This is a genomic window from Psychrosphaera aestuarii (genome assembly GCF_017948405.1).
In the GTDB taxonomy this organism is placed as follows: domain Bacteria; phylum Pseudomonadota; class Gammaproteobacteria; order Enterobacterales; family Alteromonadaceae; genus Psychrosphaera; species Psychrosphaera aestuarii.
In genome coordinates, this window is sequence record NZ_CP072844.1 from 2,076,176 (window position 1) to 2,191,518 (window position 115,343).

Genomic DNA, 115,343 nt, shown 5'->3' on the forward strand with positions numbered 1-115,343 from the left:
TTTTAATTTCAGCAATTAAGCCTTCTGGAATTCCACACAAGCCAAAGCCACCAGCGATAACCGTCATATTATCTTCTAGTCCTGCCATTGCTTCGCTGTAACTGCCCACTACTTTGTCAAAACCTGACATAATTCTCCCCTTCGCTAATCACTAATGCGACTGATTTTTAGTTATCTATTTATCTGACTTATACTGGCATAAAGCCGACTAAAACACTTCTATTTATTAACTTGAATGAATAAAAAGAAGCCAGTAAAGAGTAAACTCTATTTGACACTATCAAAAGTGGTAACCGGCTGATTCACAACGATTAGACGATAATCATATCAAGCGGTCAATTTTACTTTAATGCCCTAATTACACTAACCAACCTGTACTAAGGTAGTAGTATTTTACATTTATGACTTTGTTAACATAACGTTTAGATTTACTCATACTAAATATTAATAATCAGATTGAAGATATCGCCAAACAGCAAAACATTGATGTTGAAGAAGCAAAACACAAACTTATTACGCAAAAACAACCGCTGCCGGTTATGGCTACGCCGTCTCAAATTGCAGATCTTATTCTTTTCTTGTGCACTGATACCGCCCGAAGTATTACTGGCTCCTCCTTTCCATCGATGGGGCGTGGAAGGCGCAATAAACGAAAAAGCCATTTAACTAAAGTTAACAACTAAAGTTAAATGGCTTTTTGACTATTGTTCAATTTAGCTCGGTAATAATAGGCCTCTTTGCATTACTAATATTAAATTCACTATTATCAGTAATTAACGATTAACAAAGGATCCAATTAAACTATATAACTCTCTGCACTCCTCACTTACTAAATCTTCTATATTCATAAATGCATGGATCATATTTTTAAACTCTCGAACCTCGACATTGACCCCTGCTAACCTTAACTTTTTGGCATACTCAAGACCTTCATCGCGCAGTGGATCGCAACCTGCAATTACTACTAGGCTGTCAGGCATAGTGGCATCAAATGGTCCAAATAATGGCGACATTGCCTCACGGTCTTCATAATCATCAAAATAGTTATCGAAATACCATTGAATTCGTGTTTTCTCTAATAAAAATCCTGTGCCGTTATCTTCTACCGAAGGCATACTAGAAGTGTAATCAACACTTGGATAGATAAGAATTTGTTTGTCTATTTTTAACGACTTATCCGTCATCGCGCGAATGGCAAGAGTCGTGCATATTGCACCACCAGCGCTATCACCGGCAATAAGCACCTTATTTCCATATTGAACATTCTTTAAAACTTGATGAAAGCCTTTAACCACATCTTCACAATCGTTAATACCAGCGGGATAAGGAAACTCCGGCGCTAAACGATACTCGACACTAATAACAATACAGCGAGCAGCAATAGCTATTTTTCTGCACATGGGATCGTAAAGCTCAGTGCTTCCGCACATATGGCCACCGCCATGAAAATAAATGAGAACTGGTAACTCTTCTTCTGGTGCTGGACTATAAACTTTAACGGGTATTTCCATTTGATCAGCAAATACATAACCATCTTCAGCGTATGCCAACTTTGGAACTTGCGTAACGAACGCGGCTAGTTTTGCTAAATTTGCTCTCGCTAATTCTGGAGTTGCAACTACACCATCTTCTTTTGCTTGAGCGATTGCTTGGTTTACACCAGTAATAAATTCATTCAAATGTTCAGCTAATTCACCACGCATTTATTGTTCCTTTTTTGGATTGGTTTCAGGCAAAAAGAAACTGCCGACAAAGAAGCTACTACTTACTAAGCCAATGAGCAAGAATGACACAGTGTAGTCGCCCATGTTTAAATCGACTAACTTACCAAATAACCAAAGTACAATAGTAGCTACGTAGCAACTAATTTAACAAAATCAATAGCTTAGCTATGTCATTTCCGCACCGTCACCAGCAATTAAAACAATTACTTGGATTAAGTTGTTAGCGCTAGGATATGGTACAACAGCTTACTAACCTTATAAATATTCATCTTTTTTCCTTAAAGTTTCGTTGTACAAATTTCACTTCATCATAGCTTTTTTAACAATGCTACTGTAGTGCAGTGGCAAAATGTAAAAGGATATTTCACAAACACTAATATTAATGCCAGAATAAGACGAATAATAAAAATACAATTAAAGGTAACATTTTGAGCATTCAGTTTTTGGCCAAACAACCTATTCTTGACATTAACTCTGATGTCATTGGATACGAGTTGCTATATAGAGATTCAGAAGAAAACGCCTTTCCTCCGGGGTTAACTGATGAACAAGCCTCTGCAAGAATGTTTTATGAAACCGCCCTATTCCACGGTATCAACAATGTCACCGAGCAACGAAAAGCGTTTGTTAACCTATGCGATAAAAGTGTTCTTCGACAGCTGCCAAACCTTATCCCACGAGAGAATTTAATTGTTGAAATTGTTGAGCGCAGTAGTGTCGATGACGATACGATCGTAGCTATTGCTGAACTTCACGAGTTAGGTTACGTATTTGCACTCGATGACTACGATTTTGATACTAAATGGTCCCAACTAGAACCTTATCTCAGCTATGTTAAATTTGATATTCCAGAAGACAATGCTTTAATCGCACCAACAGTCGAAAAAATTAAGGCTAATTTTCCGAACGTAAAGTTAGTCGCCGAACGTATTGAAACTAAGTTACAAGCTGATTTTGCTTTTGCTTGTGGGGTTGATTATTTACAAGGGTATTATTTTGCCAAACCACAGGTTATGAAATTTAGAAACATTGACCCATCAAAAGTGGTCGCAATGGAGCTGGTTAGTTGCCTCACTAAAGAACTACTCGACTTTGACCATGTTTCTAAAATTTTAAGTCGTGACATTAGCCTAACCGCACGAGTTATAAAACTAGCAAATGTATCTTTAGCCTTTAGAAACCTTAATATATCTAGCATTAATAAAGCAGTTGTTTATTTGGGTGAAGATATGATGCGTAAATTTATTTCAGTTGTTGCTGTCTCTAAACTAGCGACTGATAAACCAGACGAAATTGTATTGCTTGGGTTAAGACGTGCGCTCTTTATACAGAATTTACCCGCATTAATTGGACAAAAAGAATCTCCTACTGGTTTTCTTGTCGGGTTACTATCCGTACTAGACGCAATTTTAGACTGCTCCATTGAGGAGGTAATAAACAAACTGCAACTACAAGAAAAAATGGCCAATAGTCTTCTTAATTACGAAGGACAATATGGTTGTGCGTTACAACTTGTAAAATATGTAGAAATCGCTGACTGGAAAAATGTAATCGCACTTATTGCTGAAAAGTTTCCTGGGCAAGAGTTTAATATTGACGGTTTATATGTAGAGGCATCTAAACAGTCAGAGGCACTGTTACGTTAATTTAGCCTTGGTTTTATCTTCTGCAAATTACAGACGACTGATCAAAGCTAGTTTTTGATGGCGTGACAACTTTTTTATTTGATATTCCCTCTTCGACGCGTCACTTCTAGACTCCGCGCTTTCGGTGTATACCATTGCGACAGGCAGTCGACAGCGAGTGTATTTTGCACCAACCCCAGAGTTATGCTGTTGTAATCTGCGAGCACAATCTGTGGTAATTCCTGTATATAAACTCTCGTCTGCGCATTTTAATATATAAACAAACCAACTCATTAGTGATTTATGGCCCTATAATTGTCCGTGTTGATTGCTAAAAGAGCAGTTTTCAGTTAGTCTTCAGCGCCTTTTGCCCTTGAGCAAATTCTAATTTTTTTAAAGTGAGTGTTAATGCAATTTACCGACTTAGGTCTTTCCGACGCGCTGTTGAGTGCGATCAACGATCAGGGTTACACCAGCCCTTCTCCAATCCAAGCCCAGGCAATCCCAGCCGTGTTAGAAGGCCAAGACGTTATGGCCGCCGCACAAACGGGTACCGGCAAGACTGCAGGTTTTACACTCCCTTTATTAGAGCGATTATCCAAAGGTCAACGCGCAAAAGCAAATCAAGTTCGAGCTTTAGTACTTACACCAACACGTGAACTCGCTGCACAAGTTGCACAAAGCGTTGAAACTTATGGAAAAAACCTACCTCTTCGCTCAACAGTTGTATTTGGTGGTGTTAAAATAAACCCACAAATGATGGCCTTACGCAAAGGTGTTGACATCCTTATCGCCACGCCAGGTCGTTTGATGGACTTATATAGTCAAAATGCAGTTAAGTTTGACCAACTAGAAGTTTTAATTTTAGATGAAGCCGACCGTATGTTAGATATGGGCTTTATTCATGACATCAAAAAAATACTTAAAATCTTACCGGTCAAACGTCAAAACTTAATGTTCTCAGCAACGTTTTCTGACGATATTAAGGAATTAGCGCAAGGTCTTATGAACAATCCTGTTCATATCTCAGTATCGCCAGCAAACTCGACAACCGCGACTGTTGAACAAACCTTATACAATGTTGATCAAAGCTTTAAAGCTCGTTTATTAATAAAGCTAATAAAGAAAAACGATTGGCAACAAGTGTTAGTTTTCTCTAGAACAAAGCATGGCGCAAACCGCTTAGCTAAGAATCTTGACTCAAAAGGTATTACCGCAGCTGCTATCCATGGCAATAAAAGCCAAGCAGCACGAACCAAAGCACTTGCCAACTTCAAAGATAAATCGATTCGCGTTTTAGTTGCGACAGACATCGCAGCGCGAGGATTAGACATAGAGCAATTGCCACAAGTGGTTAACTATGACTTGCCTCAAGTGGCTGAAGACTACGTTCACCGTATTGGCCGAACAGGCCGTGCCGGTGCAGAAGGTAAAGCAGTTTCATTAGTATCGGGCGATGAATTTAATAGTTTGACTGATATCGAGCAATTGATTCAAAAACACATCGAACGTCAAGTGGACGAAGATTTTGTGCCGCAAATGCCACTGCCTAAAGCGCGTGATATTAGACCACCAAAAAAGAAAAAACCTAAAAAGAACAAGTCATTAAACGACAGTTCTGCTGAAGATAAAAAACCTCAGCGTCGTTCAAATGGTCCAAGGCCCGCAAATTCTGCAAATAAGCCAAGTAGAAAACCAGCCGCTAAGTCTGGCTCAAACTCAGGCGCTAAACCAAACAATAGATCAAACAGCAAACCGGGCTCTAAACCGTCAAATAGACCGGCCAATAAGCCAGGTCAAGGTCGCCCAGCAAACAAAAATACCAATAAGTCTTGATATAGATCAGGCATCCTAGCCTAAACCTTTGTTTGCTTATTAGTTAAGGGTTACACTTAAACGGTTCTTTATATGGAGTCGATTAAGTGCATAACCCTTTAATTTTAGAAATCATCTACCTTCTTCTTGCCGCCGTTATAATGGTGCCCCTCTGCCAAGCTATTCGTTTAGGTGCGGTACCTGGCTTTTTAATCGCTGGTATTATTATCGGTCCTTCTGCTCTTGGTTTAATATCAGATGTCGCCCATATCACTCATATATCCGAATTTGGCGTTGTGTTGTTACTGTTTGTCATTGGCATGGAAATGAAGCCTTCTTTTCTATGGAAAATAAAGCGTCTAGTGTTTGGCTTGGGCTCCCTGCAAGTGTTAGTAACAAGTCTAGTTTTAATCTCTATTGCTAAATTTTTATTAGGACTTAATTGGTCAGCCGCAATCATCATTGGCTCCGCATTATCACTTTCATCAACTGCATTCGTGTTACAAATACTTACCCAACAAAAATCATTAAACTCCGAATTTGGTCGCTCAACCGTCGCTGTTTTACTAATGCAAGACTTGGCCGTTGTGCCGTTATTGGCCTTGATTCCGCTGCTATCTGAATCTAATGCTGTAACGCAAAGTTTAGGTTTTGCAGTTATGCAGTCGGTAGGCATTATCGTGGCCGTCATCATGATAGGTAAGTATTTATTGAACCCATTACTTTACCGAGTTGCAAAGTCTGCAAATGCCGAGGTATTTACCGCTACTGCAGTTTTAATCGTTTTAGGAACGGCCTACTTAACAGAAATAGCCGGGCTATCTATGGCCATGGGCGCGTTTTTGGCGGGTTTATTAATTTCTGATTCGGCCTATCGCCATCAAATAAAAGCCGAAGTGCAACCGTTCAGAGGGTTACTGCTCGGCGCGTTCTTTATTTCTATGGGTATGTCTTTAAACATTCCTTTATTGCTAGAGTCGCCTTTATTGGTATTTTCGTTAATGTTAGCGACGATTTTAATTAAAGTAGTGATTCTAGCGGGACTTGCTCGAGGGTTTGGTCACAATTGGACAAAGTCTGCGTCTATCGCCTTTATCCTAGGTCAAAGTGGAGAGTTTGCTTTAGTGCTGTTTTCGCTGGCATTTGCCGCCGACATATTAACGAGCTATCAGTTCAATATTGCCATGTTAGTTGTATTGGTAAGTATGTTAGTTACACCTTTGTTAGCCGTTATTGCAAATCGATATAATAACAAACAAGCTGCATTTGAAGGCTTACATAATGAGATGCCAGAATGTTCGGTCGTTTTAGCTGGCTTTGGTCGCGTTGGCCGCAGCATTGGCGCTATTTTAGAAAGTGCAGGCGTTAGCTATGTTGCCTTTGATCGTTCCAGTGAAATTGTTAAAAAGTATCAAGACAATTACCCAGTATTTTATGGCGATGTTAACCAATCTCACTTATTAAATTCGGCTGGCATTCATCATGCAAAACTCGCTATTGTTACATTAAACGATACCGCAGCTGCCCTCGAGCTTGTTGAGTCACTTCGACATCGCTTTGCCGATCTTAAAATCATTGCAAGAGCTCACAACAGCGATAACTGTTTAGAGCTACTTCAACATGGTGCAAACGAGGTTGTTTCTGAAAATATGGAAGCAAGTATCGAACTTACCGAATTAGCATTAAAAGCGAATAACATCGATGACAAAGATATTCAGCAACTTTTATCGGTATTTCGATTAAATTACTATAATAAAATAAGAGATATGACCGATAACCTATAAGGGTGCATTAATGCTCCTACAATATTGGGAGTTGAAGTAAAATAATGTGGTATTCAGTAAAATCGAAATTCTGTCTATTAATTGTATTATCAGGCCTTTTTCTTGTTGGCTGTAGCTCAGGCGATAGTAACGACGAGCCAACTGACACAGATACGACTATTTCTTTTTCGGTCGCTGTCTCCCCTGTTGATTTCCAATTGTCTGTGGGTCAAGAAGTTCAACTTAGCTACGCGATTACTGCTGATACTGCCTTAACCGTTCAACCTAGCCTTGTTGCTCAACCCTCTCTTGGACAAGTTAGCTTTAATACAGCAGACCAAACAATCACGGTTTCTGCAGGGCAAACAGCAGGCACTGAACAATTTAATATAAGTTTTACCTCCGGCGACATCGTAGAAGTTATTGCAATAACATTTACTGTCAACGACTCAACAGATTCAGATGGTGACGGCGGTACAGATAATGGCAGTGATGAAACTATTATTTATCAAGTCACTTGGCCAACAGACTACATAACCCTATTTGAAGACGAAGTGATCGCGATTAATATCAACCGAAACTATTCGCTTGGTAACGACGTAGTCGAAAACTTCTATTTAAACGCGGCAAACCTTAACGGGCAGCTATCGCAAGACGACAGTCAGTATTTAATTTCAGCTGACGAAGCGGAACAAGACACTTACGGTGAATTACTGGCAGTCAGTGAATACAATGGTGTTGTTACTGAACGTGCGATGCAAATCATTTATTATAATAAAAACCGCAATTTAGAAACGCTCGAACCACCCGTGATTGCTCTCATTGAACCGTCAATGGAACTGGATTTATACCAAAGTAAAACACTTAAATTTGATATTTATGACCCTGATTCTGATCGAATCGCGTATCGCGTTTTATCAGCACCGAGCAGTGTTTCAAGTCATGTTAATAAGGCTGAGTATGGATATGAGTTAACCGTTTCATTAAACGAGCCATTAACAAATGCTAGCGAGACATTAGTGCTAGAAGTGAGTGATGGTCATCTTAAGGACCAAATCGATATTGAGTTAACGCAATCAAACAATAACAATTCAGAAAACGACGCGCCCGTATTACGCATTGAAGAAAACGTCACTTTAAGTTTAATTAAAAAATTAACGGGTAATGAAACAGATAAAATCGCGCAATTTGCCTATAACTTGTCTGACGAAACGCCTGACTTTGTTGATTTATCCTTTTCCTCTACGCAATCAGATTTTACTATCACCAATAATTACCCGTACTTTTCAATCTTTGCCGATGACGTCTCAAGCCTGCAATATGAGCAAATCACACTCTCAGCTAAAGATGCGGGCTTTGAAACTAAACTAACTTTCCACCTTTATATTAAAGATAACTTTTTAAGCTTTTTAGGTGGTAATCCAAACCTAGCACCCTTGTTTGATGTCCCGGTGATACCACCGTTGCTCGAGTCGAAGTCCTACACTTTTTCAATACTAGTCGAAGACTTTGAAAGTCATCCTTATAACATTTCGCTCGTGGCTGACGACAGTGAACTTACGTATAGCGTAGAGGGTGATTCCATTACGATAAACGCTGCACTATTGGCGACTCCCGATGACCTTATTACCGAGTTTGACATAGTCGTAACCGATGTTTTTGGTAGCGACCGTATTGAAACTGTTCCCTTGACTATCTACAAAAACACGCCTCCAACGATTGAGCTTGATACGTCGGCAATTGATGTTGTCGAAACCGGTACACTTGAAATTGCACTGTCTGTTAATGATGTTGATGAAGGGGCACTAACGCCGCAACTTATTTACGATACGAGCAAGATGCAGGCGACTTTCAGTGAAGGCGTTCTTTCAATTACCGCTTTTGAGCTAACTGAAGCCTTTACAGATAATTTCATTATTAGAGCTGAAGATGAGTTTGGCGAAGTGACTGAGTTAGAAGTACCGTTAATAATTAGAACCGATAATTCAGCGCCAGTGATTACTTTTAGCGAGTCACAAATTGAAATTGCCCCAGGCCAATCTGCCAGTTTACTTGTTAATTATTTTGACCCGGATGGTACCGCACTAACTATTACTCGCTTTACTAATAATGCCTTATTAACGGAAAGTTATGACCAAAACACGGGCATATTAACGCTCTCATTAGATGCCAGCGCCGCTTTCCAACAAACCATGACATTCACCACGACGGCTTCGGATGGGTTTATCACAGTTTCAGAAACACTAACCGTTATAGTCCCTGTAGCCCCGTCACCACCTGAATTAACGATTAATGTATTTACACCAGAAGTAGATGAGGAAGAAACCCTCATTATTAATTTCATTAAGTCCGATCAAAATGGCGACAATGTAATGATTACAGTTGCTGACGGTGGCACATTAAATTTTGATACCTTAAATGTGACTGTATTTGACAATTATTTAAGAATCGAGGCGCCAGATAACGTTAATAATGACACTAACTATTCAATAGAAGTTACCGCTACGGACGATAGCTCTGCGGCGCTCAGTACTCGTGAAGTTATACAATTTGTTGTCACCCCGGTTAATGATGCTCCGGAAATAGGCTTAGACAGTAACACGATATTACTCACCAATGACTACAGCACTCGAATTGATTTGAACATTACAGATGTAGATAATTTACCTGCTGATTTTACCGTTGAATTACTCGCAGGTAATGGTAATGCGATTCCCAATACATTAGAAATTGTTGGTTTAGATGTTTATTCATTAAGACTTAAAGCCGCATCTAAAGGCATAACAATGGTAGACCAACCTCTAAAATTGCGAGTGTTTGATGGACAAACCTATGCAGAAGAAACCATATTAGTTACCACCGTATTACAAAATAGTCCTCCAGACTTTGGCAGCTCAATCGACTCGGCACAAGTGCTAGAAGATTACACCGACTTCTTTGATATTATGACCAACGATGCAGACTCAAGCACCGATGGCGATATTGTTACAATAAAGAAAATTAATGTCGGTAATGTATCTGGCGCCAACCCAACCATAGTGACAACAATTGATGGCGTAACTGTTGAAACGCAAACGGGTGTTGGTGTAACCATTACCCAAATAGAGCAATTTATCGCAAATAATAGAATTCATGTTCAAACAGATTTAGGATCTGGAGGCTCGAACGTAACATTATCTATAATTGCAACCGATGGTTATGTTGATGCCATTCATTCACTGCAGCTAAAGATTGTTACACCATAGCCGTTTTTGCACTTGCACAAGTCAGTAAATAAAAGTTAAATGACTTATTATTTATTGGCTTGGAGCCGCGAATGAGCAACGAAGCGCACTATCCTCTTACTGACTTTATTGAATACCCTGAACAAAGAATGGTTGAACGTTCAAACGAGTTTTATCAAAACATCAAACGACGTCATAGTATTCGTAAGTTCAGTGATCGCCCTGTTCCTAGAGAAATTATTGAAAATTGTATAAAAGCTGCCGGTACAGCGCCAAACGGTGCAAACCATCAACCTTGGCATTTCGCTGTATTAGGTAGCCATGACATTAAAAAACAAGTCCGAGAGCAAGCTGAGCTTCACGAGCAAGGCTTTTACGAAGGCCGTGCAGGTGATGAGTGGTTAGAAGCCTTAAAACCATTGGGTACCGACGCCAACAAACCTTTTTTAGAACATGCACCTTGGCTTATCGCTGTTTTTTCACAGAAGAAAGGTGGAATTAATCCTGGCGATCAAAATACCAACTATTATGTACATGAGTCTGTTGGGCTGGCCACCGGCTTTTTAATCAATGCATTACATCACAGTGGATTAGCAACGCTAACTCATACACCAAAACCAATGCAGTTTTTAACTAAAATATGTAACCGCCCGGAGAACGAGCGTCCGTTTATGTTACTGGTTGTTGGTTATCCTGCAGATGATGCGACTATTCCTCATCATGCTACGATTAAAAAGCCACTTGATGCCATTGCTACCTTTTTATAATTTGGATTATTAAATGAAATACAATAAGTTAGGAAGTAGTAACCTAGATATTTCAGAAATTTGTTTAGGCTCTATGACTTGGGGTGTACAAAACACACAACAAGATGCCGATCAGCAAATAGAGTTGGCTTTATCACAAGGTATTAACTTTATTGATACTGCCGAGCTTTATCCCGTCCCTCCCTCTGCAGATACCTACGGCGACACAGAGCGAATTATTGGCAACTGGTTTGAGAGTAACCCTCAACGCCGAGGGGATGTTGTATTAGCCACTAAGATTGCTGGGAACGGACTGCCATGGATTCGTGATGCTAACGATATTGATGGCGAAGCAATTATTAAGTCAGTAGATGCGTCTTTAAAGCGATTAAAAACCGATTACATCGACTTGTATCAATTGCATTGGCCAAATCGAACTTCGCCGCACTTTGCCAAGCATCGCCCAAATAAGATTCGCTTTTCTGAGTTAGACAAAACTCACGAAGTAAATCAAATGCTAGAAATTCTTCAAGCCTTAAACGACTGTGTAAAAGCCGGTAAAATACGTTTTTGTGGTCTTTCTGATGATACAACGTGGGGCATTAATCAATACCTTAAATTAAGTGAAAAATACGCCCTTCCCAAAATGGTATCTATTCAAAATGAGTTTAGCTTATTACACACTAAAGACTGGCCATATTTGATAGAAAACTGCATTCACGAAGAGATCGCTTACTTGCCATGGTCACCGTTAGCCGGCGGCGCATTATCGGGCAAATATCTTAATGGCGCTCGCCCAGAAGGCAGTCGCTGGACATTGACACAACGAAATGGTTTGTTTAGAGACAGCGCACAAAGCCAACAGGCAATAAGTGAATACGCAACTATTGCCAAACGTGCGGGTATTACACCGAGTCAACTTGCCCTTGCTTGGTGTAAACAAGTAGACGGCGTTACGTCTACTATTATTGGCGCAACGTCACTAGCGCAACTACAAGAAAATATTGATGCTTTTGCCATTACGTTAGAGAGTGACCTGCTAGACCAAGTCGATAAGGTGCTACAGCACTATCCTGCGCCGTTTTAAATTGACATCAATTGAAACTTTAAACACTTAACTTTTGCACAAAAAAGCAAAGCGCTTCCTGTGGGTAGCGCTTTTTTTACACCTTTTGTTGCTTAATTTTTGATCTGGTTATAACATTGTTGTACCACTTGTAGTAATGGTACAACTAACTCAAGGTAAATAAATGATCACCATTGATGTTGATAGCGCTGAACCTCTGTTTAGTCAGCTAGTTAATCAAATAAAGATCGCCATACAGCAAGCATTAGTTGCTCCCGGTGATGCGTTGCCGTCTATTCGCCAACTCGCTACCGATTTAGATATTAATGCTAAAACTGTGGCTAAGGCTTACCGAATTTTAGAACGAGATAACGTTATTGAAACGAAAGGTTATAGAGGTACTTTTGTTCATAGCAACGCCATTTTAAACAGTCAGTTTGATTTAGAAGCTTGGATTAATGAGCAGTTGTTTGATGTTATATCGACATTTAAAGATGCTGGCGCGACTGACTCTGAAATTCGAATAGCTTTTAATAATATTATGTCGCAACAGCCAAAAGGGAAATAACGATGACTTACTCAGATCCTGCAATACTCGGGTTTTACCTGGCCGTGATTTTACAAGTAGTAATCACAACCGTTTTAATTCCAATAAATGTCAAAGGCCAATTTAGCCAATACTTATTGTCATTCAGCGAAGAGGCCTATCCACAACTTTACACTGCATCATCAGAGGTAATAAAAAAATACCTATCTTATTATCTAACTTTAAGTTTTGTTATTTCTTTGAGTAGCTTTTATCTAATCTATCTATCCATCTCGAACCAACAAGAGCTGTTTAACTGGGACAATCAATCTGGGATCATCGTTCTCTTTGTTATGTCATTATTGCCATTCTTCTTTTTAATATTTATTAACAAAAAATTCTTTCAACTCTTAAAAGACTTTTCGTCTAACAAACGAAGCGCTTCATTAACACATCGTCGTTGGCAAGATTTTATATCAACGCCTTCTATTATTTTATTAGGGCTAGGTCACTTACTTTTTATTACTGTAAATAGTTACTTTCAACAGTTTCCATTTCAAGGTTATGCCGGCTATACCAACTACCTCGGCTTGCTGTTTTTGGATACGGTAAACGTGATTACAATTGCTTTAATTGTAAGAGGAAAAAACCTAGCCCAATTGAAAAGTGAGCATAAAAAGCGCTTGTTTCAGGCGAAGGCGATCAATGTAAATGTCACCATATGGATAATTGCGGTTTACTACATCACAATGACACTTATTTTAGCGGGTGCTGAATTAAGAGACTTTTCATTAATTATGCAAAGCGTTTACTTCATCTTTGTATATATCATGGTAAACCGGTTATTTGTTGGAGAAAACAAACCTAATGACAACAAAAATACCAGCTCTTAATGGGCCATATTTGATTATCGAACAGTAGAATCTTGAACAACAGCAACGATGATGGTTTTAACGTTATTTAAACAAGTAGAAATTTAGCTCTCGGTAGAGTTTATTTAACTCTACCGGCTTTCCTATATGGGCTGAAAACCCAGTTGCCATATACTTTTCGACATCGTCTGGCATGACGTTCGCCGTTAATGCAACTATAGGTACATTGTCATTTATTTGTTTTATTTTACTGCACGACTCTAAACCATCCATAACGGGCATTTGTATATCCATAAATACGATATCAGGACAAGATTGATTGAACAGGGTTACCGCTTCTTGACCATTATTTGCCACCATGACCTTGGCGCCTGTTGGCTTCAACATAGCTAAAAATACGGTCTGATTAATCTTATTATCTTCTGCAAGTAATATTGTTTTTCCTTTTAAAACAGGTGTCTCAAATTGGGCTTGTCTCTCAATTATTAAGCTTTCAACTTCCGCTTGTTGTAACGGCAATAATAACTTAAAGGTCGTTCCTTTAGATGGTTTACTAATTACACTAATCGTTCCACCCATCAATTCGACTAGCTGATTGGTAATGGCCATTCCTAAACCTGTACCACCATACCTTCTAGTAATACTCTTATCCGCTTGCTCAAAACGTGAAAACAATCCATCTAAGATCGATTGCGACATGCCGATGCCAGTATCTCGACACTTTAAAAGTAACTGCCCATCCTCAATTTTAAGATCAATGAACACACCACCTTGCTCGGTAAATTTAATGCCGTTAGACAGAATATTTAAAATAATTTGTTTAATGCGCACGGGATCGCAAAACCAGCCCTCTTCGTAACTACTATCAAAGGTTAGCTCTATTGAAATGCCTTTAGATTCAGCTTCAGGTTGTAATTCTGCTATCGTCGACTCTACTATTTTACCTACGTTAGTTGGTATCATTTCCAACTCTAATCGTCCCGCCTCAATTTTAGAAAAATCTAGAATGTCGTTTACTATGGTTAACAGCATTTTTGACGATAATATTCCTTTCTCTACTAAATCTTCAGACTCGCCATGTAATTTTTGCCTTTGTAATATTTGCAGCGTGCCCAATATCCCATTCATCGGTGTTCTTATTTCATGACTCATATTGGCAAGAAAATTAGCTTTCGCTTGTTCTGATACCTGCGCTCGGTTTTTTTGTTGCTGTAAGTCTTCAAACTGGTTATTAACTGTTGCTGACATATGATCCATAGCACTAAAAACACTATCAAACTCAATAAACTCTGACTTCATATTCGAGACCACATAATTACCACTTTTTATAGACTCCGCAATATTTTCTAGGTTGTTCAGTGGCGTTTTTAAACGGTTAGAAAAGCGTTTTAAGTAAATAAATAAAGCAATGAAGGTTAGAATTATGACCACTACCGAAAACAATAATGAGTTGAGGACTTTATCAGTATAAAACCCTTGATCGTGGCTGATCTTAATGTCTAAATTCACCCCATCCTGCTGCTGATTAAATGCGCGTTGCGTAAAAGAAAGCAATGAATCAATATTATCCATACCTTGTGAATACCAAGGTGTACCATCAACTAAAACCAACGTTCTGCTGTAAACAGTCATTAAATCATTGGATAACAAAAATTTTGGATTCAGCAACAGATACAATACGCCAGTAGTTTGATATGGGTTAACAAGCGAGGAGTTCGACCTTCTTAGCACAATAGATAAAAACAAACTGCCAGATACACCATCTTGAATCCCTTGGATTTTATCGGGAGTGTAGATCAATGACAGCGTTTTATCCTTGCTGTTTTGTTGGATAATTTCACTCGTATTTTGATTTAACTTATCACTATTGTATTTGAGCGTACTCAGCGGGTATCCCTCTACTAAATACTCAGAACCATCACTAATAAACGCGGCATCAATAAAGGGGTTTTTATCCACTAACCGCTTTAATTCACCAAATGCATATTGGGTGTAGAGAAGGTTAAAAGGTAATTCAACTAATACCTTTTTATGTTCCAAATCACTTAATATATGCCGCTGTTTCCCCATTTCGTTCTGTATATCTAAACTGACCGAACTACTGTGACGCTTAACATCTTCTAGCGCTAATGACATGCTCTGCTGATAAGAATCAATGCCAAATATAACTAGACATACCGTAGTTAATACTAAAATAGCCAGCGAGAGTTTTAATCGAATTTCCTGTAGTACACTCCGTTTTGTTTGATTAGTTTTTGTCATTGGCGTGCTCTATTGATTTGCTGGCAATATGTTGCATATATTTTGCTGCTGACTTTGCATCAAAAACATCAGCCAGAAAACGATTTGTTCCCTTCAACATCGCTTCCCAAACAATCGCCATATTGTGATCGTTAGGCATAGGCTCAGACAATTCCAGCTGCTCTAATAATATATTGAGATCTTGGTTTCCCTGGCTTTGAATGTAGCTCAGCGTGTTATTGTTCGTAGGGATACTATTCAACATTCCCCAAATCATCGCTTGTGCTTTATCGGACTGAAAAAACAGTGCTAGTTTCTTTAATGATTCAGCTTTATTTCCTTGCAAGCTTTTGTCTGGAAAAGCAAGTACGTGAGATGAAAAATAAGGTTTCATAGCCAGATCGCCTAACCTTGGCAATAGCGCAATTCCTAAGTCGTCATTTAATATTTGTTTGTATTCCCCTAAAGCCCACGAACCATTAATTGTGTAAGCTAGTTTGCCTGATAGAAACTTGTTTTTTGCACACTCGTAGTCGCAGTCTAAGTCTACTAATCCATTGGTATTTAGGTTTTTATACCACTTAAGTGCCGCTACCATCCCATCGGAATCAAGCGTTAACTTTCCATTAATATATGGAAAGTCACCATAAGTGCCAAGAAACGGGATAAACCAATACATTTCGAGATAATTCCAGGCGATTAAGTCGAATTCATTTGATAACTCAGACCCTTGTTGAAGTATTTCCCTCCAACTTTTTGCCGGTGTTTTTACAAGCTTCTTATTAAAATAAAGTACTAGGTGATTGCCGTAAACGATGGGAATCCCTAAACTTTTGCCAGCTACGATTGTCGATTTTATAGCCGTTTGATTTGTGCTTTTACTGAATAAAGTATTGGGAATTGGACTGACACGGATTGAATCTAAACCAGCAAAGTCGGACGGAACGATTATCGCGTCTGGTAGCTGTTTGTTGGTAGCACGTTCAATTAACTCAGCTTTAAGCTCGTTGTTTTTAAACGCCGCAACATTAATGCTAATACCAGTTTGTGCACTAAACTCATCAAACAGTGGCTGTAGATTGTAATTCTCAAGACCATAAGCCAGGGTAATCTGATTGCTGGCTTGTGCGTAAACATAATTACTTTGCAGCGCAAAAACATATAAAAACGCCAAGAACAACGTCCTAACTATGGTAAACAAATTAACAATCCTAATTCTTTCGTACATTGCTTAACTATAGGAAAAGAAGGCTAAGTTAGCCATTAAGTGATTTTTAAATCTAAATTAAAATCTAAATTAAAATTATAGATAAAAAAAGGGCTAACTAATCGTTAACCCTTTGTATAAGTATTTTAATGTTACGGCAGGCTGTACCTAACAATACGCCCTACAACTTCACCAAATTGTTTAAATATATTACCGTTGTTGTATTGAATGCCATGCTTTTTGCAAACCGCTTGAACTTTAGGAGCAACTTCTGCATACCGATAGGATGGCATAGTTGGAAATAAATGGTGCTCTATTTGATGACTCAAATTACCACTAAGTATATGGAAAATCTTGCCACCCTTTATATTTGACGAGCCTAATATTTGACGATAATACCAGTGCCCTTTTGATTCGTTTTTAAGTACTGAGCGGTCAAATATGTGAACATCTTTAGTAAAATGACCACAAAAAATAATCAAGTAAGTCCATAAGCTTCGAACCACATTGGCCGTCAAGTTACCCAAAATAACAGGAAGGAACATAGGACCAGCAATAATTGGGAAAAAGATATAATCTTTAAATAGCTGACCACCCATTTTTCGGTAAGCTTGTTCGTCTTCTTTTATAAACTCTTTCAGCGGTACTTTTTTAATAAACAAGCGCCCTAATCTCAGGTTTTGAAGGGCGACGCCCCACTGAAATAATATCGCAAAAATTATCGCATAGATGGGCTGGAACAAATAAGCTGGGTTCCACTTTTGTTCTTTAAATATTCGTAAGATTGAATACCCAATATCGTGATCCATCCCTTTCACATTCGTATAGGTATGGTGACTATAATTATGTGTTTTACGCCAGTTGTCTGAAGTACCAGCGATATCCCATTCATATGTAGAGCCATTAAAACGCTCATCATTCATAAAGTTATATTGGCCATGAATCACGTTATGGCCTAGTTCCATATTTTCCATTATCTTACTAATGGACAATAAAATGGTTCCTAGTAACCAGCATGGTGGAAACCATGACAACATTAGCAATACGCGCCCCGCTGCTCCGCTATAACGGACTACTTTTTCGATACGACGAATATAACGTGCATCTTCAGAGCCGACTTTTGCCATCGCCTCGTCTTTAATTTCATTAATTTCTTTTTCTAATAATTCAAAATTCATAGTTCTAACTCCAAGTCTGTACTTGGAAATGTTGTACATAGCTGAATGGTTTTGTTAACGTCGTTTAATAATGATGCTGCCGACACTCTGCATGTACATTCATGACATATGCCTTGTTTACAACCATGCTTTGCTTTTATTCCGGCGTTTAATAAGCTGTCTAACAAAGACGTCTTATTATCAACAACAATGGTTTTATCCGAGTTAATGAGCTTAACTTGAATATCCGTTTTAATTTCATGCTTGACTGGCGCTGCATTCGTCGACTTAAAGCTTTCAAACGAAAGTGATATGTCAGGCTTAACCAAATAAACTTGAGTATTGATGACTTCATTAAAACCTTCTGAACCACATGAGATTGCTTTTTTTGCCCCCTCTAAAAACTCGCCAATATTGGCTGAATCCGACAAAAATGAACGGCCATTTTCAATTACAACTTGGCCATTTTTATAAAATTTCGAGGCTTTAATTTCTTTTAACAATGCAGCGGATTGACTGCCATTATTTATTCGCGTGAGGTAAAGTAATTTTGCATCTTTATTGTTTGATGCTTTGAACAACGGCCACATCGCCGTAATACCAATGCCACCGGCTATAAAGGTATCAAAGCTTTGTTGATGGTTTTGACCAAACGGCTTAGAAATGTCTAAAACTAGCCCTTTTTTAACCGTTTCTTTTATTGACTGACTAACTTGGCCCTGCACTTTTATAAATAATTCAACCAAACCTGCACGATTTGGCAAATTAGCAATAGAGTAACAACGTTCCTCTCCGATGCCGTTTATTTCAAGTTTTAGACGAACGTGCTGACCCGCTACAAACTCGCCAAATGCCTTACTTGGCTTTAGCACAAGCTTAACTACATCGTTTATTATCGTTTTGCTCACAACTTTCACAGTTGGAGTATGTGTTTGATAATTAATGTTTAGTTGCTTAAACCAAAAGTCTAATGCCTGAGGTAAACATATGCTTTCAATCATTTTAGTTACTGTTCTTTTCACAAAATTACGCCTTAAATACACAGTATTTTCTTAACTAGGTGTTCGATTATACAGGTTAATATACAAGTGTATACAAATGTGTATATAAATTTGTTCACAATTAGTTTTAAGCCAATACTAGTAACTTTACGGTGAGTGTGAAAAAATACCCCTATTATCCATTTACGATGTGTAAAATGTGAAAACAGTTGGTCGAAAAGCCTCAATAAATAGTCAAGAAATAATCGCGGCGGCACTTAATTTAGTGGGGCCTCACCGTAGTATTTCCTCTCTTAGTTTACGTGAAGTTACGCGAGAAGCAGGCATTGCGCCAAATAGCTTTTATCGTCACTTCAAGGATGTAGACGAATTAAATATCGCTATCATTGAATTAGCCGGACAACATCTACGTGCCATAATTCGAGACGCGAGATCGCTTATAATCAATGAACGTTCTGTGGTTCGAGTGTCTGTAGAGTGTTTTTTTAATGAAATGCGCAAGCCTGGTTCTACTTTGCCTATTTTATTGCGTGAGGGTACGGTGGGGTCTGGTAACTTCCAAGATGCCATTAAAAAACAGTTAGATTTTTTTGCCCATGAACTACAAACAGATCTAGAACGTGCAAATTCAATTGCCCCTCGTTATAAAACAGAAGAGACCTTGGTGGTCGCCAAAGCCGTAACACAACTCGTGTTTGCTATGGGTGGTAACGCATTAAACACGCCAGAGAGTGATTTAGATAAAACCGTAGAAGAGACGGTCTTAATGGTTAAGTTTATTTTGAAAGGCGCATCAAGCAGCAAAGGTTAGTGACAAGGACTGCAGCAAAGGTTAGTGACAAGGACTAGCGGCAAAGGTTAGCGACAAGGACTAGCGGCAAAGGTTAGTTTTAAAAATTACTTCACAGTGCAGAGTTAGCTTGAATTCGGCTACGAAAGGAGCCCACCGATATTTCATCGCCGTTCATTAATACTGGTACTATGTGTAAGTCGTCACCTTCAACCCAAAAGATAGCATTTTGATTATACTTTTCCGCTAATCCAACCGCAGCCGCCTTTGATATTTGCACCGCAAAACTAGGCTCTTGATGACGAGCGTCTAATGAGCGCCCATTTATAGGCACATGAAATACCTCTGCTAAATCATCTTCAAGTGCTTTATTTGCTAGGATATTATTGCTTTCACTGAAGCTTTTACTTTGTGGATTGTAGGCCGTAATTATGGCGAAAGGGTTTGGCAACTCACCGAGTGGACTCATCAATTCGAATACAGTTTCACTGTAAATCTTTATTAATTCAGTAACATTTCCTGTCATTCTCTCTCCAGTATTAGCGCTATAGATTTTATTATTAATACTTATAAACGTAGACCAAAATAGAAGTACTAGAAAGGGTAATAAACAAAATTACCGGTCTTAAAACCGATAACAATACTGCTAAAAAAATCGCCCTTTAGTAAAAGAGCGATTAATTATCGTGTGTAATGTTTTACTGTCGCTAATGCATTAGCGTGAGTTACGCACGACCAACAAACTTAAGCTCTTCGGTGTTGATCTTAATGCGATCACCGGTGGAAATATGTTCAGGCACTTGAATAACTAGACCTGTTGTTAAGGTTGCAGGTTTTGTTCTTGCCGTTGCAGAACCACCTTTTAACGCTGGTGCAGTTTCAGTGATCTCTAACTCAACTGTCATTGGCACTTCGACTGTCGCGGCAACATCTGCAATAACAAGTACCATTAAACCTTGTGTTTCCTCATTAATGAACTGCAACTGTTCTTCAATTGTGTCTTTATTAAGGTGATATGGCGTATAGTCTTCATTATCCATAAAGATGTACTCATCGCCATCTGTATAAGAAAACATAACTGCTCGGCGAGAAAAGTCTGCCGCGCTAAGCATATCTGAGTCTTTAAACGTTTCATCTATTTTAGCGCCAGTTACAACGTCGTACATGCGCATACGGTATAAGCTGCCACCTGCTCGTCCTTGCGGAACTGAACGCTCAATATCTTTAATTAGTACAACACGGCCATTATGTTCAATTGCTGCGTTCTTTTTTACTTCACTTGCCTTCGGCATGCATTGCTCCTGATAACACTTTATTCTAGTTTTAATGCCGTGGACTTTAACCGTACCGACGGCATTTTGCAAAATTTAAGCGTTCATTTAATTCTAATTGCTGTAATTGCTATTACTATGTTTTGATTTAATGACACTATGTGCTTTATTCGCTCTAATTAATTCGTGTTATTCATTAGCTGCAATATTAAGCCAATGCTCCAGGGACAATATGATTTGTGCTTCTTACTCTAGGCAAGAGAGATCATAGCTCAATGGGTTATGATAAATTGCAAAACCAAATCTTAATCTATCACCACGATAATCTGTTTTGATCCCCTGGTTCGATAAAAACTCGGCCAATGACTGAACATCCTTTGGCTCCAGCTTAAAGGTCAAAAAATGGCCGTGCAAACCTAACTCGTTCACTTCGACTTTATTTAAGTCTAGTTCACCATCAGCTTTGTCGAACTGCTTAGTTGATCTTTTATCAGGCAAAAACTGATGTTGCATCAAATTATCAAGGTTTAATAGTGGGTGATTTAATGCTTGTAGCTTTTGTAAAAACATCAACTGACACTGTTTCACATACTCATGAATCTGTTCAACTGACAGCCCTTCATCTTTAAACAGCTGTAAACTGGCATTGAGACGATACATTGGTGACATATCCATGGTTGCTCCAGCAAACTGCTGACCATTTTGTGCATAACCTACATGACCCTCTTTACGTTGGTGTAAATCGCCAAACTCGGCGAACCATCCTGTATAAATGGGCTCAAAGTTACCGTCTGGTACAACAGCAAAACAAGCACCTTCCCCACCTTGTGCGTATTTATAACTGCCAGACAAATAAAACACCTTGTGTTCAAGTTCGCTCAAATCTGTTGGTATGGCAAAAAAACCATGATAACCATCAACCGTAATAAGAGGCTGTGTTGGCAAGGTATCAACAAAAGTTTTTAAATTCTTAATTGCAAAACCGGAATTAAAAAATACCTGACTGACAAATATCCAATCAAACGACTGTTCGTGGGCCGCTTTAGCAAACCGTTGTTCAAAAGTGTCAAAAGGCGCGGTTGGAACACGCACTATCTCAACCAAATCGCTTTGTAACCAGCGCTGAGATTGACGCTCAAAAGAGTAAAACTCACTATCTGTCGTTAAGATTTTAACTTTTTTGTGAGCGGCAAACGACGAATGGATACGCACTAGAAGTTCATGCGTATTGGGCGCAAATACGACTCGTTCTGGACTTTTAATATTTAAGGCATTAGCAACTAATGCCTGAGTTTGTGGCATCTTTTTGGAAAAAATATAGTTCCATTTGTCATCGGCCATTTGTGCAGTATCGTCCCAGTACTCTAACATTGCCTCGCGAGTTACGTCTGGCCAGTAATGATGGCTATGACAGGCAAAATGCTGAATGTCTGGTCTGGCACTCAAAAATCGTTTATACAAATGTTGATACATAATTTACTTCCATAAAAATAACGATGCCACCTTATTGAAAGCCAAACTAAATTGCAATTATAAGCGCGATATAATGTTATCCATTGTGCTGCGAGCTGTTGCCAAGCCTTGTTCTTTATTTGGCATGTTTAAACCTTCTGCGTATACGAACTCTATGTTTGTTAACCCAATAAAAGCGAATACATCTTTTAAGTATTGGCTTTGTGTATCTGCCGGAGTGCCCTGATAAATACCGCCTCGAGCCGCTATAACAACGACCTTTTTATCTGTCAGTAAGCCTTGTGGACCTTGCTCTGTGTATTTGAACGTAATGCCTGCGCGGGCCACTCTATCTATCCAGGCTTTGAACGTTGAAGGAATACCGAAGTTATACATAGGCATGCCAATAACGATGGTGTCATGTGACTGTAATTCACTGATCAAATCATCGGATAATGAGGCTAACTCAAGCTGCTCCTTGGTTCGGCTTTGAGGCTCTGCCATCCAAGCGCCCAACTCATCTGACGATAGGTGTGGCAGTATTGGACTAACCAAATCTCTTGTTGCAAACGTAAGCTTGCTGTTCGACTTCTTAAGTTTTTCTACAAACTCATTGGTAAGCATAGTAGAGTTACCAGCATCGCCGCTAATTGAAGATTTAATTACTAGTACGTTATTCATTTAAATGCTCCTTGTATTAAGTATCGACAATTTAGCTTCTATTTTTAAAAATGAATATTGCGAAAAATCGCCCCTATCTTTCGATTTTTTTAAATAATCTAAACGTGTATTTAAGGAATTGTCATGTCTGCGTTACTGGCTTTGAGTCTTTTTGCCTTGTCTGAGTCCAACCTGGCTGACGGTGCTATAAAAACGAATGTCGCTGAAAATAGTGAGTTAAGGCCGAAAAAGTCACTGCATCAGGCTCAGTATCAGCCGGTTCAACAGTTATTTGATGGTATGCGTGAACACAATGCAGAAAAGATAGCGAACGCCTTTGCTAAAGACGCGACATTGGTTAGAGCGAGACAGAATGGACTTTTAAAAATGACCGACATTCCCCAGTTTGCAAGCAGTATAGCGAAACGTAAGAAAGACTACATGGACGAGCAAATTATTAATTACCGTATAGAGACCTTTGGTAATATGGCCAACATTTGGACCTATTTTGTTTTTTACTTTAACGGGAAAATAAGTCACTGTGGCGTTAATTCAATTCACGTTATTCAACAAAACAGTGACTGGAAAATAGCCCACCTCATGGATACGGCACACCAAGGCAGTTGTGAAGAGTTTATAGCGCAACATCAGTAGTAATAGGATAAACGCAACGTCTTTGCCGCGCTTATCCTATTTGAAAAACTACTTTTGCTCTATTTGCCAAACGGCTACTGAGCCAGATATTTCGTTGCCAACAATTAGTAAGGCTTCACCTGTTGGGCTATCACTAGCCGCAACAAACTTCATCCCTTCTGGCGCTAAATCACCCGTAATATCAGCGCCTTCCATCAAGCCTCTGTTATAAAAGTAATCAACAAACTTAACATTATATGGATTACTTATATCGTACGCTAATATGCCGCCCATTCTCTCCAAACCAATAAACGCATAAGTTTGCTCACCAATTTTACCTAAGGTTAACGCTTCTGGTTCAGCGCCTTTAGCATCTGAGCGCGTATCACCGGTATTCTCATCTTCATCATTATTGAATGACGAACCATGAATAGAGGCAGTAATTCGGGCAATGTCGTCACCTGAATCAAATACCACCAAACCATTTTGGTCCCAAATAGTAAATGAGCGAGCGCCATAGGCGTATAGCTTTTCATACTCTCCGTCAGCGTTTTTGCCTAAAGCGTTGGTAACTAGCAGTCGTCCTAAGCCATTTTTTCCGCCCTGCTCCGAAACATAAGCATCGAGTTCTGCAGTAACAGGCGCAAAGTCCTCTAAGTCTTTAACGCGTGACTCGTCGGTATAAGCAATACAGACCTCTTCACCATCTTCCCACTCGTAAATGCCACCAGGAAAGTCGGTTTCACACTCATTTTTACCTTCATCTTCAGTAGCGTCACGTTCAAATGCAATATACTCTCGGCCATCGCCTTCATTCGCAGTTACAATAAAGTTTGCACCTTGCCAACTAAATGAAGCAATGGTGTCAGGTTGGTACATGCCGTATAGGTTGTCGTAAGACTTTAAGTTAATTCCATCGTCCTTATCAGACACATCCAGTTTATATTGGCTCCAGTCTTTAAACCCTAACCCAATAACTTGAACGCTATTATCTGATAAATCAACGATGGCTAACGCGTTGTTCTCTTGCAACGAAACAAAAGCTGTTGAATTATCTTCAGATACTGCAACATATTCTGGCTCTAAATCTTGTGCCACAGTGTAAGTTCTTACTTCACCTTTTATAGTTTGACCCGTTGGATTCGAGAACTTAGCGCCTTGTGCTTCTAGCGTTTCTTGTTGATCGTTAAAGCCTGCAAGTGAAATCATGGTTGCAACGTCTGCTGGGGCGCCATCAAGGATATTTATGATAGAAATAGAGCCTTCTGGATCAATGGTATAGTCACTGGAAGGCTCACCTTCATTGGCAACAATAACTTTTGCGCCATCGTGCGTGAAGGCAACATTATCTGGCAAGTCACCAACCTCTACGTTTTTAATAAACGCGGGGGCTGCGCCAGAAATATCAAAAAACGCGATATGGCCATTAACGCCTGGCGTACCTGAAGCAACGGCAACGGCTAACAATTCATTTACATCATCTACGGCAATGCTATTTGCATCGCCAGTTAAACTTGCGGTAGCACTTAGGTCGATTGTAATAGCTGAGGTTAAATTAGTATTTGTTACCACGCCTTCAGCGTCTTTGATTAACGTCTCAGGATCTAATCCATTTGTATCTAAAATTTCAACAACGGCTGGTGATACCGAACTGTTAATGGCATAAATCCATTTAGTGGATTTTTGAAAGGCAACGATTTCTGCAGCTCCCTCTGGTGAGTTTGCGTTTAAAACCCCTCTTGCGACTAAGGTTGAAGTCAACGATGTTGGAGCGTCTTTTCCTGCCTCTCCATTAATGCCATCAATGCCATTAGTCCCGTTTGCTCCATTCGCGCCATTTTCACCATCATTACCATCGAATTCACAACCAGTTAACGCTGCGATCAGCGCTACCATAATTAAAGATTTAGTCTGCTTCATATTATTATTTCCTTTCAAGGTGATATTAGATTTGGGTATAACTTGAAAGAAAACTGTTACCGCTATATGACCGCAATATTAAAAAGTGATGACCTGACAACCAGCCCTGCTTAAATCCTTTTTGGCCTGGGCTTAGCGCTACGTTAAGAGTGGGCTTAAAGCGCCAGTGGAAGATGTCCGGTTTTTACTAGTATAACGGTTTCTTGGTGAACAAATGGCGTGTGTTGACTCATGTGTGGGTTTCTGATCCAAGTGCCTTTTGGATACTCACCATTTTCGTCGCAAAAACAGCCTGATAACACAAGAATTTCTTCTCCGCCAAAATGACGGTGCGGGTTAAATACTTCATTGGCCGGCCATTTTACTAATGCCACATGCTCATGCTCAAAGTCATGCAAAGGCATCACCTTTAATCCGCCGTATCCTTGTAACCAAGGTGTCACATTTGTATTTAGTTTTACGTCGGCTAAATCGCGCTTATTAAATTGATTAAGCTTTACAAGAATTACACAACCTTCTTTGCTAAATGGTGCGTGATGACTATTAGGTGGGTTTCGAATATACGTGCCCGCGGGGTAATCGCCATTTTCGTCTGAAAAAACACCCTCAAGTACAAATATCTCTTCGCCAAGTGGATGAGTGTGTGTTGAAAAAGAGGCACCAGCATCATACTTCACAATGCTTGTGGTATGCCCAGACTCTTTTGCTTCTCGTTCTAGTGGTTTTCGCCACACACCTGCAGCAGGACTTTTTATCCAATCTACTTTTTCAGTTTCAATAACAAGTCGTTCTGAAAAATCCATATTAAGCATAGTTACGCCTTAAATTTTTAGTTTACCAGTGTACTACTATGATGAGCGATAAACTGATCACTCCTACTTAGGCTATTAAAAAAAGGAGAGTTCTTAAACTCACCTTTATTAAAAACTTGAATATTTTTATGCAGTACGTGTTTTACGCGTGATTTGTCTTAAGCGTCTGCTACATCAGCCTTATTTTTATAGTACTTAAATAAACCAATTAGCGATGCTGCTATCCAGAATATTTCAATTACAAAACTTGCTAAGTTAAAGTTGTAACACAAACTAATTAACAATAAGACTGCCCCCGCCAAGTTCATCATGTTGTAAACTAAACCGGTAGGTGCAACTTTATTTAGTTGTAATAAAAAGAACGCGCCTACTACTAAAAAAGTACCAGACATGCCGATAACGTCAAAAATGACATCTATCATGTAAAACTCCGAGATATATAATGATCCAAAAGACTGGCCCTATCCATGGGAAGGATCATTCTCGCTCCTTGAAACAGCACATTTAATTTTACAATGCACATTCAAGAAATATAGGCATTGTCATCAAATAACGAGTCGGGCGACTCGCTGTTCAGGCGGATTATAGCAATCTATATATTGGGATGGAAAGACTTAAAACGCCTCTAATTTTAATACAACTCTATTCCGTCCACCATTCTTTGCTTTGTACAAAGCATGATCCGCTCGTTCAAACAATTCTGTCATGGTAATTGGCTTATTTTCATTGCTACGTAACTCTGAAGCACCAATACTGGCCGTTATGTGAAAGCTACATTCATTCGTTTCTATAGTTAAACGCTCAATATTTTTTCGTATTTCATTTAGAACCTGTTGAGCTGCTTCACCGCTTACATGATTTAAAAAAATACAAAATTCCTCTCCGCCCTATCTACATACCACATCTGAGTCCCTAGCTCTTCGCTCAAGCTCTTCTGCAACAGCGCATATAACAGTATCGCCAACACTGTGACCGTATGTGTCATTTACTTTTTTAAAGTGGTCAATATCTAATACGGCTAACGTCGCTGGGATTTTATGACGAATATTCAATTCGATTTGACTATGTAAATACTCATCCATGTAGCGTCGGTTTTTTAAACCGGTTAGTGGATCGTGTATACCATCTGATTGAAATTTTCGAATGAGCTTTGCCTGTTCGCCCAATTCGCTTGAGTAATGTGTCTGCAATTGGTTAAATTTAGATACTTTGTAATCAAACTGCAATAGTATCGCTACAACTTGATGATCAAGTCGAGACCTTAACGATGAAAAGAATGTCAGGCATTCCTCTCCGTTACTTCTTTTTTTTAGCCTACATACTTGCAAGCCGGTTGTCTCTTTTGCTTTAGACCTAATGGCATCAAAGGTTTTAAATGTAGAAACTTCTTCGACTAAATCGTTAAATGTCTGACTTTTAGTATATTGTTCAAGGAACTTTTTGGCACTGGCATTACAGCGCTCTATTTTACCAGACAAAGTAACGATGAGTGCAGCGTCTGTTATATTGGTAATAATACTTTCTGTGTCCAAATGTTGCTCTAAATCTATATCACTGTTGAACATCATGAAAATACTCTCTTAACACTTCAGTGTCGTTATAATCCGGTTCAAGCAATATTTTTACATGACAATGGCCGTCACCATTTGCGATGGATTTATCAATTTTGATACCTGCATAGCCGTTACTATCCGCAACGATTTTGCCAAACACCGTTGCTGTCATTTGGCACATTGAGGGACGGCCAAGTACAGCATTACCAAAAGGACACATAGTATTACCTAACACAATATGTTTATTTGTCACTTCAATGATTGAAAAGCTACCACCAATTCGACGTTTTAAATCAACCAAAACTTCCGCAAGTTGATGTGGCGTAAATTGAGTTTTTTCAGTCCCTGTTTGATACATATTTAAAAACAAATCGGAAAGATGTTGTGCAACATGATTCATAAAAGCCGCACTTTCTGACTCACCTACAAAGTTTTCTAAAACACTGTTCAACTCAATAAGAGTTTTTAAATAAAAGTCGCTTTGATTTATAGAAATAGGAATCTGATGAAGATTTAATTTTTGGCCAGAGTCCATCAGTTAAATCCTTATGTTGTATAAAAAAACAAAGTTAATTTTAGCTAGGTTGAACTCAACCTAATTAAGTTAGATTAAACAAATTTACTTTTACTTATTAACAACTAGAAGACTACCGGTCTAATGTCAAAAAATAAATCCCAATATAGGGAGAACCCCTAGAAGGTCATTGATTAACTTTATACATTTTTATTAACAGAATGCCTCGAGAAATAATGCTCATACCGTTTAAAGTTAAAAGTGGCCACGCACTGCTCAAAGGAAGGGTTAAGGCAAAGGCTAACGTACTGACATCTTTAATTAAGATACTTTTTATTAGTGGAAAGGACAGCCCCCCCAGTGATTTTGATTTGTGCAGAAGCCAATATTGATGAAGCGTCCCCTGAACGAGTACTAGGGTAACAACGAGCATCAATACATCAGTTGCTATTTTTGCGACGGCTGGAAAGGGTCGATAGCCTATTGAAAGTAAGCCCATTCCAAACGCAAATGTCGAACCATAATAAACAATTGCATTAACATGCCCTTTTCGTTCTTGATATATACGAAACAATATTGCAATTAACAGCACTAGCGCACCAAAGCGAGTCCAAACCAAATAATGGTTAAATGGTTCTATTGCGATGCCAAACATAAAGTTAGCGTAAAACGCGAAAAAACTAGAGGCAAATTGGTTAATTGATAGGTTTTCGGTCGCTAAAAGGTTTTTAGACTTACGATCGTTTATCAAGATAAGTTGCTTTGACAAGCCATACCAGGTTAACAAAAACAGGATAGAGCTAACCGCACCTAAAATATGGTAAAGCATTGGGTTATCGTGACCTTACTGGTATTACAATAATAAAATATAAAAAAAGCAAAATAGCATGGCGTTAAAACGACAGACTATTTTGCTCTTATTTAACACATTGGCGTTGACCAATAACGTTTGCTTAGATGTTTTCTACACCCATGTTATATAGTGTAAAGCCATAAATATCAGCATATTGCTTAATAGTTTTACTAATTGGCGTTCCTGCGCCATGGCCTGCATCGGTTTCAATGCGAATTAATACTGGGTTTTTACCCGCTTGTTTTGCTTGAAGTTCAGCGGCAAACTTAAACGAGTGAGCAGGCACAACTCGATCATCATGATCGCCAGTTGTTACCATAGTTGCTGGGTATTCAACGCCTTTTTTCACATTGTGAACAGGCGAGTAACCTAACAGATAATTAAACATTTCTGCATTGTCATCTGAACGACCATAGTCGTAAGCCCAACCAGCACCAGCTGTGAATGTATGGTATCTAAGCATGTCTAAAACACCAACCGCTGGTAATGCCACTTTAAATAACTCTGGACGTTGCGTCATTACTGCACCAACAAGAAGGCCACCATTTGAGCCACCCATAGCTGCCAATTTTTCTGACGACGTAATTTTACTTTCAATTAGGTATTCAGCAGCGCCAATAAAGTCGTCAAATACATTTTGTTTTTGCATTTGAGTACCCGCATCATGCCATTTCTTACCGTATTCACCACCACCACGAAGGTTCGCAACGGCATACACACCGCCAAGCTGAAGCCAAGCTGCACGTGTTGAACTAAAGCCAGGCTGTAAGCTTACATTAAAGCCACCATAACCGTATAAAATAGTTGGGTTTGAGCCGTCTAACTTTAAGCCTTTTTTGTGGGTAATGATCATAGGAACTTTAGTACCGTCTTTAGACGTATAAAATACCTGTTTTGACTCGTAATTATCGCTATTAAATTTCACAGCAGACTTGTTGTAAACTTCAGACTTACCTGACTTAACGTCTAGCGAGAAAATAGTACGAGGCGTTTTGTAGTTGCTAAACGAGTAGTATACTTTTGCCTGTGAATCTTTGCCGTAGAAACCACCAGCACTGCCCACTTCCGGTAAGGCTATATCTCTAACTTTGTTGCCTTTAAGGTCAAATTGCTGGATTAAAGACGTCGCATCTTTCATGTATCGAGCAAATATGTAACCGCCGCCTTTTGAAACTGACAATACATTTTCTGTTTCAGGAATAACATCAACCCAATTCTCTGGCGTTGGTTTACTTGCGTTTAATTTAACAACCCTTTTATTTGGGGCATCACGATCGGTTAATAAAAGAATGGTTTTTCCTTTATTCGCCAACAGTGAAATATCAGACTTAGTGTCATCAACAATGGTTTTTAACTTTGAATTTGGACGACTTAAATCTTTTAACAATAGTTTATTGCCGTAGGTCGAAACAGAAGCCGATACTAATAAGTAGCGACCATCACTTGTTACATCAGCACCAACATAGCGATGTTTTTCAGCGTCTGTGCCACCATAAACTAATTTATCTTCCGCTTGTGACGTGCCTAAAACGTGGAAGTACAACTTGTGTTGATCAGTTTTTGCTGACAACTCGCTGCCTTTTGGCTTGTCGTAGCTTGAATAGTAAAAGCCAGAGTTGCCAACCCATGCGATGCCACTAAATTTCAAATCAACAAGATCATTACCAATTTGCTTTTTCGTTTTGGTATTGATAATACGCGCTTTACGCCAGTCACTGCCGCCTTCCGATATCAAATACACGGCGTAAGAGCCATCTTCAGAAAAAGTGATACCCGACATAGAAACAGTGCCGTCGGCACTAAATGAGTTAGGATCTAAAAATACTTCGGCTTCGCCGTCACCTTTTTTGCGGTATAAAACACTTTGGTTTTGTAGCCCGTCGTTTTTGTAAAAATAGGTGTAATCGCCTTCGATAAATGGCATGCCTACTTTTTCGTAATCTAACAATTCGCCTAATTGCTTTTCGATTTTAGCTCGATAAGGGATTGAGTCTAGGTATTTATAAGTAGTTTTGTTCTGAGCTTTAACCCAGTCTGCCGTTTCGGCACTCATGTCATCTTCTAACCAACGATACGGATCGGCGACGTCTGTACCAAAGTAATTATCAACTACATCACCCTTTCGCGTGTCTGGGTAGGTAACCGCGGTGTAATTTTCTGAAACGATAGGTTTAACCACTTTTTTACCTGAAGGTTCTGATTGAGGCGTTTGGCAACCTGCGATCATTAACGATGACAACAAGGCACTGCCTAAAATTAGTTTTTTGCTATTCATTTATATCCCTTAAAAATGTTCTTTTTATTGGTTTGATACAACTTTACCTCAAAGTTACTCGAGCACCAATAAATCACTACCTATTATTGGGTTAAAGTCAGGGTTTAATAAGTTATTAAGGTTAATACTAGAGGATATTTAACGCTTTTTGTCTAAACGACTTACCAATTTTTATTTTAATACCATTACTTAAACTCAACCCTTCTTGATCAATTGCCGAAACTCTTGACCTTGCTACTACATAGGACTTGTGGACTTGTGTAAATAGGGCTTCAGGAAGCTCTGCCAATACCCTTTTTAGGGTACTATTGACCAATACCATCTGTGAACCGTCCCATACTTTCACATAATTGCCATAGGCTTCAATATAGTCAATATGGTCAAACTCAAACTTGCGCTTTTCACGATTCACTTTTAAGACAATAAAATTGTCGTGCGTCTCTGACTCCCGAGCTTCTATATTACTCGTTATATTTAATTGTAGTGCGTGTCTTTGTCTCACTTTATCGAGAGCCACTGAGAGCCGTTCTGCTGACGTTGGTTTCAATAAATAATCGGTCACATCGAGCTCAAAGCCTTCAATCGCATACTCTTGATAAGCACTAACAATAACGACTTGCGGTCGATTAGTTAACACCTTTAATAAATCGATGCCATTTAACAGCGGCATATTGATATCTAAAAAAATTAAGTCTGTTTTGTTCTTCGCCAACCAGGACAATGCGTTTACCGGACTCGTAAATTGTTCAACAACATTAATGTCACTGTATTCCTTTATATGATGAAGCAAAACTTGGTGTGCCAAAGGCTCATCATCAACAATAATCGCGTTAATCACCGCTCGAACCCTCCTCTTTTGAATTACTCTTTTGAACCTGCCGATTGAGCTATCGTTCTCTTTGGCTTAGCTTCACTAACTGGTTTCAACTCTATTTGCAATCTAGTTTGCCAAACGTCACTAACGCTGGACGTCGATAACGAATGTTGGTTTGGATACAATAACGACAAACGACGCTTGAGGTTATCTAATCCTACGCCCTTTTGATGATGCTTAGGCTCTTTAAGAATCGGATTTTCGCAAACTAGCAACAAGCTATTTCCCGTTAGAGTTAACGTGATTTTTATTGCTGCAGCGGGATCACCACCACCAGACTGAACACCATATTTAAAAGCGTTTTCAACGATATTAATTAATAACAGTGGCGCGATTACATGCTGTTTTTGTTGGTCTGGCCAAGAAGTTTCTACTGTATGAGCCTTGCTCAACCTAATTTCATGTAACGCGATAAAATCTTTTAAGTAATTAACTTCTTTCTCTAATTCAACTAGTGCTAATTGACCGTCGTATACGGTATATCGAAGCAAATTAGACAATTTCATCACCATCTCAGGCGCTTGTTCAGACTTAGTCAGTGTTAACGCGTAAAGATTATTTAGGGTATTAAATAAGAAGTGTGGATTAATTTGTTGTTGCAGTAACTTCAATTCTGTCCATGTTTGCATGGATTTAATACGGCTGACTTCTACCTCTTGTTGCTGTCGTTCAAAGGCCAAAACAATAGGTGTAGATATCGCAAATAAGAAAAACGTAAATCGATAATTCGCCATATCAAACGGATTATGATCGCCCGAGGGTATCAAAGTAAATTTGTATTCATTTAACGGTAATTGTAAGGCAAGCCACGACAGCAAAGGTGTCAGTAAAACGATAAAAATGAGTGTAGATGCCAAAAAGGATAACACGCCGTATTTTGAAAGTAGCTGACGGATAAAAAAATAGCGATTAACAAAATACACAAATCCAACAAGAAAACCTAAAATTAAAAATTGCCAAAAGTAGCCAATAAAAGTAGGAAACTCAGAAAAGATAAGCATAACATCAATCACTAAGTTTAAAGGTTGGCTTGCCATAGGGTTTTTATAACCATTAAAGACCCCTGCCATCATAATACTCCAAACCACAATACCAATTATCACAATCGTATTTAGCGAAAAAAGGTTGGCTAAAATAGAGTCGGTATTACTTTTATGCTTACCTGATAAAAAATGATTTAACATGCTAAGAACGCTGGCAATAATAAAGAACAGCCATGCCTGGAAGCTAAATAAAATAGACTCAAATAACTCAAAGTGAGAAAACTCTCCTATGTCCATACTAATTAGTATTGGGGGATATAAAAACAAGCACGTGAACCATAATGCAGGTTTAAGCAATTGGTTAAGTGGCGGTCTCAACTTTTTGTGCCATGTAACAAGTTCAGCATTGGACGCTGAATGAACGAGCGCGTTAACCTGGTTACGTTTGTTACTGTTTGTCTGCTTTTTAATCGTCGGTTTAAAAATAAAATAATGTGTGATGAGTATAGGTAAAGACTCCATCATTAGCTGAACTGCAATACCCATGAAGTCTAGAGAATTTGAGGTTCTGAATGACAAAAAGCGAATGTGCGCTTCAATCAAAACTGCCGCGCATAACGGTAATAAACAAATAAAGCGACTCATCACAACCCTGTTATAAATTTTAGCCCTAACAATCGTCATCTTCTTAGCTTTTTCAGACAGTTGCAAATACGCAATGACAAAAGTATCAATATAAATGACTAACGTAAAAACTAGCCAATTAATCTCAATTTATCCCTTTGTCACGTAAACGAGTCCTTTCATCATTCAATACTCGTATTAAAATTTGTATTGAGTAAGCTAATTCCATAACGGTTATTTGCAAAAGGATTCACATGCTTACGTTAAACAATGTTACCAAAACCTATTCCGATGGCACCAAGGCACTGCAAAACATAACGATAAACTTTCCGAGTGGCATGGTCGGTTTGTTAGGGCCAAACGGCGCCGGAAAATCATCTTTATTACGCACGATTGCCGGACTACAAGCTGCAGACTCTGGTTCCGTTTTATTTACAAACGGGATTAATGTCATTGATGTGCTGGAAAGGCCCGATTGTTTACGTAAAACATTGGGTTACTTGCCACAAGAATTTGGTGTTTATCCACATATGTCCTGTATCGCCTTATTAGAGCATATGGCGGTATTAAAGGGCTTAACCTTAACACAGCGTGAACAGCAGATCCCTCAACTCCTTGAGCTGACTAATTTAACCAAGGCCGCCAATAAATCCGTGGCCAATTACTCAGGTGGTATGAAGCAACGTTTTGGCATAGCCCAAGCCTTATTAGGTGATCCCAAATTAATAGTTATGGATGAGCCCACCGCAGGATTAGATCCAGTTGAACGCCAGCGCTTAAACGACGTATTAGTCAATATAAGTAAAGATCGTCTCGTCTTATTATCAACACATATTGTTGAAGATGTAGAGAACCTGTGTCGATTTGTGGCCATGCAGTTCAATGGCAAAATAGTTGTTAGTGGCAACATTCCAAACTTACTTGAACCGTTACGCAATAAAGTATGGCGCTCTTCCAAACCACCAAGAAACAATAACCACGCCGATTTTCCTGATCAAGCGTCAAACGTTTTGCTCAATAAGACATATTGTTACGGCGATCCTGTGTTTCGTATTTTTAGTGACAAGCAGCCAAACGAAGACGCAAGTCTGTCAACACCCACGCTTCAAGATAGATACTTTTTAGAACAAATAAAATCGAGCACTGAACGATGATCACGAACGAACTAAAGTTTCTAATTCGACAGCCAATCGTTGCCGTTGGTGGCCTGTTGCTTATTGCGTTTGCTTACATTTTTGCAAACGGCGTATCCGTCGACGTGGTTCAGCCAAGCAGTCAGTTGATCATTAAATTGCACGGTTTTGTCTTGCTCGTTTTGCCAATTATGATTTTGGTCATTACCAATTCGCTATTTTTACGTGATATCAACAGTGGCATGGATAGCCTGATTGCTGCCGCGCCAGTTACACATAGTCGAAAGTGGCTATATCGTTGGCTTAGCGCTGTAGGCGTTTGTTTTATCGCTATATTTATTACTGATCTAATGATACTTAGTTCATTCATTTTGCAAACAAACCACCTTGATGGTGTTGTTGTCCTTACCTTACAAACACTATTTATCTCGCAACTGCCGTCAATTTTAGTGCTTTCTACATTTTCACTTTTTGTTTGTTTGGTATTAATTCAGCGCAATACCAACGTACTTAATGTGACACTTATTTTAACCGCAATATTAGGCGTAATTTGGATTGGCTACATTGTTATGAGTAGCACACTAGGTTCACCTATATTAGCTGGCAGCAAAATTAACAGTCCTTCATTTTATGAAGCCATGCTGTGGCTTGACCCGTACGGACTTACCGCTGTATTCGATAACATCAATAGCCCGAATCAACATTTTGGTTTCACCTATTTCATCAATCGCGCTTGTTTCACTATTTTAAGTTTAATCGGGCTGTATTACCTGCTTAGACGGCCGTTAAATATGTCCTCTCGTAATCCCAGTAATAATACTGACAAAATTACCGTGTACGGCACAAACCAAAGTTCGAGTAAAATACTCAATACAAATAGTAAAACTGTTACTATTAATAAAAAGACCACCTTGTTTACAACTTTGGTTCACACTTCGTTGTTGAGCTTGCTCCGAACACCTACCTCTATTGGTTTATTAGTACTATGGCCGTTTTTATGTTTTAGCGAAGTTGCCTCAGGCATAGACTATGTTGAAGCAATGTCGCGGCTTCTCCCAACCTCCGTCGACGCCTTAAATCGAATCTCGTCAGATATTATGCCGGTATTTGGCGCAATTATTATTTGCTTTTGGAGTTGGCAGCTTTGTTGGCGCGAACACACGGTTCGTTTTGCTGAAATTCACGCTAGTGCCCACTTTAATAATCTGCAACTAGTCTTATCACATGTTGTTGTAATAACAATAATGGCGCTACTTTTAATAAGTCTTGCCACTTTCGCTAGTCTTTGTGCTGAAATATTTACTAACAGTAAAATATTACTCAGTCATTATGTTGTGGTGATGACATATCAGTTGTTACCTCTTGTTGTTTTAGGCACATTGGTCGTGTCTTTGCAGCATATTATTCGAAACAAGATGATGGCCGCCTTTACCATTTTTTTAGTCATCATAATTAAGTTTACACCTGTTACCACCGCGTTTGGACTCACGCATACCCTTTGGAATATCGCTGGTACGCCTATTCAAGACCCAGACTTATTTTGGGGTTATGCTCGAAGTGCTTCGGTTTATTGGCCGTATATGACATTTTGGCTGTGTGTTAGCGTAAGCGTTGTATTAACTGCTATTACCGTAAGTCATCGAGGAACCGGTATAGCTAGTTCCAAACTTCGCTTACCAACAAAACGAGATTATCAATCTACGACCAAAATTAGCTTAGCTGTTTCTATTGTGCTGACCACAATGGTCGGTTTGAATTTGCACTTTTCATTAATCACAGAAAAGCCGTTGACTAATTCTCATAAGCGAGAGCTTTGGAAAGCGTCTTACGAAAAATCATATAAAAATTGGGCGACTCATCCTCAACCTGTCATCGTTAATATAGAATCGAAAGTTGACTTATATCCAGCAGATCATCGAGCAACGTTTGCAATTAGCTACCGTCTAAAAAACAAATCAAATACCAACATTAATAAAGTGCTTATTTCTCAATATGGTAATCATGAACTACCTGGCATAGATGCATCAAACTATGAAAAAATTGAGCTCGATGAAACACTTAAACAAGCAGTCATTCATTTAGCAACGCCACTTACTCCAGGTGATGAAATGACGGCAATTTTTTCGTTTACCTACGAACAACCGAGTTTGTGGCCAGTGGGGGGACATCAATTTATCGACCCATCGATTAGCTATTTGCGTGCGATGCCTTTACTCCCGCTTATTGGTTTTCAAACTACTTATCAGCTTCGAGATCCTTTGTTGAGAAAAGAGCATGAACTGCCTGAATTACACTTATCAAAACCAAGTGAACTAACGCCACAATTCTTTGCCAAAGAAGATCGTGCTTATCAGTGGACTAATATGCGTACGATTATCACGACTGAAGCTGACCAAACCGCGTTGACACAAGGCAAGCTTGTCTCATCGTCCTACCAAAAAAGCACTGGGCGCAATGTATTTGTTTATCAAACATCAAAACCAATTAGAGCAATTCCAGCTTGGTTGTCGTTTCCAGCATCATCGTTACATAGCGAATTATTTGTCGATGAAAATATTAACGAAACCACCAAAAAATCGGTAAATATCAACATTGTTGCTCCACAAGGAGCTAAGCTAACAGACGCTTACAATACAAACCTAACCGCAATAAAAGATACGTTATCGTGGTTTTCTACTCATATAGCGCCATACCCAGCTGAACAACTTACTTTAGTTAGCCTTCCTGAAGTTGGTATAACTGGATATGCGTTGCCACAAATTATGTTTGTTTCAAACCGGAACGCCTTTAGAGCCCTACCGAATGAACAAGCAACCTTTGATCAGCGTTACCGCCGCGCGGTACACGAAACGGCGCACCAATGGTTTGGTCATCAACTCGGCAATGGTGTAATTGAAGACGGCTCTTTTTTGATTGAAGCGATGGCGAAATATGTAGAGCTTGTCGTTATCGAAAAGCATTACGGGAAAACAACTATGCAAGGCCTCATTGATTATGAACGTCGCCGATTTGAATTGACCGAACGTACTAATTCGGTTAAACCAAGTGCTCTAATTGACGAGCAGCAGCCACATCATCAGTATTCTAGGGCAACATTAGTGTTTGCGAAGTTACGCAGTGAACTTGGCGATAAAGTCATTATTTCGGCTATTCAGCAGATATGGTCACAACATCAACCACCGAATCGTCCTGCTGTTGCACTTGATTTTGTCTCTGCGTTAATAAAAGTAAGTTCGAACGAACATCACAAACTAATAAAACAATTATTGATGACCAATGACTTGTCGATTTTATAGTAGCAAACGTTGCTATGTCGTTTTAGCTTTTATAATGCAAAATTAGTTAAGTTTGTTATTTGATATCTATTATTGATATATAAAAACAATTATCTATAACCTTTTTAAATATTACTATCGCCCCTTAAATTTAATTAGGGGCATAACACAGTGACTCGTTTTTTTTCATGGTCTTTATCGAAACAAATTTTTTTCGCTTTTGTTGCAGCAATTGTGTTTGGCCTATTATTTGAAAGTGCGGCTTTAGCTATAAAACCTATCGGCACCGCATACATCAACGCCATTAAAATGGTCGTAATCCCATTACTGTTTTTTTCCATCGTATCGTCTATTTTTAACTTCTCGGATCCACAAAAATTAAAGCGGCTGGGGTTAAAAACGGTTGCCGTGTTCTTAGTAACCGCCTTTATCGCCAGTTTAATTGGCTTAACCATTGGTAGTGCGATTGATTGGAGTTCAGGAATAAACTTAACTCCTGCCGTTACAAAAGAGAAAGTCATTCCTAGTATTGCCGAAGTGCTAACTGGTTTTATTCCAGCAAACATCATTGATGCAATGGCGGATGGAAAAGTTATACCTGTGGTTGTCTTTTCAGTATTACTTGGCATTGCGGTATTAAAAACAGGTCCATCTGCAACGCCTTTTAAAGCTTTTATTACCGCTGGCAATGACGTCATGAGTTCGTTGATGAAAATAATTTTAGCCACTACGCCTATTGGGGTATTTGCAATAATGGCCGCCACTATTAGTCAATTTGGTTTAGAAACCATGCTTCCGCTGGCTCAGTTTATATTAGCCGTTTATGCCGCTTGTTTACTCCATATGGCGTTCACATATTCATCGCTTGTCTCTGTGTTTGGAAAAATGAACCCCATTAAATTTTACAAAAACATATTTGAAGCCCAAGTTACGGCATATTCTACATGTAGTAGTTATGCGACCTTACCCGTTACGACTAAAGTTATTGCCGACAATTTGAAAGTCGAGAAAGGTTATGCCTCGTTTGTGGCAAACATTGGATCTAGCGCAAATATGGATGGCTGTGGTGGCATTTACCCCGCTATCGCCGCTATTTTTATAGCTCACCTCTATGGAATTTCATTAGATTATACCGACTACGCCATGATTTCATTTACCGCCGTGATCAGCAGTATTGGCACCGCTGGTGTACCTGGTGCAGCGTTAGTCATGTTAACCGTTACGCTAAACGCCGTTGGTTTACCATTAGAAGGCATCGCTCTAATTGCCGCGATTGATAGAATTATAGATATGATGCGCACTGCGACAAACATTACTGGCGATGCGGTTACTGCACTGGTGGTTGGACAATCAGAAGGACTTGTTAATAACGAAGCTGAGCGGCCCTATTCAGCCAAAGAAAGCTCTTCTTCAAGTAAACTAACTTCAGAACTTGGTGTATCGTCTTAAGTACACGAATCAAAGTCTAGTGTTATAACTTGTACTTGAATGTTTGGCGATTACTTAATAAAAAACCCCAACGATTGATAACTCAATGATTGGGGTTTAATTCTTAATATACGTACGTCATGACCTAACTGCCATAGAGGTATATATAATTAGTAATTTTAAGCATCAACCTTGAAGAGTACTTCAGGGTTCACCATAGTTTTCATTTCCAATACGTTACCGTTTGGATCTTCGATAAAAAACGTTTCTTGCTCATACTCATCACCAACAAAACGACGATAAGGCTTGTCTAAATACTCAAGCCCAGCACTTTCAATGCGTTGCTTTAAAGCTTGAAATTCGTCTTCTTTTAAGTGAATACCAAAATGCGGAACTGCTACCGCGCCCATATCTACATCGTGACGTACGGTAGGCAATCGCTCTTTACTCTCGTGTAATGTAAGCTCATTGCCCCAAAAATCGATATCAACCCAACGACCTTCTTCAAAATTGCCCGTTTTACAGCCCAAAATGTCACAATAAAATTTCTTCGCTACTGACAAGTCTCCAGCAGGAATTGCCAAGTGTAAACAGTTAGACATAAGTTATCCTTGAATATTTGTTTCAATCTAATTTTCAGCATTATACATATTTTAAAGGTGTGGAATAGCGATCTATATCAACCAATAAGCATAAGATATGTCCAAATAGTGAAACTTTAATTTTTTCTAATAAAAAATGCCAACTTGAAGATTACATACTGATAGGTACAATACAAAGGTTTACGAATTTTAAGGTTAACGACAAATGACAAGCGGACGAAAAAAATCCTTTAGCGAGTTAGAGGCACTTGAAGCCGCAATGCATGTTTTTTGGAGCAAAGGCTATGTTGGAGCGTCTTTGTCTGCATTAACTGAAAGTATGGGTATTAACAAACCAAGTATGTACAGTACGTTTGGCAATAAAGAAGCGCTTTTTGTTAAGTCGACTTCTTATTATGTAGAACAAAAAATGAAGCCCCATTTACGTTTTTTATATGAGCCAAATATTGACCTTATTCAGCGTCTTAAAAATTACCTCTATTCAATTGTCGCTATGCAATGTGAGTCTAATCACCCCAAGGGCTGTTATCTAGTGCTTTGCCAGTCTGAACTCGCTGGTGGCGATATTCCAGAATCGGCGGCGCAGCAGTTACGAGAGTTAGATGCGTTACCCCAAAATGTCTTAATCGACTTGCTAACCACAGATGCACAATCAATCAAGCGAGGTCTAGATAAGAACGCCAATAATATCGCATTGACCTTGTATACCGTGTTAAAAGGCACAGCATCAATGGCTCGTTCAGGCGCAACACTGGCAGAATTATCATGCGTTGTTGATAATGTCCTTGATGGAGTCTTACATCAAAAAAATTAACAAATAGTCTCATTAATTCTATGCTTGACTTGAAAATACCGATCGGTACAATTCATTTCATACCAACCGGTACAACTAAGTTAAGGAACATGAAATGACACAATTAACAATACAAACTCTTGAGTCTGCGCCTGCTGAAAGTAAACCGTTACTTCAAAAGTCTATAGATGCGTACGGCATGCTACCAAACCTACACGGCGTATTAGCCAGCGCACCTAGTACCTTAGATGCGTACCAACAAATGCATGAGTTGTTTGTAAACACGTCATTTGACGCCGAAGAATTAACCGTTGTTTGGCAGGGTATTAATGTTGAGCACGGCTGTACTTATTGTGTTCCGGCTCACACCGGTATTGCCCACTCAATGAAAGTAGACCAACAACTAATTGACGCTTTACGAAACGAGCAGCCACTACCATCGGCTAAACTGCAAGCGTTATTAGACATGACATTAGAAATTGTCAGAGAACGCGGAAGAGTGTCTGAAAAGTCACTTAATGCGTTTTATGAAGCTGGTTATGGCGAGCGTCAAGTGCTAGAGATCATTTTAGGTGTTTCACAAAAAGTAATTAGTAACTACACCAACCATATTGCAAACACGCCAGTTGACAAGCCATTCGAACAGTTTGCATGGCAGAAAAAAGCTCAATAAAAGTCAAGTTATCGTCTTAGTTTGATCATTAGGCAACCTTATTTAATTGCATATTAAAAAGCAATCTAATTTGGTTGCCTTTAGGTTTGCAACCTTATATAGTTGCCTAAGGGGTGATTAAATATGATTGCAGTGTTAACCGGTGACGTCGTTCATTCAAGTAAAATGTCCAGTCGTCAATATTCACAAACAATAGAAACGCTAAAGAAACTTATATTAGCTGAATATAAAAAAAGTAATGCCCGTGGGGATATATATCGCGGTGATGAGTTTCAGCTTCATTATTCACAACCTAAATGTGCACTAACAAGCGCATTACGATTTAAACTTAATATCCCATGTACCTTATCGCTTGCGTTTGGCCCTTATGATTCATTTAATGAATTACCAAGTGCCTCGTCAGGTCCAGCTTATATAGCTTCTGGTCATGGCTTAGATAATGCTAACCGTGGTGACTTATTGCTACAATTCGTAAATAATACAAATACTTCTGAAATAACAAAGAACTCGCCTAGCCTTTCTCCTGAAGGGTTTAAATTACTTAACCAGTTTTTTAATCAAACATTAAATAATTTAACGACGTCACAAGCTAATTTGTTGCTAGCCTATATAGATAATGACTTTCCTGAACACAAACACCTAGCAGAGTTGATGGGTACAAGTCGACAGAATATTAGCAATAGGTTAAGTAGCATGGGCGCCCATTTAGTGAGAGACTATGTGAATTACATAAATGAATTATTGGATTAGTTAGGCTGGATCAAAAATGGATTTGTTCGCTTTTTTATTGCTCGCACATTTTATCGGTGACTTTTACTTGCAGCCAAAGGCGTGGGTTGATTGTCGCAATACCAATCATGTTTCCTCAAAAGGCTTGTATAAACACACCGTTATTCACCTAGCACTCAGCATATTGGCGGCGATAGTCAGTGATGTGTCTATATTTACTGCATTGTTAGTTGGCCTTATTATCGCAACGACCCATTTTTTAACTGATCTTTGCAAGTCGCATCTACCGGCAACGTTAACGACATTTTTAATCGACCAGCTAATTCATATCCTGGTCATTTTATGCGTTGGGCTTGTGATATCTGATGTTACTTTTGAGCAACTAAGCCGTACTTTTGGTGACCTACTTACAACCAGCAATGTCATTTTCGCTACGGCGTATTTGTTGGTTTGTAAACCGGCCTCTGTACTCATTAGTTTGGCACTTAATAAACACACTCAACATTTGGCTGAAGAAGCCGGTGATAAAGGCTTAGAAGCAGCAGGTGCATGGATTGGCTACCTTGAGCGATGTTTAACCATTTCATTTATTTTTATGGGTCAGTTTGCCGGTATCGCGTTTTTAGTAGCCGCAAAAACTATATTTCGCTTTGGTGACTTAACAAAAAATACCGATATGAAACTGACGGAATACATGATGCTAGGTACGCTACTTAGCTATGCTATTGCTATTTTTGTTGGTTGGAATGCCATCCACCTTATGCGGGTTTTATAAAATACATTCAGTTGCTTATTTTATCAAAAACCACTTTTAACGCTTTTCTATACAAAGAAGTAACTACCTTACTAATAAGCTACAGCGCCTTGGTCGTTAAGTCATCTAAGTGTTTTACAGAGCGGTCTACCCCGTTTTTACTTGGCATAATTAACATATCACCTTCAATAAACGCATTGTAAAGCGGAGCTAATGGCCGTTTGAAATCGTTAACGCCTGCCGACCAAAGGCGCTGGCCACTGAACTGACTGTAAACGCTGATAAACTCCTTGGTTTTTAATAGAAGTAAATTATCATAACCTTCAAGCCAAGTTGACTCCCAGTTAACTTCTGGCGAAAGCTTTGTTTGCCAAGTTACGTTGCCATTTTTAATTTTAGTTAACTCGCCATAATACTTAGTTCGATACTTTGTTTTTCCATCACTAACCACCTCGTAATATTGGTTTTTATAGGAAACCGTATAAAGCTCATTGTTATCGCCTAACCACAGATTGTTAACCGCATGATCATTTGAAGAGCTCGATAAAGCGCCGTCATAAGACCAACACAACGTCTCATCAATTACCGTTGATTGAGTGTCGTGCATCGAACAAACTTTTATATCTTGTATCCCATTGTCCGCTTTTACTCTGAATGACACCAAAGAAAGACTATCGTCACTAATTAAAAATTGGGTTTCTCCGTGATAATGAAATGTCATTTCGATAGGCTGGGGAAACAAAACCTGTTTTTCAGAGACCTTTTTATCACCTCGTTTGTACGTATAAAAAGTGCGTTGAGTTGATGATATTTCAGCAACTAATATTGAGTTTCCATTGTTAGAAAAAACAACGTCGCTATAAATACCTGAGCCTTGCCAAACCACTTTTTCATTATCAATAATTGCAGCCTGCACCGCTTTTGGTATGTCATTGCGATTACCGAAAAGCTCGTATTTAGTCAGTACTTTTACGTTGCTTTTTGGGTGTGTGAGTATGGCTTCTGGAGCAAAACGAACTTGTGACAGTAATGTTGGTGATAAGGTGGATAGATGTTCGAGTTCCTCTTTACTCAACTGCTGCTGAGCTTGGGCATTCATAAACACAGCCTGGCTTGAAAAAGAAAGTAGTAACAAAACCATTAAGGTTAAAACTGTAGAATAACGAGATACTACTTTTTCCATGGTTCTATTCTTATGGTTTTACTAGAAGTGTTTGCATTAACATCATTACGGTACATAGTTTCCGCAGCTGCTGGGCCTATGTTAAAGATCCCTGAATGGCGTACTCTATTAAAATATACTAATGACATAGGCTTAGTCGTTAGCGTTTTCAAGTAATCAAAAGCCTTACCATTCCTAAACTCTAATTGATTTGATGCAAACCAGCCAGAATCTCGGCTATCACGATAAAACTGATTACCATAGTCTGGGTTTATTGGCTCAAATCCTGCCGGTACGCTATCAACCACAGAAACTTGCGAGCGTTCAACGGGAGAGCTAAGGTTTATTTCGACCTTTACAATATCGCCAACCTTGACCAACATAGGATCAGAGAGTTTTACCCACTCACCGGTGTTATAAACAAAATATTCTTTAGATAAACTCATCCCTTGCTGATGTTGAGTTATGTCTGTTAGTTTCTTTTTATAGCGCAACTCCAAAGCAACATTGTTTTTCTGAGTGTTGTTCTGAGTGTTGTTCTGAGTATTGTTCTGAGAAGTGTTACCTTCTTTTTCCAGAACCGCGTTGAGATCAAAACTTAATATACTACCACCTACTTCGCTCTGTTTTGATACATCCACTTTATAATCTATCGGCTGATACTCTCTAATTCCGGTTTTACCTTTGAATAACTGACTACACACAGCATTCGCAAATGTAGAGCCAAAGTGTCCACTTTTTTGTTGCTCCAATAGAAGTTCTAACTCCAATGCAGCCTGCTCAGGATCTGTCTTGTCGTAAACCATAGCCATAAAACACTTCTGACTATTTTCATTAAAAATATTCTGATATGTATCAACGTAACTATTGTGACTAAGCGCTTTTATTTCATTTATATAAGTAATCCTATCTGCACCTAACTTTTTGAGCGCCAACGCTTGAAGAACCGTTGCAAAAGGTTCCGATGTGCCCAAGTTCTGCCTTTCTATTAATGCTTCTTGAAGACCTATTTGGCTATTTTCAGCTTGTGCCAATAGCAACATACTCTTTACCGTGTTTAGGGAACTGCCTCTCGTATTAAACATGGTGTAAATAGAATCAGTCTGATTAAGTCGTTCCGACGCTTTAGAAAATACAGACTCATCAAACGGAAAATCAATATCGGTGTTTTTTAACCACCCCAAAACTAAATAAGTGTACATGCCTAAAAACAGATCTGGGTTTTGATTAGGGAAATAGGAAAACAAGCCTTCTGAGGCATAAGGGTTGACGAAGCTATTGATCTGCTTATTCAAAATAGCTTTACCTTCTGGCCACATTTCTCTAGCGTAAGCGTTGTTGCTATATAAAACCGCACGAGAAATGTTTTGCTCCCAACATTGATGGGTATAATTTTTATTGAAGTTTGATAGCCCTAACCAATCTGGGCCAACTTCTGAGATTGGCGACGCCGACAATATCATGTGTTGAGTGTCAGCTTCTAACGGTACAACAATTTTGTTTTGCGTACTGTCTAATATGAAACGCTTTGTACTGTCGATTTCACTACTTTTTACTAAAACCGTTTGTCGTGTTGCAAAGCTGCTTTGCCTCTTGCTAACCAATACAAATTGATAGAGACCCGGCGCTAAGTTCGGCATTTCGATAACACGTTTACTCTGCTCATCAGGCCGTAAAGATACAACGAAGGTTTTAAATGGTTCATTACCTAGCCATAAAGTAATTGTGTCAGTCACTGCTGAATTGGTTTTATTGATCTGCTCTATAGACAATACACCTTGGTCATTTTCATAAATACTTTTCGGCGCTTGTAAACTATATTCTATATCTTGTACGGTTTTTAAGACTTTATTATCAAGGCGTACATGATCATTTTGTGCACTTAGTACCATAATTTTCCAACGACCTATTAGACTTGGCAGTTGTACATTTATGGTTGTTACTTCACCCGCAATGAGCCTTTGAGATTTTAAAAATACTGACTGAGACATATCGATATTTTTTTCATCTTGAATATCAATGCTAGGAATATTAAATGAAGCGGACATACCAGCGACTTTGGCTGGAGGTGGTGGCACCCGGCTTCTTCTCTGCACGCTACTTTTTTCTGTCGGGTTCAAAGTTGCTTCATCGAACACCAAGTTGTCACTTAATGAAGTGATTTGTACTGACCTATCAAACCCCCAACGACGCCATAAGTCTTGAGCAAAATCATAGCTCGAATTTTGCTTTTGGAGCATAGGAAGCAAAGCATCGTTGACTAACCAAACTTGTGCATCAGCATCGAATGTCGAAGTAAGAGATATTTTAATTTGTTCTCCGGCCTTAACTTCATCAATAATCGGTATGCCAGTATTGTCTAACAGCGCTATATTTAACTCATGCTCTGGATTGTTGCTACGAGTTTCAATTTGAATAGAAGTATTTAACAGCCGTTGCCGATTTAGCTTGTTTTTCACCATGTTTTTATCTGCGTCAGATTCGCCCATTTCTGCACTTAACAGACTCGCGACTTTATCTTTAATTGTTGCGTGCCCCACAGCTAAAAAGGCATAGACCCGAGCATAGGGCAACCACGCTTGAGTGACATCGAAGGAAACTTTGTTTTGCCCTTTATGTAACCTTTTATAGACTAACGTACTTTTTGTGCCTGTTTGTACAATAAACGTTGCTAAACCCTCGACATCCGAATTTAATATCAACTCCGCTCTTTGGCCTGCGATTAATTCGGCCTTTAGCGATTCAAATTCAAATTTTAATAATTGGCTTTCCGCATCCATTTTAGCTTTAGGTTGAATATTAATAGAGCGATACCATGTCACAGATTCGTTATCACTTTTCAATAGTATTATGTAGCTTTTAACCGTGTCGGTGTCGGCTATATCTAATGCGCTTAGATCACAAGAGCTTGGTAATTTTGATAGTCGACAGAAGGTTATTAAGTCTTTTTTAGCAGGTTCTTCATTACTTCTTGGGTAAACTTCTACCAATACGTTTAGGTCGTTGACGCTTTTTCCAAACTTATCAACAGCAACTACATTCAGCGTTTGTGTATCTTGGTTAAATTTAGTTCCAAGATAGTGCTCTCTTGAAAAATATCGCGCGCTACTGCTTTTATGTTGCGACTCCCCTGACTTAGAAATCACTATCGTATTAAAATTTATCTTCGCCATTGGCAACGAGCTACGCACTCTTGGCATAGTCGCTTTACCTTGGCCTAAAGAGTCCATCTCTAAATCTATTGCACCACTTTTAGATGAACTTGTGTCATTTTTGTCATAGTCTTGCCAGGAAATAAACTCATAGCCTCGAGGCCAATGTCTGGGTACGTCATAACTTCGAGAAAAATGATATTTAACCGTTGCTTTAGCATTGGAAAGTCTGCCACCGTTCATTCTTCTTGCACTTATATTCACTAACGGTGCGTCACCTTTATAAGCAACCTCTAGGTTTTCAACGTCAAACTCAAATTCAGGTGGGGTAAACTCACCAACATAAAATTCGCCAATCTTTTTCTCTAACCCTGATGAAGTGTGCACGATATAAAAAGAATAATTCCCTAACTGGACATCTGAGTTAAGATCCGAGCTAAGGTCAAAACGAGTCGATGAAAAACCTTCTTTTGTTGGCTTCTCCATTTGTAAAACATATTCAATATCTCGACCATCAGCCTTTAGAACAACAGAATAATCATCAAAGCTATTAAGAGGTTTTAGTCCATTGTCCGTGCGAACTCTAGAAATAAAGTTTATAAAAACAGTGTCACCTGGTAAATAAACAGGCTGTGTACTCCATGCCTGTGCTTTTATTATTGAAATCGCGCTATTGCTTGGCTCTGGTAGTCGTGAGGCGGCTTTTTGATGCTCTTTTTCTACCCACAACCAGCAATTTTCCGATAGTTTATTTCCTAACTCTTCTTGTTCTAACCATAAGGAGCCATTTTTATCTGTTTTTCCCAAACGTTTTACAGAATCCGACGTACTACACACAAGCGATACAGATACATTCATAATGGCCTCGCCGCTCCAATCTGAAACCTTTACAAACACATTATGATCTCGCCAAATCGAAACATTAAAGTCAGCAGACTGCAGAATATGTTTTCGTATCTTTTCACTTAAAATCGCGTTATCCCAGCCAGCACTCTTTCCTGAAAGAGTGACTTCTACAAGCCCACTCGAGTTGTTTAGTTCAGACAAAAATGGAACTGGTTGCTTAAACCATGAATTCTCAACCCCTGCTGGCGCGTCAATAGATTTGAAGGTTCCCTCAAAGTGTTTGTCACTAACCGTTTCATTTAGGAAAGCAAGTAACGATTCGGCTGATGTAATAACTCTAGATTGATATTTTATAAGCTCTACATTTTTTCTATGCAGTACAGGACCTGACTGGTTTTTGTTTCTATTTTCGACGACTGTTCCGGCGGTATCGTCGAACTCCCAAATAGGTGTTGCATGTTCAGTTTTGAAATTAATTGTTTCAGGGCTTTTGATTTTTTGACCGTTCAGCGATACGACTTTTTCTAAATTCAACTGATACTGTGTATTACCCTCTAGATTCATACTGTGCATTGCACGCCCTTGGAATTTCCTAACAAACCTATTTGTTGTTTCACCGCCTGTTAGCCATGCTAAATCATCGATTTTTCTTGAGTTTCGTCCATATGCGTTTTCGTAGAGTACATCATTAAATGCTAACACTACCCTTTCTGGTCGGCAGGGTAATACACCACTTGCGTTAACTTCAACCGGTATATAGGTCCAAGGATAAGAGTCAGAACCACAATAAAAGCCTAAAAATGTAAGGTCTTTCCGATAAGAGAATGTAAAAAGTGTGACATCTTCAACAATCGTTAATGACGACGGTGACAATTTTGAGCCCGCTGGTAATACCAATTCATATTCGCCTTCCTCTCGCCCTGTTTGCGCACTTGTTTCCTTTCCTTCTTCTGACTCTTCAAAATAAAGACTGTGCTTTTTTTGCCACGAATCATCATGACTTTTAACTGTGACGGGTTCCAATTCTCCACTTGGTGTTTTAAGGCGTATAGACTGTACAAGCTTATCTATAAGTTCTTCTTGTTCTGCTTTTTTGATATCAGAGATTTTACCAAAAAAACCATACGGCTTACTTTCAATCAAAGATACACTTGAGGGAAAATCATTCCATTTACCGTTTGGTTCAAATTTAAAGTTTGGCAAGTCTGTTTTAAAATTCGCTACAAACTCTTTTTTTAACGATTGTCCAAGTGCTGAAAAAGTAGGTTTTACTGCAACTGAAAACTCAGTTTGTGGAGTCAGTGGGAATAAGAGTCTACATGATAGTTGAGTTAGTGTGACAAAATGCCAATTACACTGCTCTTTTGATATGTTTGACGTAATAATAGACCGTAGCTGGCTATTTGCTGGAACGGAGCCAGGAATCGCAATTTTTTTATTAAACGAAATTAAAATTTGTGTGACGTTGTTATTGTCTTTTTCATTATTTTCAATATTTGAATGCGTATTGAAAGTTATGCCTGTCACCAATAAGTTTTCATCTTTATTAGCTGGTTCTACTTTCTCATTGAGGCTAACTTCTGTCGTACAAGAAACTATTAATATTGTTAAAAACGCAAGTGCAACAGAAGTTAGTCTAGGCATTACATTATTGTCCGTCTTTGTTTCTTAAATCCATAATTGGCATAGCGCCCTCGCCCATCATAGTAGAAGGTAGTTTTCCGTCCCAGGCTTGGGCTTCGGTTAACTTAACAATTAGCGGGTTGTTTTTTAGGGCTTTTGCTTTTGCTTCAATCGCTTGAGCTTCGGCTTTACCTTTCAGTAAAATTGATTGTGCTTCGGCTTCTGCGACTTTTAAAATGCCTTTTGCTTTAGCGTCTGCGGTATTTACTGCACGTAACGCTTCTAGACGTTGTCGCTCAAGCTTGTGCTCTTCTGCGGCCGCTAAGTTCTTTTCAGTTTGCTTAATTTCTATCGAATTAATGTACTTAGTTGGCAACACGATATTTTCTATTTGAATATTATCAACAATAACTGGAAAACCTTCCATTTCAGCCGTTAGGCGACGCTCAATACCTTGGATGGCTGTAGCTCGGTCTTGAATTAGCTGCTCTGCTTCAAATTGAGGAATGGTATCTTTTGTCGCTGAACGAAAACGAGGATCTAAAATACGTTGTTCAAATTGTGTTAAACCACCGTAACGCTTAAACAGGTCAAGCGCAGCTTCTTTGTTTACGGTCCAGTTAACTGATACTTCAATTGTGACCGGCATTTGCTCTTTTGTACTCGAAGCCATTTTTTCGGCGTTTTTGCGTGTTCTTACTTCAATGCTTTCGACCGTTTCAATAAATGGAATTTTAAAGTGGAGCCCCGGATTTTCTTGGTGCATGGCTTCACCAAAGCGTTTAACAACGCCCACGTGTCCTTCTATAACAATAAAATAAGAGTTAAATATCGCTATTAAGGCCAATACCCCTGGTACTACTTTCGTCAATGAAAGTGATTTAAACAAGTTCTTACCGCTTGTGCTTTTTTTTGTTGGATTAGTCATGTCCATTGTTACTTCCTTTTTTAACTAATTAACCTTTGTAGGTCGCTTTTAACATATCTTTTAAAGTTGGTTCTTTGCCGTACATATTCATGCCCATTTTGAATACCCTCGCCGCTAAAATTCGAAAATAATAGAAGCACGCGAAACTCAAGATTAAAGACAAAATTGGTTCCCAAATTGGCAGTTCTACCAGTGACATTCTTACCGGCATAACAGCAAATGAAGTAACCGGCAGGTAACTTAAAAACACCGTAATAACGCTATTTGGTGAGTCTATTAAAAAGAACGTTAACACTACAGGCACAAGAGGCAGCATCATTAAACCGCTTTTACCACTATGATTTGGATCGTCTATTGCTGACGCTATGGCGGCCATAAAGGCTGCACATATTGAAAGCCCTGCAATGGCAAAAGCAAACAGCCAAGGTAAAAGAGACCAATTGATAATATTTAAATCTAGGGACTGATGTTTTATTACAACAGAGAAAAACAGAAACGATATAACAATTGAAAGTAATGTTCCTATCATGGTTTTTACGGCAAAAAGGATTTGCCCTAAAAGTTTCCCATCAATCCAAGTTTGTGGTGTCATGGTTGCCATTAATTGCTCGGTTACTCTGTTTTGTTTTTCGCCGGTAATACTTACAAACAGTTGTCCAAATACACCAAATACAGCGACAACAAGTAAAAACAAAACGCCGTAGGCCGTTAGGGTTTGAGTTTTATCCGCTTCATTCTTCAGTAAATCATCAAGTACTTTATGATCTATATTAATAGGTGTGCTAAGCGCAACCTGCTGCTCACTAGTTAGGTTGAGTTGCTCAAACTTTGCCATTTGCATTTCTGCGTTAATGAGTGTGATGAGCTGATTTTGCCAACCAGACTTTTCAGCCGTGGTGAGTGAAGCGTTTACCATTTGTTCCCCTAACGACGTTGAGTTTGATTCATGAAACTCTAGGGCTGCATCAAACACACTTTCTTGAGTTAACCCAGTAACAACCTCTTGTAGGTTATCAACCTCAATAAACTCAAATGACGTTGCGTTTGGTAAGTCTTGATTAACTTCAAAGGATTGCGCTGTCGCTATTTTGTATACGTCATCTAGTTGTTGGCTTTTATTGGCAACGAAATAAATAACTAAACCCGCTGCCAACATAATAAGCTTGCCAATAACTTCCTGCTTTAGCTTAAAAAAATGTAAGAACTCCCATTTAGCCACAGTCCAACTTTGTTTAAAATTGAGTGAATTTTTAGTATTCATTACGACTGTCCTTCATCAAGGGAAACATTGTCATCCGATTCCGAGTTATGATTAGCAACGGCATTTAGGTAAATGGTATGTAAAGTCTGTGACTGATTTTTTAATTCCACTACATTGCCAATTTCGCTAAGTAGCGGCAGTAGTTCATTTAAAGTTTGGTGGTTTTGCAAGGTAATAAGTAGTTGATTGGCTTTGATGGCCTCGACTGTATATTTACTTTTTATTTTATCGAGCGAACCTAACGGCTGTTCAGGTGTGTAGCGAACATGTATAACGGCTGCTTGTTTGGCTAACAAAATATCTTCTAAGTCACCGTAAATAACGGCTGTTCCTTGATTTAGTAATAAAACTCTGTCTGCAAGCTTCTCGACCATGGCCATTTGGTGAGCGCTTAAAATTACCGTCATCCCTTGCTGTTTAAGCTCTGCTAAAAATTGCACAACCAACTCTTGATTGATTGGATCCAAACCGGAAAACGGCTCGTCAAGAATAACCCACTTTGGCTGATGTAAAACCGCACTTATGAGCTGAACCTTTTGCTGGTTACCTTTCGACAGAGCCTTAAGTTGCTCGTCTATTCGGCTGGTTAAACTGAATTTATCTAACCAATAAGCACAACGTTCTTCAAAGTCACCCTTCTCAACGCCATGCAAAGTAGCAAAAAACTCTAAATTTTGTTTTACGGTTTTTTCTGGGTATAAACCTCTATCTTCCGGCAAGTAACCTAATAAATGGGACGGGATTGAACTATAGCTTTCTGAATTATCCGTTAGCAAAATTGAACCACTATCCGGTTGAGTAAAGCCCACTAACATCTTAACAAGTGATGACTTTCCTGCACCGTTAGGTCCTAAAAGTGCAAATATTTCTCCGGGGTGAACATCAAATGACAACCCATTTACCGCGGTAACACTTTGATAGTGCTTCTCTAGAAGGTTTACTTTTAACATCAACTTCCCTGTTTAAATTTTAGAATGGCGATTATACTCAAGTCATATCGACAATATTTAAGTGCTCTAAAATAGCCAAATTAGTAATAAAATGCACTAAAAACCTATTTTTAAAATGTGTTAAAACGTTTCTAAAACATACGCATGAGATTAAAGGATTACATATGCTTCGCTTTTTCTTACCTCTCCCTTTACTGATATTTGCTGGTTTTCTATCAAATTGTGCACTCGCAACTAAAACCAACAAATTGTCTCTGCCAAACTACGAGTCTGAGACACCTTTTGTTTTACATTAGGCATTTATGGATTTTCCGTCATTCTAGCCTTTATTTTAAATAGTGGTTTTGTCGTTCTTTTTGTTGCAATGGGCCTATCTGCGCTAAAAGTTAATAAGCCATTTGCAGTACTATCTCCACTCTTGCCGTAGGCGGACTTTTAGTTCCTTACAATGACATTACCTTTAAAGTCATTGAAGTGGGCGTGGCACTTGAAGCAATATTACTCGCTGCGATCCTTGCTCGCCAATTTAGAATGGCTCAGCTTGATAAGGTTATTGCTGAACGCTATGCCCGCACCGACTCTTTAACACAAGTAAACAATCGCCTTGGGTTTAACCAAATCACCTCTCCAATTTGGACTAACATTCTTCGAGAAAGTAGAGACGCTTCAATTGTTCTTATTGATGTCGACGATTTCAAAAGTATTAACGATAACTATGGGCACGCCTATGGTGACGAAGTATTAATTTCGATTGCAAAGTGTTTAAAAAGCACTGCGCGAAAAGGCGATATTGTAGCTAGGTGGGGAGGCGAAGCACACAGGCAAAAATAAAGTGTGTGGCTGGACTCAATCTAAAAACCAGACATAAAGTAAACCACACACCTTGTTAAATTAACGTTTCATAGCGGTGTTCGCGCAACCGTTTCGGTTAAACTACCGTTAAAACTTTATCCATATCAAGACGAGATTTTGGTAAGGCCGCGTTATAGTCTTCGTCTTCATGATGATAACCAAATGCTAATGCCACTTCACAAACATAGCCATCTAACTCATCTGCAAATAGCTCCCCTAATTTATCTTTATCCACCCCTTCCATTGGCGTAGAGTCTATTCCTAAGCGGGCTAACGTATGCATTGTATTGCCTAAGGCCAAGTATAGTTGAGCTTTTGTCCACTCTGCATTATTACCATTCTCATCTGTATTTAAGTCTACAAATGCAAACGCACCAAACGCTTGCTCACGCTCTTCTTTAGGTGTTCTTGCATCTTCAATACCTTTATCAACTACTGCGGCGTAATCATCGCGAGTATACTTTGGATTATAGGCAAACAGAATTGTATGAGACGCAGCCTTTGCATGCGGTTGGTTAAACTGAAACATGTTTTCATATGAGTCATGTAAGCGTTGTTTCGCGGCGTCGCTTTCTATAACGATAAACTTCCAAGGCTGTGAATTAATTGACGATGGAGAAAGGCGCATTGCCTCGTAGAGCACAGCTAAATCTTCAGCTGATACTTTCTTATCGCTATTATATCGCTTGGCCGTATATCTTTTTTGTAAGTCATTAATAATCGGGTGTGTCATCACATTCTCCTTTAAGATTTACCGTAATAATAGGGACGATAAAGTCAAAAACAATGCGGTTAAACACAGAAACACTATCTTTATTATATTTATAATTAGCATTCATTCGCCTTTAAACTGAGCGTTATTTAGCTTTAAAGGTCGGCTTTAGAGTAAGTACTACCGCAAATGTCAGCATGCAGGTTGGCGCCACGCCATTATTTGAATATCATTTCAGCCCAATTAGGTCATGGCAACCGCTATGGATTAGTAGGAGCAAACGGTTGTGGTAAGTTAACCTTTATGAAGATGTTTAATGAAAAGCAACGCCGCATAGCGCAGAGTTGCGGACTAGATACTAGATACTAGATACTAGATACTAGATACTAGATACTAGATACTAGATATTAGATATTAGATATTGAAAAAAGGAGCTAAATTATAAGCTCCTTTTTTGTTTTATCGCATTTATTAAATAATGTTACGAGAGTGCTCGAGTTACCTTATTAGTTCACGTTACATCGCGTGCTTTTTGTCTAACGAACCACTTAAACGAGTAAGCGCAATTGCCACTACAACAATCAGTCCGCCAACCCAAGGTGTATCCATCATTGTATACTCTTGAACAATAAGACCACCACTAAATGCCCCCAAAGCGATGCCAACATTAAATGCCGCTATATTTAAACCTGAGGCAACATCTACTGAATCTGGTGTGTATTTTTCAGCTAAATTTACAACGTATATTTGTAAACCAGGTACATTACCAAAAGCAAAGCCGCCCCACACTAATATAGTCACAACAGCAGCAACAGGGTGTACAGCGGTAACACTGAATATAAATAATACCGAAGCCAGGCCGCCAAAAATAATGGTTAGTGCTTTAATCGGTCCCAATTTGTCCGCCAGTTTACCGCCCCAAATATTTCCTATGGCAACGGATACACCGTATACCAATAAAATCACACCAATCGCATTGTCACCAAACCCTGACACAGACTTAAGAATAGGAGCAAGGTACGTAAAGGCGACAAAAGTTCCTCCATAACCAACAGCCGTGATTGCATAAACCAACAAAAGCCTTGGATGAGCTAGAACTTTAAATTGCTTTATAATACTTACTGGCTTTGACTGTTGAAGATTATTCGGCACTAATATAGCACTACCAATTAACGCAATCAGACCCAGAATTGAAACCGTTAAAAACGTCGCTTCCCATCCCCAGTATTGACCAATATAGGTACCTAGAGGAACACCTGTGACTAACGCAACCGTTAAACCTGTAAACATTATCGCAATTGCGCTAGCGCCCTTCTCTTTTGGTACTAATCCTGTGGCTATAGTTGACCCAATTGAGAAAAATACACCGTGTGCTAACCCTGTTAAAATCCGTGCAACTATTAGTGCCTCAAACGTTGGCGCTTGCCAGGCTACTAAATTACCGAGCACGAATAGAGCCATGACCGACAACAATACGGTTTTTCTGTTCCATCTACCTGTTAGTGCCGTTAATACTGGCGCTCCAACTGCAACGCCTAAAGCATATAGGCTAACAAGCAACCCCGCAGAAGGTATCGTAATATTAAGATCTGCAGCCATTGTTGGCAGTAACCCAACAATAACAAACTCTGTGGTTCCAATTGCAAAGGCGCTAAGCGCCAGAGCGAGTAAAGCTAATGGCATTATATTCTCCAGTTAAATTAGTCAGTGCTCAGACCAAGAGCACCTTGTGTTGAGGCGCACATTATTGCTTGCTATTTATTTGTAATAAACGGCATAATTATCAAATTACTTTTGTAAAAAATGACACCAATGAACTTAAGAACCCGATCTGATGATTTAGAAGTACTGCTTGCCGTCGCTGAGTTTGGCGGCTTTTCTGCTGCAGCGAACGCTCTAGATATGCAAGTGGCAAGAGTTTCTCGTTCTGTCAGTAAAGTGGAGGAGCAACTTGGCGCTGCCATTTTTACAAGAACAACACGGCAAGTTAGGCTAACCGATGAAGGTTACGCATTTGTTGAGTCCGTAAAACAAGGTTTAGAGCATATTCAGCTTGCTGAAAACGCCATTATCCAAGTTGGTGAATTGCCGAAGGGTAAACTAAGAGTTGATGCTGCAAGCCCATTTTTACTTCATCAAGTTGTGCCTCTTATTAACGGGTTCAAAAAGGCCTTTCCAGACATTGAACTTGAATTAACCTCTAGTGAAGAATTTGTCGACCTCATTGAAAAACGAACAGACATAGCGATTAGAATAGGAAAATTAGAAGATTCATCATTGAAGGCAAGAGCCTTAGGAAAAAGCCCATTGTGCATTGTCGCCAGCCCACAATACTTGTCTCAACATAAGCCGATCACAAAACCCAACGACCTTAATAATCATCAAACTATCGGGTTTTCTACTATAAAACAGCTAAACAAGTGGCCACTTAAAGGCTTGCCTACTTATTTACCTTCTATTGCAGCAAGCAGTGGAGAAACAATTAGGCAATTGGCTTTATCTGGAAATGGGATCGCTTGTTTATCGTCTTTTATGATTAAAGACGATATAAACCAAGGACGGTTAGTTAAACTTCTTCAACCTTATGTGAAGTCTAGCGAGTTAGATAGAGAGCTCGTTAACGCCGTGTATTACCCATCATCAACTATCGCAAAGCGCATTAATGCTTTTCTTGATTACATTAAGCCAAGATTAAAACTGGTCTAAATGTTTAGTACTGCTATAAACCAAGGTTGTTAGGCCATATAAGATTCGTCACCAACCTTGAAGTTAATGAAATGAGCTTAGGCACCTCATCTTTAGTGAGCTGAAGATAACTAAAAAATAGTAAAAGTAAACTTGCCAAACCAACATAACAAAAATAGTATATAACAAAATTGTTATATAGAGATTGTAATGAAAGTTCTATTCTTGTGCACAGAAAATTCAGCACGCTCAATCATGGCTGAAGCTTTACTTAAGCATCACGGCAAGGGTGATTATGAGGTGTTCAGCGCCGGCACTCGCCCTGCTGGACTTAACGCTCAGGCTAAACAAGCAATTGAACACTTTGGATTGAGCGTTGACGGATTGTTCTCCAAAAACGTAAGTGACTTTACCGGAGAACACTTTGATTATGTCATTACGTTGTGCGAAAAAGCCTCGAAGGAGTGTAATACCGAAGTAACTGGCGATCACAATTTAGCCTGGGACTTTCCTGAGCCTCGCACAAGAAAAGAAAACAATCCCTACGAAAAAACGCTGCAAGAGCTAAACTCTCGATTAAAAATGTTCTTGTTGATCCAAGAAAAACAAAAACCAGCACCAATTACACCAACTGTCTTTTACAAGTCTTTAGCCGACGATATTCGGTTAAAAACCCTGATGCTCATTGCCGTCGAAAAAGAGTTGTGCGTCTGCGAATTAATGGCGGCGTTAGAAGAAGAGAGCCAACCTAAGGTTTCACGCCACCTAGCGCAACTTAAAAAGTCCGGAATATTAACCACCCGTAAACATCAACAATGGGTGTATTACTCAATTAACCCCGATTTACCTTACTGGATGCAAAACGTAATTAAAACAACCGCCGTTAGCGAGCCTCATTTTATTGACGAAGAGCTTGCACAGTTAAATGTAATGGGTGACAGACCAACACGAATTGAAACGTGTTGTAGCTAACGCGGAAGATTAACGTTAGACATATAATTTGAACTAAATATTTTAATTGGCTGTTATTGAAAACGGCAACAAACCCAATTCTACAAATTAACAATGCATAATGAATAAAGAACAAAAATTGGAGATAAATATGGCAATAAAAGTAGGTATTAATGGCTTTGGCCGCATGGGCCGCCTAACGCTTCGCGCCGCTTTTGGCTGGCAACAAATTGAAGTTATTCATATAAATGATCCTGCCGGTGACGCAGAAACACTCGCCCATTTGTTAAAGTATGATTCAGTTCATGGTATTTGGCCAAACGAAGTAACTGCTAGTGACGGCGTTATCAAAATTGATGACCACGTTATTAACGTCACTCAAAACAAAACAATTTCCGAAACTGATTGGTCTAACTGTGACTTGGTCATTGAAGCATCGGGTAAAATGAAAACCAAAGCGTTGTTGCAAAGCTATCTAGATCAAGGTGTTAAAAAGGTAGTGGTGACCGCGCCGGTAAAAGAAGATGGCGTACTTAACGTTGTTATGGGCGTCAATGATCACCTCTACTCTAATGAAGAGTTTGATATTGTTACAGCGGCATCTTGTACCACCAACTGTTTAGCGCCAGTGGTTAAAGTGCTACAAGACAAGATTGGTATTAAACATGGTTCGATGACCACCATACATGACATTACCAACACCCAAACTATTTTAGATGCTCCACACAAAGACTTACGCAGAGCAAGAGCATGTGGCATGAGTTTAATACCAACAACCACAGGCTCCGCCACCGCTATTACGCACATTTTTCCTGAATTAAAAGGCAAATTAAATGGCCATGCGGTTCGCGTTCCATTAGCAAACGCCTCTTTAACCGACTGTGTATTTGAAGTAGCGCGTGAAACCACCAGCGAAGAAATTAATGGTTGGATGAAAGCCGCATCTGAAGGCGATTTAAAAGGCGTCTTGGGATACGAAGAAAAGCCTTTAGTGTCCATTGATTACAAAACGGATCCTCGTTCGAGCATTGTTGATGCCCTCTCTACTATGGTTGTAAATGGTACCCAAGTAAAAATGTATACTTGGTACGACAACGAATGGGGTTACGCAAATCGAACTGCTGAACTTGCACTAAAAGTAGCACTGTCTATTCCGTCATAAATTGGCGGCTTATTACTTTGCAACTAATTTAAACGTAACAATAGAGCTTTCAGCAAATGCAACGACTAGCAAATCTACCTTCAGAAATAAAACAGTACCTTGTGGTCACTGGTAACTACTGGGCGTTTACATTGACCGACGGGGCACTCCGAATGCTCGTGGTTCTGTATTTCCATCAATTGGGTTATGCGCCATTGAGTATTGCCATGCTGTTTTTATTTTATGAAGTATTTGGCGTAGTAACCAATTTAGTTGGTGGCTGGATTGGTGCAAGGCTTGGTTTAAACAAAACCATGAATATTGGTTTAGCCTTGCAGGTCGTCGCATTGCTTATGCTCGCGGTTCCTAGTGGTTGGTTGACGGTTGCCTACGTTATGGCAGCTCAAGCCCTTTCTGGTATCGCAAAAGATCTTAATAAAATGAGCGCGAAGAGCTCAATTAAAATGCTGGTCGCTAAAGGCCAAGAAGATACTCTATTTAAATGGGTCGCCATTTTAACGGGCTCTAAAAATGCGTTAAAAGGAATTGGATTTTTCTTAGGCGGCGTATTGCTTTCTATATTTGGCTTTAAAGGCTCAATGGTATTTATGGCGTCCGTGTTAGCCTTGGTTTGGGTGTTTAGCATGATTGTGCTTAAAAAGGATTTAGGCAAAGCTAAAACAAAACCTAAATTCACCGACATTTTTTCAAAAAGCCAGTCCATCAATATTCTCTCCGCGGCACGCTTATTTTTATTTGGCGCGCGAGATGTTTGGTTTGTTGTTGCCCTTCCAGTCTTTCTTTCACAAATTTTCAATTGGGATCACTGGCAGGTTGGTGGCTTCTTAGCAGTGTGGGTAATTGGTTACGGCATAGTTCAATCATTTGCACCTAAACTAATAAAAACCAGTAAGCCTTTGTCGCCGTCGCAACAAACGGTTAAGTGGGCTTCCCTTTTAGCCATCACACCACTGGCTATTGCACTTTCACTGCACTTTAATTGGTGGGTTGAAGCATCATTAGTTGTTGGTTTGATGTTTTTCGGGGTTCTGTTTGCCATCAATTCGTCACTTCATAGTTATCTGATCGTGAGCATGGCCGATGCCGATGGCGTTTCACTCGATGTAGGTTTTTACTATATGGCTAATGCGCTAGGCCGGTTAATAGGCACGATTTTGTCTGGCTATGTGTACCAGCAATATGGTTTGGAGTATTGCTTAATTATTTCATTTTTGTTTATCGTGCTTACGGCATTAATTTCAATTAAATTACCAAACGACGTAGCTAAGCCCGCTTAACAAACTTAGCCGTCACCATCATTTCGCCAATGCCATCAACTTTACAATCAAGTTGGTGGTCTTTACCTTCTACAATGCGGCGAATCGTGGCTTTAGTGCCTACTTTTATTACTTGAGAGCTGCCTTTTATTTTCAAATCTTTAGCAACCGTTACTTTGTCACCTTCATTTAATAGCGTGCCATTGGCATCCTTAACCACAATTTTTTCTTCGGCTGCTAGCTCGTCTGGGTTCCATTCGAAACTACACTCAGGGCACACAAGGTTTTGTTGGTCTTGATATACAAATTCAGACTGACAGCTTGGACAAGGAGGAAGCGACATTATTTTCCTTTTTAAATTTGGTTTTGCTTTTGCTTTTGCTTTTGCTTTTGCTTTTGCTTTTGCTTTTGCTTTTGCTTTTGCTTTTGCAAAAAAGCCTACATTGCTCTTATGGATTACGGTTAGTTCTCTGCATCGTTTTTCAAAATTTTCACGATTCGATTGATCATAATTTCAGACAAATTCCATTCGTAACCGTCAAAATCTGTGGTGTTTATAAACTGCACAACCACAGTGTCAATGTCTTTGTGATATTCAGCATAACTCTGATAACCAACGACTAAACCACCGTGTTCGTATACGTAAAGCTGGTCGTATATTTCTTTCTCGCCAGCTTCAAACACAGAACCGTCATTTAATGCTCGAAGAAAAATGCCAACATCTTCCGCTGTCGCCATCATACCGTAATCTTGTGGCTTTTGATCTTCTTCATAACCAACATAATAACCACTCATTACGTCATCTAAATTCACGTCATTAATTGAGCCATAAGTATTTTGAAGTTCTAAAGGCTTAATAATTCTCTCAACTATAAATTGATAATAGTCATAACCAACGGTTTGCTCGATTATGCGACTTAATAATAAGTAGTTTGTGTTTGAGTACTCATAACCTTCATTTGGAGCGAAGCTAGCTGGTAAATCTAATGCAAACGCCAAGCTTTCATCATCAGTATGTGGATGATCTAACCAAAATGCAGGATTGTTCGTGTAATTAGGAATGCCACTTCGGTGCTGCGCCATCATTTGAATAGTGATGGTTTCTAAATTTTCAATGCGCCCTATTAACTCAGGGAAATATTCAGAAACAGGAGTATCAATAGACAGTCGCTTTTCATTCGCAAGTTTAGCGATAGATACCGCAACATACAGCTTGCTTATGCTCGCAATTTTAAACAAAGAGTCAGGTTCAGCAGGTACTTGGTTTGCTCTATCTTTCCAACCACCGGTATAAAACTGAGCTGGCTCATTGCCCTGTTGAACATAAACAATCATGCCGTCAAAACCGTGGTTTATAGCTTCATCAACTTGTGCTTGAACCGTGTTTGGTAATGGTAACAGCCAGGCGTAAACTAATATCCACGGCACAAAAAACAGCGATATCACAGTCCCAAATAATAGGCTCAACCTAAGCAATAGAACGCCTAAAGAGATCTTTGATTTAGCAGGGGCTGCGTTGTTAGTTTCCATGGTAAATAATCTGACCTTTTTTTGAAGGGAACAAACTATAAACCGAAGCGTTGCGCATTTGAACCTTTAAATTAAATACAATCAATAACTCACGGGCACCAAGCACTGTGACGTAGGTGCTCCTTGTTTACCTTATTTACTTTCGTTTTGCACGTTTGGCCAAGTTTTCTTCGCAGCTACCAATTATGGGTAGTTTTCTTAGCACTTTCATTTCAGGATCAACAATAATTCTGGCATTCCTAGGTATTGCCATACTGGCACCGCCAGCCGGTACATCAATAACGTTAATTTGGCCGTTAATGGATACAGGAATAGGCATCGGGAAATCCACATTACCAGGAACTTGCCAGTTTAAGGTGAGCGTTTCCGCTGCAATGTCCGTTTTTAAATTTGGTAGTTCAGCTTGTTTAAGGTAAACATTAAATAACCAAGTGTAATCATCACCAGTAACCTTATTAACGATATCAATAAACTCCTGAGTATTTCGGTATCTCGGAGTGATTTCATCATTTAACTCGAAGTCTTCGCCATAGACTAAATCACGGGTCGCTTGCCAAAACTTTTCATCACCGATTAACCATCGTAAGGTATGTAATGTCCAACCCCCTTTGCCATAAATATCAGAGTTGAACGCTTGGTTTGAGGTAATTTCACCATCAAGTACGATGGCGTGGCAATTCACTAACCCAAGGTAGGATTCGTACATTCTATGTTGATAAGCCGCTTCACCATATCTATACAAGGAATACGCTGGTTGCATGTACAACCCAAACCCTTCATGAAGCCATGCGTCATTGAGCTTTTCGTGGGTCATCACATTTCCAAACCATTCGTGAGCAAGTTCGTGGTGCAACAAAAAGTCAAAACCATGCTCATCACGAACATACTTTTTGCCATAAGCATTTATAGTTTGGTGTTCCATGCCCAAGTGTGGCGTTTCAACAAACCCGAGTTTTTCTGTATACCAAGGATATGGTCCAATCATATTTTCAAAAAATTCGATCTGATGCATTAAATCATCATCAATCATGGTGGTGGCTTTATCAACGCTTTGAGGCAGTGCCCAAAACTCTATGGGTACTCGTTTGCCGTTGACGCTTGTATAGGACTTTTTGATATGCTGGTAAGGCCCAATATTTAACGCAATATTATAGTCGCTAGCCGGTATCTCCAATTATCGGGTCCAACTCCGGAATTTTACTGCATGCACCTAAACTAAAAGTCAGCAACGCTGAACACAGCATCTTATTTAAGAAGATTGACTTGGTGGGTTCGTGTAATGTGTGCCTTAGCACCGTTCGTGCAAAACTAACTTTCCGTTTAGCAGACATCATTTTATCCCTAGGTATAAAAGTAAATTAATAACGTAAGGTATACTCTGTTATTCAGCCGTTTTCAATACAACGTTATTACGACCAGACTCTTTGGCCTCGTACAATGCCTTGTCGGCATCCCGAATTGCATTCGATATACTTATAGACTCATCAACCTCACAGAGCCCAAAACTGCAAGTCACCCAGAGCTCAGCGTCATTTATTTTTAAAGGTGATTGACTCAGTGTCTCGCGCAAACTTTCAAGCACTCGCCTAGCGTCTTTTGCTGTGGTTTCGGGAAAAATAAACATAAACTCTTCTCCGCCCCAGCGAGCTAACACATCTTGTTGCCGAATACGTTTTTTAAACAAAGAGGAAATAGCCACCAAAACATCATCCCCTTTTTCATGACCCAAGGTGTCATTAATACGTTTAAAGTGATCAATATCACCAATGGCAATACTAAAATGTCGCTGAGTTCTCTGCGTTCTGGCGTATTCGCTCTCTAATACTGCTTGTGCGCCGCGTCTGTTCATCAATTGAGTGAGATGGTCGTGGTGGGCCATTCGCTCAAACTGCTCAGATAGATGTAAGGTGGTTCGGTAACTCCTCTCTCGACTGTATTCATAAAATGCCGACAAAAAACTGACCGTCAAAAACGAATACAATAACCTTGTCTTAAAAGTGTAAGAATAAGTAGTTAACAATAACGACTCATCAAATACAAAAAACAACAAAGTACAAACAATAACAAAGGCAATAAGGGCTAATACCCCCCTAACAAATCCAGCAAAAAACATGGTGACCGGCGCCACCAAATAAATCCATAATGGCCCGGTATTGTCTGCCCCGCCCGTTACCAATAAAGTCAAAACTAAAACCATTAAACAAGTGATTAGAATGCTGACAGAAATAAATCGTCCCATAGATGATTCAAATTTAATTTGAATGCGGTGCGATATAAAAAACAAAGTACTTGCGGTAAATAGTATTAGAGCCAATCCAAGCTCGTTACCCCACCAAGCTCTCAAACCCAATAAGAAAGTGAGGGAGACACCGACCGCAGCGAACAAATTCACTACCATTATTCGACGATTCGTTTCATCTTTATGTTCAGGTCGAACACCGCTGTGAATAAAGTCTTTCATTTTTTTTATCATAACAATTCGGGGTGCTACCTTATGTGCTGATTTACATGGACAAATTATAAAACGGTAGATAATACTTACGGGATCAATTACGTTCCTGTAATCGATAACAGTAATACAAGATTTTAATTTCTTCAATGCTAGGACATTTTGACAATACTAGTACGGGAAAAGTATTTTTAACACCCTGATTTACACTTCAATCTTAGTGTGTTCTCGAAAAGAGTAGGGTTTTTGATCTGATTAAGGAGCTTTGATTCAGGTAAACAATCATCATCTACGTAGTCAACAAAATCCGCAGTCGCATCAAATACAAGAATATCGAGCGCTAATCTGTCCAAACCATATATACCGCGATGGATCATATCCGCTGAAAACACCAACAAGTCGCCGGCGGCCAACGGGATCCTTTTACCTAACGGTAAATCGTCATGGCTTTGATGACCATTGAGCTCTTCTCTAACATTTAACTCTAACTCATTGTCCCAGCGCGCATGACTGCCTGGCACTAACTCCATGCCTAGCTCATCAAACAGCGGAACTCTAAAGTGTACGACCTGTGTTTCTTGTATGGCCTTTTGTTGACCTTCCAAGTCATGGTCGTATTGGCAATCTCGATGCCAAAAGTCCTTTTGCTCAGGCCTAACCGGATTAAAAAACAACTGAGTATTCATAAAGGCTGGCTGGTTATGAATAATTGTATTGATCACCGCCATCAACTTGGGGCAGGAAATAAAATTAAATAAGCGGATTCTCTCTTGAGAGTTTAAATACTGGCTACCGGTAATAAGAGAAGAGTTAAACGCTTCTTCCTTATAAAACGTTTCGTTATCAAGTTTCCAACGTTCGTGGAATTTTAAAACGACCTCCCTGAGTGTGGAAATCTCAGAGGCAGTAAAATAATTTCTTAAAACAAAGTAACCGTGTTCGTTATAGTCACGACTACACTGCATTAACGTTTCCAACATTTACTTAAACTGCCTCTGGCTTTATCAACAATTTAGCTTTCTAAATTTGCACAATGCTCAATTATTTATAAAACGCTTCTACTGTACCTGTTTTTTTAATAAGTAATGGCTGGCCACGACGATCAAGTGCCTTAGCAGATGCTACTTTTACCCAGCCTTCGCTGATGCAATACTCTTCAACATCATTACGCTCTTTACCATTTAAAGTAATGCCAATATGGTGCTCAATAATTTCAGCGTTGTAGTGAGGACTACGAGGGTTAATTGAAAGGTGGTTTGGTAACTCTGGTAAATCCGTCTTGTCGTTCATAGTATAAAATTCCGCTACTTGTCACATCAATTACAGGCATGACATAAAAAAAGTGCGCCATTGTAGTCAATACTCCACTATGGCTCAAGGTTTAGTCACTATCGCCCTATTAAAATAAACGTTTTATTCAGTGCTACTATGATTGTTTGACACAGAAACATGTTCCGGTGTGATCATCCACTCTCTACCTTTTAACATGCCTTGCCAATACACCGCAGGAAGTACTTTTTCTTTTAAATACCAAGCCAGCGAAGATGGTTTTTTGTCATTAATTAACCAAGTTGGAAAACTATTTAGGATTTTGCCGCCGTACCCAAATTCCGCCAAAACGACTTTTCCTACTTCCACGGTTAATGGACAACTCCCGTAACCGTTGTATATCGCTTTTTTATCAGCTTCGCCACGCTCATATAAAAGGTTAGTGGCAACAACAGGCGCTTGCATTCGCGCGGCTGCCGCAGTTTTGGCATTAGGTGCATTTGTCGCGTCGCCCAAAGCAAAAACATTTGCGTACTTTTTATGTTGTAACGTAGATTGATCAATATCTATCCAGCCATTAGTATCTGCCAAAGGACTAGACTTGATAAAGTCTGGAGCCGACTGTGGAGGCACAACATGCAACATATCAAACTCAATTTCTTTTAAAAATACTGAGTCCCCTTGCGTTACTTTAAAGATTGCTGTTTTCGACTTACCTTTAACCTCAATCAGTTCCTGTGAAAAATTTAGTTTCGCGTTATATTTCTCAACATATTCCATTAATGCTGGAACGTATTCTTTTACGCCAAACAGCACTGGTCCAGCATTGTAAAATTCCACTTCTATATTTCTCAACGCGTCATTTTTGTACCAGTAGTCGCTTGATAAATACATGGCTTTTTGGGGTGCTCCGGCACATTTTATTGGCATAGGTGGTTGAGAGAATACAGCTTTACCTGATTTAAGGTTTTGGACCAACTCCCACGTATACGGAGCCAAATCATATCGATAATTTGAAGTTACACCATTTTGCCCAAGTGTTTCAGTTAACCCTTTGATTTTATTCCAGTCCAATTTAATACCCGGGCAAACAATCAATTGCTCGTATTTTATTGCCCGGCAACCATCTATAATTATTAAGTTTTCATCTGGCAAGAACGCCGCTACTGCAGACTGTATCCATTTAACGCCTTTGGGAATAATCGACGCCATTGTTCTAACTGTTTGTTGTGGTGAAAACACACCTCTGCCAACCAATGTCCAGCCAGGCTGGTAATAATGAATATCACTGGGGTCAATGATAACGATGTCCGCATTTGGGCTTCTCGCTTTAATGCTCGCTGCAGCCGCTATTCCACCAGCGCCACCGCCTACAATCACAATTGAATAAACGGCATCATAGCTATTAACATTGGTTTCACCATTATTTTGTAACCGTCTTACAACTCCCGCCAAGTCATAGCCTGCATTTTGACCAAGTTTTAAAATTTCATCATAAGAATATTTTGGATGAGCGCCCATGGACCACAAGGTAATAGACCGTGTGCCGGTACGACAATAAGCTAATGTAGGGCTAGGTAAAGCGTCTAACTTTGATTTAAAGTCAGTCACCTCTTGTTCAGTCACCTTTGCACTTGGCACTGGAACATGAATACAGGTCAATCCTAATTCAGTCGCGCGTTGTTGTATTTCATCAAAGGTAACTTGCTCTGCACTCTCACCGTCGGGGCGATTACACATGATAGACTTAAAACCCAAAGCACTAATTTTTTCAACATCGTCAACGGTAATTTGTGGGCTTACTGAGAAGTTTTCCGTTACATTTTTATAATTTGTATTATACATCGATATTTCTCCTAATCCTTGAGCCATTTAAACAAGCTCTTTTGAGATAATAAAAACTGCAATTATCAGGGTAAAAAAAGCGAAGAATTTTTGTAGTGTCACGCCATCTAGTTTTTTTGCTAATTTGGTTGATACTGCCATTCCCACAATAGTCGCCACTAACATAAGTGGTAGTAAGGGGACTTCTAATGGAATTCCGGCTTGTAGATCACCCACAAAACCAAGCAGTGACTTAAGCGCAATAATAAACAGTGACGCGCCAACGGCATTTTTAATTGGCATACCTAAAAATAGAACCAATGCAGGGATGATCAAAAATCCACCTCCCGCGCCCAGAATACCGGTAACAAGCCCAACGACTGCACCTTCAAACATTATTAGCGTCACTTTAGGCTTTTTGGTTTGCTCAGGTAATTCGTTATCACCAGCACTTTCCAATGCCGGTTTAGCTCGGTAAGATTTCAACAGCATCATGATCGCCGAAGCGAACATTAAGGCTGCAAAAAGTAGCATAATCGCTGTATTTTTTGACAACTCAAACGGTGAGGTCAATAAGGTATCAGGAATATTCGGCATAATAAAAGCACGAGTAATGTAAACCGCAATAATGGATGGCGCCGCAAATAGCAACGAGGCTTTAACGTCAACTAGTCCATCTTTGAAATAACGATAAGCACCAAAGGCTGCCGTCGCTCCCACTAATAGTAATGAGTAGCCCGTTGCAATATCTGGCGATACGCCCATGAGATAAACTAAAATGGGTACGGTCAGGATTGAGCCGCCACCTCCGATAACTCCAAGCACAACGCCCATCAATACCGCCATTAAATAGCCGAGTAATATCATAATGACTCCAAATATTCTTTTTCTAGCGAGAATGCGCCTCGAATGTCACCCAATTTAAATCCAGTGGCATGATCATTGGGATAGTGCTCAGCTAATGCTTTACTTACTTCATCAGAAACGTTCTCACCGTGGCATGAAAGGCATAAACCGCCTGTTGGTATTGCTTGCATGTACCTGAAACTAATATCGGTTACTTTTATTTTGTTGAGTGCGTTAAAGTTAGTGCCTTTAGCTTTGATACGCTCTAGATATTCTAAGGTTTCTCGTTCCCAGGCATCGGGGGTATTTAACGGATTTCGGGTTTTTAAACTGGTTCTAGAAACACGCCAACCTTGGGTTGAAAGGTCAGCCGCTATTTGCGGTGCTGCCGTTTTACACACAGAAATACCTTTGCTTAACCCGCCTTCCGAAATTGCCGCTTTAAGCTTTGATTTAAGTGTTTTGGAAAATATTTGTATGCGTTTTTTCGCCTCATCAACTTCTGGTATTTGCACTTTAGATTCTGCACTAGCGGCTGTACTGCTTAGTGCCCAAATGATCGTCGCTACAATTAACTGTTTCATATTGCCCCCGATAAAATGTTAGGTTCAAGCTCAAAGTTAAAGCTGGTTTAATGGTATTTTTAAATAGCGGGTGCCATTTTCTTCTTCCGGTGGCGCTTCACCTGCACGAATATTTAACTGAATCGAGGGAAGGATCAGTCGTGGCATTGCCAAACCTTTGTCCCTGGTTTCACGCATATCAATGAATTCAGCTTTAGAAATACCATTGTGAACATGTTTGTTCTGTTCTTTCTGCTCTTTTACAGAAACACTGCAACGATGACTTCTGCCCTCTGTCGGGTAATCATGACAAACATAAATCAAGGTATCGTCAGGTTTAGATAAGAGTAATTGAATGGAGTCAAAAAGCTCAGAAGCACTGCCGCCAGGAAAATCACAGCGAGCAGTGCCCACGTCAGGCATAAAAATAGTATCACCCACAAACATTGCGTCATTTTCAAGAACGTAAACTAAATCTGCTGGCGTGTGACCAGGCGTATGCATAACTGAAAAACTGAGTTCACCTAACGAAATGACATCACCATCGTTAAATAGTTGATCAAACTGAGCACCATTTGGCAAAAACTCTTTTTCTAGATTAAACAGCGCCTTGAATGTATCTTGAACTTTGGTAATGCATTTACCAATTCCAATCTTAGCGTTATATCGTTGTTTGAAGAATGGTGCGCCACTGATATGGTCGGCATGAGCATGAGTTTCTAGTGCCCACTCTAAGGTCAACTTGTTAGCATCAATATAGTCTGCGATTTTGTTAACGCTAACTTCCGAAGTACGGCCAGACTTATAATCAAAGTCTAAAACTGGGTCAATGACTGCGGCTTTTTTTGTGACGTTACAGTAAACAACATAGCTAAATGTCTCACTGTCATGGTCTAAAAACTCTTGAATTGTGTATTTATTATTACTCATGAATTTTCTCCTTGTGTGCCCAAAGAACCAATTTTCCTTGGGCTTTATCAATGTTCAAGCTTTACTAATGTGCAAATCTTTTTTGCTGAAGTACCAGTCTACGTAATCGTACCCTTTGCCCTTTCTGCTAGCTGCGTCTTCAACTGTATGAGGTGGCGGTACAATTACTTGTTGTCCCTCTACCCAATTTTCAGGCGTAGCTACGCCATTTTCATCACTAGTTTGAAGCGCTTTAACTAATCGAACAAACTCTCTGATTGAGCGTGAACACTGTCGATGGAAAGACCCAGTAGCTCGGTATTCATACTCGCAAACTCATCCGCTGCATTAGCAAAGCCAATAAACTCTGTCGTTCATGTTGTTTCTCCTAGGTTATGTCCAATTGACCATAACAATTTAGAATAAGCATATAACTTTTGTATATATAATAAAACCGAACACTATATTAGAAAAAACTAAATTACAATAAGGTGCTGATTTAATATAAGATTTATTTTAAAAAACTCATCTACTTTTACCGTATGTAGAATTCAAGCTAGCCTAAATGCCTTTCTATCGGCGTACTCAACGTAAGTGTTTTATTGATATTTAAGTGTTCTGGTTGTAGGTGGCTCGCCACAATAACAATTCGCTCAGATGCCAACTCATTAATTATCCGGCTCACATTTTCAATGTTATTAACGTCCAGTCCCTCAAATGGTTCATCTAATAGAACAACCGATGCATCTGATAATATTGCTCTAGCTAACCCCAGCCGCTTCAATTCACCGCCTGATAAATTTCGCCCGTTCGTGCCTAACCATTGGTCTAAGTTTGAGAAGCTACTCAACTGAAGCCGTTTTAACACAGCAAAGCACGCTTCGTCATTGGTATTGGGGTTGGCAATTAAAAGGTTGTCTCGCAATGTCCCAGATAAACAGTACGGGGATTGCTCCGTAAAAAGAATGTGTTGGTTTACCGTTAAATGATTTGCCTTTACTTGATCATTAAAAATTACATCACCATCAAACCCAATAAAACCTGACATTGCTTGCAGTAAACGAGATTTTCCTATACCGGAATCGCCTGTTATTAATAACAAGCTCGGTGAAGTTATTTCGATACTGACCTGCTGATGCTTCGCCTTCAAAGGTAAAACGTGAGTCATGGTCAACGACGTTATCCTAGCTAAACTCGCAATGGAATCATCGTTTAGCGCCGCTTTAGTTTTTTTGGGCAACGCCTGTGACGTTAATACTTTAGAACCATCAACGTAATCTAATAAGCGTATATTTGTGGCAAATATTCGACCAAGCCAGTCCGGTGCAGCCAATAACACCATAGGGATAACCAAGCCAATCGGTTCATAGTATTGTGCGGTATACAGTGACGGTATAGCTACTAAGACCCCACTCAAACTGATGATTAATAATACCCACTCAGCGCCCTTTTGCAGTTGCTTTATAGCGCGTATTTGACAATAAAAACCTCTGCCAACTGGCAATGTGTTACTTTTGTATAAATGCCAAATATCCACCGAATCAACTTTAAACTGAATATCCTTTTCTAGTTGAAGCCGCAATACGGCCAGTCGTCGTGCTTGCTTTACACTTACCCAAATAATCACCACAAACAAAGCGAAGCTGACTAACGCAAAAAACAGCCACAATGCACTTAATAAGGGCACAAACCAAAGCGTAAATATCATAATGCCCGTTGCACTTATCCAGGCTGATGCATTTTGTGCAACCCAGCCCACCCAAACCGACGCTACGGCTTCTGTATGAAAGGTCAACTTATCGGCTTCTTCTGCAGTGGATGCGGTAGGTTTGTTTTTCATTCTAGCAAATAGCGTTAGCCTTAAATTGGACAAGCTTTGCAACAGGTGCTTATGCCCTACCCACATTTCGGCATAACCGCTAGAAATTCTAATTAATGCTAAAGCTCTGATCACCACCGCTGGCAACATATAGTTAAAACCCACGCCCGACACTGCACATGCAGCAATAAACCAGGCTGAAACCATTAATATTGCTAATCCCGACAGTGCATGAACAACGGCTAAAAACAACGCTAACAAAGGCACTTTTTTGATAAATGTACCGTTCATTTTATTGCTCATCAACCACTCCTTGAGTCAACGGTTTATCATTTATCACACCATTTTCAACGTTCCAATCTCTTTCAAACCACGCCATAGGAAGCGCTTTGTGCGACGCCCAAATCAGTGTTTTATTCTCAAAAACTTGGTGTATTAATTGAGATAATTGCAAATGAAGATATTCAGGAAGGTGAGCGGTTGGTTCATCTAACAACACCATTCTCGGGTTACGCAATAAAACCCGTGCTAACGCCAATCTATGCGCCTCTCCACCAGACATTGGCGGATGCTCCCCCATAATAGTATTTAAACCGTGAGGCAAGTTTTCTAACCATTGAGTTAACTCAACCTGATGGATCACCGCGAGTAATTCATCATCACTAAACGCGCCATCTAGAGCTAAATTGTCAGCCACCGAAAAAGGGGTTATTACCGCATGTTGACCAACAAACGCTACGTCCGTTGGCAAACGGTGCGTCGATGTTCGCAATCCCATTAGGGCTTCAAGTAGCACGGTTTTACCTGAGCCAGACGCCCCTGACAGCTTGATGTGCTGGCCTAGATTGATGGTCAATGATACTGCCGTTAAACTCGGCTCGTCTATTTTAAAGTTTTGCCAATGAAGGTCCGTACTTGAGGATGGCGCCGGCGCTGTATTTTTGATGTCATAAAGTGGTGACAACGCTTCAGACGCGGCTTCGGCCTCTGCCTTTTGATGGTAAAAACGACCCAACGCTTTTAATTCAGAAAACAAGAGTGGTGATATAAGTAGTAAATAAAGACCATCGCTAAACGCTATATCTGGCCCTATATTAATTTCCCCTAATAGGTTAAAGCCAATAAACACGGCAACCAACGCCATAGAGACCGTGGCAAAAAAGTCCAATACTGTGTTCGACAGAAATGCCATACTGACCACTCGCATAGTACGCTGATTAACTACATCACTGGCCAACTTTAATCGCTCTGTTTCGTGATCATGTCGTTTAAATGCAGCAATGAGCGTCATGCCCTTCAACCGATCTATAAATAGGCCTCCTAACCGTTCAAGTGCAAGGAAGTGTTGGCGGTGTAATTTAGCCGCGCCATGCCCAACCAAAATCATAAAGACAGGAATGAGCGGTAACGTCACCATTAACAAAATAGCGATTAAGTAATTAACGGGGAATATAGAGCCAATAACTAGTAATGGAATCAAACCTGATAACCATTTTTGAATCTGGTATTCGCTCAAGTAAGTTGCAACTGAAGGAATATGAGTCAGCCATATATGATGCCAGTAATAACTGCTTGTTTTTCCAATGAGCACCTTTTGATGCGCTAACAGTCGCTGCTGACAGAGCGACTCTAGCTCTGTTTCAATTTTTAATTTGGTGCGAAGCTGCAGCCAATCGCTGAGGAACTTTAATATTGACCAGCTACCAATACTGACTACAAACTTAAAAAATAAGGGTTCGTTTAATTTTTGTTGCTCAACAATTAGCTGATACATTAACTGTGAAAAGGTCCAAAAGCACAGCACCTGACTTATTATCATCAATACTTTGAGTGCTAACAATGTTACCAAGGCGTTGCGATATTGTTTAATAAAAGCCCGTAACCACTGCTGTGCTTTTGATTCCAAGATTAACTCTCTTCTGGTCTGTCTAAGTCTTCAGTTGATTCCAACCAAAGTGCGTTAATAATGCCAAACGAACAAGCTAACAGTACGCCTAAAATCCAAGTGAAATACCACATAGTCACTCCTTAATAAATTGTGTGTGATTGATTTAAGTCGGCTTCTTTTATTCTGCCGCGCATCACATAAAAACTGTAAGTTGTGTAAGCCAAAATAACTGGCACTAATACGCAAGCCACACCAAACATAATCTTCAATGTCAGATAACTCGATGTTGCATCCCACACTGTTAAGCTAACGGCTGGTACAGTGCTGCTTGGCATTAAGAATGGAAACATTGAAAAGCCAGCAGTGAGAATAATGCCCGCTATAGACAGCGCACTTGCAACAAACGCAAACCCACTTCGATTAACTTTTGATAGTGCAGCGCATGCTAGTGCTCCGGCAATACCAAGTATTGGAGCAATAATCATCCAAGGATATTTAGAATAGTTTTGTAACCAAGCCCCTGACTCAATAATAACTTCTTTCTTCATTGGGTTACTGGTTGCAAACGTATCAATTTCTGACGTAATCACATAGCCGTCAACGCCCAATGCTAAGTAGACACCAGCAAGCGAAAATAGCACTGCCGTCGCCACTGATAGAATAACCGACACAGAACGCGATCTATTCAGCAAGTTGCCATCCGTTTTTAATTGCAACCAAACTGAACCATGATTCAATATCATTGCAACAGACACCAACCCACATAAAATAGCGAAAGGTGTTAACAATCCCCAAAAGCTGCCTGAATAAGTTGGTTTGAGCATATTGTCATATTCAAATGGAACGCCTAATAATAAGTTACCAAATGCAACACCAAATATAAGCGTCGGCACTAATCCACCAGCAAACAACGCCCAATCCCAGCTTTTACGCCAAGTAGGGTTTGTTAATTTACTACGATAATCAAACCCTAAAGGTCGCATCCAAAGTGCAATTAACGTTAGTGCTAAGGCGACATAAAATCCGGAAAAAGCCGCAGCATAAATAAGTGGCCAAGCTGCAAACAATGCGCCACCAGCAGTAACCAACCAAACCTGGTTGCCATCCCAGTGAGGCCCAATAGTATTAATCATTACTCGACGCTCTTGGTCAGTTCGGCCTACTAGCGTTAACAATGCACCAACACCCAAATCAAAACCATCGGTCACAGCAAACCCAATGAGCAACACACCAATTAGTACCCACCAAATAATTCTGAGTGATTCATAATCAATCATGAATTTTCTCCTTCGCTATCTAATCTCATCAACACACGTTCGCGCTCTGCTATTTCTTCTTGCTCTTTAGCTAATTGCGTAGGTCCTTTTCTGGCAAACTTTTGCATCAAATAAAAGGCAACAATAAACATCACGGTATAAAACGATGTATAAGCAACAAGGGTAAATATCACGTCACTTTCCGTTAAGTTGGACACTGCCGTATGTACCGGTAAAATTTCTGCAATAGACCAAGGCTGACGACCATACTCTGCCACAAACCAACCTGCTTCACTTGCAATCCAAGGCAACGGGAGCCCCCACAGAGCAATCTTAAGTAACCATCTCGGTTTGGTAATTTGATGCTTGGTAGAGTAATAAAATGAAAAGCCAAAAATGAGTAACATAGCAAAACCGCTGGCCACCATAATTCTAAAGCTCCAAAACAATGGCGCCACAGCTGGGATAGAGTAATCCACTGCTTTTTCTATGGCCTCAGGCGTTGGTTTGGTGATGTCTTCTACAAATGGCTCGAGTAATAGTGCATAACCCATATCCGCTTTATGAGCATCAAATTGAGCTTGCTGGGCATCAGTAGCGGTGCCATCTCGAACAACGTCAAGCACCTTGTGCGCTTCTACACCTGAAATAATGCGCTCACGGTGGCGCTTTTCATGTTCTTTTAAACCCATTACCTCTTCGTCCAAAGAGCGAGTCGCAATGATCCCCATCAAATAAGGAATACGAACGGCATAATCCACTTCTTGTGTTTCATCATTAGGAATACCAAATAACGTAAATGGCGCTGGCGCTGGGTGAGTTTCATATTCTGCTTCCACGGCCGCTAACTTAACTTGTTGTACGTCACCAAGTTCATAACCACTTTCATCGCCCAGTACAATTACAGATAATACTGATGCCAACCCAAAACTCGCTGCGATGGCAAAAGAACGACGAGCAAAGGCAATCTCTTTGTGGTTTAACAGGTAGTAACTAGAAATAGCGAGCACGAACATAGCGCCCGTTACATAACCAGCAGACACGGTATGAACAAACTTTACTTGCGCAACGGGGTTAAAAATCATTTCAGAAAAACTCAGCATCTCCATACGCATTGATTCAACATTAAACTCGGCACCAACAGGGTATTGCATCCAGCCATTAGCTATTAAAATCCAGAGAGCTGATAAGTTTGAACCTATTGCGACTAACCAAGTGATCGCTAAATGTTTACGTTTGGACATTTTGTCCCAACCAAAAAAGAATAGGCCAACAAGCGTGGATTCAAGAAAGAACGCCATTAGCGCTTCAACGGCTAAAGGAGCACCAAATATATCACCAACATAATGAGAGTAATAAGACCAGTTCATACCAAACTGGAACTCCATCGTTAAACCGGTAGCAACACCAATAGCAAAATTAATCCCAAATAATTTGCCCCAGAATTTCGTCATTTGTTTGTATATTTCTTTACCGGTCATAACATAAACCGACTCCATTATGGCCAGTAAAAAACTAAGGCCTAACGTGAGTGGAACAAAAATAAAATGAAACATAGCTGTCATTGCAAACTGCAACCGTGACAGCTCCACCAGTGTTTCGTTCATACGACTCTCCAAATAGTATAATGTTTGTACTTACACTGTGGTTTTGCACTAACTGTGCCAATTAACACAACTATAAAATCCGCTTGCAATGCCCATTAAATATGGGGTTTCAGCTACCCCACTGGTTGATTGTCAACCAATAACACAAGCACCTATTTGACATAAATGACAAACAAAATGACAAAGCTGACAATGTCGTGCTATTTTGTCGTTATGTAATAACGCTATTTTATTAAAAACATAGGCTTAAAATGAACATTTCAATCGTACAATCAATGATTAACGCAATTGAAAAACCGGCTATATTTATTTCAACTGAGTATGTTATCAAAGCCGTAAATCAGCGCTATGTTGACGCCTATAAAAAGCCAGTCAATGTAGGTACAAGTCGCTGCTATGAAGTGTCCCATTCAAGCTCAAAGCCTTGTGATCAAAATGGCGAGAGCTGTCCAATTCAAGAGTGCATTCAAACTGAAAAAGCGACCAGTGTTGTACATATTCATCAAATGCCAACGGGTAAAGAGTTTTGCGATATTATTATGAGGCCCGTGAAAGATGAAGACGGCATAACAATTGGGTTTTTAGAGATATTGGAAAATATCCGGTATGCTGCCAGTAGCCCCAAAAAAAATAAAATGTTGGGTAAAAGTGACCTTTTCTTATCGATGTTAAAACATATCAACCGAGCGGCAAAATCCAATATATCGGTTCTACTTCAAGGACAAACAGGAACAGGCAAAGAACTCGTTGCCAAAGCATTACATGAAAGCAGCACTCGAAACGAACAACCTTTTGAAGTAATCGAATGTTCAGGATTACCTGAATCGCTTTTTGAATCTGAATTGTTTGGCCATGAAAAAGGCGCATTTACTGGTGCAGTGCAAAGTAAAAAAGGCTTAGTTGAACTTGCCGATGGCGGCACCGTTTTTTTTGATGAAATAGCCGATGTTCCACTTGCCATGCAAGTTAAGCTTTTACGCCTTATTGAAACACAAACCTATCGTAGCGTTGGTGGCACCAAGGTCAAGACCGTCAATTTGAGGTTCATTGCCGCCTCTCATAAAAACCTGCTTGAACTTGTTAGAAAAGGCATGTTTAGAGAGGACCTCTATTATCGTATTGCAGGGTTCCCAATTCAATTACCTACTTTAAAGCAGCGTTCGGAAGACATTGAGTTACTCGCTTCTCAGTTTTTAATTGATGCTAAATACGATGATAAACATTTAAGTGACGAAGCGTTAACAGCGTTAAAAAACTATGACTTCCCCGGCAATATTCGAGAGTTAAAGAACATTGTTTCCCAGGCAGCCCTTATGGCCGACAACGCCGCTATCTTAGCCAGTGATTTACCCTTGCATGTTACTCAAAATGAGCACACGCAATTAAGTGGACAAGTGCCAACTAATAAACCAGCGCCCACGGTACAACAGATAATGACGTTAGAAGAATTAGAAGCCAGTTACCTAGAGACCTTACTGACAACAAATACACTTTCATTTGACGACTTAGCCGCATCTTTAAAAATTAGCCCTCGAACTTTGTATCGAAAACTAAAAAAATACAATATCGCCAATACCCTTCCCTTTTAATTGAATAAAAAAAGAAAAACTGGATAGCCATTGGATTCAACCATTAGGGTTGTGTTAGGTTTTGCATGTGGTGTTGCTGGAATGATGTTAACGCAATAAAATGAAGGCAAATAAGGAAATGGCAAAGCATAAACTATTTATTGTTGTACTCTGCCATTTTTAATCTCTAACTCAGTCTGTTCTATTAACAGTTAAGCCACTAGTCTTTTAAAATCGGTAAACGCACATCAGACTTGATATACACTTCCATTCGTCTATTTTTATTGGCGTCATCGCTTACTAATTCAGTTTCGCCCTTACCAATAGCATTAATAATTGAGGCATCAATACCAAAACGTTCCGTTAAGAATGTCGCCACTGCCTTAGCTCGTTGTAACGATAGTTTTTGATTATAAGCTGCTGGTCCAGACGCCGAAGTGTGACCCACTACATTAAGAGAATCTACATTGTATTCTTTAATAAAGGCCGCTAAGTTAGCCAATTCATCGTAGTAACGTTTGTTGATTTCAGAGCTATTATTGTCATATAAAATAACCACTTTCATATCAACAGGCTTCATTTCATATTGCGAACAACCGTCTTTATCAACAACATGGTTAATCGGTGTATCTGCGCATTTATCATTTTCATCGAAAACACCATCGCCATCAGTATCTACTGGCTTTTGTTTTTCAGCGATAACTGGTTGAACTGGAGCTGGCTTAGGTGCAGAAACCGGTGCTGACTCAACAATTGGAGCTGGTTTTTGAGCTGCGGCCTTGTAAGTTGGTCCCTTGTCGTCAAAGAAGTAACGAAAACCTACAGATACAACGTTGACGTCATCATCTTGTAGCGGAATATGTTGGTAACTAACATAAGCCTGAGTGTTGTAATTGATGTGGTAACCAACTTCACCGCCTAACCATATACCTGAGTCCGATCTTTTTTCTGCGTTTGGATTTACAATAGTTACACCCGATAGCTCCGACGAAATTGCATCCATTTCCCAGTCATAATAACCAAGCTTTCCGGTTAACGTGAAGCCATCCTCTAAAGGTATAGTGCCAAGTACACTAATTGATATCCCGTCAGCGGTTTCTGGATAAACACGCTCAGATAAGACGTAGTAAGACTGTAAATTAGTCGCTGTTCCAGAGAAGCTCGCAGCGCGGTCACCTAAGTCTTGATATCCACCCTCGACACTAAAATATTCATTAAAGCGATAACCAACAAACAAACTATAACTGGTGTCAATTCTATCAATGGCACTTGAGTTTGTGCTTAAGCCTGAGCTTGAGTATAGGGAATCTAAATTTTGTGAGGATACATCTGTTTTAGCTTGCCCTAATTGACCACCAACATAAAAGCCAAGAGCATATGGCCAATTATTATCTTGTTGTTGCGTTTCAGCTGCATTAGCATTTAAAGCAAAGCCAGCTAGTAATGCGATTGTAAGTTTGGAAAATGGTGTGTGTTTTCCTAATTTCATTTTTAATTCCTTTGTTTTTTTTAACCGAAAATTACGCAATCACGCAAAACAACATCGATATCACTTTGATTTAGAAGTAGCTTGTTTATCATGAGGCAAGCTGTCACATTGGTCAACTTTAAGGGCACAACTTTGAGTCAATTTTGTTATTGAGTTACCTGCTAACTTAATTACAATGTCATCAACCTCTAATAACGAGAATAATAATGCCGGCTGATCGATTTATTCCCTTTAGAAAACAAGATATTGTTGAAATGTGTCGTAAAGAATTGCCAAATTCAAATGACAGTGACTCTTTTAAACAATTTAGTGATTTGCTTTCAAGTTATATTCATTTTGATTATCACAGTGTTTTAGAGTCGCTTAAAAATAATTATGCGCCTTTTGATCCTAACGCCGATACCAGATTGTTAAATGCGTTAAGCGATGAAGAAAAGCGACAATGCCAACAATCCTTTGCCAGTAACTTTGCCAATGTTCTAAATGCCGCCAATTATGAAAAAATTACAGAACAAGACCTACAAGACGCATTAACGGAAGAGTCATTATTTAAAGTTCGCTTGGAAGTTGAATTTGAAGACTTTGAGCAAGTGGTCTTTTACCGACGCGGGGAGTCTCAAAAAAGAGAAACTCTTAGATCGTTTTTTGGCTTACGAAAACAACTTATAGAGTTCACTAACTACGATCGGGTTGCAGTATTTATTACCTTAAAAGACGCCTCTCATTTTAGTAAAAAAAACAAAGCTCCTGTTGGTTTTGAGCCAGGCTCAACAATAATCAAACTGTTTCAAAACGTACCTAAAGCAGATTTAGAAATGCTATTTCCTAATAGTGAAGTTAGGATGCGTCGCATCGACAAAATCCTAATTGGTGCATCTGCAGCAGTTGGTGGTTCTGTTGTTTTGGCGACTAAATTAGGCCCAACATTATTGTTACTTGCTGCCCTTTTTGGTTTTTGGCTTGGCCTAAAAGACACCCCTGTTCAATTAACTAAACAACACTTGCTTACTATCGGTATGGGTTTCGGCGTGTTAGGCGGTTTCATTTTTAAAGAATGGAGCAAATTCAAGAACCGTAAAATCAAATTTATGAAAGCACTATCTGACAGCCTGTATTTTAAGAACCTCGATAATAACGCCGGCGTTTTTCATACTCTTATTGACTCAGCAGAAGAAGAAGACGTTAAAGAAGCCCTTCTCGCTTATACTTTTTTACTAAAGAACCCTGCAGGCCTAAACGCAGCTGAATTAGATAAAACCATTGAAACTTGGTTTGAACAGACTCACAAATGCACATTGGATTTTGAAATTGAGGATGCGCTCGATAAATTGGAACGCATGGAGTTAGTGAATAAAAACGTTAACTTTACTAAAGACACCGTCTCCGGTGAGTATCAAGCTACTTTTGTTGCTAAGCCGCTCAAGGAAGCTAAGCAACAACTTGATAAAAAGTGGGATAATATTTTTAGTTACAACATTGACGTTACACCACAGTTTTAGGTTTTAGGTTTTAGGTTTTCACCAAACACCATGTAGGCCAACGCCCCGCCATACATATCAACCACTATATGCAAAAGAATGGGTACCAAAAGTGACTCTGTTGCCAAATATATTAATGCCATTATTAACCCTAACAACGCGGTACGTATAACGTGTACAGGGCCCTGATATATATGCGGTAAACCAAATAAAATACTAGAAATAATGACCGCTCCATACGTTGGTAAATAATCACCTAAGGCATGCATCAAATACCCTCTAAATAAAATCTCCTCACATATCCCTGCACTAATCGAAACGCCAAATATAAACCAACGATATTCGCTCGGATTAGTGGGCAAAAACCACCTAATGTAAGCCATTTGTGCTTTTAACGCCATTTGCTCTTGGTCGTTCTTTTTAAGCTGTTGTAGTGATTTATAAAAATACGCCGCCAACAAAAAAACAACTAATGATCCCAATAAGTTTATCCAATCCCACTTAAAAACAAGTCCAATATCATCTAAAACAAGGCCCATATCAGCGCCACTCTCAAATACAACAAACATAAGTACAAGAACAGGCAACCACAGCATGACAATGGTACTGCCATAAACGGTTATGCGTTTCTCTGGACTAGACAGAACTAACCGTTTATCTGTTTCCCAAGTAAAGTAAATGTATACTGGATATAAAACAAAATAAGCCCACAATAAATATTCCATAGTATGTATTCTCTTTGTTTATATTGATTGTAAAATCAGGGTTAACATTGAATTTCCATACTACCTTCCATAAATAATAAACAAATACTATTATGGTTTTAAACAACTATACTAAAAGTTTATAAACGATGTTTAAAACCGAAACCCTCATTGCCTTTGTACTTGTTGCAAAGCACCGCAGCTTCACACTAGCGGCTGAAGAACAGTGTCAAACTCCCATGGCGATTAGCAAGCAGGTGTCACAGCTTGAGCAACGCTTAGGCGCAGCATTATTTGAACGTACTACACGTAAGGTCAACTTAACTGAGTTCGGTCAATCGTTTTTGGTTAAAGCAAAAAACATACTTGAGCAACATGACGCTCTGCAAGACTGGCTAGAAACAAAAAAAGGCGAATATACCGGCTCATTAAAGGTATTAAGCCAAGATATTCAAACTTACGAAGAAACCGTTTTTCCATGGTTAGCGGAGTTCAGCCAGCTGTACCCTGATATTGAGTTATCGTTTGATGTACAAGAAAACGCGATTGATATTGAACACAACCCCAACGACATATATTGGGGCGTAGCCGATTATCTTGGTCTTAAACATCCCGGATTAAAAAGACGATCTTTGTGGAAAACCAAGTTAGGTATATTTGCATCACCTGACTATTTAGAAAAGTTTGGTGTGCCTCAAACTCCTGATGATCTAAAACACCATCAAATGATAAGCCATACTCATTCACAACCAAACAATGCCCTTGCCGTTAACAAAACGCCGAACAGCGATCAAATAGAAATGGAATTTGAAATATTAAACGCGCCCATTAAAACGGTGGCATGTCATTCTGCTCTTGCAATAGACGGATTAGGGTTAATCAATGCCCTTTACGACAATAACGATATAAAACAGGCAGTTAAGAACAAAAGGCTTGTGCCAGTATTAACTGAGTACTGGTATCAAAATGCAGAGATTTACCTCTATTATCATAATGTAAAAATAGAACAGCCTAAAGTAAGAGCATTTATAGACTTTTTCTTATCTAAGAGGGAGCTTTGGTAAAATTAGACACATTGATTCACCCCTTATCAAATGTACATTTTCACAGAGGCACTTAGCGTATTTCCAAAGTCTGAGATCAAGCGCTGATTTTACTTTTTTAGGATATCTTCATGATACCTCAGGTGATAATTCATCTATTGAAACCACCTGATTTCGACCCGTTTTTTTAGCCTGATACAATGACTCATCCGCTAGTTTCACTAACTCATCAAAGCTTGTTTTATTGGCGGTACCACTTGCGACACCCACACTTATCGTAATCTTAGAAAAGTCATTTACATTATTTTCATCAAAATAACGCCGCATTTGCTCTGCTACACTTTTTGCTTGCGCCAAGTCAGTATCTGGCAAAAACACAAGAAATTCTTCTCCTCCCCACCGAAGGATAATATCAGAGACCCGCAGTCGTTTTTTAAGAGCGCGTGCAACATGCTTTAGCACATCATCACCTACTACATGACCAAACTTATCATTAATCCGCTTAAACCAGTCTAAGTCGATTAACAAGATTGACATTGGGCTCTGCTGGCGATCGCCTAGTTTCCATACTGGATATACAAGTTCATTTAAAGCGCGTCGGTTATACAAACTAGTGAGCGGATCTATTCGGGCATAATGTTCTGCTGTGAGTCGGGCATCGTACGCCACCTTAAAATTAAACCCAAATGATACTGATAACAAAGACATTTCTAAAAGCATGCCTATTTCTATGCCTCTAAACGCCCACTGCGTATAAGGGAGAAGGCCCCATGTGGTCATGCTTGAAATAAAAGCACCGCACGTTCCTATTAATATTGCAGGCACAAAAAATTTAGCTAACGGGTTTCCGTTTTTATATGAATAATAGCCAATGACCAACATCCAAATGGCCATAGTAGAAAGAATGACGAGCTGCACCATGACAGCAAAAGAAACGCTACCAACAAATAAGATAATGCAGCCTACCGTGGCCAATGAACCATATATAAGGTGGCGGTATGAATACAGCCTTGGCAAGTATTTTTTAATCTGCAGATATTCAATTGTAAACAAAACGCCGGAACAAATATAAATAAACATCAACAACGGCATTAACCACTGTTGTTTTAAAACATCTGTAGGCCAGAGCAGCCAAAAACCATGTCCAGTGTAAGTAAAGTTAAAAGCAGTAAATGAAAACAGATAAAAAGAATATAAGCTGTACCTTAACTCTTTAGAATATGCATAAAGTACTAGATTGTAGATTAGTAAAATGATCAATGCGCCGTATAACGCACCATAAAAATAAGCATTTTGTTGTTCAAACTTATCGACGCTATCCGTATCACCAAGATAAACAGGTATGGTCATAGGATCGGCTGACTTAAATCGAAATAGTATATTAGTCACACCTGGCTTGAAGGTATAGACCACTGATGGCATACGCTTTTGACGTTCTCGATCAATAAAAGATGAGGTATCACCGAGCTGTACACTTTTGGTTAAAACACTCTGCTCATAAAAGAAAACATCAATTTCATCTAACCAAGCGTTATCAATTTTAACAACTAATGGTTTTACTTTGTCAGTCGAATTTGTAACAGGTAATACCGCCCAAACAATACTATTAGTAAAACCAAAGCTCACTCTATTGTCGTCATTTTTAACAAAATCACCACGTTTAAACTTAGCGAATGCATCATCAACGTTCATAAAGCGCTTTGGATCTTCAAGCATAAATAGCTCAGAGTTAACAAGCTCTAACTTAGTGTTAAGTGGAGTCGATTTGGCTATTGAAACACCAGAAAAAATGACCAAGAATAAGAGGCCTATTTTGAATACTGAGTGATAAAAGATCCTCAATTTATTCGATATCTCATTGGGTATGGTATTCATCGCGCCAAGGGGCTCTAAAACATTCAATTTCTGGTGGTTTTAGCTTTCCACAAATTGAACGAAAATGATACAAAATAATGGTGGTTTTTTAAACTAACCGTTTAGAAAATAAAAACGCCGGCTAATAATGCCGGCGCTTCATTTTATTGAATTACGTCACTTGTTATTCAGTTATATTAAAAGAACATAATTACCGCTGCGCTGATCCCATCTGTATCATCACCGCTTTGATAACCAAGTGAAGCAGAAAACTGTTCATTAAAGTGATAAATCCCTTTCACACCAAAACCAACTTCTGAATCATCCGCTACGTCTACGTAGCTGATTGAACCCATCAACTCAAATTGCTCGTTTAATAAAGAGCGAACACCACCTTCAAGGCCAAAGCCACTCTCACTTCCATCACCAGATGTACCAAAGCCAGATACCTCAGCCGACAAGTCTACATAAGAAACAACACCAAAAAAGTCAGTAGTGTTTGATAGTGCATAACGATAGCCTGCGCCAACACTAAGAGAATTAAGTTCGAAATCAATCGTGCTTCCATATACCGTCACGTCGTCAGATACTGACGAGTAACTACCTGTTAAAAATACATTTTCATTTAATAGCTTTGTGCCAGAAACGCCAAAGCCAGTAAACTTTGACCCGTCTAAATCTAAAGACTCATAAGACGCAGAAACGCTATCCCAACGAACCTTATCTGCAGCGTGAGCAGAGCCCATAGATAGTAATAAAGCGGATGCTAATAATAGTTTTTTCATTGTTATTCTCCATGCCCATTTAAAAATAGTCAGCACGTCGGGCAAATGCGCTGACACTTAATATTATTGTGACCGAATAAGTTAACCCATTAATAAAATTATAGAAAGCGCTACTCTATAAGAATATGTAATAAAATATTTTTACTGATCAAATTGAACACGTATGCCAGCATTGACATGTGAAATCAATTGGTTGTTGCAACGCTATTCTCTGGTAATGGTTAAATATTTGTTGGTTTAAACAAGTGTCTAGGGAAGTATAACGCTTGCCTGAGCGGCAATTAATAATGCGCTAAAATTGTTGAACATCGTGAAAACAGGCAACTGTAAATTTTCCTGCTTGATTGACTTGTTATGTTTTGATTGCTAAGACATACCGATTACCCAAGGCATAGCAACACCAAAACTAACCGATATAATTCCAAGTATAAATTTAGTGTGATTCATAGAACTACATTTGGAATACATATATAACCCAGTAAAAAAGGCAAATACCGACCACATAACAGAACCCATAAAATACAGGTGAATTGCACCTTGATTTACTGAGGTTGTATAACCGGGGCCAGCAATGAAATTTAAAAGAACTGTGACTAGTAAACCTAGAACAGGTACGAAACTTAACATAAAGATTCTTTTATTAATCGTCGAATTACTCATATACACATCCATTCGATAAAAAACATAACGCTTCATTAAGAAGCGAGTTTGGGCTTGCTATACTTTGCGACGAAGGAGCTCGGCAAGCCGTGACGAGGCCATTTTTAACCACTTGTTATATTTTTTGTACGTTGTTACTAAGTAATGTTTCTATAAGTAATGACGGAATTGCTGCATAAGCCATTGAAACAAGTGGCAAGCTAAGCGCTACAAATACAATTAAGAATAAAACAATAGGTAATGAAAAGTAAAACGCTGCAGCACCACCAATTTCCTGAATAAACTGCGGAACTGGCATTGCGGCCTCTTCAGCGATAATGAGGATAAAAGAATATTAGAGCAGGCAACCAGCTAAAAGGGAAAGTATGTTTTTCTGTAAATTATCCATATTAGACTCCGTCCTTTGATGAAAATATAACGCCTGCCTAAGCGGCAATTAACAATGGGTTAAAATTATTGAGCGCAGCGACAATAACCCATTGTTAATTGTCCGAGCGAACTTGAGAGCGAATTGAGGCTCTTGTTATGTTTTTGTTTGTTTTGATAAATAATATTTAAACAATAGCGCCTGACATAAAGCAAAAACGCCATAGATTAATGCTGCTTGGATAACCCCTAAGAAGAAAGCCAACATAAGTGTAAATATAGCCGCCGCAACAATATAAAAAATACAACCGCCATTGCTAAATCGAGTTATAAACCAATGGGCTGGAAAGCCGAATAAAACCCACCCAAGCATTGAGAAACAAAAGTACATACCAAAAAATAAAACTGAAAACATCAAAAAACCTAAAAGGGAGTCTAAGTTTCGCGGAATGCCCATTTCATAAAGTGAATAAAAAAATATCAGTACGGCAGGTGCAAGTATGCTTCTCAATACTGCAGAACTCATACTAACTCCTAGAAAACATAACAGTATATTAGCCGCAACTCTTTTTAAATCAAACGTAAAAGATGCCCAGACAACACATAAAAATTAAAACGTAGATTGTTTTTAACACTTTAACTTAAGTTATTCTAGAGGTTATAACTACAGCAGGTATAGAAACCGAAACACCTGAACAGCAATTAGTGAACGTCCGTTTGTGCAATTTCCAAATTTAGAGCTCGATACTCCCGAGTGGCTGCAACACGTACAGAGTTGTCCGTTGCTCTCACGTATTTCTGTCCAAAAATGCGTTAGGGCTAATTTCTAGCTCAATACAAACCAAAATCGATAAAACGATTAATAAATCCGTTGAAATTTAATCATTATTTGATAAATGGATTAAACCATTCGCATACTAGAGCCTAACGTTTTGTTATAAATTAGTATTTACAGATTTCCATATTCTGTTCAAAAATAACACAAAAAAATAAGCTCAAATAAACATTATTTCATTTGAGCTTAAGTTAAATAAAAGTGAATTTACTTAGAGTAAGAAACCAACAGTGGTTTTAACTAGCGTTGCCGATTTCGTCTAACACCCACGCCTAATATCGCTAAAGCTAAAAGGCCAAGCGTTGTAGGCTCATTAACCGAGATAGTTGAACCTGCAGGAGAGTTTGTTGTTGGCTGCACAGTTTCTAAACTCGAAAATATCGTTACTGGAGCAGAACGAACAAGGGCGACGCCTGTCGTTCTTGTTCTAGATTGATTAGTATAGTTATCGATATCGAATTTAGCGCGCCCTTTACTACTTTGATTAACACCATAATCGTCCATCACCCACATACGCTTATAACCGCCGTCTCGGTTTAAATCACTACCAAAAAACGCCGCTGAGTATTGCATACCATCTGGAGGATCGATGCCCATATTGTATTCTTCGTATGTAATGCCAAACAAATTCACAAGCATTAATTCGCGATCATCAGCTGCTTCTATAAGTCCATTAGATGAACTATTAAAAGCCCCGTCAAAAGACTCTTCTTCAGACCAAGTAAATGTGCCGTAAGATAAGTCGAATGTATTAAATAAATAAGCGGCCTGCGCATTAGATGCTAGCTGCCAACCACCGGAGTTATAGGCTGAAAGCGCCTGCTGAATGGTCATACCATCCGTTTGATCCCATCGAAGCCATTCTAAACCACTACGATTATCGAAGACAGTATTTGTCGTACCATCCAAAACATAATCTGATATCAATCCAGCGCTCACATTTGTAGACACGACGAACAAAAGTGCCAAACCAATATTTTTTATTATGTTCATTCGTATAATTCCCAATAATTGTATATTTATTAGCTAACTTATTATATTTAGTGTTAAATTTAAAGAGGAAATCCAAACTTGAGTACACATAACGCCTATTTTTATAACAAATCAAGTCAAATTAGCTATTTTTATCAAATAAACTACCAAAGACTAATTTAGCAACAAGGCGAATATCAACATGCCACAGATGATAATAATTGTGACCGCTTTACGCAAAATGGGTGATAAAAGTGCCTAAGATAGAGGTGAAAAATGCGCCCGCAATTGGGAAAATATAATCTTTAACGTAATTAGGTTCCTGCTTCATGCTTTCGATTGCTTAAACTACATTTCTGTTTCTGGATGCACGATAATCCTTTGCAACTCTAACTATAGTTATAAAAACGTCATACTAACACCAGTTTTTTCATTTAGACAGGAAACATAATTAAAAGCGAGTGTCCGCTCCTCGTTCAAAACAAACAACCCAAATCGATAAAGTTTCCCTCTATAAACGCGAAAATAAAAAAAAGCGAACCATTGAGGCTCGCTTTCTACTCTTATCTAGTCACAAATTTAATTCTAAGTCACAAACTTTATTAAAACGTTCACAAACTTAATTAAGCGTAGACAAAAAATCTTATTCATCTCTATAAGAGTCAATATCCGGACATGAACAGATCAGGTTACGGTCGCCGTATACGTCGTCGATACGAGTAACCGTAGGCCAGAATTTGTTTTGCTTCACAGCTTCACATGGGAATGCTGCGTAGTCACGTGCGTAGGCGCGATCCCAGTTTGGGTCTAACACGTCTTCCGATGTGTGTGGTGCAAAAACAAGTGGGTTGTTGTCTAACGTCCAGTGCCCGCTTTCTACTTTCGCAATTTCTTCACGAATAGAAATTAACGCGTCGATGAAACGGTCGATTTCAACTTTAGCTTCTGATTCTGTCGGTTCAATCATTAACGTGCCAGCAACTGGGAATGACATAGTTGGCGCATGGAAGCCATAGTCATTTAGGCGCTTAGCAATGTCCATTTCTGAAATGCCTGAGCTTTCTTTTAATGGGCGAATATCAACAATACATTCGTGAGCAACACGGTTGTTACGGCCACGGTATAAAATTGGGAAATGCTTGCTCAAACGCTCAGTAATATAGTTAGCGTTTAAGATTGCCACTTCGGTAGCTTGTTGAAGACCGTGTTTACCCATCATGGCAATGTATGCCCAAGATATTGGTAAAATGCCAGCAGAGCCGTATGGAGCAGCAGATACCGCACCATTATCTTGACCACCGTTGATGCCCAATCCGTCAATCTCATTGTCGCCAAAAAATTCAACTTTAGTCACTTGGTGGTTTGGCAAGAAAGGCGCTAAATGCGCTTTAACACCAATTGGACCCATACCTGGACCACCGCCACCATGTGGGATACAGAACGTTTTGTGTAGGTTAAGGTGCGATACGTCAGAGCCGATGAAACCAGGTGCTGTAAGGCCAACCTGTGCGTTCATGTTGGCACCGTCCATATAAACCTGACCGCCATTGTCATGAACAATGTCACATACTTCACGGATGCTTTCTTCATATACACCGTGTGTAGACGGGTACGTTACCATGATGCAAGAAAGTGCGTCTTTGTGCTCTTCCGCTTTGGCTTTTAGGTCAGCCATGTCGATGTTGCCTTGCTTGTCACACTCAACAAGTACAACTTTCATGCTTGCCATTTGAGCAGAAGCAGGGTTAGTTCCGTGCGCTGAGCTTGGGATCAAGCAGATGTTTCTGTGATGATCGCCACGACTTTCGTGGTACTTACGAATAGCAATAAGACCAGCGTATTCACCTTGTGCTCCAGAGTTAGGCTGCATTGAAATGTTGTCGTAACCCGTAATTTCAATTAACCAGTCAGACAATTCGCCAATCATTTTACGATAGCCTTGCGCTTGAGACATTGGCGCAAACGGGTGCATATTGCCAAACTCAGGCCAAGTAACAGGGATCATCTCCGCAGTCGCGTTTAGCTTCATGGTACAAGAACCAAGAGAAATCATAGAGTGGTTCAATGACAAGTCTTTGCTTTCTAGTTTGCGGATATAACGCAACATTTCAGTTTCAGACTGGTAAGCATTAAATACTGGATGAGTCAGAATGTCTGTTTTACGAGTGTATTCTGCTGGTACTGAATCAAAACCTTGAGCTGCATCATCTAATGCTTCTACAGTAAGACCATGACCTTCACCTAAAACAACATCAAATAATTCAATGATGTCTGCACGAGTTACCGTTTCGTGCATAGACACTGATAACTTACCGTCTAAATCTGAACGGAAGTTAACTAGTTTGTCAGCAGCGCGTGCAAGAATTTCTTCTTTGTTTGCAGCTTCAAACGTTACCGTATCGAACCAAGAATCATTAACAAGTTTAACGCCCTTTTCTTTTAAGCCTAAAGCAAAAATGTCAGCTAAACGGTTAATGCGTTGCGCGATGGCTTTTAAGCCTTTTGGTCCATGGTAAACAGCATAAAATGATGCCATGTTTGCCAGTAAAACCTGTGCAGTACAAATGTTTGAGTTCGCTTTCTCACGACGGATATGCTGCTCACGAGTCTGCATAGCCATACGTAATGCTTTATTACCACGACGGTCTTTAGAAACACCGATGATACGACCTGGCAATGAACGTTTGAACTTATCTGTTGTAGCGAAGAATGCAGCGTGTGGACCACCGTAACCCATTGGTACACCAAAACGCTGAGCTGAACCAAGTACTACGTCTGCACCAAATTGCGCTGGGCCTTCTAACATGATCAAGCTCATGATGTCGGCGGCAACAATGGCAATGGCTTTTTTCTCTTGCGTCGCTTCGATAAGCGGCTTGATATCATTAACTTGACCTTCTTGGCCAGTGTAATGGAACAAGGCACCAAAAATGTCGTATTCAGATACTTTTTCAGCGGCATCAACAACAATTTCAAAACCAAACAGTTCAGCGCGCGTTTTAACAACGTCTATAGTTTGTGGGAATACGTCATTTGCTATAAAAAACGTATTCGCTTTTTTTGCTTTAGCAACACGCTTAGCTAGCGCCATTGCTTCAGCAGCCGCAGTTGCTTCATCTAAAAGTGATGCACTGGCTAGTTCTAAACCGGTTAAGTCTATTGTTAATTGTTGGAAGTTAAGCAGTGACTCTAAACGACCTTGTGCAATCTCTGGCTGATAAGGCGTGTAAGCCGTATACCAACCTGGATTTTCCAGTACGTTGCGTTGAATTACGTTTGGAACTGAAACCGGGTGATAACCTAAACCAATATAAGACTTGGCAATTTGGTTTTCACTGGCTACTGACTTTAAGTATGCCAACGTTTGCTCTTCTGTTTGAGCATCGCCAATATTTAAGGCTTCTGGTAAACGAATAGAACCAGGCACCGTTTGGTCAATCAACTCTTTAACTGAGCTTACGCCCAAAGTTTTACACATCTCAAGCTGTTCGTCTTCGCTAGGACCAATATGGCGGCGAATAAAAATTTCATTTTGCTCAAGTTGCGATAGGCTAAATTTTTCTGACATGGCTAACAGATTTCCTACAATTAAAATAGACAAAACCTCGCAGGATTATCCGAGCGAGGCTTTAAAATATTCTGACGTTGACTTAGTCTTCGTCGATAGAGTCGGCGTAACCACCGGCGTCTAATAAGTCGTCTAGTTCTGACTCGTCTTCAAGCTTAAGCTTAAATAACCAACCGTCACCGTATGCGTCTGAGTTTACATTCTCAGGTGCGTCTTCTAAATCTTCGTTAATGGCAATGACTTCACCGCTTACTGGTGCATATATGTCAGAGGCAGCTTTAACAGATTCTGCAACTGCACAATCGTCGCCTGCTGCAAACGTATCGCCAACATCTGGTAAGTCTACAAACACCATGTCGCCAAGAAGCTCTTGTGCGTGCTCTGTGATACCAACAGTAACGATACCGTTACCTTCGTTGCGTACCCACTCGTGAGACGACGCGTATTTTAAGTCCGATGGAATATTGCTCATTTTAAGTTCCTTAGGGATCTTTCTTTATTAATCTTATAAGTTGTTTAGATAACTAGGTTGTCTATTTTGTTAGCCACTTGCAAAGATAATGGCAGTTGGCAGAATGTTCAACCTAGCAAATCAAATATTTATTGTGATATTACAGTACTGACTTGCCGTTGCGCACAAATCCAGCTTTAACGACTTTTACGTCAACCAACTTTTTACGCATTTCAACTTGTACTGTACTACCTAACTCAACACCTTTTGGAACACGAGCCATAGCGACTGAGTAGCCTAACGTTGGTGAGAAAGTCCCTGACGTTATTACGCCATCGCCTGCTTCAGTGATCACTTTAAGGCCGCCACGAAGTACGCCTTTTTGTTCCATCACTAAGCCTACAAGCTTATCTGAACCTTGTTCTTTCAACTTAATTAGGGCGTCACGACCAATGAAGTTACGTTCTGCTGGTTCCCATGAAATAGTCCACGCCATATTCGCTGCTAATGGCGAGATAGTCTCATCCATATCTGAGCCGTATAAGTTCATACCTGCCTCTAATCGCAACGTATCACGCGCGCCCAGCCCAGCTGGTTTAACGCCTGCGGCTATGAGTTTTTGCCAGAAATCAGCAGCTTGCTCAGGAGGAAGAATAATTTCGTAACCCGCTTCACCCGTGTAACCCGTTGTTGCGATGAATAGGTCACCGGCTTGAACACCAAAAAATGGCTTCATGCCTTCAACAAGAGCTTGTTGCTCAGCGGTAATAACGGTCGCTACTTTTGCAATCGCATTTGGGCCTTGCACGGCAATCATTGCGTAATCAGGTTGTTCAGTAACAGTTACGTCAAACCCTTCACTTTGTTTGTTTATCCAAGCTAAATCGTTCTCACGAGTCGCCGAGTTAACAACCATACGATAAAAAGTTTCGTCAAAGTGATAAATGATAAGGTCGTCAATAACGCCACCTTCTTCATTAAGCATGCCGGTATAAAGAGCTTTACCTGCCACTTGAAGTTTAGCAACGTCATTTGTTACTAGTTTTTGTAAGAATACTTTTGCGTCTGCGCCTTTAATGTCCACAATAGTCATGTGAGAGACGTCGAACATACCTGCATCTTGGCGAACTGCATGGTGTTCTTCGATTTGAGAGCCGTAATTAATTGGCATTTCCCAACCGTGAAAGTCGACCATCTTAGCGCCCGCTTCGATGTGTTTATCAAATAAAACCGTTCTGTTGCTCATGAACATTACCTTTTAATAAAAGAGTGCTGTAAAGGACTGCAGTAAAAATTTGCGCCAGAGTATACCGCATAAAAAAACAGAACTCTACGCGTTGGTGATTAGTAATATTAATGACAAATAAACGGTAACTAACTTACCAAACTGTTTGAAAGTTATAAAAAAACGCTGCAGACGTTTATCTTTCTAGCGCTATATATTATCTTTATTTTCAGCTAACACAGGTAATTCACCGGTCAATCCCATTGCTTGTTGGATTATTTTATTTTTTACGAACGGCGTTTTGTCCGTTAACTTTAAGCCAACACCTCGAATTAGTTTTTTTATCGGGTTCTTACCTTCAAACAATTCTTTTAACGATGCCATTGCAGCGATATAAGTTTGTGCTTCCGATTTGCGCCATCGCTCAAATTCTCTCAATTGTTTCGTTAACCTTATTGAGCCAGAGGTCAGACTTATATTTGTTTTATCGCCATTTTCATTCGTTACCGTTAAGCATTGAGCTAAGCTTGCTGCATCCAACAAACCAAGATTCATGCCGAGTCCAGCCAAAGGATGAATAGTATGTGCTGCATCACCGATAAAAATAACCCGCTTGTTTAACCATTGTTGGGTATAGCGCATCGTTAGCGGGAAACTGGCACGTTCGGTAATCACTTCACAAGGACCAAGTACGCTATCTGTGGCCGCGGTAAGATGTTTATTAAATTCGGCATCGCTCATTGTTTTAAGCTGTTTTGCATGTTCAGGTGCCGTTGACCATACAATGCTACAAACATGTTGATCGGCTCCAAACATAGGTAGTAATGCTAAAGGACCTTGTGGCAAAAAGACCTGCCTGGCGCACTGTTGATGCGACTCAGTCGTTTTAATATTCGCGACGATGGCATGGTGATCATAATCGGAAAATGTGGTTGGTGTTCTAAGTTGTTTTTTCACCCAAGATAACGCGCCATCGGCTGCTATCGCCAATTTTGCCATCAGTAAACCATCTTGCAGTGTGAGTACCACTTGTTCTACATCATTGTGTATGGCGTTAATTTCAGTATCAAATTTTAACGTAATTAATGGCTCTTCTTTGGCTGCTTTAATTAAACCATTACGAATATTATTGTTCTCGACAATATGACCTAAGTGACTTTGATTAACCTCGTGTGCGTCAAAGTTGATATCGCCAAAACTTTCTTTATCCCAAACGCGCATAGATTGATATGGCGCTAACCGCGTCGCATCCATATTTTGCCACGCATTCAAATTAGATAATATCTGCTGACTTGCTATTGATAAGGCACTCACTCTAGCTTCAGCGTCACTTAACGTTACATGCTCAGACGCTTTGTCGATAACGGTGACTTTATAACCCTGTTGTGCCAAACCAAGCGCTGCCGTTAAGCCAACACAACCGCCACCTATTACTACTATATCAGTCGATATCATTTTAAAACTCTGTCTATTATGTCTGTTATGAAGTTACATTAATGAGCTACGGTAAATTGAACTGTTTGTGGCTACCCATAAAGTGTAACGCCAACCACTGTTGTAATGTGTCACACTTTTGTAACGACATTAATCCCATCGTGCGGGTAAGCGCCGGTAAGCGTCCCGGCAAGGCAAATATCCTTACTAGCATATCGGTAAATTCGGTAATACGTTCAATGTCATTTAAACGATTTTTTTGATACGCGTTGAGTATCGAAAAGTCGCCTATATCTTTACCCTGCTCTAGCGCTTGTTTAATTTCAAAAACTAAAACGCCAATGTCACGAACGCCCAAATTAAAGCCTTGTCCGGCAATAGGATGAACCGTGTGTGCCGTATTGCCCAATAACACAGTTCTAGGACTAACAAGACGCTCAACTTTAGTAAGACTTAATGGATAAAAAGCGCGTTTTGAACAAGCGGTAATGCGACCGGCGGAATAACCAAAAGCCAGCTGAAGCGCTTCACAAAATGCGACATCATTAAGCGCCATGTTTACTTGAGCTTCATCAGGAGACTGCGTCCAAACAACGTTGTATTCGTTTTCTGCAATTGGCAAAAATGCAATTGGACCCTTTGTAGTAAAACGTTCAAAAGCGGCATTACTATCGTACTTTTTTAATATTTTAGGCGATTGATCAATACGGACATTAGCAATTATCGCAGCTTGTTGATATTCACTCGTGTCGTTCGTAATGTTCAGCTTATCTCGGGTTGGCGAATTTCCACCCTCTGCGACCACCAGCAACTTGCCGGTTAACATCTGTCCTGAACTTAATGACAGCAAGACATAATCATTTTGTTGGGTCGGCATTATCAAATCCGTAATATGGTCTGGACAAAACCAATGAATATCAAAATGCTTAGCGACGCTTTTTAATGCACAACCTAGATTATGCATCGAGGCGACCTGCCCCATCGCATTTAGACCATAGTCTTTGGCTTGCATTATGGTTTTGCCAATATGACCACGATCGGAAGTGATAATAGTTTCAATTGGCCAGCCGTTACTTTTAAGTTCAGACCAGACTTGCCAATGGTTTAATAGCTGGAGTGAGCCATGTGATAACGCGAGGCAACGTTGATCGAAGTTAGACTGAACCTTGTCTTGGCTTGTTTGCGTCACAGGCTCAACAATAGCCACAGACAAAGACGGCGCTTCTTGTTTTAAGCCAATGGCCGTTAACAGTCCTGACAGTCCGCCACCAGAAATTACTACGTCAAACAACAATGCCTCAGCCACGTACTAGTCCTTTGCGTTAAATATTTTTTCGAATATAGATTCTATTTCGTCAACGGTTTTTGGCACACTTTGCGTTAAGTTTTCAAAACCATCTTTTGTAATCAAAATATCGTCTTCTATACGAACACCAATGCCATGCCATTTAGCGTCACAGTCAGCTTCACTATCTATATATATGCCTGGTTCAACGGTAAAAACCATGCCAGGCTCTAAACTACGCTCGGCACCTGCTAAATTGTAATCGCCAACATCATGCACGTCTAAACCAATCCAATGTGAGCAACCATGCATATAAAAAGCACGATGTGCATTACTTTTAATTAACTCATCAACATTGCCAGATAAAATGCCTAATTCAACCAAGCCTTCGGTAACGGCTCTTATTGAGGCATTAGTAATAGACTTGAGTGATGCGCTTGGAGAAATTGCATCAAATACCGCTTGTTGCGCGTTTAAAACAACATTGTAAATCGCTTTTTGCTCGTCCGTAAATTTACCATTTACTGGCCACGTACGTGTGATGTCAGCTGCGTAACCTTCGAGTTCACAACCAGAGTCAATTAACACTAGATCGCCACTTTTAACTTCATCTTGGTTTTCGGTGTAATGCAAAATACAAGCATTCTCCCCACCACCTACAATAGTCCCGTAAGCAGGATGACGAGCACCGTTCATGGCATAGTGATGATGAATTTCAGCTTCTAACTGATATTCATAAACCGGTCGATTTTGTTTAACCTGTTTAGCCGAAAACTCCATTGCACGTTGATGTGCTGCTGCTGAAATCTGTCCAGCTTTGCGCATTACATTAATTTCAGCATCCGATTTAAATAATCTCATATTGTGCACAACGGGACGTAGGTCCAGAATTTCCGTGGGGGCTGACCAACCTTTTTTAGGGCCCATTCGCAGTTCGTGCATGGTGTTAAAAACCAATTCATCGGCATAGTCATATTCACCCTGTGCAAAGTACAACGTCGTTTTACCGTTTATTGCGTCTTTTACAGCTTCATCGAGTTCCGTTGTATCAAACGCTCGATGGACCTTAAATTGAGAAACCGCCTGTTCTTTACCAATCCTGCGACCATGCCAAATTTCCGCTGATTTATCTTTTACTCTACAAATTAGAGTTGAGGCATGCGCACCGTCGGCTTTCTCAACAATTAAATATGCATCAGGCTCAGGAAAACCAGTTAAATAGTGAAAATCGCTATTTTGGCGAAATGCAAACTCTGTGTCTCGACTTCTTGTTAACTCTCGTGAAGCAGGAATAATTGCCACACTATTGTTCTTCATTTTGTCGGCAAGCGCTATGCGACGATTTACAAATTCGTTAACAGGAATTGAGTTTATCATTTACACCTCTTTGTGATTTGCGGAATTAATGTAAGGTTTTTTTAGAGTCATCTGGCACTGTTGTTTCAGTTCCAAATTCTTGATGGCATAAAATAGCGGATACACGAATAAACTCAACCACTTCATAAAAGTCGGCTTGATTTTCGTTGGTATCTTCCATTTCTGAGTCCATGCGTGTGATGTTGGTTAAATCCTCTATTACTTCGCGCACATCGTTACTGGCCAATTTTAAGTCTCGTTTATTTAAACCAAAACCGACTAAAAAATACTGTACCCAGTTAATTAATTCTTCGGCTTGATCACTCAACGGCTCATCGTCATCCATCATCAAAATTTCGAAGGCCATTTCGCCGGCTTCAAGTTGATCATATATAGATGAAACAATATCTTGTGCCGCAACTTTAATTTTACCTTTAATTGTCATGCCATTATTAAACAGCTCTGCTAGATGTTCTTGGTAATCTTTAGAGCCTTTAAACATGCCACCTGAAATTAAACCGACTAATAGGCCGTGAAATTCACTGGCTGTGGCGGTAAAGTCTTGTTCATTTAATATTTGCGCTAGTTCTTGATGCGTCATTGGGACTCGCTACTTTGATTCATTTGCATTGAGTGTAATAGAAACCAAGTAAAATCAGAAGTATTGAGCGAATATTGCTATCCATCTCTACGGCAACCGTGGGATTTTCGTTCAGTTTGTAAAAAAAACGTCCATTCGAGTCATCCAAATCCCTATTTTCATTGTACTGAATGTTTGAGATGTTATATTCCGCTTTGTCATAGATAAGCTAATTTCTGGACTCAAGTATTCTGGTAATTTTGTTGCGCTGTTCTATGTTTAAAGTTGTACTTTATTATGGTACCTGGGGTGTTTGACAGGAAACACATATCCCTGAGCCGATACTTTTTATAAAGGACGTCATCTTCCTTGCTATTGCGCAAGCTCGGCTCGCTTAACAGCGTGAATCGAGAAGCCTACGGCGAGGATATGCTGTCCGCCTTGAACACGTCGGTTGTTCAAGGGTTTGGTTTTCATCGGCACCTTGGGACCACCATAAAGTAAACTTAACTTCTTATACACATCACTCATTTTCTTATATTCATCGCGTTCGTGTTTCTATTTACTTCCCCCTTTAGCACTAGTTTGTTAACTTAATCGATAACTGTGTCAAAAAATAATAAAAAAGTAATAGGAATAACATGAAAAAATCTCTTCTCGCTATCTCAGTGGTCAGTGCGCTTTTTACGCTGACTGCTTGTGAACAAAATACAACTGCTAAAAACAACGACGCTCAGACTGCTGTTGAGGTCGCTAAAAAAGCTGAACTTGGTAGTTTTGGTGTCGATCTTTCTGCTCGTAACGAAGCTATTAAACCGGGTGATGACTTCTTTATGTATGCATCAGGTACTTGGTATGACAATTATGAAATGCCAGCAGATAAAACTCGCTATGGTGCGTTTACCGCATTAGCGGAACGCTCTGAAGAACAAGTTAAGGCTATTATCGATAGCTTAACTTCAGGTAAAAACCTGAATAAAGAAGAGCAAATGGTTGCTGACTTTTATGCAGCTTACATGGACACTGAAACACTAAATAAAAAAGGTATTTCACCGATTCAACCAGTGCTAGATAAAATCGCTAATATTGGTTCAGTAACGGATTTAACCAAAGTATTTGGTCAAGCTTGGTTAGACGGTACAACTAGCCCTATCGGTGGTGGCATGTGGTTTAACCGTTTAGACCCAGATGAATATCAAATGTCAGTAGGTGTGGGTGGCTTAGGTCTTCCAGATCGTTCTTACTACTTAACTGACAGCGAGCGTTTCCAAGACATTCGTGCGGCTTACGTTGCACACATCGCTGAAATGTTAGCGTTTGCAAAAGTTGAAAATGCTGAGCAAAAAGCCAAGGAAATTTTAGCGTTAGAAACAAAAATCGCTGAATTACAGTGGCCACGTGAAAAACGTCGTAACCGCGATTTAACGCTTAATCAAATTAAGCGCGAAGACTTAGCAAAAGAATACCCAGGATTTGATTGGGATACTTACTTTGCACAAACAGGTTACAAGGTACCACATCTAAACGTATCTCAACCACAACCAGTAAAAGACATGATCGCTGTGATCAACTCTGAATCACTAGATGTTTGGAAAGACTACCTAACGTACCACACAATTTCGAATAATTCGGGTCTATTGTCTGAAGAAATTTATGCCGCCAATTTTGCATTCTTCGGCACTAAGTTAAGCGGACAGCAAGAGCCTCGCCCTCGCTGGAAACGTGCACTTGGCACTATGTCGGGTACCGAGTCTTTAGGTTTTGCTATTGGTAAAATTTATGTTGATCGATACTTCCCAGAAAGCTCAAAAACGCAAATGGCTGACTTAGTTGAAAACCTTCGTAAAGCATTAAGCGAACGAGTAGAAAAGTTAGATTGGATGGGTGAAGAAACGAAAGTTGAAGCGCAAGCTAAACTAGCGGCGTTTGTACCTAAAATTGGTTACCCAGATGTGTGGCAGTCATTTAATGGCCTCACAATTAAATCTGATGATCTTATTGGTAGCATTCGTAATATTCGTCAATTCTTCCAAAACGACAGTGTTGAACAAGAACTGAAGAAAACAGACCGCAACCGCTGGGGTATGACGCCGCAACAGGTAAATGCATATTACAATTCATCGTTTAACGAAATTGTATTCCCTGCGGCCATTTTACAACCACCATTCTTTGATCCAAATGCAGATCCAGCAGTGAACTATGGAGCGATTGGTGCCGTTATTGGCCACGAAATGGGTCACGGCTTTGACGACCAAGGTTCAAAGTCAGATGCAAATGGCATTCAACGTAACTGGTGGACTGATGAAGACCGAGCTGCTTTTGATGCTAAGGCAGACATGTTAGCCGAACAATACAGCAAGTATGAGCCAATTCCTGAAAACTTCGTTAATGGACGTAACAGCCTAGGCGAAAACATTGGCGATGTAGGTGGTCTAGCAATGGCTTACCATGCATACAAACTAAGCTTAAATGGCAAGGAAGCACCGGTTATTGATGGTGTAACAGGCGACCAACGCTTCTTCTTAGCATGGGCACAAGTTTGGCGAGAAAAGCGCACTGAGCAAAGCATGTTACAACAGCTTCGCGCTGGTACTCACGCGCCTGGTCAATTCCGTGCATTAGCACCTCGTAACCACGACGCTTGGTACAAAGCATTCGATGTGAAACCGGACGACGCTTTATACTTAGCGCCAGAAGATCGCGTACGTATTTGGTAATAACTTAATTACCAGCATTAAAAAAGCCGCTAGTTCGATGAAATATTTCATGACTAGCGGCTTTTTTGTACCTGGTGACAAAGTCAATAACCTAAACTTCATCCCTCATTTACATATTGTAAGTAGCTAAAGTATTAAAACTTAACCACTAACTTACCTTTGTTGTCACCGGTAAAGAACAAGTTCAAGCCTGTTATTGCTGACTCTAACCCTTCTAATGTGTGTGCGCGATATTTAACTTTACCGCCCATTACATAAGGCGTTAATGTTTGCAAAAGTTGCGGTATTTCACCGAAATGATCCGGCATCGTAAAGCCTTCTATTCGAATTCGTTTTTTAATCACATTTAACCAGCTTGGACCTGGCGCGGGTTCTGCTTTTGGATAGTCTGCAATTAAGCCACATACAACCACTCGACCATGCGCGTTCATTCGTTCAAAGATATGATGTTGGATTGGGCCTCCCGTGTTTTCGAAAAATAAATCGATGCCCTTTGGTGCAAGCTCGTCTAATTTAGCCGCTAAGTCATCCGTTTTATAATTAATGGCACCATCAAAACCTAATTCTTTAGTTATCCATTCTGCTTTTTCATCGCTACCGACAACACCAATTACGTTTAAGCCCTCTGCTTTTGCTAATTGCCCAACAATAGAACCTACTGAACCTGCTGCACCTGTCACTATTAAAGTTTCGCCTGACTTAGGTTGCCCTACTTTAATTAGTCCTTGAGTTGCCGTTAAACCAGGAAGTGCAAATACCGATAACACCGCTTCATCTGAAACAGGCGCTTCAATTTTATTGAGCCCTTCTGCACTTCCGACATAGTAATGTTGCCAGCCCATCATACCCATTACACGGTCGCCAACTTGGAACTTATCACTTTTACTTGCAACGACTTCACCAATACCTGAGCTACGCATAACATCACCCAGTTCAACCGGTGGTATATAACTTTCTGTATCTGGGCTCATCCAACCAAACATCGCTGGATCTAAAGACATCATGTTTTGTTTAACTAACACTTCACCGTCGTTAATATCACGAACTTCATTTTCTCTGATTTCAAACAAACTGTCATCAATCGGCCCGCCAGTAGGACGTTTCATTAAATGGATCGATTTATTTGTAGTCATTTTTATTCCTTGTATTCAATGTGTTAACACAAACTGTTGTGGTTACAGCGTCTAATTTAAACGCGGCATCTAGGTTTCTTCTATTTGACGCTTTTATTTGGTATTTCAAGGGCATTAGAAAAATTAATAACCTACATTAAAATAAATTAGAGCTATTACTTAACTTTTAATTGACGAAACAACAATAAAATATAATCATGCACAAAATCTATATATTTATTCATTAAGGAAAACAAATGCAGTACACCTCAAACCTTCTTTTTAAATCGTCAATTTTGTCAATAGCTATTGCATCAAGCTTTACTAGTTATGCAAAAATAGCCAATGATAGCAAAGGCGTTAATCAAATAGAAAAAATTGAGGTTACCGCTAGCCGACGATCGGGAACCTTACAAGAAGTGCCAATGAATATTTCTGCGCTCGACGGTGACATCATGAAGCAACAGAATATTTATTCTCAAGAAGATATGGCTCGTTGGGTGCCAGGATTAACAATTGCTGATCAAGGTGGTCGTGAAGGCGCATCAATTATTGTTCGTGGCCTTAATACCAACAGTTCAGACCGTGCTGCCGATGGCGGTACAGTCGCCACCTACTTAGGCGATATTGCGTTTGATACCGACTTACGTTTAATTGATATACAGCGTGTTGAAGTATTAATTGGCCCACAAGGAACATTGTATGGAACCGGCTCGCTCGGCGGCGCGATTCGTTATATTTTAAATGAACCAGCGTTAGACGAGAGCAATATGGCCGTGTCATTAGATACTTTTTCTTTGGCTGAAAGCGAAGACTTTGGCACTGAAGCGAGCGCAATTATTAATCTGCCACTTATTCAAGACGAATTAGCCGTAAGGTTTAATGTTAATAAACTATCCAGCCCAGGTTTTATTGATTACACCACTGTACTAAAAACTCCGGGACAATCTTCAGCTGATCCTGACTGGAGTGATTCAAATGCCGTTAATGAAAATTTAAAAACCGTTAAAGATGCCAACACTGAAGATACTTTAACCGCAAGGGTCGCCGTAACGTGGGCACCGACGGACAATTTTAACGCATCGATAAATTACATATATCAAAACAAAGAAGTTGGTGGCAACGCCATTGATCAGTTTAATACGCTATCAGCTGAAAACCCTTTATCAGCGTTTGTTCAGCCTTATCAGAATGTAATGCGATATGAGGAGCCGGGTGAACAAATCGATCACCTAATTAGCGCTGAGTTATCGTTAAATCTAGGTTATGCCGAATTAGTTTCTGCGACTGGCTTTACAAAATTTGAACAAACCGGACAACGTGATCAAACAGATCTCCTTATGCAGGATATTTGGACTGGTTATGCAGACTTTCCTGCCTATACTCGCGACTTTGGAGAAGGCGACTCTTTTAGCCAAGAGTTCAGATTAGTATCAAATAATGAGCAAAATTTAACTTGGATCGTGGGTGTTTTTTATTCTGACTCACAGTATGACTTCGATGACCGTGAATATATGCCAGGCGCAACACTTGAATGGTATAACGATGATTACGAAAACCTAGATTACGATCTTGAATATATAGCGACTGGATTTAACAAAAGCAAAGAGTCTGCTCTATTTGGAGAGCTTACTTACGCGGTTTCTGAACAATTGGAATTAACAGTCGGCACTCGTCTATATAAATACGATGTAAATACTGTATCCGCAGCAGCAGCCCCACTCGATGTTGATACGGTTGTAACTTTAGATGATCTGCAATTTGAAACCGTAACAGCCTCTGACTCTGGTAATCTTTTTAAATTTAACGCTAGTTATCAATTTGATGACAATGTTATTGGTTATTTTACCATTAGTGAAGGTTTCAGACTTGGCGGTGGTAACGGTATCATTGCTTGTACCGATCCGGTAACTGCACAGGTATGCGCATTGCCAAATGAAGTTGAATATCAACCAGATACAACGCAAAACACAGAGCTCGGACTGAAGAGTACTTGGTTTAACAACAAGCTACATATAAACGCATCCATATTTAACGTTGATTGGAATGATGCTCAAATTAGTGCGGCTACCGTTTATGGTGCCGAGCCTATTACTTTGAATGCCGGTAAAGCAAAATCTCAAGGTTTTGAATTGTCTTCGCGAACCACGCTTTTGAAAGACTGGGCGATATTTGCGAGCTTTTCTTATGCAAAAGCTGAGTTAACCGAAGATGCACCATTCTTGTTTAAAGTTGCAGGTGATGCTGGCTCTGCTCTACAAGACTTTTATGATGGTAAAGATGGTGACCGTTTGCCTGGCGCACCTGAACAACAATTTACATTTGGAGTGAACTACCAAACCGATGTACTTAACGACAAATTACTAAGTGTAAATTACGGCTTAACGGCTCAGAGTGATGTTTATACTAAGGTTGGTTTACGAGCAGATGGGGAAATATTACCGGGTTACGCGTTAAGCAACCTATCGGCTACTCTGTCTGATGACAATTGGTCGGTAACCGCCTACGTTGATAACGTATTTAATAAGTACGCTTACACAGCGAACAGACGAGATCCGTCTTGGTCCGGTAATGCCGTTTTTGCAAGTGAAAATAAAGATTTAACTGAGCTTGGGCGTACCTATGGTCATTACGTCGTAAAACCAAGAAGTATCGGCGTTAAAGTCAACTATCAGTTCGACTTATAGTCAAACACACATCGACACAAAAAAGCCTGCTAATGCAGGCTTTTCTTTTCGGCTAAAGGATAACTGAATTAACAGTCTTTATCCTTCGCATCGGCTTTCTCTTTTACGTCTTCACACGCATCTTCAATAGCGTTACCTGCATCAGTCATTACTTCATCAACTTTCTCACCGGCTTTTTCGCCTGGTCCTTTTTCACACCCTTGCAGAACAAATGCTGATAATACTAATGGTGTTGCAATAAATAATAGTTTTAATAACTTCATAATATATCTCCTGTTTACCTTTTAAAGGTTAGTTTTACGTCCGTGGAATGCATTCAAAATTATAGAAACCACAAGTCCGACTAAAAATATGAAAAATAGAATTTTTGCAATACCTGTTGCAGCGCCAGCGATACCACTAAAACCAAAAATACCGGCAATAATTGCAATCACAAAAAACGTAATGATCCAAGATAACATGCATGCTCCTTAAATAAACTTTAATGTTGCTGCTTATTCTTGTTTAAAAATTCAAATTCATTTGTTTACAGATTTATAGGTTGCTACTTGTGTGCCAGTTTAAAAAAAATATTGAAAAATAATTAAAAATACAATTATTACAACAACTTATAGAAATTGGCCGTTTTGTAACTGATAATAGGAGAAACAAATTATGTGAACATTTTAAAAAATATTCACACTTACCCTGCAACTTTTTCAAACCAAACTAGCATTAATACGTAAAACTCTTTTATTATGAGTGTCTTGTTGTAGCCACCTCGCCATTTTATTTAGGGATATCCATGTCTTCACATTTAAGAAAGCTCCAGATAAGTACGCTATTACTATCAGCGCTTGCGGCATTGCCCGTGACTGCGGGAGTAGATGATATAGTAAAAACTCCGGAAGAAATTGCGCTTGAACAAAAAATTAAAGCCTGTGCACAGACACTTAAAGAAACTGGGTTTGTAACGGCAGACGACAAGTTGATTTTTAGATACTGTGAAACGCGTATATTGTCTCGAGGAATTAAAAAAGGGCGATTGGCACAACGTATCATTAACGAGCGGACCACCGAGTTAAACCCTTTTGTTATTACTCCTCATAAACAAAGTTATATATTGCCCTTTACTATATCTGATCGATTTAATAGAAAGCCTTATGAAAGCAATGAGCTTATTTCAGGGCAACTAGAGGAATATGAATCCAAGTATCAAATTAGTTTTAAAGTACCGTTAAGAAGCAGTACATTATTTATTCCTGGTGACGGATTATATTTTGCCATGACAATTCAGGCTTGGTGGCAAGTCTATTCTGATGAAATTTCTAAACCCTTTCGTGAAACAAACTACACGCCAGAAATTTTTTATGTTGCGCCGCTTCCTTGGAAGCCAAACGACGGCAACATGGCCTTTACGTTGCATTTTGAACATCAGTCAAATGGTCAAACACAACTACTTTCAAGAAGCTGGAACCGTATACTGGCCTCTGTTGTTTATGAAAAAGACGACTTTGCTGTAGGCATCAAGCCTTGGTATCGATTAAAAGAAAATGAAAAAACTAGCCCGCTCGATCCTTCAGGTGATGACAATCCTGATATTCATAAATTCCTGGGTTACTACGAACTATTTGGAGCTTACGCTTTTAATGATCAGCACAAGTTATCTTTTAATCTTCGTAATAATTGGAATACCGGCAATGGCTCAATTGAACTAAACTATTCGTTTCCATTCCCAGGCTCGTCTCGTTTAGTTGGTTTTGCACAGTATTTCAGTGGATATGGTGAGAGCTTAATCGACTATAACCATAAGCAGCAAAAAATTGGCTTTGGTATCGCGGTTAATGATATTTTTTAATAAGTTAAGAAATATTTGAATCGTCGGTTTTGTACTTTTTCGACAAGTAGAGTTCCCAATCTGGGAGCTCCAATATTTTGCTTAATTGTTGGTACGAGATTGTCATAAAGAAGCTGTATGATGCACTAAATAAACAAATAATCGCAAACAGATTGATGGTGATGTTTGAATCTATTTTGAAAACGATGTGCAACACCAGCAAGGTGCAAACCATAACGAATGCGAAACAGGCAATTTGAACTAGCAGTCCTCTAACAAAACTTGTAAAAATCGGTGGTGGCTCTTTAACACCTAGTTTCCACAAGCCTCGGTACAAAAAAGGGGCAGCCAAATAGTCGGAGACGCCAAGGTACTCCATTTCATCTCTAAAGTGATTAACTTTTTCCCTGAATTCCATTGCAATTTAACTAGTTGGGCTATTTTTAGCCATTGTCGTACTTTTTAAATCAGGCTGCAAACGAAAAAAGCAAAATTCCAATTTTTACTTTTTATAGGTACATCAATATCTTACATTACGATGGCACGCCACTGTGAAACTTAAAGTCTTCATCGGTGCTAGTGATTAACGTCGCTTCTACTTCCCCAAAATATGCCACTCGTTCGCTAATATCACCACCAGCAATGTCTTCAGCTAAAGATAAATAATCTTGAAAGTGACGAGCTTCTGACCGAAGTAAAGATACATAAAAGTCGCCTAAACGCTTGTCTACATGAGGTGCTAATTTGGCAAACCGCTCACATGAGCGAGCTTCGATGTAAGCACCACAAATTAGTTTATCAATGAGAGTTTCAGGCTCGTGAGTTTTGACATGCTTCATCATGCCTTTCGCATAACGCGCTGGCGTAATGCTTCGGTATGCAACACCCTTTTCTTCCATAATCTCTAGAACTTGATAAAAATGATGTAACTCTTCTTTAATTAACATCACCATTTTATCAACTAACTCTTGCCCGTAGCGGCTGTTTTCACGCAGCGTGAGTTTTTTATTAATTCCCTTTAAGTTACCTAAGTCGGACAACTTGCCTTCTCGTTTATAAATGAAGTCTTCATAAGGTGTTAACCAAGCTAACAACTCATCACCACTAGCCTTATCTACTGCATACTTTCTAATTAACCACATTGCTGTTTGTGCGGCTTTAAGTTCACAAATTAGATGATCTATTAGCAACATCTCTAGGTTTTTACTTTTTATTGCTTCGTCAATCCACGCCTGTGGTGTTGTGCAATGCAAAAAAGATTTTATAGGATCTAATAAACTGTCAAAACTCATAGCTAACCATTTTTACGACTCTGTTAGCCTATTCTAACCTTTTCATTCCTATTAAACCCACCCCTATTTCGAGTTTGTTTTTGCTGGTATCGCCATGACACTCGCCTCAATTTGTTCGGCAAGTTCCTCTAATTGATAAAACACGGCGACACTGGCTTTTTCCATTTGAGATAAACACTCTAATGATTTTTTGTGATTACCATTTGAAAACGCAGTTAATGCCTCTTTACCAAACGAGTGTACTTCGCAATGGGGCTTCTCAACTTTAGTAAATGCAGAATAACTAGAATACTTCTCGGCACCCTCACCGTGGTAGTACCATTTTCCTAATCGACAGAGAGTATGATCAGAAAAGTCGTCAATGGACTTACTCGATAGTCCGAGCATATATTGGTACACCTCTGACTTCCAAACCACATGATCCATTTTAACCGCATCAATAAATGAGTTTGCCGTTGAATATGAAATAACTGAATACATGTTTTTCGACATCGAAACAATTTCGTTGGCTTTTTTCTCAATAAGAATTGTGCTGTCGTTAATCTCACTGCTTTTTTCACCAACACTATTGATACCAGCAATAACACCTGTCATCTGTTGATTTACTTGCTCTATCAATCCTGAAATCTCATTTGATGCTTCAGATGAGCGCTGTGCCAGTGTTCTTACTTCATCGGCTACAACGGCAAAACCTCGACCTTGTTCACCTGCACGGGCTGCTTCAATTGCTGCGTTTAATGCTAACAAGTTAGTTTGGTCTGAAATGCTTTTGATGATGTTTACGAAATCATTTATGCCGGACATAACGTTTTTTAACTCATCTGCAGACGCGGAAGCCTGTTTGGTGTTTTCGGCAATCTCTAGTGTTGAACCTGTTGTTGACGATAGCATTTTGATAACGGTATCAAACAGTTTATCGGATGCTTGAAAATTATCTCTGTGGTGAATAAGTTGATTTGAAGACTCAGCTAAACTCTCTCTAATTTGGTTAACAACGTTTGACGATTGGACCCAGAGTTTACTGTAAGATGTCAGACTTTCATTATTTTCAGCTTTTGACGCTATCTTATTTAATAGCTGACTATGCTCATTTTTAGCTGTGGTTAAGTCACCTTCTAATTTGCTATTTTGTAATTTTAAGTCCTCTACTTGTCGCTTTAGTTCTTTTATTTCTTCTTTATTTTGCGATCCGAATATCATAGCTACTCTCTAGTAATTGGAAATGGATTCCTAGTTGAAGAATAATTTAGCAGGCAACATCAATAATATTTAGCGCGGCCACGACCTGAGTATAATCTCGATATCAAAAAACGCTCAAAAAATTATCATTTTTTTGAATGACGTTGAAAAATATATGGCGGCCAAAAATAAATCTAAAATGCCAATATCTTCAGGTAATTGAAGGTCTTTTTAGAATAAATACTCTTGGTGTATTTACAGACTGTATATAACAATAAAGCATATAAAGACTACTTTTTGAGCAATTCTATTCTTGACTCTTGATCATTTTTTGCCCATAACATACTCATATTGTGTAACATTTGCGCAATGTAGCGATCACTAGACAGTAAGGAACATAATTATGATACTAAATCACCTATGGGGTCTGTACGCGCATCCGGTTGAAGAATGGCATACCATCGACAATCGACATGAAAGCTTCAAATACTCAATGTCTCACATCATGATCATCGCGTTAATACCTGCTATTTGTGGATACTTTTCAGTAACACAAATGGGTTGGAGTGTTGGCGTTGGTGAACCGCTCAAAATGACGTCCGAAACGGCTCTACTGCTTTGTACAGGCATGTATTTCGCCTTAATTGCCGGTGTATTTTTGTTAGGCTATTTGGCACATTGGATGGCTCATACGTTTGGCTCAGAGCCAACCTACACACAAACATTAGAACTAGCGGCTTATACGGCAACACCTTTGTTTATGGCAGGTTTTGGAGCGTTATATCCTGAAGTATGGTTTGTGATGATTGTTGGACTAATCGCTTTATCTTATTCAGTGTATCTTCTGTACGCTGGAGTGCCGATTTTAATGCATATACCAGAAGAACGCGGCTTTATGTATGCAAGCTCTGTTGTAACATGTGGCCTTATTTTACTGGTTTGTATTATGACTGCATTTGCAATGTTTTGGAGCTCAGGTTACGCCCCAGCATTTAGCCACTAAAATTTAAATATTAAAAAGCAAAAAAAAACCGGCTTAAGCCGGTTTTTTTATTTATCCTTTTTTCCACGTTGTGCCATTCGCGCCATCTTCTAACACAACACCTAACGCATTCAGAGCGTCTCTGGCTGCATCAGCTGCGGCCCAATCTTTATTAGCTCTAGCATCGTTACGTTGAATAATTAACTGCTCAATTTTGGCAACTTCATCGTCATTTTGTTCACCTTGGAAAAAGCTCTCAGGATTACTTTGCAGTAAACCAAGAACCTCACCAAACTTAACTAAAACACCGGCTGTGTCTGCCGCTGATGCTTCATTATTGGCTTTCTCAATATTTAGCTTTTTCACTAAATCAAAGAGTACTGCTAAAGCTTCTGGAGTATTAAAATCATCATCCATTGCTGCATAAAAGTCAGCTGACTGCTCAAATTTAGATACATCAACATCTAGGTTTGGCACAACATCTCGTAACCCAGAATATAAACGTTCAAGACTAGATTTTGCTTGTTTCAAATTGTCATCTGAGTAATTCAATTGACTACGATAATGGCCTGAAAGTAAGAAGTAACGAACGGTTTCTGCATCGTACGTTTTTAAAACTTCTCTGACGGTAAAAAAGTTACCCAATGACTTAGACATCTTTTCGTTGTCAACTTGCACCATACCAGTGTGCATCCAATAATTTACATATGGCGTGTCAAACGCACAGCATGACTGAGCAATTTCATTTTCATGGTGAGGGAATTGTAAATCTGACCCACCGCCATGAATATCAAAATGTGTTCCTAAATGCTTTGAGTTCATTGCCGAACACTCTATATGCCAGCCCGGTCTACCATCACCCCAAGGCGAAGACCAGCTGGGCTCGTTAACTTTAGCTAACTTCCACAACACAAAGTCTAGCGGGTCACGTTTGCTCTCTTCAACGTCAACTCTTGCGCCAGAAACCAGTTGGGTCAAGTCTTGACGACCTAACGCACCGTACTTTTCAAATGTGGAAACTTCAAATAACACATCACCATTACCAGCCACATATGCATGACCTTTATCAATAAGGCGTTGAATTACGTCAATGATTTCAGGCATATGAGTTGTCACTCGCGGTTCAATATCCGCTGGCAACATTTTTAGCGCATCAAAATCTTCATGCATCATAGCAATAGTGCGGTTTGTTAACTCATCACAGGTTTCATTGTTTTCAATCGCACGCTTAATAATTTTATCGTCAACATCCGTTATATTACGAACAAAGGTAACGTCATAACCCGTGTGTCTAAAGTAGCGTTGCATCACATCGAACGCGACGTACGTACGACCATGTCCCATGTGTAATAAGTCATAAACAGTAATACCGCATACATACATTCCAACCTTGCCGGCCTCTAACGGTTTAAAAGTCTCTTTGCGACGGGACATAGTGTTGTATATGCGTAACATGAATATTCCTGATTAAATTTAGTATGTTTGTTTGACGCGGCATTTTAACAAACCAACCGCGTTTTACACTTGTTAATTTTAACTAATTAAATATAAAAGCTGATCTAATCCGCCACGGGAAACTGAAACATCAGCTTGCTCGCGAACCTTTGGTTTAGCGTGAAATGCTACACCAAGATTTGCAACAGCCATCATTAATAAGTCATTTGCGCCGTCGCCCATGGCAATAGTCTGTTGCATGGGAATATCAAACTCTTTTGCTAATTCCACAACAGCCTCTGCCTTGGCCTGCGCATCTATCACTTTACCACTGACTTTGCCGGTTAATATGCCATTTTTTACATCTAAGTTATTTGCTATTGTTCTATCTAAGTTTAACTGTTGCTTTAACGCTTCTGTCATTGCAGTAAAACCCCCCGACACTATCGCTATTTTCCAGCCATGCTTTTGTAATACGCTTACCAAAGCTGTTAAGCCCGGCATGAGTGGCAGATTATTCGCAACCTGATCAATAATACTGTCTGACGCGCCAGTTAACGTTGCCACTCGAGCATACAAACTTTCAGCAAAATCAAGCTCACCACGCATCGCTGACGCAGTTACGCTTGCGACCTGCTCTCCTACGCCAGCAAGCTTGGCGATTTCATCAATACACTCAATTGATATTGCCGTGCTATCCATATCCATAACGAGTAATCCTGGCGACACCAAAGATGGACATGGCGCAGTAGGATCTTTCTCGCCAGACATCATAACAATCTGTAAAGCAAATTCTTCTGCCACATCTGCTAACCGCATTTTTAAAACATTACATTTTGCAAGCGAGAGTTGCGTATCTTCAGATTCGCCAACAATAAACTCAATCGCGCCAGGTAAGTCTTCAGTGGGTTTAATTAATCTAGCTAATACATTATCAAATTGCGTATCAATGGCCTTAACAATACGTTCTAACGCCTGCCAACTGAAAGTCGAAGTGTTATTAGATGCAGTTGCTACATTAGAACTTAGGTGACTATCTACCGAGTTTTCATTACTTGCAAAGGCAACAATTTTAATTTTATCCGTTGAATTGACGAGGTCTTGATTTTTTGCGCTGCTTAATCCCTCAAGTTTTAGGTACTGCAATGAGTCAGCATTGTCCTTTATCAAAAAAAGCGAGCAATAATCTGTTGTTTTTAGCTCAACAAATATGTCTGATAAGGTGCAGTCATGCACAGAGAAAAGGTGACTGTAAGTTAGATTTTGATTAGCGACCATAACAACACTTGGTAATTAATAATTATGAACAGAATATATCAAACTACATTGCTTTTTCGTCATAAAATGCTCACTATTTAACATTAAATTTTTGATTTTAACGTTTCGAACGGATCTTAATGGCCACTAAAGTCACTTACATTAAAACATCGTCAGTCAGCAAAAAGTTACTACAGCTTTTGATTGCCATCGCTTTGGTTATATTCACTCTCAGTTTATGGGCCGACATTAAAACCAAAGGAAATGATCTGTTGGCTGAAAATGCTATTGTTCTTGCCGATAACCTTTTGCAACAAACAGGTCATAGCGCGGCTTATTACATCCTTAAGGGTGATACCGATGCGTTAGCGGTGCTTACTGAATCAGCGCTCGTTTCGGAAAATATTTACGAAATGCTAATTTACAATAAATACGGTGAGTTACTTAGTAAAAGTGAGAATGCTATTCCAGCCAAAGAACGGTTTATTAATATCTCGACCGAACTACAGAAATTTCTGCCTACCCCTTATGTCATAGATGTAAAGTCTAAAACGGGTGATCTATTAGGTTTCATCCGAGTGACGGTTCTTACAAAAAACCTGCAACGCTCTGGCATCAGTTATATTTATACTATGACCAAACAAGTGCTATTAATCATGCTGTTGTCGGGTTTTATTGGATACTTACTTACCAATGGCCTAAAACCATTTTCTGCAAACGCCTACATGGTAAAGGATTAAAGTACAACTTGAGCGTGATTTTTCTAAGTGAATATTACTGAGTGTTTATCGCGTGATCCCCAATATCCGCATCAAATTATCACTCGTAGTAGCTTCGATAGAACCAAAAGAATCGTTTCTTAGTAACGCCAATGCTACTGCTACATCTTTAACGTTTTTAGGCTCATTTCTTGAGCCTTGCTGCCCGTTTAATGGCATATCTGGCGAGTCCGTTTCTAGTACTATGTCAGACAATTCTATTTGAGTAAAAACCTGTCGCGTTTTTTGAGCGCGAGGATAGGTTATGGTTCCTCCACACCCTAATTTAAAACCTAAATCGATATAACGTTTTGCATCGTTAAGACTGCCACTAAAAGCATGAATAATTCCACCACATTTTGGAGGGATCCGTTTAAAGCTTTGCAATATTAAATGGTGGGACTTTCGATGATGGACAATTAACGGCTTGTTTGTGATATTAGCAATGTCAATGTGAGCTTCAAATACTTGTTGTTGATGTGGTATCAAGAAGCCATGAGACTTGCCCTGCTCCGCCAAATAGCCATCAATTCCGCATTCACCAATGGCACAAACCCAATCTTGACTTGCTAATTGAGCGAGTACCTCTAAATCCTTATCCGCAAATTTATCTAAAAAGTATGGGTGACAACCCAATGCTACAAAAACACTATCATGTTGTTGTTGGAACGTTTTTAGCTTTAGCCATTGGTTACTTTGCACACCCGGCACTAAAAACGCTCGCACATTATTATTGTAAGCTCGCGAAATTACCGCATCAATGTCTGCAGTAAAATCACTAAAATCTAAATGGCAATGCGAGTCAATTAACAAATTAGTCACCAAACCACTGACTGTTTAGCATTATGGAGCTAGTCGTTCTATGTTCCATTGATTGCCATTTTTGGTATATAAAATACGATCATGTAAGCGGTGTTCACCGCCTTGCCAGAACTCAATTTTTGACGGTTTTACACGATAACCACCCCAAAAGTCTGGAGCAGGAATTTCACCTTTTGAGAATTTATCTTTCATCCGCTCAAATCCTTGCATAAGTAAATCACGCGATTTAATTGGGTGAGACTGATGAGAAGCGTACGCTGCGAGTTGGCTTTCTTTCGGACGAGATAAAAAGTACGCCATATTTTCTCTTGTTGATAACGGCTCTACTTCACCAAATACAATGACCTGGCGTTCCAATATATGCCATGGAAAGTGCAAGGATATTTTGGGGTTTTTCGATAGCTCTTGGGCTTTGCGGCTACCTAAATTTGTAAAAAAGACAAAACCATTGTCATCACAGTGTTTCAATAACACAATTCGTTGTGACGGCTGGCCTTGCCCATCAACCGTTGCTACAACCATAGCCGTTGGGTCGGGTAATTTAGCGTCGATAACTTGTTGAAGCC

98 protein-coding genes, 1 other RNA gene and 3 pseudogenes (2 of these 102 running past the window's edge) are annotated in these 115,343 nt (G+C 39.5%); 32 read left to right on the plus strand and 70 right to left on the minus strand.

What is annotated here, in order from left to right; genetic code table 11:
* Both J9318_RS09455 and J9318_RS09460 read right to left on the minus strand, forming a co-directional pair.
* Positions 1-130, minus strand: partial view of a CoA transferase subunit A gene (locus tag J9318_RS09455; protein WP_210559685.1) — the 5' portion only. The gene continues 569 nt to the left of window position 1, outside the view; the window shows 130 of its 699 coding nt (coding positions 1-130); the start codon lies at positions 128-130; the stop codon falls past the left edge of the window.
* A 643-nt stretch (positions 131-773) separates the two neighbouring features.
* Positions 774-1,703: an alpha/beta hydrolase gene (locus tag J9318_RS09460; RefSeq protein ID WP_210559686.1), complete on the minus strand. Its 930-nt coding sequence runs from the start codon at positions 1,701-1,703 to the stop codon at positions 774-776.
* A 449-nt stretch (positions 1,704-2,152) separates the two neighbouring features.
* On the opposite strand from J9318_RS09460, the gene J9318_RS09465 reads away from it, so the two are divergent.
* Positions 2,153-3,370, plus strand: coding sequence for an EAL and HDOD domain-containing protein (locus J9318_RS09465; protein WP_210559687.1), 1,218 nt, complete (start codon positions 2,153-2,155; stop codon positions 3,368-3,370).
* Positions 3,371-3,397: 27 nt separating this feature from the next.
* On the opposite strand, the gene J9318_RS09470 is transcribed toward J9318_RS09465, so the two are convergent.
* Positions 3,398-3,643: a GIY-YIG nuclease family protein gene (locus J9318_RS09470; protein WP_210559688.1), complete on the minus strand. Its 246-nt coding sequence runs from the start codon at positions 3,641-3,643 to the stop codon at positions 3,398-3,400.
* Between the two features lie 114 nt (positions 3,644-3,757).
* Between J9318_RS09470 and J9318_RS09475 the strand changes: the two genes are divergently transcribed.
* The 7 genes from J9318_RS09475 (at position 3,758) to J9318_RS09505 (ending at position 13,382) form a co-directional block, all read left to right on the plus strand.
* On the plus strand, positions 3,758-5,185 hold the full coding sequence (locus J9318_RS09475) for a DEAD/DEAH box helicase (protein WP_210559689.1): 1,428 nt from the start codon (positions 3,758-3,760) through the stop codon (positions 5,183-5,185).
* 86 nt (positions 5,186-5,271) lie between these two features.
* Positions 5,272-6,948 carry a monovalent cation:proton antiporter-2 (CPA2) family protein gene (locus J9318_RS09480; RefSeq protein ID WP_210559690.1) on the plus strand — a complete coding sequence of 559 codons (1,677 nt, stop codon included), beginning with the start codon at positions 5,272-5,274 and terminating at the stop codon, positions 6,946-6,948.
* Positions 6,949-6,992: 44 nt separating this feature from the next.
* A complete protein-coding gene (locus J9318_RS09485; RefSeq protein ID WP_210559691.1) occupies positions 6,993-10,172 on the plus strand; it encodes an Ig-like domain-containing protein in 3,180 nt (1,059 codons plus the stop codon).
* A gap of 71 nt (positions 10,173-10,243) precedes the next feature.
* On the plus strand, positions 10,244-10,918 hold the full coding sequence (locus tag J9318_RS09490) for a nitroreductase family protein (protein WP_210559692.1): 675 nt from the start codon (positions 10,244-10,246) through the stop codon (positions 10,916-10,918).
* A gap of 13 nt (positions 10,919-10,931) precedes the next feature.
* Complete coding sequence (locus J9318_RS09495) at positions 10,932-11,984, plus strand: aldo/keto reductase (RefSeq protein ID WP_210559693.1); 1,053 nt, start codon at positions 10,932-10,934, stop codon at positions 11,982-11,984.
* 163 nt (positions 11,985-12,147) lie between these two features.
* A complete protein-coding gene (locus J9318_RS09500) occupies positions 12,148-12,531 on the plus strand; it encodes a GntR family transcriptional regulator (protein WP_210559694.1) in 384 nt (127 codons plus the stop codon).
* A gap of 2 nt (positions 12,532-12,533) precedes the next feature.
* Complete coding sequence (locus tag J9318_RS09505; protein ID WP_210559695.1) at positions 12,534-13,382, plus strand: hypothetical protein; 849 nt, start codon at positions 12,534-12,536, stop codon at positions 13,380-13,382.
* A gap of 63 nt (positions 13,383-13,445) precedes the next feature.
* Here J9318_RS09505 and J9318_RS09510 read toward each other — a convergent pair whose 3' ends face one another.
* The 4 genes from J9318_RS09510 to J9318_RS09525 form a co-directional block, all read right to left on the minus strand.
* Entirely contained in the window at positions 13,446-15,623 is a 2,178-nt protein-coding gene (locus tag J9318_RS09510; protein ID WP_210559696.1) for a HAMP domain-containing hybrid sensor histidine kinase/response regulator, read from the minus strand.
* The gene (locus tag J9318_RS09515; protein WP_210559697.1) at positions 15,610-16,776 is read right to left on the minus strand and encodes a sugar ABC transporter substrate-binding protein; all 1,167 of its coding nucleotides are present in this window, start codon (positions 16,774-16,776) and stop codon (positions 15,610-15,612) included. The genes J9318_RS09510 and J9318_RS09515 overlap by 14 nt, the downstream gene beginning before the upstream one ends.
* A 185-nt stretch (positions 16,777-16,961) precedes the next feature.
* Complete coding sequence (locus J9318_RS09520; protein ID WP_244731611.1) at positions 16,962-17,987, minus strand: fatty acid desaturase family protein; 1,026 nt, start codon at positions 17,985-17,987, stop codon at positions 16,962-16,964.
* The gene (locus J9318_RS09525; RefSeq protein ID WP_210559699.1) at positions 17,984-18,988 is read right to left on the minus strand and encodes a flavin reductase family protein; all 1,005 of its coding nucleotides are present in this window, start codon (positions 18,986-18,988) and stop codon (positions 17,984-17,986) included. Before J9318_RS09525 ends, J9318_RS09520 begins: the two co-directional genes overlap by 4 nt.
* Before the next feature lie 178 nt (positions 18,989-19,166).
* Here J9318_RS09525 and fabR point away from each other — a divergent pair, with 178 nt between their 5' ends.
* Positions 19,167-19,778, plus strand: coding sequence for an HTH-type transcriptional repressor FabR (gene fabR / locus J9318_RS09530; protein WP_210559700.1), 612 nt, complete (start codon positions 19,167-19,169; stop codon positions 19,776-19,778).
* Between the two features lie 91 nt (positions 19,779-19,869).
* On the opposite strand, the gene J9318_RS09535 is transcribed toward fabR, so the two are convergent.
* From J9318_RS09535 to J9318_RS09550, 4 genes are all read right to left on the minus strand, one after another.
* Positions 19,870-20,283, minus strand: a complete 414-nt coding sequence (locus tag J9318_RS09535; RefSeq protein WP_210559701.1) for a DUF3293 domain-containing protein — start codon at positions 20,281-20,283, stop codon at positions 19,870-19,872.
* A 199-nt stretch (positions 20,284-20,482) separates the two neighbouring features.
* Positions 20,483-21,049 (minus strand): elongation factor P-like protein EfpL, encoded by a 567-nt coding sequence (gene efpL, locus J9318_RS09540; protein ID WP_210559702.1) that lies wholly within the window; start codon positions 21,047-21,049, stop codon positions 20,483-20,485.
* 225 nt (positions 21,050-21,274) lie between these two features.
* Positions 21,275-22,501: an aminotransferase class V-fold PLP-dependent enzyme gene (locus J9318_RS09545; protein ID WP_210559703.1), complete on the minus strand. Its 1,227-nt coding sequence runs from the start codon at positions 22,499-22,501 to the stop codon at positions 21,275-21,277.
* A 57-nt stretch (positions 22,502-22,558) separates the two neighbouring features.
* Entirely contained in the window at positions 22,559-23,161 is a 603-nt protein-coding gene (locus J9318_RS09550; RefSeq protein ID WP_210559704.1) for an FMN-dependent NADH-azoreductase, read from the minus strand.
* 123 nt (positions 23,162-23,284) lie between these two features.
* Between J9318_RS09550 and J9318_RS09555 the strand changes: the two genes are divergently transcribed.
* Positions 23,285-23,794: a nuclear transport factor 2 family protein gene (locus J9318_RS09555; RefSeq protein WP_210559705.1), complete on the plus strand. Its 510-nt coding sequence runs from the start codon at positions 23,285-23,287 to the stop codon at positions 23,792-23,794.
* A 48-nt stretch (positions 23,795-23,842) separates the two neighbouring features.
* Here the strand turns inward: J9318_RS09555 and J9318_RS09560 are convergent, their stop codons facing one another.
* From J9318_RS09560 to J9318_RS09605, 9 genes and pseudogenes are all read right to left on the minus strand, one after another.
* Positions 23,843-25,693: a choice-of-anchor I family protein gene (locus tag J9318_RS09560; protein WP_210559706.1), complete on the minus strand. Its 1,851-nt coding sequence runs from the start codon at positions 25,691-25,693 to the stop codon at positions 23,843-23,845.
* A gap of 155 nt (positions 25,694-25,848) precedes the next feature.
* Positions 25,849-26,505 carry a cupin domain-containing protein gene (locus J9318_RS09565; RefSeq protein ID WP_210559707.1) on the minus strand — a complete coding sequence of 219 codons (657 nt, stop codon included), beginning with the start codon at positions 26,503-26,505 and terminating at the stop codon, positions 25,849-25,851.
* 158 nt (positions 26,506-26,663) lie between these two features.
* Positions 26,664-26,927 (minus strand): CBU_0592 family membrane protein, encoded by a 264-nt coding sequence (locus tag J9318_RS09570; RefSeq protein WP_210559708.1) that lies wholly within the window; start codon positions 26,925-26,927, stop codon positions 26,664-26,666.
* A gap of 192 nt (positions 26,928-27,119) precedes the next feature.
* Positions 27,120-28,073 (minus strand): annotated as a pseudogene (locus J9318_RS14140) (GGDEF domain-containing protein).
* On the minus strand, positions 28,057-28,593 hold the full coding sequence (locus tag J9318_RS09585; protein ID WP_210559710.1) for a methanogen output domain 1-containing protein: 537 nt from the start codon (positions 28,591-28,593) through the stop codon (positions 28,057-28,059). The pseudogene J9318_RS14140 and the gene J9318_RS09585 overlap by 17 nt, the downstream one beginning before the upstream one ends.
* A 166-nt stretch (positions 28,594-28,759) precedes the next feature.
* The gene (locus J9318_RS09590) at positions 28,760-29,401 is read right to left on the minus strand and encodes a hypothetical protein (protein WP_210559711.1); all 642 of its coding nucleotides are present in this window, start codon (positions 29,399-29,401) and stop codon (positions 28,760-28,762) included.
* Between the two features lie 124 nt (positions 29,402-29,525).
* Positions 29,526-31,700 (minus strand): prolyl oligopeptidase family serine peptidase, encoded by a 2,175-nt coding sequence (locus J9318_RS09595; RefSeq protein ID WP_210559712.1) that lies wholly within the window; start codon positions 31,698-31,700, stop codon positions 29,526-29,528.
* A 127-nt stretch (positions 31,701-31,827) separates the two neighbouring features.
* Entirely contained in the window at positions 31,828-32,538 is a 711-nt protein-coding gene (locus J9318_RS09600) for a LytR/AlgR family response regulator transcription factor (protein WP_210559713.1), read from the minus strand.
* 23 nt (positions 32,539-32,561) lie between these two features.
* Positions 32,562-34,202 carry a sensor histidine kinase gene (locus tag J9318_RS09605; protein ID WP_210559714.1) on the minus strand — a complete coding sequence of 547 codons (1,641 nt, stop codon included), beginning with the start codon at positions 34,200-34,202 and terminating at the stop codon, positions 32,562-32,564.
* Between the two features lie 233 nt (positions 34,203-34,435).
* Here J9318_RS09605 and J9318_RS09610 point away from each other — a divergent pair, with 233 nt between their 5' ends.
* From J9318_RS09610 to J9318_RS09620, 3 genes are all read left to right on the plus strand, one after another.
* Positions 34,436-35,335, plus strand: coding sequence for an ATP-binding cassette domain-containing protein (locus J9318_RS09610; protein WP_210559715.1), 900 nt, complete (start codon positions 34,436-34,438; stop codon positions 35,333-35,335).
* Complete coding sequence (locus J9318_RS09615; RefSeq protein ID WP_210559716.1) at positions 35,332-38,610, plus strand: M1 family aminopeptidase; 3,279 nt, start codon at positions 35,332-35,334, stop codon at positions 38,608-38,610. The genes J9318_RS09610 and J9318_RS09615 overlap by 4 nt, the downstream gene beginning before the upstream one ends.
* Before the next feature lie 150 nt (positions 38,611-38,760).
* Entirely contained in the window at positions 38,761-40,038 is a 1,278-nt protein-coding gene (locus J9318_RS09620; RefSeq protein ID WP_210559717.1) for a dicarboxylate/amino acid:cation symporter, read from the plus strand.
* Positions 40,039-40,196: 158 nt separating this feature from the next.
* On the opposite strand, the gene J9318_RS09625 is transcribed toward J9318_RS09620, so the two are convergent.
* Positions 40,197-40,619: a VOC family protein gene (locus J9318_RS09625; protein ID WP_210559718.1), complete on the minus strand. Its 423-nt coding sequence runs from the start codon at positions 40,617-40,619 to the stop codon at positions 40,197-40,199.
* 205 nt (positions 40,620-40,824) lie between these two features.
* On the opposite strand from J9318_RS09625, the gene J9318_RS09630 reads away from it, so the two are divergent.
* From J9318_RS09630 to J9318_RS09645, 4 genes are all read left to right on the plus strand, one after another.
* Complete coding sequence (locus J9318_RS09630) at positions 40,825-41,433, plus strand: TetR/AcrR family transcriptional regulator (RefSeq protein WP_210559719.1); 609 nt, start codon at positions 40,825-40,827, stop codon at positions 41,431-41,433.
* Between the two features lie 94 nt (positions 41,434-41,527).
* The gene (locus J9318_RS09635; protein WP_210559720.1) at positions 41,528-42,085 is read left to right on the plus strand and encodes a carboxymuconolactone decarboxylase family protein; all 558 of its coding nucleotides are present in this window, start codon (positions 41,528-41,530) and stop codon (positions 42,083-42,085) included.
* A gap of 123 nt (positions 42,086-42,208) precedes the next feature.
* The gene (locus J9318_RS09640; protein ID WP_210559721.1) at positions 42,209-42,835 is read left to right on the plus strand and encodes a hypothetical protein; all 627 of its coding nucleotides are present in this window, start codon (positions 42,209-42,211) and stop codon (positions 42,833-42,835) included.
* A gap of 16 nt (positions 42,836-42,851) precedes the next feature.
* Positions 42,852-43,589, plus strand: coding sequence for a DUF3307 domain-containing protein (locus J9318_RS09645; protein ID WP_210559722.1), 738 nt, complete (start codon positions 42,852-42,854; stop codon positions 43,587-43,589).
* A gap of 79 nt (positions 43,590-43,668) precedes the next feature.
* Here the strand turns inward: J9318_RS09645 and J9318_RS09650 are convergent, their stop codons facing one another.
* The 5 genes from J9318_RS09650 to J9318_RS09670 are packed head-to-tail and all read right to left on the minus strand — an operon-like array spanning position 43,669 to position 53,490.
* On the minus strand, positions 43,669-44,751 hold the full coding sequence (locus J9318_RS09650) for a hypothetical protein (RefSeq protein ID WP_210559723.1): 1,083 nt from the start codon (positions 44,749-44,751) through the stop codon (positions 43,669-43,671).
* The gene (locus J9318_RS09655; RefSeq protein ID WP_210559724.1) at positions 44,739-50,372 is read right to left on the minus strand and encodes an alpha-2-macroglobulin family protein; all 5,634 of its coding nucleotides are present in this window, start codon (positions 50,370-50,372) and stop codon (positions 44,739-44,741) included. The genes J9318_RS09650 and J9318_RS09655 overlap by 13 nt, the downstream gene beginning before the upstream one ends.
* A gap of 4 nt (positions 50,373-50,376) precedes the next feature.
* Complete coding sequence (locus J9318_RS09660) at positions 50,377-51,279, minus strand: prohibitin family protein (RefSeq protein ID WP_210562424.1); 903 nt, start codon at positions 51,277-51,279, stop codon at positions 50,377-50,379.
* 28 nt (positions 51,280-51,307) lie between these two features.
* Entirely contained in the window at positions 51,308-52,540 is a 1,233-nt protein-coding gene (locus tag J9318_RS09665; protein WP_210559725.1) for an ABC transporter permease, read from the minus strand.
* Positions 52,540-53,490, minus strand: coding sequence for an ABC transporter ATP-binding protein (locus tag J9318_RS09670; RefSeq protein ID WP_210559726.1), 951 nt, complete (start codon positions 53,488-53,490; stop codon positions 52,540-52,542). Before J9318_RS09670 ends, J9318_RS09665 begins: the two co-directional genes overlap by 1 nt.
* Positions 53,491-53,970: 480 nt before the next feature.
* Between J9318_RS09670 and J9318_RS09675 the strand changes: the two genes are divergently transcribed.
* Complete coding sequence (locus J9318_RS09675) at positions 53,971-54,321, plus strand: GGDEF domain-containing protein (protein ID WP_280518175.1); 351 nt, start codon at positions 53,971-53,973, stop codon at positions 54,319-54,321.
* A gap of 97 nt (positions 54,322-54,418) precedes the next feature.
* Here J9318_RS09675 and J9318_RS09680 read toward each other — a convergent pair whose 3' ends face one another.
* Entirely contained in the window at positions 54,419-55,075 is a 657-nt protein-coding gene (locus tag J9318_RS09680) for an NAD(P)H-dependent oxidoreductase (RefSeq protein WP_210559727.1), read from the minus strand.
* A 176-nt stretch (positions 55,076-55,251) separates the two neighbouring features.
* Between J9318_RS09680 and J9318_RS09685 the strand changes: the two are divergent.
* Positions 55,252-55,372: pseudogene (locus J9318_RS09685) on the plus strand (ATP-binding cassette domain-containing protein); the annotation flags it as partial.
* A gap of 198 nt (positions 55,373-55,570) precedes the next feature.
* On the opposite strand, the gene J9318_RS09690 reads toward J9318_RS09685, so the two are convergent.
* Entirely contained in the window at positions 55,571-56,737 is a 1,167-nt protein-coding gene (locus tag J9318_RS09690) for an MFS transporter (RefSeq protein WP_210559728.1), read from the minus strand.
* Positions 56,738-56,866: 129 nt separating this feature from the next.
* On the opposite strand from J9318_RS09690, the gene J9318_RS09695 reads away from it, so the two are divergent.
* The 4 genes from J9318_RS09695 (at position 56,867) to arsJ (ending at position 61,129) form a co-directional block, all read left to right on the plus strand.
* Positions 56,867-57,760 (plus strand): LysR family transcriptional regulator, encoded by an 894-nt coding sequence (locus tag J9318_RS09695; protein WP_210559729.1) that lies wholly within the window; start codon positions 56,867-56,869, stop codon positions 57,758-57,760.
* A gap of 189 nt (positions 57,761-57,949) precedes the next feature.
* Positions 57,950-58,711: a metalloregulator ArsR/SmtB family transcription factor gene (locus J9318_RS09700; protein ID WP_210559730.1), complete on the plus strand. Its 762-nt coding sequence runs from the start codon at positions 57,950-57,952 to the stop codon at positions 58,709-58,711.
* A 130-nt stretch (positions 58,712-58,841) separates the two neighbouring features.
* Positions 58,842-59,852 (plus strand): ArsJ-associated glyceraldehyde-3-phosphate dehydrogenase, encoded by a 1,011-nt coding sequence (locus J9318_RS09705; RefSeq protein WP_210559731.1) that lies wholly within the window; start codon positions 58,842-58,844, stop codon positions 59,850-59,852.
* A 56-nt stretch (positions 59,853-59,908) separates the two neighbouring features.
* A complete protein-coding gene (gene arsJ, locus J9318_RS09710) occupies positions 59,909-61,129 on the plus strand; it encodes an organoarsenical effux MFS transporter ArsJ (protein WP_210559732.1) in 1,221 nt (406 codons plus the stop codon).
* Here the strand turns inward: arsJ and J9318_RS09715 are convergent.
* The 16 genes from J9318_RS09715 to J9318_RS09790 form a co-directional block, all read right to left on the minus strand.
* Positions 61,116-61,451, minus strand: coding sequence for a zinc ribbon domain-containing protein YjdM (locus tag J9318_RS09715; RefSeq protein WP_210559733.1), 336 nt, complete (start codon positions 61,449-61,451; stop codon positions 61,116-61,118). The two genes, arsJ and J9318_RS09715, sit on opposite strands and share 14 nt — an antisense overlap.
* Before the next feature lie 119 nt (positions 61,452-61,570).
* Positions 61,571-62,638, minus strand: coding sequence for a serine hydrolase domain-containing protein (locus tag J9318_RS09720; RefSeq protein WP_210559734.1), 1,068 nt, complete (start codon positions 62,636-62,638; stop codon positions 61,571-61,573).
* A 136-nt stretch (positions 62,639-62,774) separates the two neighbouring features.
* Positions 62,775-63,812 (minus strand): M1 family aminopeptidase, encoded by a 1,038-nt coding sequence (locus J9318_RS09725; RefSeq protein ID WP_210559735.1) that lies wholly within the window; start codon positions 63,810-63,812, stop codon positions 62,775-62,777.
* 207 nt (positions 63,813-64,019) lie between these two features.
* Entirely contained in the window at positions 64,020-65,099 is a 1,080-nt protein-coding gene (locus J9318_RS09730) for a GGDEF domain-containing protein (protein ID WP_244731613.1), read from the minus strand.
* A gap of 179 nt (positions 65,100-65,278) precedes the next feature.
* Positions 65,279-66,067 (minus strand): phytanoyl-CoA dioxygenase family protein, encoded by a 789-nt coding sequence (locus J9318_RS09735; protein ID WP_210559737.1) that lies wholly within the window; start codon positions 66,065-66,067, stop codon positions 65,279-65,281.
* A 61-nt stretch (positions 66,068-66,128) separates the two neighbouring features.
* The gene (locus tag J9318_RS09740) at positions 66,129-66,377 is read right to left on the minus strand and encodes a DUF3297 family protein (RefSeq protein ID WP_210559738.1); all 249 of its coding nucleotides are present in this window, start codon (positions 66,375-66,377) and stop codon (positions 66,129-66,131) included.
* 123 nt (positions 66,378-66,500) lie between these two features.
* Positions 66,501-68,201 (minus strand): bifunctional protein tyrosine phosphatase family protein/NAD(P)/FAD-dependent oxidoreductase, encoded by a 1,701-nt coding sequence (locus tag J9318_RS09745; RefSeq protein WP_210559739.1) that lies wholly within the window; start codon positions 68,199-68,201, stop codon positions 66,501-66,503.
* A 27-nt stretch (positions 68,202-68,228) separates the two neighbouring features.
* Entirely contained in the window at positions 68,229-69,047 is an 819-nt protein-coding gene (locus J9318_RS09750) for a sulfite exporter TauE/SafE family protein (protein ID WP_210559740.1), read from the minus strand.
* Positions 69,044-69,610, minus strand: a complete 567-nt coding sequence (locus tag J9318_RS09755; protein WP_210559741.1) for a Tll0287-like domain-containing protein — start codon at positions 69,608-69,610, stop codon at positions 69,044-69,046. The genes J9318_RS09750 and J9318_RS09755 overlap by 4 nt, the downstream gene beginning before the upstream one ends.
* A 36-nt stretch (positions 69,611-69,646) precedes the next feature.
* On the minus strand, positions 69,647-70,519 hold the full coding sequence (locus J9318_RS09760) for an MBL fold metallo-hydrolase (RefSeq protein WP_210559742.1): 873 nt from the start codon (positions 70,517-70,519) through the stop codon (positions 69,647-69,649).
* Between the two features lie 54 nt (positions 70,520-70,573).
* Positions 70,574-70,777 carry a thioredoxin domain-containing protein gene (locus J9318_RS09765; protein WP_244732065.1) on the minus strand — a complete coding sequence of 68 codons (204 nt, stop codon included), beginning with the start codon at positions 70,775-70,777 and terminating at the stop codon, positions 70,574-70,576.
* Between the two features lie 277 nt (positions 70,778-71,054).
* Positions 71,055-72,620 (minus strand): ATP-binding cassette domain-containing protein, encoded by a 1,566-nt coding sequence (locus J9318_RS09770; protein WP_210559743.1) that lies wholly within the window; start codon positions 72,618-72,620, stop codon positions 71,055-71,057.
* Complete coding sequence (locus tag J9318_RS09775) at positions 72,610-74,223, minus strand: ABC transporter ATP-binding protein/permease (RefSeq protein WP_210559744.1); 1,614 nt, start codon at positions 74,221-74,223, stop codon at positions 72,610-72,612. Before J9318_RS09775 ends, J9318_RS09770 begins: the two co-directional genes overlap by 11 nt.
* Positions 74,224-74,225: 2 nt before the next feature.
* Positions 74,226-74,336, minus strand: a complete 111-nt coding sequence (cydX, locus tag J9318_RS09780) for a cytochrome bd-I oxidase subunit CydX (protein WP_210559745.1) — start codon at positions 74,334-74,336, stop codon at positions 74,226-74,228.
* Between the two features lie 9 nt (positions 74,337-74,345).
* Complete coding sequence (gene cydB, locus J9318_RS09785) at positions 74,346-75,482, minus strand: cytochrome d ubiquinol oxidase subunit II (RefSeq protein WP_210559746.1); 1,137 nt, start codon at positions 75,480-75,482, stop codon at positions 74,346-74,348.
* Entirely contained in the window at positions 75,479-77,068 is a 1,590-nt protein-coding gene (locus J9318_RS09790) for a cytochrome ubiquinol oxidase subunit I (RefSeq protein WP_210559747.1), read from the minus strand. The genes cydB and J9318_RS09790 overlap by 4 nt, the downstream gene beginning before the upstream one ends.
* Before the next feature lie 251 nt (positions 77,069-77,319).
* Between J9318_RS09790 and J9318_RS09795 the strand changes: the two genes are divergently transcribed.
* The gene (locus tag J9318_RS09795; RefSeq protein ID WP_244731617.1) at positions 77,320-78,657 is read left to right on the plus strand and encodes a sigma-54 interaction domain-containing protein; all 1,338 of its coding nucleotides are present in this window, start codon (positions 77,320-77,322) and stop codon (positions 78,655-78,657) included.
* Between the two features lie 199 nt (positions 78,658-78,856).
* Here J9318_RS09795 and J9318_RS09800 read toward each other — a convergent pair whose 3' ends face one another.
* Positions 78,857-80,125: an OmpA family protein gene (locus tag J9318_RS09800; RefSeq protein WP_210559748.1), complete on the minus strand. Its 1,269-nt coding sequence runs from the start codon at positions 80,123-80,125 to the stop codon at positions 78,857-78,859.
* Between the two features lie 206 nt (positions 80,126-80,331).
* Between J9318_RS09800 and J9318_RS09805 the strand changes: the two genes are divergently transcribed.
* On the plus strand, positions 80,332-81,624 hold the full coding sequence (locus tag J9318_RS09805; protein ID WP_210559749.1) for a TMEM143 family protein: 1,293 nt from the start codon (positions 80,332-80,334) through the stop codon (positions 81,622-81,624).
* Here J9318_RS09805 and J9318_RS09810 read toward each other — a convergent pair.
* A complete protein-coding gene (locus tag J9318_RS09810; protein ID WP_210559750.1) occupies positions 81,621-82,328 on the minus strand; it encodes a CPBP family intramembrane glutamic endopeptidase in 708 nt (235 codons plus the stop codon). The genes J9318_RS09805 and J9318_RS09810 overlap by 4 nt on opposite strands.
* A 128-nt stretch (positions 82,329-82,456) precedes the next feature.
* On the opposite strand from J9318_RS09810, the gene J9318_RS09815 reads away from it, so the two are divergent.
* Entirely contained in the window at positions 82,457-83,371 is a 915-nt protein-coding gene (locus J9318_RS09815; RefSeq protein WP_210559751.1) for a LysR family transcriptional regulator, read from the plus strand.
* Between the two features lie 108 nt (positions 83,372-83,479).
* Here J9318_RS09815 and J9318_RS09820 read toward each other — a convergent pair whose 3' ends face one another.
* The 13 genes from J9318_RS09820 to J9318_RS09880 form a co-directional block, all read right to left on the minus strand.
* A complete protein-coding gene (locus tag J9318_RS09820) occupies positions 83,480-85,147 on the minus strand; it encodes a sensor domain-containing diguanylate cyclase (protein ID WP_244731619.1) in 1,668 nt (555 codons plus the stop codon).
* A 254-nt stretch (positions 85,148-85,401) separates the two neighbouring features.
* The gene (locus tag J9318_RS09825; RefSeq protein WP_210559753.1) at positions 85,402-85,989 is read right to left on the minus strand and encodes an outer membrane beta-barrel protein; all 588 of its coding nucleotides are present in this window, start codon (positions 85,987-85,989) and stop codon (positions 85,402-85,404) included.
* 366 nt (positions 85,990-86,355) lie between these two features.
* Entirely contained in the window at positions 86,356-86,616 is a 261-nt protein-coding gene (locus J9318_RS09830; RefSeq protein WP_210559754.1) for a hypothetical protein, read from the minus strand.
* Positions 86,617-86,764: 148 nt separating this feature from the next.
* Positions 86,765-86,947, minus strand: a complete 183-nt coding sequence (locus J9318_RS09835) for a hypothetical protein (RefSeq protein WP_210559755.1) — start codon at positions 86,945-86,947, stop codon at positions 86,765-86,767.
* Between the two features lie 225 nt (positions 86,948-87,172).
* Positions 87,173-87,541, minus strand: a complete 369-nt coding sequence (locus J9318_RS09840; protein ID WP_210559756.1) for a hypothetical protein — start codon at positions 87,539-87,541, stop codon at positions 87,173-87,175.
* Between the two features lie 549 nt (positions 87,542-88,090).
* Positions 88,091-88,843 carry a PEP-CTERM sorting domain-containing protein gene (locus tag J9318_RS09845; protein WP_210559757.1) on the minus strand — a complete coding sequence of 251 codons (753 nt, stop codon included), beginning with the start codon at positions 88,841-88,843 and terminating at the stop codon, positions 88,091-88,093.
* Between the two features lie 622 nt (positions 88,844-89,465).
* Positions 89,466-92,390 carry an aminomethyl-transferring glycine dehydrogenase gene (gene gcvP / locus J9318_RS09850; protein ID WP_210559758.1) on the minus strand — a complete coding sequence of 975 codons (2,925 nt, stop codon included), beginning with the start codon at positions 92,388-92,390 and terminating at the stop codon, positions 89,466-89,468.
* 82 nt (positions 92,391-92,472) lie between these two features.
* Positions 92,473-92,862 carry a glycine cleavage system protein GcvH gene (gcvH, locus tag J9318_RS09855; RefSeq protein WP_210559759.1) on the minus strand — a complete coding sequence of 130 codons (390 nt, stop codon included), beginning with the start codon at positions 92,860-92,862 and terminating at the stop codon, positions 92,473-92,475.
* 139 nt (positions 92,863-93,001) lie between these two features.
* On the minus strand, positions 93,002-94,087 hold the full coding sequence (gene gcvT, locus J9318_RS09860; RefSeq protein ID WP_210559760.1) for a glycine cleavage system aminomethyltransferase GcvT: 1,086 nt from the start codon (positions 94,085-94,087) through the stop codon (positions 93,002-93,004).
* Positions 94,088-94,276: 189 nt separating this feature from the next.
* Entirely contained in the window at positions 94,277-95,521 is a 1,245-nt protein-coding gene (locus J9318_RS09865) for an FAD-dependent oxidoreductase (RefSeq protein ID WP_210559761.1), read from the minus strand.
* Positions 95,522-95,567: 46 nt separating this feature from the next.
* The gene (locus J9318_RS09870) at positions 95,568-96,806 is read right to left on the minus strand and encodes an FAD-dependent monooxygenase (RefSeq protein ID WP_210559762.1); all 1,239 of its coding nucleotides are present in this window, start codon (positions 96,804-96,806) and stop codon (positions 95,568-95,570) included.
* A 3-nt stretch (positions 96,807-96,809) separates the two neighbouring features.
* Positions 96,810-98,159: a Xaa-Pro aminopeptidase gene (gene pepP / locus J9318_RS09875; RefSeq protein ID WP_425314335.1), complete on the minus strand. Its 1,350-nt coding sequence runs from the start codon at positions 98,157-98,159 to the stop codon at positions 96,810-96,812.
* Positions 98,160-98,187: 28 nt separating this feature from the next.
* Positions 98,188-98,742: a UPF0149 family protein gene (locus J9318_RS09880; protein ID WP_210559764.1), complete on the minus strand. Its 555-nt coding sequence runs from the start codon at positions 98,740-98,742 to the stop codon at positions 98,188-98,190.
* 277 nt (positions 98,743-99,019) lie between these two features.
* On the opposite strand from J9318_RS09880, the gene ssrS reads away from it, so the two are divergent.
* A non-coding RNA gene (ssrS, locus tag J9318_RS09885) (6S RNA) lies at positions 99,020-99,216 on the plus strand.
* Between the two features lie 146 nt (positions 99,217-99,362).
* On the plus strand, positions 99,363-101,438 hold the full coding sequence (locus tag J9318_RS09890) for a M13 family metallopeptidase (RefSeq protein WP_210559765.1): 2,076 nt from the start codon (positions 99,363-99,365) through the stop codon (positions 101,436-101,438).
* A gap of 134 nt (positions 101,439-101,572) precedes the next feature.
* Here J9318_RS09890 and J9318_RS09895 read toward each other — a convergent pair whose 3' ends face one another.
* Complete coding sequence (locus tag J9318_RS09895) at positions 101,573-102,571, minus strand: NADP-dependent oxidoreductase (RefSeq protein WP_210559766.1); 999 nt, start codon at positions 102,569-102,571, stop codon at positions 101,573-101,575.
* A 236-nt stretch (positions 102,572-102,807) separates the two neighbouring features.
* On the opposite strand from J9318_RS09895, the gene J9318_RS09900 reads away from it, so the two are divergent.
* A complete protein-coding gene (locus tag J9318_RS09900) occupies positions 102,808-105,237 on the plus strand; it encodes a TonB-dependent receptor (RefSeq protein ID WP_210559767.1) in 2,430 nt (809 codons plus the stop codon).
* A 68-nt stretch (positions 105,238-105,305) separates the two neighbouring features.
* On the opposite strand, the gene J9318_RS09905 is transcribed toward J9318_RS09900, so the two are convergent.
* On the minus strand, positions 105,306-105,500 hold the full coding sequence (locus J9318_RS09905; RefSeq protein WP_210559768.1) for a hypothetical protein: 195 nt from the start codon (positions 105,498-105,500) through the stop codon (positions 105,306-105,308).
* Positions 105,501-105,521: 21 nt separating this feature from the next.
* Positions 105,522-105,698 (minus strand): DUF1328 domain-containing protein, encoded by a 177-nt coding sequence (locus J9318_RS09910; RefSeq protein WP_210559769.1) that lies wholly within the window; start codon positions 105,696-105,698, stop codon positions 105,522-105,524.
* Between the two features lie 323 nt (positions 105,699-106,021).
* On the opposite strand from J9318_RS09910, the gene J9318_RS09915 reads away from it, so the two are divergent.
* Positions 106,022-107,074 carry a phospholipase A gene (locus J9318_RS09915; protein WP_210559770.1) on the plus strand — a complete coding sequence of 351 codons (1,053 nt, stop codon included), beginning with the start codon at positions 106,022-106,024 and terminating at the stop codon, positions 107,072-107,074.
* 4 nt (positions 107,075-107,078) lie between these two features.
* On the opposite strand, the gene J9318_RS09920 is transcribed toward J9318_RS09915, so the two are convergent.
* From J9318_RS09920 to J9318_RS14170, 4 genes and pseudogenes are all read right to left on the minus strand, one after another.
* Positions 107,079-107,471, minus strand: coding sequence for a DUF6404 family protein (locus J9318_RS09920; RefSeq protein WP_210559771.1), 393 nt, complete (start codon positions 107,469-107,471; stop codon positions 107,079-107,081).
* 115 nt (positions 107,472-107,586) lie between these two features.
* A complete protein-coding gene (miaE, locus tag J9318_RS09925) occupies positions 107,587-108,345 on the minus strand; it encodes a tRNA isopentenyl-2-thiomethyl-A-37 hydroxylase MiaE (RefSeq protein ID WP_210559772.1) in 759 nt (252 codons plus the stop codon).
* A 63-nt stretch (positions 108,346-108,408) separates the two neighbouring features.
* Complete coding sequence (locus tag J9318_RS14165) at positions 108,409-108,837, minus strand: CZB domain-containing protein (protein WP_425314336.1); 429 nt, start codon at positions 108,835-108,837, stop codon at positions 108,409-108,411.
* Positions 108,838-108,873: 36 nt separating this feature from the next.
* Positions 108,874-109,119 (minus strand): annotated as a pseudogene (locus J9318_RS14170) (methyl-accepting chemotaxis protein); the annotation flags it as partial.
* An 808-nt stretch (positions 109,120-109,927) separates the two neighbouring features.
* Between J9318_RS14170 and J9318_RS09935 the strand changes: the two are divergent.
* A complete protein-coding gene (locus J9318_RS09935; protein ID WP_210559774.1) occupies positions 109,928-110,527 on the plus strand; it encodes a Yip1 family protein in 600 nt (199 codons plus the stop codon).
* A gap of 51 nt (positions 110,528-110,578) precedes the next feature.
* On the opposite strand, the gene cysS is transcribed toward J9318_RS09935, so the two are convergent.
* Entirely contained in the window at positions 110,579-111,961 is a 1,383-nt protein-coding gene (gene cysS, locus J9318_RS09940; protein WP_210559775.1) for a cysteine--tRNA ligase, read from the minus strand.
* Between the two features lie 78 nt (positions 111,962-112,039).
* Complete coding sequence (gene serB, locus J9318_RS14065; RefSeq protein WP_244731620.1) at positions 112,040-113,218, minus strand: phosphoserine phosphatase SerB; 1,179 nt, start codon at positions 113,216-113,218, stop codon at positions 112,040-112,042.
* Positions 113,219-113,337: 119 nt separating this feature from the next.
* Between serB and J9318_RS09950 the strand changes: the two genes are divergently transcribed.
* Positions 113,338-113,937 (plus strand): AhpA/YtjB family protein, encoded by a 600-nt coding sequence (locus J9318_RS09950; protein ID WP_210559776.1) that lies wholly within the window; start codon positions 113,338-113,340, stop codon positions 113,935-113,937.
* A gap of 45 nt (positions 113,938-113,982) precedes the next feature.
* Here J9318_RS09950 and J9318_RS09955 read toward each other — a convergent pair whose 3' ends face one another.
* Positions 113,983-114,768: a TatD family hydrolase gene (locus tag J9318_RS09955; protein WP_210559777.1), complete on the minus strand. Its 786-nt coding sequence runs from the start codon at positions 114,766-114,768 to the stop codon at positions 113,983-113,985.
* A gap of 30 nt (positions 114,769-114,798) precedes the next feature.
* On the minus strand, positions 114,799-115,343 hold the 3' portion of the coding sequence (gene pdxH / locus J9318_RS09960) for a pyridoxamine 5'-phosphate oxidase (protein WP_210559778.1). Its footprint extends 91 nt past the window's final position; 545 of the gene's 636 nt are visible here — the last part of the coding sequence; its start codon lies beyond the right edge, outside the window — the gene reads right to left on this strand; the stop codon is at positions 114,799-114,801.

Excerpts from the sequence above, each read along its gene's own strand:
- J9318_RS09705 (WP_210559731.1), top strand. The coding sequence starts at position 58,842 with ATGGCAATAAAAGTAGGTATTAATGGCTTTGGCCGCATGGGCCGCCTA.
- J9318_RS09815 (WP_210559751.1), top strand. The coding sequence starts at position 82,457 with ATGTTTAAAACCGAAACCCTCATTGCCTTTGTACTTGTTGCAAAGCAC.
- J9318_RS09890 (WP_210559765.1), top strand. The coding sequence starts at position 99,363 with ATGAAAAAATCTCTTCTCGCTATCTCAGTGGTCAGTGCGCTTTTTACG.
- J9318_RS09535 (WP_210559701.1), bottom strand. The coding sequence starts at position 20,283 with ATGACAGGAAATGTTACTGAATTAATAAAGATTTACAGTGAAACTGTA.
- J9318_RS09900 (WP_210559767.1), top strand. The coding sequence starts at position 102,808 with ATGCAGTACACCTCAAACCTTCTTTTTAAATCGTCAATTTTGTCAATA.
- J9318_RS09585 (WP_210559710.1), bottom strand. The coding sequence starts at position 28,593 with ATGGACTCTGGCCAAAAATTAAATCTTCATCAGATTCCTATTTCTATA.
- J9318_RS09665 (WP_210559725.1), bottom strand. The coding sequence starts at position 52,540 with ATGAATACTAAAAATTCACTCAATTTTAAACAAAGTTGGACTGTGGCT.
- J9318_RS09840 (WP_210559756.1), bottom strand. The coding sequence starts at position 87,541 with ATGAGTTCTGCAGTATTGAGAAGCATACTTGCACCTGCCGTACTGATA.
- J9318_RS09805 (WP_210559749.1), top strand. The coding sequence starts at position 80,332 with ATGCCGGCTGATCGATTTATTCCCTTTAGAAAACAAGATATTGTTGAA.
- J9318_RS09905 (WP_210559768.1), bottom strand. The coding sequence starts at position 105,500 with ATGAAGTTATTAAAACTATTATTTATTGCAACACCATTAGTATTATCA.
- J9318_RS09520 (WP_244731611.1), bottom strand. The coding sequence starts at position 17,987 with ATGAATTTTGAATTATTAGAAAAAGAAATTAATGAAATTAAAGACGAG.
- J9318_RS09845 (WP_210559757.1), bottom strand. The coding sequence starts at position 88,843 with ATGAACATAATAAAAAATATTGGTTTGGCACTTTTGTTCGTCGTGTCT.
- J9318_RS09865 (WP_210559761.1), bottom strand. The coding sequence starts at position 95,521 with ATGATATCGACTGATATAGTAGTAATAGGTGGCGGTTGTGTTGGCTTA.
- J9318_RS09745 (WP_210559739.1), bottom strand. The coding sequence starts at position 68,201 with ATGTATAATACAAATTATAAAAATGTAACGGAAAACTTCTCAGTAAGC.
- J9318_RS09915 (WP_210559770.1), top strand. The coding sequence starts at position 106,022 with ATGTCTTCACATTTAAGAAAGCTCCAGATAAGTACGCTATTACTATCA.
- J9318_RS09490 (WP_210559692.1), top strand. The coding sequence starts at position 10,244 with ATGAGCAACGAAGCGCACTATCCTCTTACTGACTTTATTGAATACCCT.
- J9318_RS09505 (WP_210559695.1), top strand. The coding sequence starts at position 12,534 with ATGACTTACTCAGATCCTGCAATACTCGGGTTTTACCTGGCCGTGATT.
- cysS (WP_210559775.1), bottom strand. The coding sequence starts at position 111,961 with ATGTTACGCATATACAACACTATGTCCCGTCGCAAAGAGACTTTTAAA.
- J9318_RS09470 (WP_210559688.1), bottom strand. The coding sequence starts at position 3,643 with ATGAGTTGGTTTGTTTATATATTAAAATGCGCAGACGAGAGTTTATAT.
- J9318_RS09750 (WP_210559740.1), bottom strand. The coding sequence starts at position 69,047 with ATGATATTACTCGGCTATTTAATGGCGGTATTGATGGGCGTTGTGCTT.
- gcvP (WP_210559758.1), bottom strand. The coding sequence starts at position 92,390 with ATGTCAGAAAAATTTAGCCTATCGCAACTTGAGCAAAATGAAATTTTT.
- J9318_RS09545 (WP_210559703.1), bottom strand. The coding sequence starts at position 22,501 with ATGTATCAACATTTGTATAAACGATTTTTGAGTGCCAGACCAGACATT.
- J9318_RS09590 (WP_210559711.1), bottom strand. The coding sequence starts at position 29,401 with ATGCTTTACCATATTTTAGGTGCGGTTAGCTCTATCCTGTTTTTGTTA.
- serB (WP_244731620.1), bottom strand. The coding sequence starts at position 113,218 with ATGGTCGCTAATCAAAATCTAACTTACAGTCACCTTTTCTCTGTGCAT.
- J9318_RS09790 (WP_210559747.1), bottom strand. The coding sequence starts at position 77,068 with ATGAACGAAACACTGGTGGAGCTGTCACGGTTGCAGTTTGCAATGACA.
- J9318_RS09625 (WP_210559718.1), bottom strand. The coding sequence starts at position 40,619 with ATGTCTAACTGTTTACACTTGGCAATTCCTGCTGGAGACTTGTCAGTA.
- J9318_RS14165 (WP_425314336.1), bottom strand. The coding sequence starts at position 108,837 with ATGTCGAAAAACATGTATTCAGTTATTTCATATTCAACGGCAAACTCA.
- J9318_RS09660 (WP_210562424.1), bottom strand. The coding sequence starts at position 51,279 with ATGACTAATCCAACAAAAAAAAGCACAAGCGGTAAGAACTTGTTTAAA.
- J9318_RS09880 (WP_210559764.1), bottom strand. The coding sequence starts at position 98,742 with ATGACGCATCAAGAACTAGCGCAAATATTAAATGAACAAGACTTTACC.
- J9318_RS09690 (WP_210559728.1), bottom strand. The coding sequence starts at position 56,737 with ATGCCATTAGCTTTACTCGCTCTGGCGCTTAGCGCCTTTGCAATTGGA.
- J9318_RS09835 (WP_210559755.1), bottom strand. The coding sequence starts at position 86,947 with ATGCCAGTTCCGCAGTTTATTCAGGAAATTGGTGGTGCTGCAGCGTTT.
- J9318_RS09605 (WP_210559714.1), bottom strand. The coding sequence starts at position 34,202 with ATGAGTCGCTTTATTTGTTTATTACCGTTATGCGCGGCAGTTTTGATT.
- J9318_RS09760 (WP_210559742.1), bottom strand. The coding sequence starts at position 70,519 with ATGAGTAATAATAAATACACAATTCAAGAGTTTTTAGACCATGACAGT.
- J9318_RS09680 (WP_210559727.1), bottom strand. The coding sequence starts at position 55,075 with ATGACACACCCGATTATTAATGACTTACAAAAAAGATATACGGCCAAG.
- J9318_RS09550 (WP_210559704.1), bottom strand. The coding sequence starts at position 23,161 with ATGAATAACGTACTAGTAATTAAATCTTCAATTAGCGGCGATGCTGGT.
- J9318_RS09460 (WP_210559686.1), bottom strand. The coding sequence starts at position 1,703 with ATGCGTGGTGAATTAGCTGAACATTTGAATGAATTTATTACTGGTGTA.
- J9318_RS09475 (WP_210559689.1), top strand. The coding sequence starts at position 3,758 with ATGCAATTTACCGACTTAGGTCTTTCCGACGCGCTGTTGAGTGCGATC.
- J9318_RS09740 (WP_210559738.1), bottom strand. The coding sequence starts at position 66,377 with ATGAACGACAAGACGGATTTACCAGAGTTACCAAACCACCTTTCAATT.
- J9318_RS09610 (WP_210559715.1), top strand. The coding sequence starts at position 34,436 with ATGCTTACGTTAAACAATGTTACCAAAACCTATTCCGATGGCACCAAG.
- J9318_RS09560 (WP_210559706.1), bottom strand. The coding sequence starts at position 25,693 with ATGAAGCAGACTAAATCTTTAATTATGGTAGCGCTGATCGCAGCGTTA.
- J9318_RS09895 (WP_210559766.1), bottom strand. The coding sequence starts at position 102,571 with ATGACTACAAATAAATCGATCCATTTAATGAAACGTCCTACTGGCGGG.
- J9318_RS09715 (WP_210559733.1), bottom strand. The coding sequence starts at position 61,451 with ATGTCGCTTCCTCCTTGTCCAAGCTGTCAGTCTGAATTTGTATATCAA.
- J9318_RS09735 (WP_210559737.1), bottom strand. The coding sequence starts at position 66,067 with ATGTTGGAAACGTTAATGCAGTGTAGTCGTGACTATAACGAACACGGT.
- cydX (WP_210559745.1), bottom strand. The coding sequence starts at position 74,336 with ATGTGGTATTTCACTTGGATTTTAGGCGTACTGTTAGCTTGTTCGTTT.
- gcvT (WP_210559760.1), bottom strand. The coding sequence starts at position 94,087 with ATGAGCAACAGAACGGTTTTATTTGATAAACACATCGAAGCGGGCGCT.
- J9318_RS09810 (WP_210559750.1), bottom strand. The coding sequence starts at position 82,328 with ATGGAATATTTATTGTGGGCTTATTTTGTTTTATATCCAGTATACATT.
- J9318_RS09935 (WP_210559774.1), top strand. The coding sequence starts at position 109,928 with ATGATACTAAATCACCTATGGGGTCTGTACGCGCATCCGGTTGAAGAA.
- J9318_RS09670 (WP_210559726.1), bottom strand. The coding sequence starts at position 53,490 with ATGTTAAAAGTAAACCTTCTAGAGAAGCACTATCAAAGTGTTACCGCG.
- J9318_RS09755 (WP_210559741.1), bottom strand. The coding sequence starts at position 69,610 with ATGAAACAGTTAATTGTAGCGACGATCATTTGGGCACTAAGCAGTACA.
- J9318_RS09555 (WP_210559705.1), top strand. The coding sequence starts at position 23,285 with ATGTCTGCGTTACTGGCTTTGAGTCTTTTTGCCTTGTCTGAGTCCAAC.
- J9318_RS09655 (WP_210559724.1), bottom strand. The coding sequence starts at position 50,372 with ATGCCTAGACTAACTTCTGTTGCACTTGCGTTTTTAACAATATTAATA.
- J9318_RS09640 (WP_210559721.1), top strand. The coding sequence starts at position 42,209 with ATGATTGCAGTGTTAACCGGTGACGTCGTTCATTCAAGTAAAATGTCC.
- J9318_RS09595 (WP_210559712.1), bottom strand. The coding sequence starts at position 31,700 with ATGAATAGCAAAAAACTAATTTTAGGCAGTGCCTTGTTGTCATCGTTA.
- J9318_RS09730 (WP_244731613.1), bottom strand. The coding sequence starts at position 65,099 with ATGAAAGACTTTATTCACAGCGGTGTTCGACCTGAACATAAAGATGAA.
- J9318_RS09700 (WP_210559730.1), top strand. The coding sequence starts at position 57,950 with ATGAAAGTTCTATTCTTGTGCACAGAAAATTCAGCACGCTCAATCATG.
- J9318_RS09570 (WP_210559708.1), bottom strand. The coding sequence starts at position 26,927 with ATGATAGATGTCATTTTTGACGTTATCGGCATGTCTGGTACTTTTTTA.
- J9318_RS09950 (WP_210559776.1), top strand. The coding sequence starts at position 113,338 with ATGGCCACTAAAGTCACTTACATTAAAACATCGTCAGTCAGCAAAAAG.
- J9318_RS09495 (WP_210559693.1), top strand. The coding sequence starts at position 10,932 with ATGAAATACAATAAGTTAGGAAGTAGTAACCTAGATATTTCAGAAATT.
- J9318_RS09485 (WP_210559691.1), top strand. The coding sequence starts at position 6,993 with ATGTGGTATTCAGTAAAATCGAAATTCTGTCTATTAATTGTATTATCA.
- J9318_RS09510 (WP_210559696.1), bottom strand. The coding sequence starts at position 15,623 with ATGACAAAAACTAATCAAACAAAACGGAGTGTACTACAGGAAATTCGA.
- J9318_RS09630 (WP_210559719.1), top strand. The coding sequence starts at position 40,825 with ATGACAAGCGGACGAAAAAAATCCTTTAGCGAGTTAGAGGCACTTGAA.
- J9318_RS09910 (WP_210559769.1), bottom strand. The coding sequence starts at position 105,698 with ATGTTATCTTGGATCATTACGTTTTTTGTGATTGCAATTATTGCCGGT.
- gcvH (WP_210559759.1), bottom strand. The coding sequence starts at position 92,862 with ATGAGCAATATTCCATCGGACTTAAAATACGCGTCGTCTCACGAGTGG.
- J9318_RS09800 (WP_210559748.1), bottom strand. The coding sequence starts at position 80,125 with ATGAAATTAGGAAAACACACACCATTTTCCAAACTTACAATCGCATTA.
- cydB (WP_210559746.1), bottom strand. The coding sequence starts at position 75,482 with ATGATTGATTATGAATCACTCAGAATTATTTGGTGGGTACTAATTGGT.
- J9318_RS09635 (WP_210559720.1), top strand. The coding sequence starts at position 41,528 with ATGACACAATTAACAATACAAACTCTTGAGTCTGCGCCTGCTGAAAGT.
- J9318_RS09830 (WP_210559754.1), bottom strand. The coding sequence starts at position 86,616 with ATGTTAAGTTTCGTACCTGTTCTAGGTTTACTAGTCACAGTTCTTTTA.
- J9318_RS09720 (WP_210559734.1), bottom strand. The coding sequence starts at position 62,638 with ATGGAAACTAACAACGCAGCCCCTGCTAAATCAAAGATCTCTTTAGGC.
- miaE (WP_210559772.1), bottom strand. The coding sequence starts at position 108,345 with ATGAGTTTTGACAGTTTATTAGATCCTATAAAATCTTTTTTGCATTGC.
- efpL (WP_210559702.1), bottom strand. The coding sequence starts at position 21,049 with ATGCCGAAGGCAAGTGAAGTAAAAAAGAACGCAGCAATTGAACATAAT.
- J9318_RS09920 (WP_210559771.1), bottom strand. The coding sequence starts at position 107,471 with ATGGAATTCAGGGAAAAAGTTAATCACTTTAGAGATGAAATGGAGTAC.
- J9318_RS09795 (WP_244731617.1), top strand. The coding sequence starts at position 77,320 with ATGAACATTTCAATCGTACAATCAATGATTAACGCAATTGAAAAACCG.
- J9318_RS09650 (WP_210559723.1), bottom strand. The coding sequence starts at position 44,751 with ATGGAAAAAGTAGTATCTCGTTATTCTACAGTTTTAACCTTAATGGTT.
- J9318_RS09615 (WP_210559716.1), top strand. The coding sequence starts at position 35,332 with ATGATCACGAACGAACTAAAGTTTCTAATTCGACAGCCAATCGTTGCC.
- arsJ (WP_210559732.1), top strand. The coding sequence starts at position 59,909 with ATGCAACGACTAGCAAATCTACCTTCAGAAATAAAACAGTACCTTGTG.
- J9318_RS09825 (WP_210559753.1), bottom strand. The coding sequence starts at position 85,989 with ATGAAAAAACTATTATTAGCATCCGCTTTATTACTATCTATGGGCTCT.
- J9318_RS09645 (WP_210559722.1), top strand. The coding sequence starts at position 42,852 with ATGGATTTGTTCGCTTTTTTATTGCTCGCACATTTTATCGGTGACTTT.
- J9318_RS09500 (WP_210559694.1), top strand. The coding sequence starts at position 12,148 with ATGATCACCATTGATGTTGATAGCGCTGAACCTCTGTTTAGTCAGCTA.
- J9318_RS09695 (WP_210559729.1), top strand. The coding sequence starts at position 56,867 with ATGAACTTAAGAACCCGATCTGATGATTTAGAAGTACTGCTTGCCGTC.
- J9318_RS09565 (WP_210559707.1), bottom strand. The coding sequence starts at position 26,505 with ATGCTTAATATGGATTTTTCAGAACGACTTGTTATTGAAACTGAAAAA.
- J9318_RS09770 (WP_210559743.1), bottom strand. The coding sequence starts at position 72,620 with ATGAGCAATAAAATGAACGGTACATTTATCAAAAAAGTGCCTTTGTTA.